Origin of the sequence: Mixta intestinalis (assembly GCF_009914055.1) — a bacterium.
Classification (GTDB): domain Bacteria; phylum Pseudomonadota; class Gammaproteobacteria; order Enterobacterales; family Enterobacteriaceae; genus Mixta; species Mixta intestinalis.
Genome location: NZ_CP028271.1, coordinates 459,212 through 571,912, shown reverse-complemented (window position 1 = coordinate 571,912; position 112,701 = coordinate 459,212). Strand labels below are relative to the sequence as shown.

Annotated in this window: 118 protein-coding genes, 1 tRNA gene, 1 other RNA gene, 1 pseudogene and 1 other annotated feature (1 of these 122 running past the window's edge); of the genes and pseudogenes, 77 read left to right on the top strand and 44 right to left on the bottom strand. The window is 52.7% G+C overall.

What is annotated here, in order from left to right; genetic code table 11:
* From ybeY to lnt, 3 genes are all read left to right on the top strand, one after another.
* Positions 1-37, top strand: partial view of an rRNA maturation RNase YbeY gene (gene ybeY, locus C7M51_RS02640; RefSeq protein ID WP_160620266.1) — the 3' end only. 437 nt of this gene lie to the left of the window's left edge; only the last 37 of its 474 coding nucleotides appear in the window; the start codon falls outside the window, past its left edge; the stop codon is at positions 35-37.
* Between the two features lie 78 nt (positions 38-115).
* Entirely contained in the window at positions 116-994 is an 879-nt protein-coding gene (gene corC / locus C7M51_RS02635) for a CNNM family magnesium/cobalt transport protein CorC (RefSeq protein WP_160620264.1), read from the top strand.
* A gap of 44 nt (positions 995-1,038) precedes the next feature.
* Entirely contained in the window at positions 1,039-2,691 is a 1,653-nt protein-coding gene (lnt, locus tag C7M51_RS02630) for an apolipoprotein N-acyltransferase (protein ID WP_160620262.1), read from the top strand.
* A gap of 133 nt (positions 2,692-2,824) precedes the next feature.
* Here lnt and C7M51_RS22575 read toward each other — a convergent pair whose 3' ends face one another.
* Positions 2,825-2,950 carry a hypothetical protein gene (locus tag C7M51_RS22575; protein ID WP_280116107.1) on the bottom strand — a complete coding sequence of 42 codons (126 nt, stop codon included), beginning with the start codon at positions 2,948-2,950 and terminating at the stop codon, positions 2,825-2,827.
* Between the two features lie 126 nt (positions 2,951-3,076).
* Between C7M51_RS22575 and C7M51_RS02625 the strand changes: the two genes are divergently transcribed.
* The 4 genes from C7M51_RS02625 to C7M51_RS02610 all read left to right on the top strand — a co-directional run bounded on the left by C7M51_RS02625 (position 3,077) and on the right by C7M51_RS02610 (position 6,272).
* Positions 3,077-3,973, top strand: a complete 897-nt coding sequence (locus C7M51_RS02625; RefSeq protein WP_160620260.1) for an amino acid ABC transporter substrate-binding protein — start codon at positions 3,077-3,079, stop codon at positions 3,971-3,973.
* Positions 3,974-4,128: 155 nt separating this feature from the next.
* Positions 4,129-4,869, top strand: a complete 741-nt coding sequence (locus tag C7M51_RS02620; RefSeq protein WP_160620258.1) for an amino acid ABC transporter permease — start codon at positions 4,129-4,131, stop codon at positions 4,867-4,869.
* Entirely contained in the window at positions 4,869-5,546 is a 678-nt protein-coding gene (gene gltK / locus C7M51_RS02615) for a glutamate/aspartate ABC transporter permease GltK (protein WP_160620256.1), read from the top strand. The genes C7M51_RS02620 and gltK overlap by 1 nt, the downstream gene beginning before the upstream one ends.
* Positions 5,547-6,272 (top strand): amino acid ABC transporter ATP-binding protein, encoded by a 726-nt coding sequence (locus C7M51_RS02610; protein WP_160620255.1) that lies wholly within the window; start codon positions 5,547-5,549, stop codon positions 6,270-6,272.
* An 82-nt stretch (positions 6,273-6,354) separates the two neighbouring features.
* Here C7M51_RS02610 and C7M51_RS02605 read toward each other — a convergent pair whose 3' ends face one another.
* A complete protein-coding gene (locus C7M51_RS02605; protein WP_160620252.1) occupies positions 6,355-6,837 on the bottom strand; it encodes a zinc ribbon-containing protein in 483 nt (160 codons plus the stop codon).
* 233 nt (positions 6,838-7,070) lie between these two features.
* Here C7M51_RS02605 and leuS point away from each other — a divergent pair, with 233 nt between their 5' ends.
* The 13 genes from leuS to lipA all read left to right on the top strand — a co-directional run bounded on the left by leuS (position 7,071) and on the right by lipA (position 20,557).
* Entirely contained in the window at positions 7,071-9,653 is a 2,583-nt protein-coding gene (gene leuS, locus C7M51_RS02600; RefSeq protein WP_160620250.1) for a leucine--tRNA ligase, read from the top strand.
* A gap of 14 nt (positions 9,654-9,667) precedes the next feature.
* Positions 9,668-10,270: an LPS assembly lipoprotein LptE gene (gene lptE, locus C7M51_RS02595; RefSeq protein WP_160620248.1), complete on the top strand. Its 603-nt coding sequence runs from the start codon at positions 9,668-9,670 to the stop codon at positions 10,268-10,270.
* On the top strand, positions 10,267-11,298 hold the full coding sequence (gene holA / locus C7M51_RS02590; RefSeq protein ID WP_160620246.1) for a DNA polymerase III subunit delta: 1,032 nt from the start codon (positions 10,267-10,269) through the stop codon (positions 11,296-11,298). Before lptE ends, holA begins: the two co-directional genes overlap by 4 nt.
* Positions 11,298-11,942 (top strand): nicotinate-nucleotide adenylyltransferase, encoded by a 645-nt coding sequence (gene nadD, locus C7M51_RS02585; protein WP_160620244.1) that lies wholly within the window; start codon positions 11,298-11,300, stop codon positions 11,940-11,942. The genes holA and nadD overlap by 1 nt, the downstream gene beginning before the upstream one ends.
* 90 nt (positions 11,943-12,032) lie before the next feature.
* Positions 12,033-12,350, top strand: coding sequence for a ribosome silencing factor (gene rsfS, locus C7M51_RS02580; RefSeq protein ID WP_141176999.1), 318 nt, complete (start codon positions 12,033-12,035; stop codon positions 12,348-12,350).
* Positions 12,351-12,353: 3 nt separating this feature from the next.
* Positions 12,354-12,824, top strand: a complete 471-nt coding sequence (rlmH, locus tag C7M51_RS02575) for a 23S rRNA (pseudouridine(1915)-N(3))-methyltransferase RlmH (protein WP_160620242.1) — start codon at positions 12,354-12,356, stop codon at positions 12,822-12,824.
* Positions 12,825-12,857: 33 nt separating this feature from the next.
* A complete protein-coding gene (gene mrdA / locus C7M51_RS02570; protein WP_160620240.1) occupies positions 12,858-14,762 on the top strand; it encodes a peptidoglycan DD-transpeptidase MrdA in 1,905 nt (634 codons plus the stop codon).
* Between the two features lie 8 nt (positions 14,763-14,770).
* Positions 14,771-15,883 (top strand): peptidoglycan glycosyltransferase MrdB, encoded by a 1,113-nt coding sequence (gene mrdB, locus C7M51_RS02565; RefSeq protein ID WP_160623543.1) that lies wholly within the window; start codon positions 14,771-14,773, stop codon positions 15,881-15,883.
* A gap of 10 nt (positions 15,884-15,893) precedes the next feature.
* Entirely contained in the window at positions 15,894-16,952 is a 1,059-nt protein-coding gene (rlpA, locus tag C7M51_RS02560) for an endolytic peptidoglycan transglycosylase RlpA (RefSeq protein WP_160620238.1), read from the top strand.
* A gap of 148 nt (positions 16,953-17,100) precedes the next feature.
* Complete coding sequence (gene dacA, locus C7M51_RS02555; RefSeq protein WP_160620236.1) at positions 17,101-18,312, top strand: D-alanyl-D-alanine carboxypeptidase DacA; 1,212 nt, start codon at positions 17,101-17,103, stop codon at positions 18,310-18,312.
* 101 nt (positions 18,313-18,413) lie between these two features.
* Positions 18,414-18,677, top strand: coding sequence for a DUF493 family protein YbeD (gene ybeD, locus C7M51_RS02550; protein ID WP_160620234.1), 264 nt, complete (start codon positions 18,414-18,416; stop codon positions 18,675-18,677).
* A gap of 82 nt (positions 18,678-18,759) precedes the next feature.
* On the top strand, positions 18,760-19,419 hold the full coding sequence (lipB, locus tag C7M51_RS02545; RefSeq protein ID WP_160620231.1) for a lipoyl(octanoyl) transferase LipB: 660 nt from the start codon (positions 18,760-18,762) through the stop codon (positions 19,417-19,419).
* Positions 19,420-19,591: 172 nt separating this feature from the next.
* Positions 19,592-20,557, top strand: a complete 966-nt coding sequence (gene lipA / locus C7M51_RS02540) for a lipoyl synthase (RefSeq protein ID WP_160620229.1) — start codon at positions 19,592-19,594, stop codon at positions 20,555-20,557.
* A gap of 130 nt (positions 20,558-20,687) precedes the next feature.
* On the opposite strand, the gene tatE is transcribed toward lipA, so the two are convergent.
* The 5 genes from tatE to C7M51_RS22860 all read right to left on the bottom strand — a co-directional run bounded on the left by tatE (position 20,688) and on the right by C7M51_RS22860 (position 23,904).
* Positions 20,688-20,888: a twin-arginine translocase subunit TatE gene (tatE, locus tag C7M51_RS02535; protein WP_160620227.1), complete on the bottom strand. Its 201-nt coding sequence runs from the start codon at positions 20,886-20,888 to the stop codon at positions 20,688-20,690.
* Positions 20,889-21,010: 122 nt separating this feature from the next.
* Positions 21,011-21,823, bottom strand: coding sequence for a deaminated glutathione amidase (locus C7M51_RS02530; RefSeq protein ID WP_160620225.1), 813 nt, complete (start codon positions 21,821-21,823; stop codon positions 21,011-21,013).
* A 50-nt stretch (positions 21,824-21,873) separates the two neighbouring features.
* Entirely contained in the window at positions 21,874-22,302 is a 429-nt protein-coding gene (locus tag C7M51_RS02525; protein ID WP_160620223.1) for a GNAT family N-acetyltransferase, read from the bottom strand.
* Between the two features lie 341 nt (positions 22,303-22,643).
* Positions 22,644-22,853 (bottom strand): transcription antiterminator/RNA stability regulator CspE, encoded by a 210-nt coding sequence (cspE, locus tag C7M51_RS02520; protein ID WP_038627478.1) that lies wholly within the window; start codon positions 22,851-22,853, stop codon positions 22,644-22,646.
* A 967-nt stretch (positions 22,854-23,820) separates the two neighbouring features.
* The gene (locus C7M51_RS22860) at positions 23,821-23,904 is read right to left on the bottom strand and encodes a small membrane protein YohP (protein WP_442897173.1); all 84 of its coding nucleotides are present in this window, start codon (positions 23,902-23,904) and stop codon (positions 23,821-23,823) included.
* Positions 23,905-24,189: 285 nt separating this feature from the next.
* Between C7M51_RS22860 and C7M51_RS02515 the strand changes: the two genes are divergently transcribed.
* Positions 24,190-24,435, top strand: a complete 246-nt coding sequence (locus C7M51_RS02515) for a hypothetical protein (RefSeq protein ID WP_160620221.1) — start codon at positions 24,190-24,192, stop codon at positions 24,433-24,435.
* A 52-nt stretch (positions 24,436-24,487) separates the two neighbouring features.
* Here the strand turns inward: C7M51_RS02515 and gntT are convergent, their stop codons facing one another.
* On the bottom strand, positions 24,488-25,804 hold the full coding sequence (gene gntT, locus C7M51_RS02510; RefSeq protein ID WP_160620219.1) for a gluconate transporter: 1,317 nt from the start codon (positions 25,802-25,804) through the stop codon (positions 24,488-24,490).
* A gap of 288 nt (positions 25,805-26,092) precedes the next feature.
* Here gntT and C7M51_RS02505 point away from each other — a divergent pair, with 288 nt between their 5' ends.
* On the top strand, positions 26,093-27,235 hold the full coding sequence (locus C7M51_RS02505; protein WP_160620216.1) for an iron-containing alcohol dehydrogenase: 1,143 nt from the start codon (positions 26,093-26,095) through the stop codon (positions 27,233-27,235).
* Here C7M51_RS02505 and C7M51_RS02500 read toward each other — a convergent pair.
* The gene (locus tag C7M51_RS02500) at positions 27,232-28,053 is read right to left on the bottom strand and encodes a Cof-type HAD-IIB family hydrolase (protein ID WP_160620214.1); all 822 of its coding nucleotides are present in this window, start codon (positions 28,051-28,053) and stop codon (positions 27,232-27,234) included. The two genes, C7M51_RS02505 and C7M51_RS02500, sit on opposite strands and share 4 nt — an antisense overlap.
* 636 nt (positions 28,054-28,689) lie before the next feature.
* Between C7M51_RS02500 and C7M51_RS02495 the strand changes: the two genes are divergently transcribed.
* From C7M51_RS02495 to C7M51_RS02470, 6 genes are all read left to right on the top strand, one after another.
* Positions 28,690-29,289, top strand: coding sequence for a LuxR C-terminal-related transcriptional regulator (locus tag C7M51_RS02495; RefSeq protein ID WP_160620212.1), 600 nt, complete (start codon positions 28,690-28,692; stop codon positions 29,287-29,289).
* Between the two features lie 40 nt (positions 29,290-29,329).
* Entirely contained in the window at positions 29,330-29,872 is a 543-nt protein-coding gene (locus tag C7M51_RS02490; RefSeq protein WP_160620210.1) for a fimbrial protein, read from the top strand.
* 56 nt (positions 29,873-29,928) lie between these two features.
* Positions 29,929-30,612 (top strand): fimbrial biogenesis chaperone, encoded by a 684-nt coding sequence (locus tag C7M51_RS02485; RefSeq protein WP_160620209.1) that lies wholly within the window; start codon positions 29,929-29,931, stop codon positions 30,610-30,612.
* Between the two features lie 46 nt (positions 30,613-30,658).
* The gene (locus C7M51_RS02480; RefSeq protein ID WP_160620207.1) at positions 30,659-33,193 is read left to right on the top strand and encodes a fimbria/pilus outer membrane usher protein; all 2,535 of its coding nucleotides are present in this window, start codon (positions 30,659-30,661) and stop codon (positions 33,191-33,193) included.
* Entirely contained in the window at positions 33,184-33,705 is a 522-nt protein-coding gene (locus C7M51_RS02475) for a fimbrial protein (RefSeq protein ID WP_160620205.1), read from the top strand. Before C7M51_RS02480 ends, C7M51_RS02475 begins: the two co-directional genes overlap by 10 nt.
* 179 nt (positions 33,706-33,884) lie before the next feature.
* A complete protein-coding gene (locus tag C7M51_RS02470) occupies positions 33,885-34,742 on the top strand; it encodes a fimbrial protein (protein WP_341874754.1) in 858 nt (285 codons plus the stop codon).
* Between the two features lie 91 nt (positions 34,743-34,833).
* On the opposite strand, the gene C7M51_RS02465 is transcribed toward C7M51_RS02470, so the two are convergent.
* The 3 genes from C7M51_RS02465 to C7M51_RS02455 form a co-directional block, all read right to left on the bottom strand.
* On the bottom strand, positions 34,834-35,337 hold the full coding sequence (locus C7M51_RS02465; protein ID WP_160620203.1) for a DUF4234 domain-containing protein: 504 nt from the start codon (positions 35,335-35,337) through the stop codon (positions 34,834-34,836).
* 397 nt (positions 35,338-35,734) lie between these two features.
* Positions 35,735-36,067, bottom strand: coding sequence for a DUF6694 family lipoprotein (locus tag C7M51_RS02460; RefSeq protein WP_160620201.1), 333 nt, complete (start codon positions 36,065-36,067; stop codon positions 35,735-35,737).
* 208 nt (positions 36,068-36,275) lie between these two features.
* A complete protein-coding gene (locus tag C7M51_RS02455) occupies positions 36,276-38,183 on the bottom strand; it encodes a glycoside hydrolase family 3 protein (RefSeq protein WP_244323790.1) in 1,908 nt (635 codons plus the stop codon).
* Between the two features lie 562 nt (positions 38,184-38,745).
* Here C7M51_RS02455 and gspC point away from each other — a divergent pair.
* From gspC to C7M51_RS02385, 14 genes are all read left to right on the top strand, one after another.
* Positions 38,746-39,495 (top strand): type II secretion system protein GspC, encoded by a 750-nt coding sequence (gene gspC, locus C7M51_RS02450; RefSeq protein WP_160620197.1) that lies wholly within the window; start codon positions 38,746-38,748, stop codon positions 39,493-39,495.
* Positions 39,471-41,399 (top strand): type II secretion system secretin GspD, encoded by a 1,929-nt coding sequence (gene gspD, locus C7M51_RS02445; protein ID WP_160620195.1) that lies wholly within the window; start codon positions 39,471-39,473, stop codon positions 41,397-41,399. Before gspC ends, gspD begins: the two co-directional genes overlap by 25 nt.
* 10 nt (positions 41,400-41,409) lie before the next feature.
* Positions 41,410-42,855: a type II secretion system ATPase GspE gene (gene gspE, locus C7M51_RS02440; protein ID WP_160620193.1), complete on the top strand. Its 1,446-nt coding sequence runs from the start codon at positions 41,410-41,412 to the stop codon at positions 42,853-42,855.
* Position 42,856: 1 nt separating this feature from the next.
* Complete coding sequence (gene gspF / locus C7M51_RS02435) at positions 42,857-44,059, top strand: type II secretion system inner membrane protein GspF (protein ID WP_160620191.1); 1,203 nt, start codon at positions 42,857-42,859, stop codon at positions 44,057-44,059.
* A gap of 19 nt (positions 44,060-44,078) precedes the next feature.
* Positions 44,079-44,519 carry a type II secretion system major pseudopilin GspG gene (gene gspG / locus C7M51_RS02430; protein WP_160620188.1) on the top strand — a complete coding sequence of 147 codons (441 nt, stop codon included), beginning with the start codon at positions 44,079-44,081 and terminating at the stop codon, positions 44,517-44,519.
* A gap of 28 nt (positions 44,520-44,547) precedes the next feature.
* Entirely contained in the window at positions 44,548-44,994 is a 447-nt protein-coding gene (locus C7M51_RS02425) for a GspH/FimT family pseudopilin (protein WP_160620186.1), read from the top strand.
* The gene (gene gspI / locus C7M51_RS02420; protein WP_160620184.1) at positions 44,981-45,352 is read left to right on the top strand and encodes a type II secretion system minor pseudopilin GspI; all 372 of its coding nucleotides are present in this window, start codon (positions 44,981-44,983) and stop codon (positions 45,350-45,352) included. Before C7M51_RS02425 ends, gspI begins: the two co-directional genes overlap by 14 nt.
* Complete coding sequence (gene gspJ / locus C7M51_RS02415; protein WP_160620182.1) at positions 45,349-45,939, top strand: type II secretion system minor pseudopilin GspJ; 591 nt, start codon at positions 45,349-45,351, stop codon at positions 45,937-45,939. Before gspI ends, gspJ begins: the two co-directional genes overlap by 4 nt.
* Positions 45,940-45,941: 2 nt before the next feature.
* On the top strand, positions 45,942-46,865 hold the full coding sequence (gene gspK / locus C7M51_RS02410; protein WP_160620180.1) for a type II secretion system minor pseudopilin GspK: 924 nt from the start codon (positions 45,942-45,944) through the stop codon (positions 46,863-46,865).
* A complete protein-coding gene (gspL, locus tag C7M51_RS02405; RefSeq protein ID WP_160620178.1) occupies positions 46,865-47,998 on the top strand; it encodes a type II secretion system protein GspL in 1,134 nt (377 codons plus the stop codon). Before gspK ends, gspL begins: the two co-directional genes overlap by 1 nt.
* Positions 47,995-48,438, top strand: a complete 444-nt coding sequence (gene gspM, locus C7M51_RS02400) for a type II secretion system protein GspM (RefSeq protein WP_160620176.1) — start codon at positions 47,995-47,997, stop codon at positions 48,436-48,438. The genes gspL and gspM overlap by 4 nt, the downstream gene beginning before the upstream one ends.
* A gap of 2 nt (positions 48,439-48,440) precedes the next feature.
* Positions 48,441-49,091, top strand: coding sequence for a type II secretion system protein N (locus tag C7M51_RS02395; protein WP_160620174.1), 651 nt, complete (start codon positions 48,441-48,443; stop codon positions 49,089-49,091).
* Positions 49,092-49,159: 68 nt separating this feature from the next.
* Positions 49,160-49,609: a general secretion pathway protein GspB gene (locus tag C7M51_RS02390; RefSeq protein ID WP_160620172.1), complete on the top strand. Its 450-nt coding sequence runs from the start codon at positions 49,160-49,162 to the stop codon at positions 49,607-49,609.
* Entirely contained in the window at positions 49,609-50,406 is a 798-nt protein-coding gene (locus C7M51_RS02385) for a prepilin peptidase (RefSeq protein ID WP_160620170.1), read from the top strand. The genes C7M51_RS02390 and C7M51_RS02385 overlap by 1 nt, the downstream gene beginning before the upstream one ends.
* Here the strand turns inward: C7M51_RS02385 and gspS are convergent.
* Positions 50,384-50,746 carry a type II secretion system pilot lipoprotein GspS gene (gene gspS / locus C7M51_RS02380; RefSeq protein ID WP_160620168.1) on the bottom strand — a complete coding sequence of 121 codons (363 nt, stop codon included), beginning with the start codon at positions 50,744-50,746 and terminating at the stop codon, positions 50,384-50,386. The genes C7M51_RS02385 and gspS overlap by 23 nt on opposite strands.
* A gap of 167 nt (positions 50,747-50,913) precedes the next feature.
* The gene (locus C7M51_RS02375) at positions 50,914-52,233 is read right to left on the bottom strand and encodes an aminotransferase class I/II-fold pyridoxal phosphate-dependent enzyme (RefSeq protein WP_160620166.1); all 1,320 of its coding nucleotides are present in this window, start codon (positions 52,231-52,233) and stop codon (positions 50,914-50,916) included.
* Positions 52,234-52,479: 246 nt separating this feature from the next.
* Between C7M51_RS02375 and C7M51_RS02370 the strand changes: the two genes are divergently transcribed.
* The 5 genes from C7M51_RS02370 (at position 52,480) to C7M51_RS02350 (ending at position 55,305) form a co-directional block, all read left to right on the top strand.
* Complete coding sequence (locus C7M51_RS02370) at positions 52,480-53,373, top strand: dihydrodipicolinate synthase family protein (protein ID WP_160620164.1); 894 nt, start codon at positions 52,480-52,482, stop codon at positions 53,371-53,373.
* Positions 53,374-53,416: 43 nt separating this feature from the next.
* Positions 53,417-53,776: an antibiotic biosynthesis monooxygenase family protein gene (locus C7M51_RS02365; RefSeq protein ID WP_160620162.1), complete on the top strand. Its 360-nt coding sequence runs from the start codon at positions 53,417-53,419 to the stop codon at positions 53,774-53,776.
* 474 nt (positions 53,777-54,250) lie between these two features.
* Positions 54,251-54,583, top strand: coding sequence for a TehB family protein (locus tag C7M51_RS02360; RefSeq protein ID WP_160620160.1), 333 nt, complete (start codon positions 54,251-54,253; stop codon positions 54,581-54,583).
* Between the two features lie 10 nt (positions 54,584-54,593).
* On the top strand, positions 54,594-54,932 hold the full coding sequence (locus C7M51_RS02355; protein ID WP_160620158.1) for a DUF1869 domain-containing protein: 339 nt from the start codon (positions 54,594-54,596) through the stop codon (positions 54,930-54,932).
* Between the two features lie 25 nt (positions 54,933-54,957).
* On the top strand, positions 54,958-55,305 hold the full coding sequence (locus C7M51_RS02350; protein ID WP_160620156.1) for a TehB family protein: 348 nt from the start codon (positions 54,958-54,960) through the stop codon (positions 55,303-55,305).
* Positions 55,306-55,475: 170 nt separating this feature from the next.
* Here the strand turns inward: C7M51_RS02350 and C7M51_RS02345 are convergent, their stop codons facing one another.
* Positions 55,476-56,267, bottom strand: coding sequence for a DUF2829 domain-containing protein (locus tag C7M51_RS02345; protein ID WP_160620154.1), 792 nt, complete (start codon positions 56,265-56,267; stop codon positions 55,476-55,478).
* A gap of 391 nt (positions 56,268-56,658) precedes the next feature.
* On the opposite strand from C7M51_RS02345, the pseudogene C7M51_RS22400 reads away from it, so the two are divergent.
* Positions 56,659-56,823, top strand: a pseudogene (locus C7M51_RS22400) (integrase); the annotation flags it as partial.
* A 17-nt stretch (positions 56,824-56,840) separates the two neighbouring features.
* Here C7M51_RS22400 and C7M51_RS02340 read toward each other — a convergent pair.
* A tRNA-Arg gene (locus tag C7M51_RS02340) sits at positions 56,841-56,917 on the bottom strand.
* 180 nt (positions 56,918-57,097) lie between these two features.
* Between C7M51_RS02340 and folD the strand changes: the two genes are divergently transcribed.
* Both folD and ybcJ read left to right on the top strand, forming a co-directional pair.
* Positions 57,098-57,964, top strand: coding sequence for a bifunctional methylenetetrahydrofolate dehydrogenase/methenyltetrahydrofolate cyclohydrolase FolD (folD, locus tag C7M51_RS02335; RefSeq protein ID WP_160620152.1), 867 nt, complete (start codon positions 57,098-57,100; stop codon positions 57,962-57,964).
* Entirely contained in the window at positions 57,964-58,176 is a 213-nt protein-coding gene (ybcJ, locus tag C7M51_RS02330) for a ribosome-associated protein YbcJ (RefSeq protein WP_160620150.1), read from the top strand. Before folD ends, ybcJ begins: the two co-directional genes overlap by 1 nt.
* A 46-nt stretch (positions 58,177-58,222) precedes the next feature.
* On the opposite strand, the gene C7M51_RS02325 is transcribed toward ybcJ, so the two are convergent.
* The 3 genes from C7M51_RS02325 to cysS all read right to left on the bottom strand — a co-directional run bounded on the left by C7M51_RS02325 (position 58,223) and on the right by cysS (position 61,658).
* The gene (locus C7M51_RS02325; RefSeq protein WP_244323789.1) at positions 58,223-59,317 is read right to left on the bottom strand and encodes an oxidoreductase; all 1,095 of its coding nucleotides are present in this window, start codon (positions 59,315-59,317) and stop codon (positions 58,223-58,225) included.
* Positions 59,310-60,068: a DeoR/GlpR family DNA-binding transcription regulator gene (locus C7M51_RS02320; RefSeq protein ID WP_160620146.1), complete on the bottom strand. Its 759-nt coding sequence runs from the start codon at positions 60,066-60,068 to the stop codon at positions 59,310-59,312. Before C7M51_RS02320 ends, C7M51_RS02325 begins: the two co-directional genes overlap by 8 nt.
* Positions 60,069-60,275: 207 nt before the next feature.
* Positions 60,276-61,658 (bottom strand): cysteine--tRNA ligase, encoded by a 1,383-nt coding sequence (cysS, locus tag C7M51_RS02315; RefSeq protein WP_160620144.1) that lies wholly within the window; start codon positions 61,656-61,658, stop codon positions 60,276-60,278.
* 266 nt (positions 61,659-61,924) lie between these two features.
* Here cysS and ppiB point away from each other — a divergent pair, with 266 nt between their 5' ends.
* The 4 genes from ppiB (at position 61,925) to purK (ending at position 64,855) form a co-directional block, all read left to right on the top strand.
* Positions 61,925-62,419, top strand: coding sequence for a peptidylprolyl isomerase B (gene ppiB, locus C7M51_RS02310; RefSeq protein ID WP_160620143.1), 495 nt, complete (start codon positions 61,925-61,927; stop codon positions 62,417-62,419).
* On the top strand, positions 62,419-63,135 hold the full coding sequence (gene lpxH, locus C7M51_RS02305) for a UDP-2,3-diacylglucosamine diphosphatase (RefSeq protein ID WP_160620141.1): 717 nt from the start codon (positions 62,419-62,421) through the stop codon (positions 63,133-63,135). Before ppiB ends, lpxH begins: the two co-directional genes overlap by 1 nt.
* 146 nt (positions 63,136-63,281) lie before the next feature.
* Positions 63,282-63,791, top strand: coding sequence for a 5-(carboxyamino)imidazole ribonucleotide mutase (gene purE, locus C7M51_RS02300; protein ID WP_160620139.1), 510 nt, complete (start codon positions 63,282-63,284; stop codon positions 63,789-63,791).
* Positions 63,788-64,855, top strand: coding sequence for a 5-(carboxyamino)imidazole ribonucleotide synthase (purK, locus tag C7M51_RS02295; protein WP_160620137.1), 1,068 nt, complete (start codon positions 63,788-63,790; stop codon positions 64,853-64,855). Before purE ends, purK begins: the two co-directional genes overlap by 4 nt.
* 37 nt (positions 64,856-64,892) lie before the next feature.
* Here the strand turns inward: purK and ybbP are convergent, their stop codons facing one another.
* Together ybbP and ybbA are read right to left on the bottom strand one after the other, a co-directional pair.
* Positions 64,893-67,301, bottom strand: a complete 2,409-nt coding sequence (ybbP, locus tag C7M51_RS02290) for a putative ABC transporter permease subunit YbbP (RefSeq protein WP_160620135.1) — start codon at positions 67,299-67,301, stop codon at positions 64,893-64,895.
* Positions 67,298-67,984 (bottom strand): putative ABC transporter ATP-binding protein YbbA, encoded by a 687-nt coding sequence (gene ybbA / locus C7M51_RS02285; RefSeq protein WP_160620133.1) that lies wholly within the window; start codon positions 67,982-67,984, stop codon positions 67,298-67,300. Before ybbA ends, ybbP begins: the two co-directional genes overlap by 4 nt.
* Between ybbA and tesA the strand changes: the two genes are divergently transcribed.
* The 5 genes from tesA (at position 67,952) to C7M51_RS02260 (ending at position 71,762) form a co-directional block, all read left to right on the top strand.
* The gene (gene tesA / locus C7M51_RS02280; protein ID WP_160620132.1) at positions 67,952-68,578 is read left to right on the top strand and encodes a multifunctional acyl-CoA thioesterase I/protease I/lysophospholipase L1; all 627 of its coding nucleotides are present in this window, start codon (positions 67,952-67,954) and stop codon (positions 68,576-68,578) included. The genes ybbA and tesA overlap by 33 nt on opposite strands.
* A gap of 36 nt (positions 68,579-68,614) precedes the next feature.
* Complete coding sequence (locus tag C7M51_RS02275; protein ID WP_160620130.1) at positions 68,615-69,388, top strand: SDR family oxidoreductase; 774 nt, start codon at positions 68,615-68,617, stop codon at positions 69,386-69,388.
* A gap of 80 nt (positions 69,389-69,468) precedes the next feature.
* Entirely contained in the window at positions 69,469-70,326 is an 858-nt protein-coding gene (locus C7M51_RS02270) for a thioredoxin family protein (protein ID WP_160620128.1), read from the top strand.
* A gap of 54 nt (positions 70,327-70,380) precedes the next feature.
* Positions 70,381-71,298, top strand: a complete 918-nt coding sequence (locus C7M51_RS02265; protein ID WP_160620126.1) for an SPFH domain-containing protein — start codon at positions 70,381-70,383, stop codon at positions 71,296-71,298.
* Positions 71,298-71,762 carry an NfeD family protein gene (locus tag C7M51_RS02260; RefSeq protein WP_160620124.1) on the top strand — a complete coding sequence of 155 codons (465 nt, stop codon included), beginning with the start codon at positions 71,298-71,300 and terminating at the stop codon, positions 71,760-71,762. Before C7M51_RS02265 ends, C7M51_RS02260 begins: the two co-directional genes overlap by 1 nt.
* Positions 71,763-71,792: 30 nt before the next feature.
* Here C7M51_RS02260 and cueR read toward each other — a convergent pair whose 3' ends face one another.
* The gene (gene cueR, locus C7M51_RS02255) at positions 71,793-72,200 is read right to left on the bottom strand and encodes a Cu(I)-responsive transcriptional regulator (RefSeq protein ID WP_160620122.1); all 408 of its coding nucleotides are present in this window, start codon (positions 72,198-72,200) and stop codon (positions 71,793-71,795) included.
* Between the two features lie 299 nt (positions 72,201-72,499).
* Here cueR and copA point away from each other — a divergent pair, with 299 nt between their 5' ends.
* From copA to ybaK, 3 genes are all read left to right on the top strand, one after another.
* On the top strand, positions 72,500-75,019 hold the full coding sequence (gene copA / locus C7M51_RS02250) for a copper-exporting P-type ATPase CopA (protein ID WP_160620120.1): 2,520 nt from the start codon (positions 72,500-72,502) through the stop codon (positions 75,017-75,019).
* 77 nt (positions 75,020-75,096) lie between these two features.
* Complete coding sequence (locus C7M51_RS02245; RefSeq protein WP_160620118.1) at positions 75,097-75,900, top strand: TraB/GumN family protein; 804 nt, start codon at positions 75,097-75,099, stop codon at positions 75,898-75,900.
* Between the two features lie 169 nt (positions 75,901-76,069).
* Complete coding sequence (ybaK, locus tag C7M51_RS02240) at positions 76,070-76,549, top strand: Cys-tRNA(Pro)/Cys-tRNA(Cys) deacylase YbaK (protein WP_160620116.1); 480 nt, start codon at positions 76,070-76,072, stop codon at positions 76,547-76,549.
* Here ybaK and C7M51_RS02235 read toward each other — a convergent pair.
* Entirely contained in the window at positions 76,546-77,409 is an 864-nt protein-coding gene (locus C7M51_RS02235) for a LysR family transcriptional regulator (protein WP_160620114.1), read from the bottom strand. The two genes, ybaK and C7M51_RS02235, sit on opposite strands and share 4 nt — an antisense overlap.
* Positions 77,410-77,496: 87 nt before the next feature.
* Here C7M51_RS02235 and C7M51_RS02230 point away from each other — a divergent pair, with 87 nt between their 5' ends.
* Positions 77,497-77,931 carry a multidrug/biocide efflux PACE transporter gene (locus C7M51_RS02230; RefSeq protein ID WP_160620112.1) on the top strand — a complete coding sequence of 145 codons (435 nt, stop codon included), beginning with the start codon at positions 77,497-77,499 and terminating at the stop codon, positions 77,929-77,931.
* A 50-nt stretch (positions 77,932-77,981) separates the two neighbouring features.
* Here C7M51_RS02230 and ushA read toward each other — a convergent pair whose 3' ends face one another.
* A complete protein-coding gene (gene ushA, locus C7M51_RS02225; protein ID WP_160623541.1) occupies positions 77,982-79,700 on the bottom strand; it encodes a bifunctional UDP-sugar hydrolase/5'-nucleotidase UshA in 1,719 nt (572 codons plus the stop codon).
* Between the two features lie 500 nt (positions 79,701-80,200).
* Between ushA and ybaL the strand changes: the two genes are divergently transcribed.
* On the top strand, positions 80,201-81,898 hold the full coding sequence (gene ybaL / locus C7M51_RS02220; protein WP_160620110.1) for a YbaL family putative K(+) efflux transporter: 1,698 nt from the start codon (positions 80,201-80,203) through the stop codon (positions 81,896-81,898).
* A gap of 26 nt (positions 81,899-81,924) precedes the next feature.
* Here ybaL and C7M51_RS02215 read toward each other — a convergent pair whose 3' ends face one another.
* From C7M51_RS02215 to C7M51_RS02175, 9 genes are all read right to left on the bottom strand, one after another.
* Positions 81,925-83,229 carry an inosine/guanosine kinase gene (locus tag C7M51_RS02215; RefSeq protein ID WP_160620108.1) on the bottom strand — a complete coding sequence of 435 codons (1,305 nt, stop codon included), beginning with the start codon at positions 83,227-83,229 and terminating at the stop codon, positions 81,925-81,927.
* Positions 83,230-83,286: 57 nt separating this feature from the next.
* Entirely contained in the window at positions 83,287-84,246 is a 960-nt protein-coding gene (gene hemH, locus C7M51_RS02210; RefSeq protein WP_160620106.1) for a ferrochelatase, read from the bottom strand.
* A 224-nt stretch (positions 84,247-84,470) separates the two neighbouring features.
* Positions 84,471-85,115, bottom strand: coding sequence for an adenylate kinase (gene adk, locus C7M51_RS02205; RefSeq protein WP_160620104.1), 645 nt, complete (start codon positions 85,113-85,115; stop codon positions 84,471-84,473).
* A gap of 242 nt (positions 85,116-85,357) precedes the next feature.
* Entirely contained in the window at positions 85,358-87,226 is a 1,869-nt protein-coding gene (htpG, locus tag C7M51_RS02200) for a molecular chaperone HtpG (RefSeq protein WP_160620102.1), read from the bottom strand.
* A 103-nt stretch (positions 87,227-87,329) separates the two neighbouring features.
* Positions 87,330-87,935, bottom strand: a complete 606-nt coding sequence (gene recR, locus C7M51_RS02195) for a recombination mediator RecR (protein ID WP_038627541.1) — start codon at positions 87,933-87,935, stop codon at positions 87,330-87,332.
* Complete coding sequence (locus tag C7M51_RS02190; RefSeq protein ID WP_141177069.1) at positions 87,935-88,264, bottom strand: YbaB/EbfC family nucleoid-associated protein; 330 nt, start codon at positions 88,262-88,264, stop codon at positions 87,935-87,937. The genes recR and C7M51_RS02190 overlap by 1 nt, the downstream gene beginning before the upstream one ends.
* A 53-nt stretch (positions 88,265-88,317) precedes the next feature.
* Positions 88,318-90,282: a DNA polymerase III subunit gamma/tau gene (gene dnaX / locus C7M51_RS02185; protein WP_160620100.1), complete on the bottom strand. Its 1,965-nt coding sequence runs from the start codon at positions 90,280-90,282 to the stop codon at positions 88,318-88,320.
* Positions 88,915-88,976, bottom strand: a sequence feature (DnaX frameshifting element). It overlaps the preceding gene by 62 nt.
* A 79-nt stretch (positions 90,283-90,361) precedes the next feature.
* The gene (gene apt, locus C7M51_RS02180; RefSeq protein ID WP_160620098.1) at positions 90,362-90,913 is read right to left on the bottom strand and encodes an adenine phosphoribosyltransferase; all 552 of its coding nucleotides are present in this window, start codon (positions 90,911-90,913) and stop codon (positions 90,362-90,364) included.
* A 203-nt stretch (positions 90,914-91,116) separates the two neighbouring features.
* A complete protein-coding gene (locus C7M51_RS02175; protein WP_160620096.1) occupies positions 91,117-91,509 on the bottom strand; it encodes a DUF454 family protein in 393 nt (130 codons plus the stop codon).
* Between the two features lie 125 nt (positions 91,510-91,634).
* Between C7M51_RS02175 and C7M51_RS02170 the strand changes: the two genes are divergently transcribed.
* Together C7M51_RS02170 and rsmS are read left to right on the top strand one after the other, a co-directional pair.
* The gene (locus C7M51_RS02170; protein ID WP_160620094.1) at positions 91,635-91,877 is read left to right on the top strand and encodes a GlsB/YeaQ/YmgE family stress response membrane protein; all 243 of its coding nucleotides are present in this window, start codon (positions 91,635-91,637) and stop codon (positions 91,875-91,877) included.
* Between the two features lie 11 nt (positions 91,878-91,888).
* Complete coding sequence (gene rsmS, locus C7M51_RS02165; RefSeq protein WP_160620092.1) at positions 91,889-92,047, top strand: pleiotropic regulatory protein RsmS; 159 nt, start codon at positions 91,889-91,891, stop codon at positions 92,045-92,047.
* Here rsmS and acrR read toward each other — a convergent pair.
* Positions 92,037-92,681 carry a multidrug efflux transporter transcriptional repressor AcrR gene (gene acrR, locus C7M51_RS02160; protein WP_160620090.1) on the bottom strand — a complete coding sequence of 215 codons (645 nt, stop codon included), beginning with the start codon at positions 92,679-92,681 and terminating at the stop codon, positions 92,037-92,039. The two genes, rsmS and acrR, sit on opposite strands and share 11 nt — an antisense overlap.
* A 139-nt stretch (positions 92,682-92,820) precedes the next feature.
* Here acrR and C7M51_RS02155 point away from each other — a divergent pair, with 139 nt between their 5' ends.
* The 6 genes from C7M51_RS02155 (at position 92,821) to C7M51_RS02130 (ending at position 99,296) form a co-directional block, all read left to right on the top strand.
* Positions 92,821-94,017 (top strand): efflux RND transporter periplasmic adaptor subunit, encoded by a 1,197-nt coding sequence (locus tag C7M51_RS02155; RefSeq protein ID WP_160620088.1) that lies wholly within the window; start codon positions 92,821-92,823, stop codon positions 94,015-94,017.
* Positions 94,018-94,034: 17 nt separating this feature from the next.
* Positions 94,035-97,184: an efflux RND transporter permease subunit gene (locus C7M51_RS02150; RefSeq protein ID WP_160620086.1), complete on the top strand. Its 3,150-nt coding sequence runs from the start codon at positions 94,035-94,037 to the stop codon at positions 97,182-97,184.
* A gap of 503 nt (positions 97,185-97,687) precedes the next feature.
* Positions 97,688-97,828 (top strand): type B 50S ribosomal protein L36, encoded by a 141-nt coding sequence (gene ykgO / locus C7M51_RS02145; RefSeq protein ID WP_160620084.1) that lies wholly within the window; start codon positions 97,688-97,690, stop codon positions 97,826-97,828.
* 259 nt (positions 97,829-98,087) lie between these two features.
* On the top strand, positions 98,088-98,522 hold the full coding sequence (locus C7M51_RS02140; protein WP_341874753.1) for a hypothetical protein: 435 nt from the start codon (positions 98,088-98,090) through the stop codon (positions 98,520-98,522).
* A gap of 147 nt (positions 98,523-98,669) precedes the next feature.
* Positions 98,670-99,053, top strand: a complete 384-nt coding sequence (gene tomB, locus C7M51_RS02135) for an Hha toxicity modulator TomB (RefSeq protein ID WP_160620082.1) — start codon at positions 98,670-98,672, stop codon at positions 99,051-99,053.
* Between the two features lie 24 nt (positions 99,054-99,077).
* Complete coding sequence (locus C7M51_RS02130) at positions 99,078-99,296, top strand: HHA domain-containing protein (RefSeq protein WP_141177081.1); 219 nt, start codon at positions 99,078-99,080, stop codon at positions 99,294-99,296.
* A 32-nt stretch (positions 99,297-99,328) separates the two neighbouring features.
* Here the strand turns inward: C7M51_RS02130 and ffs are convergent.
* An RNA gene (ffs, locus tag C7M51_RS02125) (signal recognition particle sRNA small type) lies at positions 99,329-99,425 on the bottom strand.
* Between the two features lie 44 nt (positions 99,426-99,469).
* Between ffs and C7M51_RS02120 the strand changes: the two genes are divergently transcribed.
* Positions 99,470-99,649, top strand: coding sequence for a hypothetical protein (locus tag C7M51_RS02120; protein ID WP_160620080.1), 180 nt, complete (start codon positions 99,470-99,472; stop codon positions 99,647-99,649).
* Positions 99,636-99,947: an MGMT family protein gene (locus C7M51_RS02115; protein ID WP_160620078.1), complete on the top strand. Its 312-nt coding sequence runs from the start codon at positions 99,636-99,638 to the stop codon at positions 99,945-99,947. The genes C7M51_RS02120 and C7M51_RS02115 overlap by 14 nt, the downstream gene beginning before the upstream one ends.
* Positions 99,948-99,976: 29 nt before the next feature.
* On the opposite strand, the gene C7M51_RS02110 is transcribed toward C7M51_RS02115, so the two are convergent.
* Positions 99,977-100,525, bottom strand: a complete 549-nt coding sequence (locus C7M51_RS02110) for a YbaY family lipoprotein (protein WP_160620076.1) — start codon at positions 100,523-100,525, stop codon at positions 99,977-99,979.
* Between the two features lie 214 nt (positions 100,526-100,739).
* Here C7M51_RS02110 and tesB point away from each other — a divergent pair, with 214 nt between their 5' ends.
* Positions 100,740-101,600 (top strand): acyl-CoA thioesterase II, encoded by an 861-nt coding sequence (gene tesB / locus C7M51_RS02105; RefSeq protein WP_160620074.1) that lies wholly within the window; start codon positions 100,740-100,742, stop codon positions 101,598-101,600.
* A 57-nt stretch (positions 101,601-101,657) separates the two neighbouring features.
* Here tesB and amtB read toward each other — a convergent pair whose 3' ends face one another.
* The 5 genes from amtB to C7M51_RS02080 form a co-directional block, all read right to left on the bottom strand.
* Entirely contained in the window at positions 101,658-102,941 is a 1,284-nt protein-coding gene (gene amtB / locus C7M51_RS02100; protein WP_160620072.1) for an ammonium transporter AmtB, read from the bottom strand.
* 34 nt (positions 102,942-102,975) lie between these two features.
* Complete coding sequence (glnK, locus tag C7M51_RS02095) at positions 102,976-103,314, bottom strand: P-II family nitrogen regulator (RefSeq protein WP_160620071.1); 339 nt, start codon at positions 103,312-103,314, stop codon at positions 102,976-102,978.
* Positions 103,315-103,572: 258 nt separating this feature from the next.
* On the bottom strand, positions 103,573-105,363 hold the full coding sequence (locus C7M51_RS02090; protein ID WP_208852136.1) for a SmdB family multidrug efflux ABC transporter permease/ATP-binding protein: 1,791 nt from the start codon (positions 105,361-105,363) through the stop codon (positions 103,573-103,575).
* A complete protein-coding gene (locus C7M51_RS02085) occupies positions 105,335-107,110 on the bottom strand; it encodes a SmdA family multidrug ABC transporter permease/ATP-binding protein (RefSeq protein ID WP_160620067.1) in 1,776 nt (591 codons plus the stop codon). Before C7M51_RS02085 ends, C7M51_RS02090 begins: the two co-directional genes overlap by 29 nt.
* A gap of 51 nt (positions 107,111-107,161) precedes the next feature.
* On the bottom strand, positions 107,162-107,623 hold the full coding sequence (locus C7M51_RS02080) for an Lrp/AsnC family transcriptional regulator (RefSeq protein ID WP_160620065.1): 462 nt from the start codon (positions 107,621-107,623) through the stop codon (positions 107,162-107,164).
* A 115-nt stretch (positions 107,624-107,738) separates the two neighbouring features.
* Here C7M51_RS02080 and C7M51_RS02075 point away from each other — a divergent pair, with 115 nt between their 5' ends.
* Both C7M51_RS02075 and queC read left to right on the top strand, forming a co-directional pair.
* Complete coding sequence (locus C7M51_RS02075) at positions 107,739-108,779, top strand: PLP-dependent cysteine synthase family protein (protein WP_160620063.1); 1,041 nt, start codon at positions 107,739-107,741, stop codon at positions 108,777-108,779.
* Between the two features lie 137 nt (positions 108,780-108,916).
* On the top strand, positions 108,917-109,612 hold the full coding sequence (gene queC / locus C7M51_RS02070; protein ID WP_160620061.1) for a 7-cyano-7-deazaguanine synthase QueC: 696 nt from the start codon (positions 108,917-108,919) through the stop codon (positions 109,610-109,612).
* A 73-nt stretch (positions 109,613-109,685) separates the two neighbouring features.
* On the opposite strand, the gene C7M51_RS02065 is transcribed toward queC, so the two are convergent.
* The 3 genes from C7M51_RS02065 to ppiD form a co-directional block, all read right to left on the bottom strand.
* Positions 109,686-110,087, bottom strand: a complete 402-nt coding sequence (locus C7M51_RS02065) for a YbgC/FadM family acyl-CoA thioesterase (RefSeq protein WP_160620059.1) — start codon at positions 110,085-110,087, stop codon at positions 109,686-109,688.
* Positions 110,088-110,196: 109 nt separating this feature from the next.
* Positions 110,197-110,538 (bottom strand): helix-hairpin-helix domain-containing protein, encoded by a 342-nt coding sequence (locus C7M51_RS02060; protein WP_160620057.1) that lies wholly within the window; start codon positions 110,536-110,538, stop codon positions 110,197-110,199.
* 139 nt (positions 110,539-110,677) lie between these two features.
* Positions 110,678-112,549, bottom strand: coding sequence for a peptidylprolyl isomerase (ppiD, locus tag C7M51_RS02055; protein WP_160620053.1), 1,872 nt, complete (start codon positions 112,547-112,549; stop codon positions 110,678-110,680).
* Positions 112,550-112,701 lie beyond the last annotated feature (152 nt).

The following is a 112,701-nucleotide window of genomic DNA, read 5'->3' as shown; positions in this document are numbered from 1 at the left end:
TCCCGATCCGTACATTTCGGAGAAAGAGGTGCCTTAAACGGCTGCCTGTTATTAACTCCTGCCGACCCATGTCGGCAGGCCGATACTTATAAAGAGAGACCCATACCAGAACGCCATGAGCGACGACCATTCACAAAACAGCGACAGTCCCAGTAGTAAAAAGGGATTTTTCTCCCTCATTCTCAACCAGCTTTTTCATGGTGAGCCGAAGAACCGTGAAGAGCTGCTGGAACTCATTCGTGATTCCGAACAGAACGAGCTGATTGACCAGGATACCCGCGACATGCTGGAAGGCGTCATGGATATCGCCGAACAGCGCGTACGCGATATTATGATTCCCCGCTCGCAGATGATTACGCTGAAACGCAATCAGAGCCTTGAAGAGTGCCTGCAGGTGATTATTGAATCTGCCCACTCTCGCTTCCCGGTGATCAGCGAAGACAAAGATCACGTGGAAGGCATTCTGATGGCGAAGGACCTGCTGCCGTTTATGAGCAGCGAATCTGAACCTTTCAGTATGGAAAAAGTGCTGCGTCCGGCGGTGGTGGTACCTGAAAGCAAGCGCGTGGATCGCATGCTGAAAGAGTTCCGTTCACAGCGCTATCACATGGCGATTGTGATCGATGAATTCGGCGGCGTATCCGGCCTGGTCACCATTGAAGATATTCTTGAGCTGATTGTGGGCGAAATCGAAGATGAATATGACGATGAAGAAGATCGCGATATTCGTCAGCTCAGCCGCCATACCTATACCATTCGTGCGCTGACGCCGATTGAAGATTTCAATGAGGTCTTTGAGACGCATTTCAGCGATGAAGAGGTGGATACCATCGGCGGACTGGTCATGCAGGGTTTTGGGCATCTGCCTGCACGCGGTGAAAGCATCGAAATCGAAGGCTATCAGTTTAGAGTCGCTATGGCTGACAGCCGCCGCATCATTCAGGTTCATGTCAAAATACCAGAAGACGCGCCGTTGCCGACGCTGGAAGAATAACGCATTTATGGCTGTTGCCTCCATTCTGGATAGATAACACGACTATGGCTATCGCCTCTTTTTATGCCCGTCAGCAGGTTCGCCTGCTGCTGGCTCTGTTAACCGGTGCTGTCGGCACGCTGGCGTTTTCTCCTTATGATTTCTGGCCCGCCGCGTTGATATCGCTGATTGGGCTACAGGCGTTAACGCTGCACCGCACCACGTCGCAGGCGGCAGCTATCGGCTTTGCCTGGGGATTTGGGCTGTTTGGCAGCGGTGTTAACTGGGTTTACGTCAGTATCGCCACCTTTGGTGGTATGCCCGGCCCGGTTAACGTGCTGTTGGTGATATTGCTGGCGGCTTATCTGGCGCTTTATCCGCTCCTGTTTGCCGCGGTTCTTAATCGTCTTCGCCCACAGGCCACGCCGCTGCGGTTCCTTCTGTTGGCCCCGGTAATCTGGCAGCTCAGCGAGTTTTTACGTGGCTGGATCCTTACCGGTTTTCCCTGGCTACAGTTTGGCTACAGCCAGATCGATGGCCCGCTGAAAGGGCTGGCACCACTGGCGGGCGTTGAGACCATTACGTTCGTGCTGATGATCGTTGCGGGCCTGGTTGTCTATGCCTTCTCCCAGCTTTTTCTTTATATCCGCCTACAGCGCCTTATTCATTTTCTGCCGCGTAAGCGGATAGCCAGTTTCAGGCAGGTTAACTATCTGGGGCGCTTAAAAGTGCGTCAGCGTAAGCGCTTACCGCGTCTGGCACTCTCTCTGGTCGCCGCGCTGGCATTGCTGCTGCTGCCCTGGCCGCTGCGTTATATCAGCTGGTTCCAGCCACAGCCTTCACGAGCCGTTAATGTTGCGCTGGTGCAGGGCAATATTCCACAGATGCTGAAATGGGATCCGGAACAGCTACGCAATACGTTGCGCATCTACGGAGAAAACAGCCGTCCATTCGTTGGCAACGCGCCACTGATTATCTGGCCTGAATCAGCGATATCCGATCTCGAAGTTAATCAGCAGCCGTACCTGCATGCTATGGACGAGGCGCTGCGCGCCGGTCATTCCACATTGATAACCGGTATTGTTGATTCGCGCCTGGAGAGCAACCGCTACCACGATTACAACTCGGTCATTGTGCTGGGTGCCGATCGCCCCTATGACTACAACGGTGGCAATCGCTATCAGAAAAACCATCTGGTGCCGTTTGGTGAATTCGTGCCGCTGGAAACGCTGCTGCGCCCGCTGGCACCGTTCTTCGATCTGCCGATGTCCTCCTTTAGCCGTGGCGACTATATTCAGCCGCAGCTGAAAGCGGCGGGCTATCATCTGACTACCGCAATTTGCTACGAAATCGTGCTGGGACAGCAGGTAAGGGATAATCTTCGTCCCGATACCGATTTCCTGTTAACCGTCTCTAATGACGCCTGGTTTGGTCACTCCATCGGCCCGTGGCAACATTTTCAGATGGCGCGAATGCGCGCGCTGGAACTGGGTCGACCGCTGTTACGCAGCACCAATAATGGAGTGACAGCGGTGGTTGGCGCCGATGGCGTGGTACAAAGCATTATTCCACAGTTTACGCGTCAGACGCTGGAGGCCCGCGTTACGCCAACTACCGGCCTGACGCCCTATGCCCGTACCGGTAATCTGACGGTATGGCTGATTACCTTGCTGTTTACGCTGGTTGCCTTAGTGACAGTTTTCCGCAAACGCCGCTAACAACGACAGGCGAAGCGATCTGCTTCGCCTGTTTTCTCTCTCTTCCCCTTTCATAAGACCGACACACTCCTGACATAAGGTTAATGGCATAGCCCTTGCATTAGTTTATTAGCGAAGCCGTAATGCTGCTCTGTTAGCGATAAAGATCCGGTTCCATGCCCTCTTTTTGCGCACCCGATGCCCTGATATGGGGCATCACTGCCAGAATGCGTAAATTTGGTGCGGCGGACTTCGCAAAAAAGAAACTTTTTTGTTTCATTGCGTTAACATTCCGCTATGTTAAAGGCTGTTCAGACCCGTTCTGGAAGCGCAGGAAAGGCGGCTGGCCATAAATATTATTCACCCGATCGCAGATTGGGTGTCCAAAAGATGAAGGAGTTGGAACATGCAGATGCGTAAAGCGGCGCTGTCTCTTCTGTTGCTGGGTGCAGTAACAGGCGCAGCCCAGGCAGAAGAACTCACCGGCACGCTGAAAAAAATCAATGATAATGGCGTTATTGTTGTCGGCCACCGTGAATCTTCCGTTCCCTTTTCTTACTACGATAACCAGCAGAAAGTGGTGGGCTATTCACAGGCCTATTCAAACGCCATCGTTGATGCCATTAAGGCAAAGCTGAATAAGCCGAATTTACAGGTAAAAATGTTGCCCGTTTCCTCGCAGAACCGTATCCCGCTACTGCAGAACGGCACCTATGATTTTGAGTGTGGCTCAACCACCAATAACCTTGAGCGCCAGAAACAGGCCGCCTTTTCCAACACGGTATTTGTAATCGGCACGCGTTTGTTGGTGAAAAAAGGCAGCCCGATTAAAGATTTCTCCGATCTGAAAGGCAAAACCGTAGTGGTTACTTCCGGTACCACCTCGGAGGTGCTGCTGCATAAACTCAACGATGAGCAGAAGCTGGAAATGCGCATCATCAGCGCGAAAGATCATGGCGATTCCTTCCGCACGCTGGAAACCGGGCGTGCCGTCGCCTTTATGATGGATGATGCTCTGCTGGCCGGTGAACGCGCCAAGGCAAAGAAACCGGATAACTGGGAAATTGTTGGTACGCCGCAGTCGAAAGAAGCGTATGGCTGCATGCTGCGTAAAGACGATCCGGCCTTTAAATCGCTGGTGGATGAAACTATTGCCAAAGTGCAAACCTCAGGCCAGGCGGAAAAATGGTTCGATACCTGGTTTAAACAGCCAATTCCGCCAAAAAACCTCAACATGAACTTTGCGCTTTCTGACGACATGAAAGCCTTGTTCAAGACCCCGAATGATAAAGCGTTAAATTAACGATAACGAAAACAGGGGCGGCCTGCCGCCCACTCGATTGTTGAAAACAGGCTCGGACAGACAAGCGCCGCCGGTCGTTCCCCGGCAGGCGTTACATTAGAGCCTCTCATCAATCTTCAGGGTAGCTTAGCTACCCTTTTTTACCGGAGTTTGTTATGGGTATTAACTGGAACTGGGGCATTTTTTTCGAACAGGCACCGTTTGGAAACACCACCTATCTCGGCTGGCTATTGTCCGGCTTGCAAACCACCCTTGTCGTTTCACTCAGCGCCTGGATCATCGCTTTTTTCGTCGGCTCATTCTTTGGCATTCTGCGCACGACGCCCAGCCGCCTGCTTTCGGCAATTGGCACCTGCTACGTGGAACTGTTTCGTAATATTCCGCTGATCGTTCAGTTCTTCTTTTGGTATCTGGTAGCACCAGAGCTGGTAGGCGAAGATCTGGGGATGTGGTTTAAATCTGAACTGAATCCCAATCTACAGTTCTTCCTTTCGTCCACTATCTGTCTCGGCCTGTTTACCGCCGCGCGCGTTTGCGAGCAGGTGCGTGCGGCGATTCAGTCTCTGCCGCGTGGTCAGCGCAATGCGGGGCTGGCGCTGGGCCTGACGCTGCCGCAGACCTATCGTTATGTGCTGCTGCCCAATGCTTATCGGGTGATCGTACCGCCGATGACCTCGGAAATGCTCAATCTGGTAAAGAACTCCGCTATCGCTTCCACTATCGGCCTGGTGGATATGGCGGCACAGGCGGGCAAGCTGCTCGATTACTCCGCTCACGCCTATGAATCCTTTACTGCCATTACGCTCGCCTATATCGCCATCAATCTGGTGATTATGCTGGTAATGAGCATTGTAGAGCGTCGGGTACGCCTGCCGGGCAATATGGGGAGCAAATAATGTACGAATTTGACTGGAGTTCTGTTGTTCCCAGCCTGCCCTATCTCCTCAGCGGGCTGGTGATTACGCTCAAAATTACCGTCACGGCGGTAGTGTTTGGCATTCTCTGGGGCACGCTGCTGGCAATGATGCGCCTTTCAACCTTTGCGCCCATTAGCTGGTTTGCCAGGCTGTACGTCAACCTGTTTCGCTCCGTCCCGCTGGTTATGGTGCTACTCTGGTTCTACCTGGTAGTGCCCAGTTTCTTACAGCAGGTGCTGGGGCTGTCGCCTAAAACGGATATCCGCCTGATTTCCGCCATGGTGGCCTTTTCACTGTTCGAAGCGGCTTACTATGCGGAAATTATTCGCGCCGGTATTCAGAGCATATCGCGCGGGCAGTCCAGTGCGGGTCTGGCGCTCGGCATGACGCCTTTCCAGACCATGCGGTTGATTATTCTGCCGCAGGCCTTTCGCGCCATGGTGCCGCTGCTGCTCACCCAGGGCATCGTGCTGTTTCAGGATACCTCTCTGGTTTACGTGCTCAGCCTCGCCGATTTTTTCCGTACCGCCTCCACTATCGGCGAACGTGACGGCACCCAGGTTGAGATGATTCTGTTCGCCGGTCTGGTCTATTTCGTTATCAGTATTAGCGCCTCTACGCTGGTCAGCTATCTAAAAAGAAAAAGGACGGTATAAATGATTACCCTGAAAAATGTTTCGAAGTGGTATGGTCACTTTCAGGTGCTGACCGAATGCTCAACTCAGGTGCAAAAAGGCGAAGTCGTGGTGGTTTGCGGTCCTTCCGGTTCCGGCAAATCAACGCTGATAAAAACGGTTAACGGTCTGGAGCCGATCCAGCAGGGCAGTATCGAAGTCAACGGCATCCAGCTCAACGATAAAAAAACCAACCTGGCACAGCTGCGCGCTAAAGTCGGTATGGTTTTCCAGCATTTTGAACTGTTTCCTCATCTGAGTATTGTAGAGAACCTGACGCTGGCACAGATTAAAGTGTTAAAACGCAACAAGGACGCCGCGCGTGAAAAAGGGCTGAAGCTGCTGACGCGTGTTGGCCTCGCGGCCCATGCCAATAAATTTCCCGGCCAGCTTTCCGGCGGGCAGCAGCAGCGCGTGGCGATAGCCCGTGCGCTCTGCATGGATCCGGTAGCGATGCTGTTTGATGAGCCGACATCCGCCCTTGATCCGGAAATGATAAATGAAGTGCTGGATGTAATGGTCGAGCTGGCGCACGAAGGTATGACGATGATGGTCGTCACCCATGAGATGGGTTTCGCACGCAAGGTAGCAAACCGGGTAATCTTTATGGATGAGGGCAGAATCGTTGAGGATACGCGAAAAGAAGACTTTTTTGCCGATCCCCGCTCGGAGCGCGCCAAAGATTTTCTGGCAAAAATCCTGCATTAGTATTAAAGGCGGCCTGCTGGCCGCCTCCAACCACGTCCGACAACAGATGAAATAGCCCGCTATCTTCCAGCCGCACCCTGTCTTAAGGGGTAAATGGCTGGCGTTGAAAATGATCGTGCCCGCACTCCGGGCAGAGCGACAGCGTTTCCGGCGTATAAATCGCTCGGGTAAAGTGACACTTCTCGCAGACAAGGTTACCCAAGCCTACCACTTCGCCGCTCTGGTAGACGCCATGATGGTTAAGGTCCTGAAATACTTCACGCCATTCCAGCTGGCTTTTATCGGTAATATCCGCCAGCTCTTTCCACAGGCTTTCACGCACCACGCGCATAAACACGCTATCGGTCAAATCCTCTTCGTTTTCATGATAGCTGCGGGCAAATTCCTCTAAATCACGCCGCACCGCGCGCGTGACATCATTAATTTCGCTGCGGGACAATTCTCCCTGCATGATTAGCTGCTGACGAGCCTGATCGACCATACCGTCGATATCCCGCTCTCCCTGCGTCAAGCGCTCGCTCAGGGCAGAGAGCAGCTGACGATAATGCTGTGCCACCTTATTCATATTTTCTCCTGTAATCAGCGGTAAGCCTGTTGCTAATTCTAGCGCCTGTCGCAAATTTCCTCCGTCTGCATGCTGATTTGAGGGAAATTTTGCAGTAAGGCTTCCAGCTTAAAGAGAAATGGCACACCAGCGTCCGTCAGGTGTTGTTGCAGCAAAGCCTTATCGGCTATGCTATGCGGATCATATCGACATAGTTCAGGCTTCGCGCTATTCATAAAGGACCACAGGCTGCCATGCAAGAGCAATACCGCCCGGAAGAGATAGAATCCCGTGTTCAGCAACACTGGGATAACCAACAGACGTTCAAAGTGACCGAAGAAGAAGGCAAAGAGAAATATTACTGCCTCTCTATGCTGCCCTATCCTTCTGGCCGCCTACATATGGGTCATGTGCGCAACTACACCATCGGTGATGTGATTGCCCGCTACCAGCGTATGCTGGGAAAAAACGTGCTCCAGCCCATCGGCTGGGATGCCTTCGGCCTGCCTGCGGAAGGCGCAGCGGTAAAAAACAACACCGCGCCCGCTCCCTGGACCTACGCTAATATCGACTACATGAAAAACCAGCTGAAACTGCTGGGATTCGGTTACGACTGGAGCCGCGAGCTGGCGACCTGCCAGCCAGAATATTACCGTTGGGAACAGTGGTTCTTTACCAAACTGTATGAAAAAGGCCTGGTTTACAAAAAGACCTCTGCGGTCAACTGGTGCCCTAACGATCAGACCGTGCTGGCTAACGAGCAGGTTATCGACGGCTGCTGCTGGCGTTGTGATTCTAAAGTCGAGCGTAAAGAGATCCCGCAGTGGTTTATCAAAATCACTGACTACGCTGACGAGCTGCTGAACGATCTGGATAAGCTGGAAGACTGGCCGGAACAGGTCAAAACCATGCAGCGCAACTGGATTGGCCGTTCTGAAGGGGTGGAAATTACTTTTGACGTAGCCGACAGCGAAGAAAAAGTGACCGTCTACACCACCCGCCCCGATACTTTTATGGGTGCAACCTACGTCGCGGTTGCCGCAGGCCATCCGCTGGCTGCTCAGGCTGCGGTGAACAACCCGGCACTGGCTGATTTTATCGCCGAATGCCGTAACACCAAGGTTGCCGAAGCTGAAATGGCAACCATGGAGAAAAAAGGCATGGCGACCGGTCTGTTCGCCATTCACCCACTGAGCGGCGATAAATTGCCAGTCTGGGTCGCTAACTTTGTCCTGATGGAATATGGCACCGGCGCGGTAATGGCCGTTCCGGCGCACGACCAGCGCGACTGGGAATTCGCCACAAAATACGATTTGCCGATCAAACCCGTAGTTCTGACGCTGGACGGCAATCAGCCGGACATCAGTGCCGCCGCCATGACTGAAAAAGGCGCATTGTTCAACTCCGGTGAGTTCGATGGCCTCGATCATGAAGCGGGCTTTAACGCGATTGCTAACAGGCTGGCGGAAAAAGGCGTGGGCGTGCGCAAAGTGAACTACCGCCTGCGCGACTGGGGCGTTTCTCGTCAGCGTTACTGGGGCGCACCAATTCCGATGGTTACGCTGGAAGATGGTACCGTGATGCCAACGCCGGAAGATCAGCTGCCGGTTATTTTGCCGGAAGATGTCACGATGGACGGCATAACCAGCCCGATTAAGGCCGATCCGGAGTGGGCGAAAACCACCGTTAACGGTCAGCCTGCGCTGCGTGAAACCGATACCTTCGATACCTTTATGGAATCCTCCTGGTATTATGCACGCTACACCTGCCCTGACTTCGATAAAGGCATGCTCGATCCAGCCGCAGCTAACTACTGGCTGCCGGTCGATCAATACGTTGGTGGTATCGAACACGCGATTATGCACCTGATGTATTTCCGTTTCTTCCACAAGCTGCTGCGTGACGCTGGCCTGGTAGATTCGGATGAACCGGCGAAGCGTCTGCTGTGTCAGGGAATGGTGCTGGCTGATGCCTTCTACTATCTGGGCGAAAACGGCGAGCGTAACTGGGTTTCTCCGGTTGACGTCAACGTTGAGCGCGATGAAAAAGGACGTATCGTTAAGGCTGTCGATAACTCAGGCCGCGAAGTGATTTACGCTGGCATGAGCAAAATGTCGAAGTCCAAAAACAACGGTATCGATCCGCAGCTGATGGTTGAACGCTACGGCGCAGATACCGTTCGTCTGTTTATGATGTTCGCGTCACCGGCGGAAATGACGCTGGAGTGGCAGGAGTCTGGCGTGGAAGGGGCTAACCGCTTCCTGAAACGCGTCTGGAAGCTGGTTTACGACCACAGCCAGAAAGGTGCTACCGTTGCGCTGGATATTGCCAGCCTGAATGACGATCAGAAGGCGCTGCGTCGCGATCTGCACAAAACTATCGCCAAAGTTTCCGATGACGTTGGCCGCCGCCAGACCTTTAATACGGCAATTGCCGCTATTATGGAACTGATGAATAAGCTGGCACGCGCACCGCAGGAGAGCGAGCAGGATCGCGCACTGCTGCAGGAAGCTCTGCTGGCTGTAGTACGGATGCTTTATCCGTTCACCCCGCACGCCAGCTTTACGCTGTGGCAGGCGCTGGGCGGTGAAGGCGATGTGGACAACGCTGCCTGGCCGGTGGCTGATGAATCCGCTATGGTGGAAGATTCAGTGCTGGTTGTGGTGCAGGTTAACGGCAAAGTGCGCGGTAAAATCACCGTTGCGGCTGAGGCAACTCAGGAGCAGGTGCAGGCACGCGCCGCGCAAGAGCACCTGGTGGCAAAATACCTGGAGGGCGTAACTATCCGTAAGGTCATTTACGTTCCAGGCAAACTGCTTAACCTGGTAGTAGGTTAAGTTCAGGAGGAACTGTGCGACATCCGATTTTTACCTTGTTACTCGGCCTGGCGGTGTTGATCACCGCCGGTTGTGGCTTCCACCTGCGCAGCACCACTCAGGTGCCGCAGGAGTTGCGCACGCTGGTATTGCAGAGCAGCGATCCTTACGGTCCTTTGGCTCGTACGGTGCGTCAGCAGCTGCGCCTGAATAATATCACCATTGTCGAAGCAGCCGACGCGGGCACCCGCACCGATCTGCCGACGCTGCGCCTCTCCGGCGAACGCCAGAGCCGCGATACCGCCTCCGTTTTCCAGAACGGCGTTACGGCGGAATACTCTATGGTGATGTCGGTCAGCGCACAGGTGGTGATTCCGGCTAAAGGCATCTATCCGGTTAACGCTACCGTTTATCGTTCGTTCTTCGATAACCCGCTGGCAGCGCTGGCAAAAGACTCTGAACAGAACATCATTCGTGATGAGATGCGTCAGCGTCTGGCGGAACAGCTGGTACGTAAGCTGCTGACGGTGCATGTAGCTCAGCTGAACGATAAAGAGATCCTGCCCGCGCCTGCCGTTTTAGCGCCGGGTGAAGATTCGCCGGAAGTTCCCTCTTCTTCCGCTACCAGTCTGCAATGATCAGGATTTACCCTGAGCAACTGCACGCGCAGCTCCATGAGGGGCTGCGCGCCTGCTACCTGCTTATCGGCAATGAACCGTTGCTGTTGCAGGAAAGTCATGATGCGATAAAAGCCTGCGCACAACAGCAGGGTTTCACCGAACATTTCAACGTTGTGCTGGATAACAGTACCGACTGGGACACCGTGTTTAGTCACTGCCAGTCAATGAGTCTGTTCGCCAGCCGTCAGACATTAACCTTAACGCTGCCGGAAAATGGCCCTAATGCCGCTATCGCTACCCAGCTGGAGAAGCTGAGCACGCTGCTGCACAGCGATGTATTACCCATTTTAACCGGGGCGAAATTAACCAAAGCGCAGGAGAATAGCGCCTGGTTCAAAGCTTTTAGCGCGCAGGCAGTGTTGGTGCCCTGCGCTACGCCGGAACATGCCCAGCTGCCGCGCTGGGTTGCCGCCCGTGCCAAAGCAATGCAGCTCGATCTGGACGATGCCGCCTGCCAGCTACTCTGCTACTGCTATGAAGGCAACCTGCTGGCGCTATCCCAGGCGCTGGAGCGCCTCTCTCTGCTCTGGCCGGACGGCAAGCTGACGCTGCCGCGGGTAGAACAGGCGGTCAGCGATGCCGCCCACTTTACGCCGTTTCACTGGGTCGATGCGCTGCTGGCGGGCAAAAGTAAACGTGCCCTGCATATTTTGCGTCAGCTGGCTGCCGAAGAGAGCGAACCGGTGATCCTGATTCGCACACTACAGCGTGAACTGCTGCTGTTGCTGACGCTGCAACGCCAGCAGGGTAACACGCCTTTACGCGCGCTTTTCGATCAGCATCGCGTCTGGCAAAATCGTCGCGCCCTGTTCAGCGAAGCGCTGCAACGGCTCTCTTTATTACAGATTCGTCAGGCCATTCAACTGCTGACCCGGCTGGAAATTACACTAAAACAGGATTACGGGCAGCGCCTCTGGCCAGAACTGGAGACCCTGTCACTGCTGCTCTGCAATAAAGCACTCCCGGCAGAATTAGGTGAATTTTAATGGCAGCGCTTCAGGCCCTGTTTGGCGGCACTTTCGATCCCATTCACTACGGTCATCTCAATACGGTGGAGGCGCTGGCGCGCCAGGTTGGCTTACATCAGGTAACGCTGCTGCCAAATAACGTTCCACCGCATCGCCCGCAGCCGGAAGCCAGCGCCGCGCAGCGCGTCGCCATGGTAGAACTGGCAATCGCCAATCGTCCACTGTTTAACCTTGATACGCGTGAGTTGATGCGCCAGACGCCCTCCTGGACGGTGGAAACCCTGGAGCAGCTGCGTCTGGAGCGCGGCGAGACACAGCCGCTGGCCTTTATCATTGGTCAGGACTCACTGCTCAGCCTGCATAAATGGCACCGCTGGCAGGAATTACTGGATCTCTGCCATCTGCTGGTCTGCCAGCGTCCAGGCTATGAGCGCACAATGCCGACACCGGAACTGCAAAACTGGCTAACGCAACACCATACCCAGCAAGCCAGCGCGCTGCATCAGCAGCCGTGCGGTTTAATCTGGCTGGCGGATACGCCGCTGCTGCCTGTCTCCGCGACCGATATTCGTCAGCGTTACCGCCACAACCTCTCGTGCGACGATTTGCTACCCGCGCCGGTTATCGACTATATCAATCATCAGGGCTTATATCGCCCTTGATAAGCGCATGGTATACTGCGCCGCTAAATTTTTCAGGCGTCGTCCGACGCCGCTTCAGACAACAGAAACCGTTACCCAAGGGGGAACCTTTTGCAAGGTAAAGCACTCCAAGACTTCGTTATTGATAAGATTGATGATCTGAAAGGTCAGGATATCGTTTCTCTCGACGTGCAGGGTAAATCCAGCATCACCGATTGCATGATTATCTGTACCGGTACTTCTTCACGTCACGTGATGTCGATTGCCGATCACGTGATGGAAGAATCACGCGCTGCCGGCCTGATGCCGCTGGGTATGGAAGGCAAAAATGCCGCGGACTGGATAGTGGTCGATCTCGGTGAAGTTATCGTTCACGTCATGCAGGAAGAGAGTCGTCACCTGTATGAACTGGAAAAGCTCTGGAGCTAAGCCGTGAAGTTGCAGCTTGTTGCCGTAGGCACCAAAATGCCGGACTGGGTTCAAACCGGCTTTATGGAATACCTGCGTCGCTTTCCGAAGGATATGCCGCTGGAGTTGACCGAAGTTACCGCCGGGAAGCGCGGTAAAAATGCGGATATCAAACGTATCCTCGACAAAGAGGGGGAAGCGATGCTGGCCGCCGTTGGTAAGGGCAACCGCATTGTCACGCTGGATATTCCCGGACAGCCCTGGGAAACGCCACAGCTTGCCCAGCAGCTTGAACGTTGGAAGCAGGATGGTCGTGATGTCAGCCTGCTGATCGGCGGCCCGGAAGGGCTGTCGCCAGCCTGCAAAGCAGCAGCAGAGCAGAGTTGGTCACTTTCGGCGCTAACGCTACCTCATCCGCTGGTACGCGTTTTGGTCGCAGAAAGCCTGTATCGTGCATGGAGCATTACTGCGAATCATCCTTATCACCGTGAATAATTTGATAAGGCAAACCGGACAACCAAACAGCGGATGAAATCTCAACGCAACTCTTTTCGTGACTATACTGCCGAGCAGACACTTTTCGTACGGCGAGCCTTGCTCGCTTTCGTCGGTATTCTTCTGCTTTCCGGCGTGCTGGTCGTCAATCTGTATCACCTGCAGATCTTACGTTTCGATGATTACAGCACCCGTTCCAACCAGAACCGCATCAAGCTGGTTCCCGTTGCGCCAAGCCGCGGCATTATTTATGACCGCAACGGCATCGCGCTGGCGCTGAACCGCACGATTTATCAGGCGGAGCTGGTACCGGAGAAGGTTGATAACCTTAAACAGACGCTACAGGATCTACGTCCTATTCTCGATCTCACCGACGATGATATCGAAAACTTTGAAAAAGAGCGTAAGCGCTCGCGTCGTTTTACCTCTATTGCGCTGAAAACGGCGCTGAACGATGTGCAGGTGGCGCGCTTCGCCGTAAACCAGTATCGCTTTCCCGGCGTTGAGGTGAAAGGCTATCAGCGTCGCTACTATCCTTACGGTCAAACGCTGACGCACATCGTGGGCTACGTGTCAAAAATTAACGATCGTGACGTCGCCCGCCTCGATAAAGAAGGCAAATGGCCTAACTACGCTGCTACCCACGATATCGGCAAGCTGGGCATCGAAAACTATTATGAAGATGTGCTGCATGGTAAAACCGGTTATGAAGAGGTAGAGGTCAATAACCGTGGGCGCGTCATCCGTCAACTGCATGAACAGTCGCCACAGGCTGGACGCGATATCTGGCTGTCAGTCGATCTGAAGCTACAGCAATATATCGAAACCCTGCTGACCGGCAGCCGTGCCGCCGTAGTGGTCAGCGATCCGCGCACCGGCGAAATTCTGGCGATGGTTTCCACGCCGAGCTACGATCCCAACCTGTTCGTGGACGGTATTTCCAGCAAGGATTACAAAGCGCTGTTACAGGATGAAAACCGCCCGCTCTATAACCGCGCCATTCAGGCCGCCTACCCGCCCGCCTCGACGGTGAAACCTTATGTTGCCGTCTCAGCGCTAAGTGCAGGCGTTATCACCCGTAACACCAGCCTGTTCGATCCCGGCTGGTGGCAGCTTCCCGGCTCTGAAAAACGCTATCGCGACTGGAAAAAATGGGGACATGGCCGCCTGAACGTGACCAAATCGCTGGAGGAATCCGCCGATACTTTCTTCTATCAGGTTGCCTACGACATGGGCATCGATCGCCTGTCAGAATGGATGAGTAAGTTTGGCTATGGCCAGCGCACCGGTATCGATCTGCCCCAGGAAAACCCCGGCAATATGCCGACGCGCGAATGGAAGATGAAGCGTTTTAAAAAGCCGTGGTACCAGGGCGATACCATTCCGGTTGGCATCGGTCAGGGTTACTGGACGGCAACTCCGCTGCAAATGAATAAGGCGCTGATGATCCTGATTAACGACGGCATTATCCGCACGCCGCACCTGCTGCGCGCCATACGCGAAAATAATAAGCTGGTGCCTTATCGTCAGCCGCCTGCCGTGCCGATTGGCGATATTCACTCCGGTTACTGGGAGATCGCTAAAGATGGCATGTATGGCGTAGCGAACCGGCCTAACGGTACGGCACATAAAAGCTTCGATAATGCGCCCTATAAGATTGCGGCAAAATCGGGTACCGCACAGGTCTTTGGTCTGAAAGAGAACGAAACCTATAACGCGCATAAAATTGCTGAGCATCTGCGCGATCACAAGCTGATGACCGCTTTCGCCCCTTATGATAAGCCGCGCGTGGCCGTCACCATGATTCTGGAAAATGGCGGCGCAGGCCCGGCGGTAGGTACCGTGATGCGTCAGATTCTCGATCACATTATGTTAGGCGATAACAATACGGTGCTGCCGGATGCCGCGCCGACTCCGCCCGGTTATGAAGGTGAATAACGATGTCCATGAACGATAGCCCGCAAAAAAAGTCGATCTGGACCAAAATTCATATCGATCCGCTGTTCCTGATTATCATCGCCTGCCTGCTGTGTTACAGCGCCTTCGTTATGTGGAGCGCCAGCGGTCAGGACCCAGGTATGATGGAGCGAAAAATCGGTCAGATCTTTATGGGGCTGGCGGTGATGGTAGCGATGGCGCAGGTACCGCCGCGCGTTTATGAAGGTTGGGCGCCCTATTTGTATCTGGTATGCGTGGTACTGCTGGTGGCGGTGGATGCATTCGGTCAGATCAGTAAAGGGGCACAGCGCTGGCTCGATCTCGGCGTGGTACGCTTTCAGCCTTCGGAAATTGCAAAAATCGCCGTGCCGCTGATGGTGGCGCGCTTTATTAACCGCGATATTTGCCCACCAACGCTGAAAAATACCGGTATTGCGCTGGTGCTGATTTTTGTGCCGACGCTGCTGGTCGCCGCGCAGCCCGATCTCGGCACCTCCATTCTGGTTGCCGCCTCCGGCCTGTTCGTGCTGTTTTTATCCGGCATGAGCTGGAGACTGATCGGCATCGCCGTTCTGCTGGTGGCTGCTTTTATACCGGTGCTGTGGTTCTTCCTGATGCACGATTATCAGCGCGCGCGCGTCATGATGCTGCTCGATCCGGAGAGCGATCCGCTGGGTGCCGGTTATCATATTATTCAGTCTAAAATCGCTATCGGTTCCGGCGGTCTGCGCGGTAAAGGCTGGCTGCACGGCACCCAGTCACAGCTGGAGTTTTTGCCTGAACGCCACACCGACTTTATTTTCGCTGTGCTGGCGGAAGAGTTGGGATTGGTTGGCGTTCTGATTTTGCTGGCGCTCTATCTGTTGCTGATTATGCGCGGCTTGATTATCGCCGCCCGGGCGCAAACCACCTTTGGGCGCGTGATGGCGGGCGGCCTGATGTTAATTCTGTTTGTTTACGTTTTCGTTAATATCGGCATGGTAAGTGGTATCTTACCGGTTGTGGGCGTACCGCTGCCGCTGGTGAGTTATGGTGGTTCAGCGTTGATTGTCCTGATGGCGGGATTTGGCATTGTCATGTCTATCCACACACACCGAAAATTGTTGTCTAAAAGCGTTTAAGAGGCTCTCGATGCGTAAGGATTGGCTTTGGGTGGGGGCAGCCTCGTTGCTGTTAGCCGCCTGTACTGTGACAGAACAGCAGACTCCGGCACCACAGCAGCCGGCTTATAACGGTCCGGTAGTGGAAATTGGCGGCGTCGAGCCGCGCTATGAGCCGATAAATCCTGCCACCAGCCAGGACTACAGCGTTAACGGCAAGCGCTACAAGATTATTAAAGATCCCACTAACTATAGCGAAATCGGCCTCGCTGCCTGGTATGGCGAAGAGGCCAACGGCACCCGTACCGCCATCGGTGAAAGCTTCGATCCTGAAGCATTAACCGCCGCGCATCCTACCCTGCCCCTGCCCAGCTACGTGCGCATCACCAACCTTGCCAATGGCAGACAGCTGGTGGTGCGCGTTAACGATCGTGGCCCCTATACGCCGGGACGCATTATCGATCTTTCCCGGGCCGCAGGCGATCGGCTGAACATATCGAACAATACCCGCGTGCGCGTGGACTACATCAAAGTCGCGCCGGACGGCTCGCTTTCGGGTCCCGGCACTATCGGCACCGTGGTGGCGAAACAGAGCTATGCGCTGCCCGCCCGTCCCGATCTCAACGGCGGGATGACCATTATGGGTGGCGCAGCCGCTCCTGCTTCCACGCCATCGCAGAGCGTGCGTCCGGTCGATAACAGTACACTTAGCAGCGAAGATCAAATGGGCGCACCGGTACACAGTAGCGGCTTCCTCGGTGCGCCGGGTCCGTTGCCAACCGGCGTGCTGGAAGGTAGCGAGCCGCCGCAGCCGGTCGCCGCGCCAGCAAATGAAAGCGCCGCCGCGCCGGTCACCGGTAATTATGTGATGCAGGTTGGCGCATTAAGCGATGCCGAACGTGCGCGTCAGTGGGCCGATAAGCTGAAAGCGCAATTTGGCGTGCCGGGTAATGTAGTTAACAACGGTACGCTTTACCGCGTGCAGCTGGGGCCGTTCTCGTCACGTCAACAGGCGGCAGCGATGCAGCAGCGGTTGCAGAGCGAAGCAAATCAGCAATCCTTTATCACCGCAACCAGTAGCGGCATATAAAGCGTAAAAGCAGCAGCGTTGTGCCAGCCGGTCAGAAAGCAAAGGTTCTGACCGATTTGTTGGCGCAAAGTTGGATGCCTGTAAAAACGCCTTTTGTTATAGTAAGGCACTTTTCTCACTAACCTCCACGGATGTTGTTGTCCCTAACATGAATACGCTGAAACCCTGTCACTATTTTAAGCGCCTGGCGGCGGGCACCGTGATTGCCCTGAGCCTGAGCCAGGCCGCTTTAGCTGAAGATATTAATCTTAAAACCATGATCCCTGGCGTACCGGATATCGATGCGGAAGCGTATATCCTTATCGACTACAACTCGGGGAAAGTACTGGCGGAAAAAAATGCCGACGCACGCCGCGATCCGGCCAGCCTGACCAAAATGATGACCAGCTACGTTATTGGTCAGGCGGTGAAGGCGGGCAAAATCCGTCAGGATGATATCGTTACCGTTGGTCAGGATGCCTGGGCTACCGGCAATCCGGTATTCCGTGGTTCCTCGCTGATGTTCCTGAAACCTGGCGATCGCGTGCCGGTTTCACAGCTCACGCGCGGTATCGTCCTGCAGTCCGGCAATGACGCCTGTGTGGCAATGGCGGACTATGTGGCGGGCAGTCAGGATGCGTTTGTTGGCCTGATGAACAACTACGTTAAGGCGCTGGGCCTGCAAAACACCCACTTCCAGACGGTACATGGCCTGGATGCAGAGGGGCAGTACAGCTCCGCCCGCGATATGGCGCTGATTGGTCAGGCGCTGATCCGCGACGTACCGGACGAATATGCGGTATACAAAGAGAAAGAGTTTACCTTTAACAATATTCGCCAGATGAACCGCAACGGCCTGCTGTGGGATACCAGCCTGAACGTTGACGGCATCAAAACCGGTCACACCTCTTCTGCTGGCTACAACCTGGTGGCCTCCGCAACGGAAGGCGAGATGCGCCTGATTTCGGCGGTACTTGGTGGACATACTTATAAAGGTCGTGAAATTGAAAGTAAAAAGCTGCTTACCTGGGGCTTCCGCTTTTTTGAAACCGTCGCACCGCTGAAGGCAGGTAAAGAGTTCGCCTCTGAGCCGGTGTGGTTCGGTAACAGCGATCGCGTTCAGCTGGGCGTTAATAAAGATATGTATCTGACCATCCCACGCGGTCGGATGAAAGATCTGAAAGCCAGCTACGTGCTGACAAATACCGAGCTGCACGCACCGCTGCAAAAAAACCAGGCGGTTGGCACCATTAATTTCCAGCTGGATGGCAAGACCATTGAACAGCGTCCGCTGGTAGTGCTGAATGAAGTGCCGGAAGGCGGCTTCTTTAGCCGGATCGTGGATTACATCAAGCTGATGTTCCACCACTGGTTTGGCTAAGTTACGCCAGTTTTAGTTGATATTGGCCGCTTTCGCCCATATAAATGCTGTATAAGTCCACTCCCGCTACGGCGGGAGTCTTTTTTAGCACCGGAGTCCATATGAAAACCAAACTGAATGAACTGCTCGAATTTCCCTGTTCCTTTACCTACAAAGTAATGGGACTGGCGCAACCTGAGCTGGTCGATCACGTGGTGGAAGTGGTGCAGCGCCATGCGCCCGGCGACTATACGCCGGAGGTCAAACCCAGCAGCAAAGGCAACTATCACTCCGTATCCATCACCATCACCGCAACGCATATTGAGCAGGTTGAAACGCTCTATGAAGAACTGGGCAATATTGAAATTGTGCGTATGGTGTTATAACGCGTTTGCGCGGTCAGGGCGGGTAGTTCTCGCCCACGGCCAGCGTTATACTGAGTTCTTTCTCTGAAGCGGAAAGTACGTTTTGCAACAGCCTTCTCTTATTGTGCGCCAGCTGGGCCTGCGCCCCTGGGAACCCGTCTCGCTTGCTATGCATCAGTTCACCGATCGGCGCGGTGTCGATACGCCAGATGAGCTCTGGCTGGTGGAGCATCCTCCCGTTTTTACTCAGGGTCAGGCCGGAAAAGCTGAGCATCTGCTGATGCCGGGCGATATTCCGGTCGTACAGAGCGATCGTGGCGGTCAGGTTACCTATCACGGGCCAGGTCAGCAGGTAATGTATGTGCTTATCGATTTGAAGCGCCGCAAGCTGGGCGTTCGCCAGCTGGTTACGGCGATGGAGCAGACTGTCGTGGATACGCTGGCGCATTACGATGTAGAAGCCAGCGCCCGCCCGGATGCGCCTGGCGTCTACGTAGCCGGAAAAAAGATCTGCTCGCTTGGCTTACGTATCCGTCAGGGCTGTTCGTTTCACGGCCTGGCGCTAAATGTCGCCATGGATCTGTCGCCTTTTCTGCGCATTAATCCCTGCGGCTACGCCGGGCTGGAGATGACCCAGCTGAGCGCTTTTCGTGCGAGCGTGACACCAGATGAGGTGCAGCCGCTGCTGGTGGAGAAATTTTTACAGCAGCTGCAAATTGAAACGGCAAGCTGGCAACCAGCGGACGAACTTGATCTTTTGTAACCATGCGTGCCATTTTACAATTCCGCAACGCATTCCGCACCTGGCAAGCTGTTTGTCAGGCAGCAAAATGATATAATTTTTGCGATTTTTACAAATAAAGTTGAAAAAGCAACTGACTCAATGAGTTACGGCCTCTTTTCAAACTGCAATCCAACCTGGAAGCTGCAAGATTATGAGTAAACCGATTCAGATGGAACGCGGCGTTAAGTATCGCGACGCAGATAAAATGGCGTTAATCCCGGTGAAAACCGTCGTCACCGAGCGTCAGGAGTTATTACGCAAGCCGGAGTGGATGAAAATCAAACTGCCCGCTGATTCGAGCCGTATCCAGGGCATCAAGGCGGCGATGCGTAAAAACGGTCTGCACTCTGTCTGTGAAGAGGCCTCCTGCCCTAACCTTGCGGAATGTTTTAACCACGGCACTGCGACCTTTATGATCCTCGGCGCTATCTGTACCCGCCGCTGCCCTTTCTGCGACGTGGCACACGGTCGCCCACTAATGCCGGACAGCAACGAGCCGGGCAAGCTGGCCCAGACGATTGCCGACATGGGTCTGCGCTACGTCGTGGTTACCTCCGTTGACCGTGACGATCTGCGTGACGGCGGCGCACAGCACTTTGCCGACTGTATCAGCGCCATTCGCGAAAAAAGCCCAACGATTAAAATCGAAACGCTGGTACCTGACTTCCGCGGTCGTATGGATCGCGCGCTTGAAATTCTTACCGCCACGCCGCCGGACGTGTTTAACCACAATCTGGAAAACGTGCCACGCCTCTATCGTCAGGTACGCCCTGGTGCCAACTATGAGTGGTCGTTACAGCTGCTGGAGCGCTTTAAGGCAGCGCATCCGTCGATTCCGACTAAATCAGGCCTGATGGTAGGTCTGGGGGAAACCAACGAGGAGATTGTGGAAGTTATGCGCGATCTGCGTCGTCACGGCGTAACCATGCTGACCCTGGGCCAGTACTTACAGCCAAGCCGCCACCATTTGCCGGTACAGCGTTACGTTAGCCCGGCTGAGTTTGATGAAATGAAAGCGGAAGCACTGGCGATGGGCTTTACCCACGCAGCCTGCGGGCCTTTTGTTCGCTCGTCTTACCATGCGGATCTACAGGCAAAAGGGATGGAAGTGAAGTAATTCACGCCGTTTGCCAGAAAAACGCAGCTACCCGGCTGCGTTTTTTTTCGCTCAGATATAATGAAAGCCAGCGGGCGCTGGCTTTCAATCGCTACAGGGTTACATTTTGTAACCTAATATGCCCCAGAGCTTACTCTTTGTGCGTAACGCGCTCGGTCGGCAGCTCTTCTGCTTTCGCAGGGGCCGCACCATCTTCATCCTTCATCGCTTTTTTAAAGCCTTTAATGGCAGCGCCTAAATCGCCGCCCAGCGAACGAAGCTTATTTGTGCCGAACAGCAGTACGATCAGCGCACCGATAACCAGTAATTTGGTAATACTGATACCTTCCATAACACCTTCTTACATTAACCAGGGAAGACAACTGCCGCTATTAACGCGCAGAACGTTGATTAATACAACAGCGACATGTAACAGAGTGCTAATTTTACCGCCATTACAGCATTAATCTGCGTTTATTGACCAGTTGTTCCATCGACAGCGTTTAGCTCAGGACGTGCGAAGCGACGGTTTATCAATACCGGGAGCCGTTGGCGCACGCTGGCAACACGATGCGCATCCAGCTCGGCGAAGATCAGGGCCGGTTCCTCCGCCGCGCGGGCAATAACAACGCCAAGCGGATCGATAATCATACTGTTACCGATATTACGCGGTCCACACTCCCCTACAGCAATAAGATAGCAGGTGTTCTCCAGCGCCCGCGCCGTAGTCAACACCTCCCAGTGATGTTCTTTTAGCGGCCCTCGTACCCAGGCTGAAGGTAATACCAGAACCTCAGCCCCATCCACTACCAGACGACGCGCCAGCTCCGGGAAGCGAATATCGTAACAGGTCATCATGCCGACCTTCATACCGCCAACGTCCACCAGCGGCGGCAGCGTATTACCTGCGTTTACCCGCTTTGACTCCTGCATGGCAAAGGCATCATACAGATGCAGCTTATCGTAGCGGGCAATAATCTCCCCATCGCGCAGAGCAATTTGCGCATTAACGACCCGCTGTGGTCCGTCAGGAATATGCATACTAAAGATCGTCGTTACTGCACTGTCCCGACTTGCCAGCCTCAGCTGCGTTAAAAACGGCCCATCAAGCGGCTGTGCCTCTCTTACTGCCAGCCCCGGATCGTTCATATCCGCCGCCAGTATCGCTTCCGGCAACACCAGCAGCGTAGCACCCGCCTCATATGACTGGCGCATCAGCCGACGACAGGTCGCCACGTTCTGTTCCCATTCTGGTGCTACGGCAAACTGCCCCATCGCAACTTTCATAACGTTATGTTCCTCTTATCCGGTCGGGCAAGGCACCATCAGCGGCCCTGTCAGGCGAGCAGCGACTTGATACGGTAACGTGGCGATTCCAGGTAATTCTCGCGCGCGTAAAACTGATTCGCTTTGATGCGTTTTTCATTGCAATGCACTTCCATACGATCGCAGCCCCGCTTGCGCGCCTGCTGTTCAGCATACTGCAATAACTGTTGCCCCAGCCCTTTACTTCTCGCGCCTTCCGCCACGCAAAAATAGCTGATACGGGCAAAATCTCCCGCTAACGCCAGCTGTGGGATAAAGTGCAGCGATAAGAAACCCAGTACAGACTGCTGGTCTTCCGCTACAATCAGCAGCTCATCAGGATCGGCCACCAGCTGTTGCAATCGTCGCGCCATAAAACTCTCGGTGTCACCATAGCCTAATTCGTTTAACAAGGCGGTAAGAGAAAAGCTGTCTTCAGCTCGGGCGGGGCGAATATTCATAGGAACTCCGGGAAGTGGGCGGAATGTATAAGATTCATCAGAGTTATAGACGGAGCTGATGCAGAAAGGCAAGAAAATCGAGTCAGCTAAAAGTAAGAAAATTCTTTTATATGCAGCAAAGCAACAATTAATGTTTTCTTAATCTTGCGTTGACAAAATGAGCAGCAGATCAGAAGGAGAAAAACAATGAAAGATTTGCTGCCGCTGTGCTTTTCAGAACTGTTTGCCGTTGTACTGAGCGGCTTCTCGTTAATTTTTTTCGTCGCACTCTACGTATACCGCTGACGACAGGCGAAAAAAAACCCGCCTGAAAGCGGGTTTTTAAAATTCTGACTGTTAACTTACAGAGCGATAACGTTAGCAGCAGATGGGCCTTTTGCGCCGTCGGTGATTTCAAACTCTACACGCTGACCTTCAGCCAGGGTTTTGAAACCGTTGCTCTGGATAGCAGAGAAGTGTACGAATACGTCTTTGCTGCCATCTTCCGGAGTAATGAAGCCGAATCCTTTGGACTCATTAAACCACTTAACGTTACCTTTGATCTTGGACATCTATATTACCTTTACATGAAAAATGGACACTAAACTGTGTCGGGGTTAAGTACAGCAATTGCTGCGCCTTTTGTCCAGTGCGCCGTGAAGAAAAAGTGATAAATATCGCTATTTTTTCACGGCGGACGCTTTTATCGTCGTTAAAAACCACCAGATCCTATCGGCATTCCAGAATCAGCAAAGCACTTTTTATCGATAACCCACTAAAAAATAAAGATTTTAACAGGATTGACACCGTATTAAGCCTTTACCAGACCGAAATGCAAAATAAATCCTTTATCCCGGCGAAAATTTAACGCTACGCCAGTTTTTTGGGCAGATGAAGCCAGGCTTTTTTCTCCATACTCCCTGTTTCATCCGGTATGGTAGTCTCCACCCTCTTATATCTTCTCAACTTGCCATCACGACTTTCTTATTCATTCCGCCTCATCAATAAGACGATTTAGCATAACGCTTTCTTATTAAGAATACTTGACCATAAAAAATAAAAAAACAGCAATAACCGATCTATATCTCACAAAATCTTGATAAATATCATTGAATCACACTATTTATTAGCTAAAAAGCGCCAGGAAACAAAACAAAATGGTTAAATTCTTTTAATTTTCATTGTGTTAATAGTAACCATAAACCCAGCGAACACATAAAGTAAATTTATAGATCTTTATTGAGTTTTTGCTAAGATATTCCCGCCGCGAAATCAGTATCAGCAGTAAGGAAGATAAGGATGGTCATGAAAGTCAGATGTACCGCCTGTGGTAGTAAACGGTTTCGCTATACCACCGGAGATCAGAAAGGGAGATTTCATCATGGTGCGGTATGTGCTTATTGTTTTAAACCTTTCACTTCTCAGGATTTACTACCAAATACAGAAATTGATTTGATTAATCGCTCTACTCTTGATCAACGCAGCAGATGTTAACTCACACTACCGGCGGCACCTCAATGACGGTGCCGCCAGAACGCACTAAAACAGAATCTTAAATACGCCTGTCAACGTCAGCAGACCAACAATAAAAATGATGGCGATAATCCACAGTATAATTTTCATTCCGTTCTCTCCCCTGCCTGGCCATCACCGTATCGGTCTGACCCTTAAATAAATATCACTGCGGCCTTCGTTTTGCACAGCATACTGTACTGAAAGTGACCGCAGCGGCTCCCGTCAGCTAAGTATAGTTAAGGCTGTAAATTCTGCATTTTTGCGAGTCAGATCGTGCAGAGATGTTCGCTTTGTGCTGCAACCCACCCTGTTCAAAAAAAGAACACTAAACTTATAACGCAGCCCGGATGGAGCATCACTGCTCCACTTCTTAACCTGTCAAAAGGAGGCGTTATGAGTACGCTTAATACCTGTATGGGGCGATATTGCCTCAAGGCAAAAAATGCCGGTGACCATATCAAAGGCTCTATCTCAATTAACGATGAGGGCGGCGGTCAGCTCTCTTTGCAGGAGTTTGAAGAGCACTACCTGGATGATGTCGTTAACAATGTGATTTATCCGATAACCGGCGGCAATCGCGATATCACCTACGCGCTACGCGAGCAGCTCATCAAGGCTGGTTTCCGTCAGCCACACTAAGCCGATGGGGTCACCGTTGCGTGACCCTTACGTTTTTATCGGTATGCGTTATTCAGAGCAGCGTGGAAAGCAGCAGACAGCCAATCAGACCACACAGCGAAATAATGGTTTCCAGCGCTGACCATGAGCGCATCGTTTCACCAATCGTCAGGTTAAAATACTCCTTAAACAGCCAGAAGCCCGGATCGTTAACGTGCGAGAAGATAACGCTGCCCGCGCCGACAGCGATAACCATCAGTTCAGGGCTGGCCCCGGTGGTAGCGATTAAGGGAGCGACAATACCGCCTGCCGTAATGGCCGCGACGGTAGCTGAACCCAGCGCAATACGCAGCACGGCGGCAATAGACCAGGCCATAAAGATCGGGGAAACGTTGGTTTCCTGCATCAGGCCAGCAATATATTTATCTACGCCGCTGTCGACCAGCACTTGCTTAAACGCCCCACCGCCACCAATTATCAACAGCATCATGGCGATGATTTTAATCGAGTCCGTTAGCGTCCCCATGACATCGTCCATGCTGCGCCCCCGGTTCAGACCGAAGGTAAAAATACCAATCAGCACGGCAATTAAGGTCGCCATCACCGGATCGCCGAAAAACTCTGCCCAGGGAAGTAAAGCGTGCCCTTTTGACAGCACCATCTCCGCAACAGCACGCAGCGCCATCAGTATCACCGGCACCAGTGCAGTCCAGACGCTTACGCCAAAGCTGGGCATTTCCGCTTCACTAAAGGTTTTTGGGTTATATAGCCCCTGCGGAATCGGCTTATCGATATTTTTCAGGAAGTGGGCATAAACCGGCCCGGCCAGGATCACCGTCGGTATCGCCAGCAGCGTGCCAAACAGCAGCGTTTTCCCCATATCGGCATTGAACAACGTGGCGATAGCGGTCGGCCCCGGATGCGGCGGAAGGAAACCGTGAGTAACAGAGAGCGCCGTAGCCATTGGCACGCCGATATAGAGTAGCGGTACGCGCGCAGAGGCGGCAATACTGAACACCAGCGGCAGCAGCAGGACAAAGCCCACCTCATAAAAAAGTGCGAAACCAACGGTAAAACCTGTCAGTACCACCGCCCATTGAATATAGCGCTGCCCAAATTTCGCAATCAGCGTGGTGGCAATCCGCTGTGCCCCACCGCAATCGGCCAACAGTTTTCCCAGCATGGCTCCAAAACCCATGATCAGCGCCAGGCTACCCAACGTACTGCCCATGCCCGTTTTAATCGAGGCGATGACTTTGTTAACCGGCATGCCCTGCATCATTCCCACTGCCAGCGCGACCAGAATCAACGCAATAAACCCATTAAGTCTGAAGCGAATCATTAGCAGCAGCAGAATAGCAACTCCTACCGCAACGATAACTAATGGCATACTATTTCTCCGGTGAATAACCGCTGAAGGTACGGCTTCTGCTTTTATGCTACGTTGCGCATTAGCCATCGGCATAAACAGAACAGGCGGCCTGAAAACCGAATCCTGCTGTTACCGATAACATGTTAACGGTAACATTTTGTCGCGGGAATGCAGGCGGCAGGCAGAATTAACGATCTGCGAAGACGATCAACTTTTTATCGTATCGTTAACATCTGTCGACGTTATCTCGCTACAGGCTGATCGTTAAACTGTCACTCTTTCAATCATAGTGCTGCGGAGATAAACGTGTTAATCAGCCAGACCATCGCCAATCGGCAAACTTTTTTCGGACGCGGCAGCCTCAAAACGTTGCTCCCGCTGTTGCAACAGCCCACTCTGCCTACGCTACTGTTTTGTAGCGCCTCCTTTCTTAAAGGGCCTCACTACGCAGCGATACGTGCGCAGCTGGATCCGCTGCTGGCTGGTTGTGAAATTGTGGCTCATGAGGCTTCGCCTGATGATATCGACCGATGGGTTACGCGCTGGCGTGGGCGCGTTGAACGTGTCGTGGCTATCGGTGGCGGCAGCGTAATGGATGCGGCAAAAGCCTTTGCGGCCATCAGTCAGCATCCGCTAAACACGCTACGTTACCTGGAGAAAGTTGGTGATACGCCCGTTAGCGGTGCAACCTTACCGCTTATCGCTATTCCTACCACCGCCGGAACAGGCAGCGAAGTAACGCAAAACGCTGTTATCACCGATAAGACTGAAATAAACGTTAAGGCTTCTCTGCGCCACGCCAATTTTGTTCCGCAGGTTGCTATTCTTGATGCCAGTCTGCTGGACGGCACGCCAGATAAGGTTCTCGCCTGCTGCGCTATTGATGCGTTTACCCATCTGTTTGAAGCCTGGCTGTCAGCAAAAGGGAATTTTTTTACGCGCCAGACGGCGCTTAACGGCATGCGACATTTTATCACCGCATGGCCAGCGCTTAACCGACAGGATCGGCAGGGTGAAGACGCACGTGAGGCGATGCTGTTAGCCTCCTGGCTGGGTGGACTGAGCCTGAGTATGGCGGGTCTGGGCGTTATTCACGGTATCGCCGGTGAGCTGGGCGCAATTAAAGAGGAACATCACGGTGAGGTTTGCGGGCGATTGCTGTTTCCCTTCCTGACGTTACTGGCTAAAAGCACGCATCCGGAACAGCAGGCACTCATGACCGAACTTCAGCTGGCGCTGTTTGGCACGCCCCATCCCTCTCCTGCTGACTATTTAAGTCAGTGGCTAAAACAGCAGGCTATTTTGCCGTTCTGGCAGCAGAAGCCTGCACTGAACGCCGCAGAAATTGAGTGGATCGTCGCGCGTGCCAACAGTAAAAATGCCCTGGTCAGCTACAGTGAAGCCCAGCTGCGCTGGATGCTGGAACAGGCCTGGGACTGCACGGCTTAATCAAACGGATAACGCCCCTCCAGCAACTGCTGAATCACCTCCAGCACGCCTTCATCATTATTTGAAGGCGCCTGATAGCGCGCCGCACCTTTAACCCGTTCCGGCGCGTTAGCCATAGCAAAGCCAAAACCGGCCTGCTTCAGCATTTCCAGATCGTTGCCACCATCACCGAATGCCACAACCTGTCGATCGTCAATTCCCCAGCGCTGCTGTAAAAGCCGCAGCCCGTGAGCCTTATGCAGACCGGGAATGATCAGATCGACCGAACCGTGACCGCTGGTGACGGCAGTCGCTACGCCAGCGTGATAGCGTTCAATATCGGCCATTAGCGTTGGAACATATTCATCAGAAAGATTAAGGGCGAATTTGAACAAACGATCGTCGATCTCTTCCAGTCGCGCTACCGGCTGAAGCCGATGGCAATAGCGGCGCATCTTTTCCACATAGGCCGCTGGCACATCAGAAAAATACCATGCGCTTTGATAACCGCAGAGTATATAGTTCAAATCGGGATAATCGCCGCGCACCAGCGTATCAATGACTTTTGGTATATCCTGGCGCGCGAACTCACCGACAAAAAGGTCCTCTCCCGCCTCTACAATATAGGCACCATTTTCCGCCACAAAAGCGATTTCATCTGCGATATCCGGGAAAAAAGAACGGAGTTGATAATACTGGTTGCCGCTGGCAACAACAAAACGAATGCCACGCGCTTTAAGCTGCGCATACTGTTGCCGGAAGCGTTCACGGTTGTAATTTTTGTCGTCATCGAGAAAAGTACCGTCCATATCGACAGCAACGAGCCTGATATCTGCCATAGTGTCTCCCTTTTGCCTGATGTTCTTACCTTAGCTTAGCGATTTTCTACAGGCTATTCGCCTGTTAACAGAAAAACTGTGCGCAATAATATCTGTCGGGCAACCGATGAATACGGCACAGCCCCTCCCCTCCTCTGTCGCCAGCAGGCGCTTAATCAACCTAATCGAACAACAAATTATCCAGAAAATCACAACCGCCGGGATGACGCCACTTGCTCCAGACTGGCAGCAGATAAACCGCCTGTCTGTTTATTATTCAGCAAAACCATCGTCTCCTGACATAAGAAAGCTTAACGATTAAAACAAGAGTCACTTTCAGTTAAATATTTATTTCCATTTACTCATTGTAGATAAATCCTAATGAAAATAATGAGTTCCATGGGGGAATTAGGAATTTTCCGCTAAAAGTCTTATGACTATCTCAGTGAATAATCATTAGAAAAAGAAAAAATCGCTCACCAATGGCAGTTAAAAAAACTAAAAATTAATGATTTTCAGCAGCATTTATTGTAAAAAACTTAAATTACCGATCAGTTTGAAATTATATGCTGTTTAATTGTTAGCAATGACGTTTTATTGATTGGGAAAAGAGAAAAACATTACATTAAACACAGGTCGTGAAGGAGTAATATAAAAATGATACTTACCCTGAAAGAACGTAAAGATATTGCGATTCTGGACCCTAATAATTTTACCCGTCAGGGTATTGCTGCACTTTTACTGGAATTAGATGAACATATTACTATCAAGGCCTCGGTCCGTAGCTATGATGTGTTATATATGGTTCTGGATAAATGGCATATCAATATGCTTTTTATTTCAGAAAACATAGCAGGGCAATCTGGTTACAGTTGTTTAGCCTGCTTAAAACAAATAAAAAAAGATTACCCGGACCTGACGATATGTCTGTATTCAGAAGAATATATTCCGTCACACTGGCTAAGAAACAATATAGATGCATTTTTTTCGCTAAAAGATGCAATGCCGGTCTGGCAGGCAAAAGCGTCAAGCATCTTAAAAAATTTTCGCCGGCCTGCTAAATATGTTGCTTCTCGCCTGCATCTTACGCAGGCGGAGTGGCAAATTTTGAACGCGCTTAAAAGCGGCCATTCATTAACGGCGATCGCACAAAAAGAGAAGCTCTCTTATCATCGCGTGAGCGCCTTAAAAGTCTCAGCAACAAGGAAGCTGGGGTTGAAAAACAAGGCGGATTTACTGGTTTTTTTAAGCCATTAACTCTCCGCCTGTCAGAAACATGATCGTTAAAGGGAAAGAAATGAAAAAAAAATTAAAAAAATATCTACCGTCAAAAACGCTATTATCTGCCAGCCTGACCGCAATGTCTTTCATCACCGGTACAGCCTGGGCTAATACAGGAACGGTAGAATTCAGCGGCAGCATTGTGAATTCAGCCTGTGTTATTGCAGGCGATAACGTCACCTTAAATGTGGATATGGGATCGGTAGGTAGTAAAACCTTAGCGGGGGCCAACAGCGAATCACCGATAAAGAAAAGCTTCACCATCAATTTGAACGGCTGTGACAACTCAGTGCTAAAAGGCGTGGTGGTTACTTTCAACGGTACACCAGATACAACGGACACCACCGCGCTGGCCACCAGCGGCGATGCCCAAAAGGTAGCCATCCGCTTCTACGATACTGATGGGTCCAGGCTCAACTTAGGCGCAGCATCAAAATCCGTTACTTTAAACGCTGCCACTACGCCACTGACCTTTAAGGCCACGCTCATTTCACCGGCAGGGAGCGCGACGCCAGGTAGTATCACCGCGACGGCAACCTATACCCTGACCTATGCCTGATTGATAAGTCCGATCGCAAGATCGGACTTCACTTTCTTATTTCAACGGAATGAACTATGCGGTTATTACCCATCATGTTTTTACTGGCCGCTTTTTCCTCTTACTCAGAAGCGAAAGCTGGCGGAGTGGGATTAAGTGTTACCAGAATGGTCTATTTAAGTTCGGTGAATCAAGCTTCATTAAGCCTTCGAAATACCAATAAATCGGATCCGTTTCTTATTCAGTCATGGATAGAAAATGAACAGGGAGAACGCAGTAATGATTTTGTGATAACGCCACCGCTATTTGTATTAAAACCATCATCTGAGAATGCGCTAAAGGTTATTTTCAGCGGCAAGCCTAAATATAAAGACAGGGAAACGCTCTATTGGCTAACGGCGAAAGCCATCCCGCAAACGACAGAAGATACGCATAAAAGCGTACTGCATTTTGCTTCAGCAAGTCGAATTAAATTAATTTATCGCCCGGCTGAATTATCCGCCCAGGCAGATAAGGCCTGGAAACTTATTACGGGAGAGCTTCACTACAATCGCCTTATTTTAAAAAACCCTACTCCCTATTACATTACGCTTATTGAGCTAAACGTAGATGGTAAAACGGTGAAGCCACGTATGCTTGCACCTAAAAGTGAGACTGAACTGGAAGGGGAATTTCCGCTGGCCAAACAGTTCTCCTATCGCACGATCAATGATTACGGCGCATGGACAGCCGAGGTTACACAGCAATTAAAATCATACTGACGCTTTCATTAATTTAAAACAGCCCTGACAAGGAAACAGAACCATCGTGAAGCCCGGAGTCCTGTTTGTTCTGATTAATTTGACATTATTCGGAACCAGCGCCTGCGCGCAGAGCGGCTTGCGCTTTAATCCCGCCTTTTTAAATGGGGAACACGAAAATAACGCCGATTTAAGCTGGTTATTGGCAGGATTAGATTTTCCTCCCGGCGACTATGATGTGACGGTATTTATTAACGAAAATTACGCCTTCACCGGCAAGGTCTTATTTAAAATGAACGAACAGCAGGGCGAAAAACAGCTCACGCCCTGTATTACGCCGGAACAGTTAGCCGCAACAGGGATAGACGTCAACCAGGCACCGGAAGCCGCCAGTAGTGGTCCTCAACGCTGTTATGTTCTTTCCCGGTTTTTTCCCGGCATAACTTTCAACTTTGATCAAAACAACCTTACCCTCAGATTTACGGTACCACAGCGCTATATAAAAAAGCTGCCGCGCGGCTATACCAGCCCGGAACTTTGGGAAGATGGGATTACTGCCGCCTGGCTTAATTATGTTGCTAACGGCTCGCATAATGTCTCTCGCGGAACAAGGCGCACGCGGCAAAATCGAATTTTTACCAGTCTGAACAGCGGTATTAATTTCGGCCCGTGGCGTTTTCGCGACTATTCTACCTGGACCAGCAGCAACGGGAAATCTCAGTTAACGCACATCCGCTCCTGGTTACAACGTGACGTACCAGCTATACAGTCACAAATTTGGCTTGGCGAAACTTATACTTCCTCACAAATTTTTGATGCCGCAGGGCTACGCGGACTTGCGCTCAGCTCCGATGATAATATGTTACCAGCCAGCCTGCGCGGTTACGCGCCGGAAGTACGCGGTATCGCCAACAGCAACGCCATCGTAACGGTACATCAGAACGGCAATATTGTTTATCAAATCTCGGTGCCGCCTGGCGAATTTATTTTACGCGATCTTTACCCGGCATCTTCCGGCGAAGATTTGCTCGTTACCATAAAAGAAGAGGACGGCAGCGAAAAGCGTTACAGCATTCCTTTTTCCAGCAACCCTAACCTGGTTCGGGCCGGGCAGCTTAAATATTCCCTCGCTCTTGGTCGTTATCGCCCAACAACCAATCAAAGCGATCCGCTTTTTTTCCACGGCGAAGCTTTTTACGGCTGGCGTTACGGGTTAACCTTTTTCGGCGGGACGCAAATTTCCCCGCAATATACTGGTCTGGCGTTGGGCGTAGGACAAAATATGGGGCGGTTGGGTGCGTTCTCGCTGGATGCCACCCACAGCATCAGCCAGTTGCCAAATGATAATACTTACAACGGTAATGCTATTCGTCTGCGTTACAATAAACTGATTTATCAGGCGGGAACCCGAATAAATTTTTACTCGTGGCGCTTTTCTACCAAAGGGTTCTACACCCTGAACGATACCACTTATAAAAAAATGGCGGGCAGCGGAAATACGCTCACCGATAATAATAACAATGAGTCGATCTATTATCAGAATAACGTCAATCTGAGCCTGACACGCAAGGCGAAAAATCAGGTTCTTCTTTCCCATCCGTTACAACGTTTTGGCACGCTATCACTTTCATGGGAAAAACAAACCTACTGGCACACCGATAAATCGACAGAAGGTATCCAGTTTGCCTGGCACAATACGCTGCAAAATATCACCTGGGGCATTAACTATCAGCAAAGCACCATGCTCTTTGACAGCAAAAAGGATAACATTATCGCCCTTTCCCTTTCCGTCGCGTTAGGGAAACCAACCAATCTAACGCGCCTGCGTTACTCCCATACGCATTCAACCAGCAGCGGCAATACTCACAGCGCTGGCCTGAGCGGTCATTTACCGGAACAAAATAATCTTACCTATAACCTTAACCAACGCTATAACGCACGCCGGGAATATGGTGGTGATATTGCCATGCAGTATCGGGGAACAACCGGCGACTATTATCTCAGCTATGGTTATTCCCCCCATTCCCGGCAGTATAATTACGGCGTTAGCGGCGGAGCGGTTCTGCATGCCGACGGCGTTACGCTAAGTCAGCCGCTGGGTAATACCAATATATTAATCAAGGCGCCAGGTGCCGCCCATGTCAGTATCAGAAACTATCGCGGCATTAAAACGGACGGGCGCGGTTATGCGGTTATCCCTTACGCCACGCCATACCAGCTTAACCGGGTTGAAATGGATATCACCACCGCAGGCCATGAAGTAGAAATAAATAATGCCATCGTTAATAAAGCCCCTACGGAAGGCGCGCTGGTCAGAGCGACGATACCGGTACGTGTAGGGATGAAAGCCATGTTTATCCTGCGTCACCAGAATGGCGTTCTGCCTTTTGGCTCAATCGTTACGTTACAGAATGAAAAGCCTAACTCAGGTATCGTCGGTGACGGCGGCAGTCTCTATTTATCCGGTTTGCCGTTACAGGGGAAATTACTTGCCGTATGGGGCCAGGATACCGATAAATTCTGTACGGCTGAGTATCAGCTCAGCAAGTCTTATTACCGCACCGTAACCGGCCTTTATTCCCAGGAACTGATATGTCGCTAAGCCGCCAGATAATATTTTCAGGCCTGCTGTTTTGTGCCCTTCCTTATCGCGTACAGGCTTACGATACGATGATTTCCGCCAGCGGAAATATTGTTGGTAACGGCTGCACAATAGCAACAGACAGTAAAAACCTTAATGTGCCTTTAGGTGAAATCGGCATGCGTAATTTTACTATTTCCGGTAATCGAATCAGCCCGGCCAAATCATTTTTTATTAACCTGGAAGACTGCTCCTCTACTTTTCGTGGCGTCAGAGTGCTGTTTATCGCTACGCCGGATCCTCACAACCCTCAGTATATTAAAGTGGATGAAGGCGGCGCCAGCGGAGTAGCGATACAGCTGCTGGATAAAAATGAAGACCCCGTCGCGCTAAATACGCACACGCCGACTTATGGATTGACCGGGGAGGATACCGTACAGATTAAATTTTACGCCCGCCTGATTGCCACAGAGGCACAGGTGAATGCAGGAGCCGTTTCTGCCGTCGCAACCTGGATGCTGGAGTATCAATGAACACTTTCTCTTTTCGCTTAATTTTGCGCCTCGCTGCATTATGGTTCAGTCTGATTAGCCATGTTTCCGCAATGGAGAAATTTACTGACATCATTCTGTCGCCTCTGCCGTTGCACTATTCTGCCGCAGCAGAGGCTATCCTTCCCGGCAATATAATGGGCGTAACCTGGACCGAAAAAATGGAAATTGATGAAGTTATCTGGTGTGACTTCATTATTATTTGCGCAAGGGGAACGGTTGAGCCATCAGGCACGATTAAATCTGCCGGTTTTTCGGTTATGCTAGATGGTGCCCGGTATAATGTTTTCGAAACCAGCATACCTGGGATAGGTTATATAGTAGCGGTAAAAGATTATCACGCGTCTAACTATATTCCTTTACAGATGTCAACGTCACAGACTTATCCAGTCGGAGATGCCGGGAGTATTTATGCCCCTTCACTGGGCTGGACGGTCAAAGTGACTTTTGTTAAAACAGGTGAGAAACTGCAGTCGGGATCGCATCGATCGCCGCTGATCCACGTTGCGGTATTAACCGCCTATGACAGCACTAACACCAGCATAACGGCTAATGTTTATATCAATCCAACCAGCTTTATCGTGAAAGCCGCTGGCTGTACCATTAATACCGACAGTATTGACCTTGATCTTGGTGATATCAATGTGCGTGAACTACCTGCTATTGGCAGTACCTCGCCTGCCGCCAGTTTCACTATTGATGTTGACTGCGATGAAAATATTGCTTTAAACGCAGTCGTAACGGATCAAAGTAATCCGGAAAACCGATCTTCCGTGGTTTCACTTACCGGTACGTCTACTGCGGCTGGTGTGGGAGTAGAATTTTTTTATGATGGTACAGGGCCGCTCAAACTGGGCCCGGACAGCGCCTCACGCGGTACGGCTAATCAATTTTTTATTCAGCATATTGGTCAGGCCCAGCGGCTCTCTTTGCCGTTTCAGGCGCGCTATATCCGTACTGGTGAACTGACGCCGGGTTCAGCCAATGCGTTAGCCAGCGTGACATTTTCCTATCAGTAAAAGCATGATGCCAGCGAAAGCCCCTGTTATCAGGGGTGCCCGCTGGTCATCATTTATTCGTAATGCCGCAGCTAACCTCAACTGGAAAATGTTAAATTTTTTGTTTCCCGGTAAGAATTAAATGCTTTTGATAGTTTTTTTCCATTCGATTAATACAATAGAGAATATAGTAACCACCAAATATAAAAGTATAAAAACGATTCATTTTTAAATCAAACCGAAACTCTTTTAATGCATATAATTGCATAGCATCTCTTACTTTAAACGCCCAAACTACTTGCATAGTAAGTTTAAGAAGGAAAAATAGTATCTCCAGCCGTTCTGCCCATAATACTATAGTACTATCGGTGTAACCCGGCACAGGGTAGCTAAATTTAAATAAAGTGCAATACATACCTATACCTGCGACTATAGCCAACCATACCGGGAAGTCTTTATGAATAAATGACGCACCCATAACCCTGGCCATTTTTGCCTGGTATAAATACATCCACATCATCTCATAGAAACCGCAGGTTAACACAGAGAGTGTAATAAAGGGGATAATCCTGGTGTTAATCTCATTTTTTAGCGCATTTATATTATTATCTTCCATAATCATATCCTTGATATATTATTATCCTGCTTACATTAGCCGTCTGAAATACAACCTCAAAAAACACACAAACCCTGACTAAAAAAATCAATGTGTAATAATTAACAGCAGACGATAATCTCGTCTTGTTTTATGCTGCTATTACTAATGAAGATGTCATTTTATTGAGGAGTAGTAGGCTGTTTTATTACCAAATTGTTTTATACACGGATTCGATTTTTTTGTCGCAACCTTAACCCGGCATAATAACTCGCTCAATAATAAAACCATTGGCCTTCAGGTACAATGGGGAAATAGCTATAAAAAACCCGCCTTTCAGCGGGTCTGAACAATTTTTTATTGGCTCCGTTCCGGCGCTTAGCGGTTACGCCAGAGGTTGAGTCAGCAGGACCTGTTGTTATTGCTGTAACTCTTTTTCAGCCATAATTTTTTTCGCTTCCGCAATAACCTCCTCGCCCGTTTTACCGGCAAATGCTTCACGCATTTTTTCAGCCAGCGAGTCATCGTTGGCACCTTCCATACCTTTGCGTAGCAATTCACCCAGATTAATGCTACTCAAAGCTACTACTTTCAGCGCGTTGTCAAATTCATCTCTTTTATTCTCAGGAAGCGCCTCTCTGACTTTCACAATAGACGTTTTCATCGTCTCATCAGTAGTCGCATCAATCGTGGGCTTATCACATCCGGTCAGCAATAGCGCCAGCAAACTTACTGCCAAAAATTTTTTCACGTGGTTCTCCTCAGAGGTAAATTTAGGAGTAATCCTAACATCGGAGGCGTGATTCATAAAAGCATAGCGATACTATTGCCGGTTAATGAGTTTTTTAAAGTGCGTGAGTAAAACGATACGTGCGGTGATACCGACAGATCGGAGAAGCTTTTCTTAATCTGCACGATAAAATGAAAAACGGGCCTGTTCCCAGGCCCGTATGGAAACGTTATAAAATCCCTGCTCCGATGGGAAATAAGGGATCGTCGCTGTCATGAGCGACATCTTCTTTCTGATCCAGCACCGCCTGCCAGCTGGAAGGCAGCTCGAACGGCATTTTGCCCTCGGCTTTGCTCTTACCGGTAATCACATCCAGCACCGCCTCATCAGAAGCGCCGAAGTTCGCCAGCAATACATCGGTTTTATCAACAATATTGGTGAGAATGACCGGGCGATCGATATATACCGAAATGACGGTAGGAATATTGAGCGCTTCTATCTGCTTAATCAGCTGATAATCTTCACTGCCGCTGTAAACATCAGATAACTCATCCAGCACGACGCTGTCATCATCTTCAAACCCAAGCTGTCCAAAATTAACTGAGCCAAAGGGATAGTGCGGTTCATTCTGATGTGGCGTATCAACACGCAGGATAGCGATCTCTGCCTGCTCAGGGCTTTCCACAGCCTGCAAGCCATAGCGGGCAGCAACGGTGGCGTTAACATTGTGTAAAAAGACTTTTTTACCGCTCAGCGCCAGCGGCAACAAACCATTATTATTTTGCAGCAGCACCTGCGAACGGCGCTGGGCCACATCAGCTTTTTGCTGGAATAGCGTGTTACCTACGATTTCAAGGGCTTTATCTTCATTAACGAAGGGTTTTTCAAACAGTCCCAGATCAAATTTCTGCTTCATGATGCGGACAACCGACTCGTCAATACGCGTCACAGGGATCTGTTGTTGATTAATGGCCGCAATCAGATCGCTGGAATTAGTTGTGCCACCGAACTGATCCATACCCGCTTCGATCGACTTCACCACACGCTCCTGGCGTGTCAGGTTTTCCACGCCCCACGACATGCCAATTCCGGCTTTCCACGGTGAAACTCCAGCGGCCACTTCTTCATCACTGATACCCGTTGCGCACTGCCCAATACAGTCCTCCAGGATCCCCCAGTCGCTGAGAATAACGCCCTTAAAGGCGAAACGTCCGCGCAGCATATCGGTTAATACCTGCTTGCTGTAACCAAAACCGACTTCCTCAATCTGCTGCCCCTGATACCACAGGCCGATCGGCTGTCCGTAGTAAGGCATAACCGACGCCACGTTAGCGGCAAACGCGCCTTCAAACGGCACCAGGTGGTATTCCAGGTTATCGCCCGGATAGACCTGCTCTTTACCATAGATATTATGGGGATCCAGTCCCCGGAGCTGCGGGCCACCGCCAGCAAAGTGCTTGACCACGGTAGCTACGCTGTCCGGCTTCAGACCTTCAGCACCTTGCTGAAAACCTTCAACGTAGGCCTGTACCATTCTTTTGGCAATCTGATTATCCTCGCCAAAGGTTCCGTTAATACGTCCCCAGCGCGGCTCGGTGGCAAGATCGGCCTGCGGCGACAGCGCCATATGGATGCCGACAGCGCGATATTCCTGACGGGCGATATCGCCGAAGGTTTTCACCAGTTCAGCATCATTAATCGCCGCCAGCCCCAGGGTTTCCGGCCACTGGGAGAAGCTGCCTGCCGCCACGCTGGTTGCATTAGGATCGTTAACAAAATGATGGCGCGGATCGGTACTGATAGTAATCGGTATCCCCAGCCGGGTTTCTTCCGCCAGTTCCTGTAACTTATTATTGTCCGCTGAGATATAGCGAGGATTCCCGGCCATACGGGTAATGAAGGTATTTACAAATCCTTGTTTAATCTCTTCCTGAGTGGTGTCGAAATCGACACGTCCTTCATCATTGAGCGTAATGGTGCCATGCATCATCGCTCCTGCTTTTTCCTCGACGCTCATTAATGAGGTAAGCGCCTTTGCCCTGGTTTCACTGTCAAGGCGCCAGTCTTCATAGCTATCAAGCTTGCCGTTCTTATTTAAGTCTTTGAATTTAAGTCCGTCTACCGTAAGCAAGTTCACATTGCGTGCTTCAAGTTCGGCCTGTTTTGTTGTTTGTTCCGGGGGATGTTCAGTGCTGTTGTCACACCCGGTCAGGGCGGAGATGAATATCCCACTAAATATAAGAGCTGATTTCCTTTTTAAAATCATATGACAACTCCATTTTGCAAAAGTAATGAGGTAACGATGCGATGAAAAAAGAATTAGCAAGAAAGCGAAACGACCGTAACGCGATCTGTTTTTTGTTTTTTTGACTATGTCATTTTATTTCAAGGCTTGAAATTAAGAGTTTTCCAATGCGTGATCATGACCACACATTTATTAATTTCCATTATGTTTAAAGGCTAATAATGAGTTAAAAACATTCCCGGGGAAAGAAGTGAGATGAATAATTAAACTTTATATATATCAAAAATGCAGCTATTGAATATTATTCACATATAAATGAATTGCAGATTAAATAAAATCAGGACCAAAAATAATACTGACATAATAGATGAAAAACAAAAAGTTACCTCATATGGATATTTTATTACTATCCAAATTATTAACTATCACAGCAATAATTATCGCTGGCTGGCTTATGGCGAAAATTAGCTGGCAGTTAGCCTTTCCTTTAAATCACATTTCCACAAAAGAAATTAATCAATCCCCTGTCTCATCCCGGCCATTACCGGTTATTTCTCCGGGATTATTCGGCGCAGAAAATATAGCGGCGAATAACGCAATAACAACGTCGGTATCTTTAGCTACTACCTCTTTACCTTTGACGCTAACCGGCCTGATCGCCAGCAATGATTCACAATTAGCGTTGGCGGTGATTCTTTATCAGGGACGTCAGGCGAGCTATGCCGTCGGCGATAACTTACCGCTTGCAAACGTCTCTGTCCGTCAGATTACGGCTGATGGCGTGCTGTTAGCAGAACCGGGAGGCAACACCTGGTTACGCTATCCCCACCAGCCTCCGCTGCCGCAAACGGTGACAGCCAAACCGCTATCCTCCAGCCTGACGCGCCAGTTAAAACAGCGTCCGGCGGATATTGCCGACTATCTGAGCGTCACACCGGTACGTGAAGGTGACAGGCTGCTCGGCTACAGAATCAATCCGGGGCGTAAATCTGCACTTTTTGCCAGTCTGGGATTTAAGCCGGGAGATCTGGCAGTAGCCATTAACGGAGCCGATCTGCGTGATAAGCAACAGGCCCAACATATTTTATTGCAGCTGCCTCAGCTACGTACGGTCACCGTATCCGTAGAGCGCGACGGCCAGCGTTATGACATTTCGGTTTCACTGGATGAGGAAACATCATGGGACGATGTAGCCGCTGGCTGACAGTTTTTGGGCTTTGCCTGGCGCTGCCCCTACAGGCCGCAGAATTTTCAGCAAGCTTTAAGGGCGTCGAGGTTCATGAATTTATTAACACCGTCAGCAAAAATCTTAATAAAACGGTGATTATCGATCCTGGCGTTCGCGGCACTATCACCGTACGCAGCTACGACATGCTTAATGAAGAGCAATACTACCAGTTCTTTCTTAGTGTGCTTGATGTATACGGCTTCGCCGTGGTGCCGATGGATAACGGCGTGCTGAAGGTGGTAAAAGCGAAAGACGCCAAAAACGCCTCGATACCGGTAGTGGATAACAGCAGCACCGCGCGCGGCGACGAAGTGGTAACCCGCGTCGCGCCGCTACATAACGTGACCGCACGTGATTTAGCGCCGCTGCTGCGTCAGCTTAACGATAATGCCGGTGTTGGAAACGTCGTGCATTACGATCCTTCCAACGTCCTGCTGCTTACCGGACGCGCCGCAGTGATTAACCGTCTGATGCAGATTATCGAGCGGGTCGACAATGCAGGCGGACAGAAGGTGCAAACCCTGCCCCTTCAGCATGCTTCAGCTGCTGAGGTTGCTCGTCTGGTCACGCAGATGGCCCAGGATAACAATAAAAACGCCGCGCCACCGGGACGGATCGTGGCCGATGAGCGAACCAACGCGGTGCTGATCAGCGGTGACGATCGGGCGCGCGGCCGCCTGGCGGCGATGGTTCGCCAGCTGGATAAACCTCAGGTCAGCCGTGGCAACACCCGCGTGGTTTATTTGAAATATGCCAGCGCGGAAAAGCTGGTTGAGGTGCTGACCGGCGTCGGCGGCAACCAGGAGAATGCTGGCACGAGCGGCATCCTCAGCAAAGATATGGTGATAAAAGCTGACCCGCAGACCAACTCGCTGATTATTAACGCTACGCCAGACGTAATGAATGAGCTGGAACAGGTGATCGCCCGTCTCGATATTCGTCGCCCGCAGGTGCTGGTGGAGGCGATTATCGCTGAGGTGCAGAATGCCGACGGGCTTAATCTTGGCGTTCAGTGGAGCCATACCCATGCCGGAATGACGCAGTTTCCCAATAGCGGGCTGCCGGTCAGTAGCGTGGTTGCCGCCGCCGACCGGTATCGCCAGGATGGAAAAATTTCAGACAGCATGAGCGATGCGCTGGGTGCCTTCAACGGGATTGCCGCCGGTTTCTATTCCGGCAACTGGGCCATGCTGCTGACCGCCCTGTCCAGCGACAGCAAAAACAATATTCTGGCGACGCCCAGCATCGTCACTATCGATAACAAAGAGGCCATTTTCAACGTTGGTCAGGAAGTGCCGGTGCTGTCAGGCTCGCAAACTACCTCCGGCGATAACATCTTTAATACCGTCGAACGTAAAACCGTCGGCGTCAAACTTAAGGTCAATCCGCAAATAAACGAAGGCGATTCGGTTCTGCTGGAGATAGAGCAGGAAGTATCGAGCGTGGCGGAAAATGCCCACACCAACGAGCTGGGCGCGGTTTTCAACACGCGCACCGTCAGCAATGCGGTGTTGGTTTCCAGCGGTGCCACCGTGGTGGTTGGCGGCTTACTTAACACCACCAGCCGGGAAAGCGTCAGCAAAGTGCCGCTGCTGGGCGATATCCCGCTGCTCGGTAACCTGTTCAGCTACAAAAGTAAAAGCCGTGAAAAACGCAATCTGATGCTGTTTATCCGCCCGACAATCATCCGCGATCAGCAGCATTACGACAGCACCTCGACAGGGAAATATCGGCAGTTTCAGCGTCATGACGTTAACACCCCGGAAGCTGAGCTGTGGCGAGATCAGCCAGCTCAGCGGCTGAACCTGCCGGAGCTGGCCGCCGATAAGGGGTTTAATGAGGTTCGCAGCGCTATCGCCCTGTTTTACAGCAAGTTGTGAGGAGCAAACCATGACTGCCCCTTTACTTAACGCTGCTTTTTCTCGCCGCCACGGTGTGCTGCTGTGCGAGCAGGCGGAAGGAATGCTGCTGCTATGCCGTGCAGACGTTACGGTAACGGCACTGAGCGAAGCGCGCAGAGCGGCAGGCGTACCGTTACAGGTTCAGCTATTAGAAGATGAGGCGTTTGAACAGCGATTAATGGATAGCTGGCAAGGGGGAGACGATCGGGTACAGCGCGTAATGGCCGAACTGGGTAACGAGATGGATTTTTATACCCTTGCGGAGGAGCTCCCTGAACAGGACGATCTGCTGGAAAGCGACGATGGCGCGCCCATCATTCGCCTGATTAACGCCATGCTGGGCGAGGCGATTAAAGAGGGCGCGTCCGATATCCATATCGAAACCTTTGAGCGCTATCTCAGCATACGTTTTCGCATTGATGGCGTACTGCGCGAAATCCTGCAACCGCAGCGGCGGCTCGCCGCCCTGCTGGTGTCACGTATTAAAGTCATGGCGAAACTCGATATTGCCGAGAAGCGTATTCCGCAGGATGGTCGTATTGCTTTGCGCATCGGTGGACGCGCCATCGACGTGCGTGTTTCCACCCTGCCCGCCAACCACGGAGAACGCGTGGTGCTGCGCCTGTTGGACAAAAACTCCATCCAGCTGAATCTGCAAGCGTTGGGCATGTCGCCAGCGCTGTATCAGCAAACCACTTCGCTGCTGGCGCAGCCGCACGGCATCATTCTGGTTACCGGGCCAACCGGCTCAGGCAAAAGCACCACGCTCTATGCTGCGCTGAGTCAGTTAAACAGCAAAGAGCGCAATATTCTGACGGTGGAAGATCCGGTTGAATACGATCTGCCGGGCATCGGACAAACTCAGGTCAACAGTAAGGTTGATATGACCTTTGCACGCGGGCTGCGCGCCATTCTGCGACAGGACCCGGATGTGGTTATGGTAGGCGAAATTCGCGACAGCGAAACTGCCGCCATCGCCGTCCAGGCTTCGCTTACCGGTCATCTGGTGTTATCCACTCTGCATACCAACAGCGCCGCCGGAGCCATTACCCGCTTGCGGGATATGGGCGTCGAACCGTTTTTACTGGCGACATCGTTGCTGGGCGTCATGGCACAACGCCTGGTGCGGATACTCTGTCCGGCATGTCGTTATCCAACAACAACCGACGAAGGTGGGCTTTTACCCGCCGGTCATCAGATTTTTCGTCCCCGGGGCTGCCCGGCATGCAACTTTACCGGCTACCGCGGGCGAACGGCGATTCATGAACTGCTGCTGGTGGACGATGCACTGCGTAGCGCCATCTTACATGGCGAAGATGAGGTGAGTCTGGCGCAACACCTCAACGGCGCGACGCTCTGTCAGAACGGGCTGGAGCGCGTTTTAGCGGGCGTAACCTCGCTGGAAGAAGTTACACGCGTCACACGGAGAAGTTGAAATGACGGAATTTCGCTATCGGGCCCGGGACATTGCCGGTAAAACCCATCGCGGGCGGGTCAGCGCAGGCAGCGAACGGCTGGCCGGGCAAAGGCTGCGCGAACGAGGATTACTGCCGCTGGATCTGCATGAAATCAGGCCACGCGGCAAACTCTTTCCAGCCGCATCGATTTCAGGCAACTCGTTGGCCCTGCTGATGCGCCAGCTGGCAACGCTGACCGGCGCAGGGTTGCCGCTGGATGAATCACTCTACGCGGTGGCACAACAGAGCGAAGAAAAGCGGGTAAAAAACATACTGCAAGGGGTACGAGCGCGGGTGGTGGAAGGCTTTCCGCTGGCGGACGCGCTACGGGCCCATCCTACCGTGTTCGGCTCGCTCTACTGCGCGCTGGTAGAGGCTGGCGAGCTGTCCGGTCAGCTCGATGGCGTCCTGCTGCGGCTGGCAGACTACGCCGAACAGCGTCAGCAGATGAAACATAAGCTGATTCAGGCGCTGGTCTATCCGCTGTTGCTAACGCTGGTCGCCATCGGCGTGATCGTAACCCTGCTCAGTGTCGTAGTGCCGCGCGTGACAGAGCAGTTTATCTATATGAAACAGGCGCTGCCCTGGACTACCCGGCTGCTGATAGCGTTAAGCGACGGCATTCGTGATGTTGGTCCCTGGCTGGTGCTAACGGCGCTGGGCCTGATGCTGATAGCACTGCGCCTGGTGCGCAAACCTGACGGGCGGCTTGCCTGGCACCGTCTGTTGCTGCGGCTGCCGCTGTGCGGGCGTGTGATCCGCGAACTGAACGGTGCCCGCTACGCCCGTGCGCTCAGCATTCTTTACAACAGCGGCGTACCGCTGCTACAGGCCATGCACATCAGCGCTCAGGTGCTGAACAACCTGCATATCACCAGTCTGCTGCGTGAGGCGTGCGAGCGCGTTCGTGAAGGCGTCAGCCTGCAACAGGCGCTGGAACAGACCGCGCTGTTTCCGCCAATGATGCGTCACATGATTGCATCCGGCGAACGCAGCGGCGAACTGGGCGATATGCTGCTGCGGGCGGCGGATAATCAGGAGAGCGTTTTCGGCGCACGCGTCACGCTGTTCTTCAGCCTGTTTGAACCGCTGCTGGTAGTTTCAATGGCGGCCATCGTGCTGTTTATCGTGCTGGCCATTCTGCAACCGATTCTGCAACTCAACAATATGATGACGCTGTAAATACAAGGAGGTACATCTCATGCGACCAGGCACGGCTAAAGCATCGACTCAGGCTGGTTTTACGCTGTTGGAAATTATGGTGGTAATTGTCATTCTCGGCATCCTGGCCAGTCTGGTCGTACCGAACCTGATGGGCAATAAAGATAAGGCCGATCGACAAAAAGCCATCAGCGATATTATCGCGCTGGAGAGCGCGCTGGATATGTACCGGCTGGATAACCACCGCTATCCCACCAACGAACAGGGACTGGAGGCGCTGGTGGTTAAACCCACCGTCGATCCCATTCCTCCCAGCTATCCGGAAGGGGGTTATATCCGCCGTTTACCGAAAGATCCGTGGGGGAACGCCTATCGGCTGCGTCAGCCGGGCGAGTTTGGCGTGGTAGATATCCTTTCGGCTGGCGCAGACGGTGAGTATGGAACGGATGACGACATCAACAATATGGACCAAAACCGCTAATCAATGCGGCTTCACACTGCTGGAACTCATGCTGGTTTTGTTGTTACTCAGTCTGGGAACGACGCTGGTAGTGGCAAACAACCTCAGCGGACGCTACCAGGCCGCCCAGGAAGGCGCGCGGCTGGTTGAAATACTGAACGCGCTGGCAAATAAAGCGGCTCTCGACGGGCGCGCCTATGGCCTGTGGGTAAGTAATCATCGCTGGCAGCTGATGGAGTGGCGCGCACGCGACTGGCATGATTTTTCTTTACCGGGCCGGGGCGGTACACAGACTCTGCCAGCCGAATGGCGACTGCTGTTAAGCACCCCCGACGCACAGGCCAACGGTAATGCGCCACAGGTACTGCTGTTGCCGGGCGGGGAAATTACGCCCTTTCGTCTGCGCTACCTCTATCGGGAAAGTTTACAGGCGGAGATCGCGGTTAACGAAGAAGGCCGCGTTGCCCTTAGCGAGGCGTCCAATGACGCGCTGTAACGGTATGACACTGCTGGAAGTTCTGGTGGCGCTGACCATCTTTTCTCTCGCCTCGCTCTCGCTGCTACAAAGCCTGGGGCAGCTGGCAACGGGAACGGCCCGTCTGGAGGAGAAAACCTGGGCTGACTGGGTGGCGGAAAATCAGCTGGTTGAGCTGCGGTTACAAAAAGTCTGGCCGCCGCTGCGCTGGACGATGGGAGAAAGTGAACAGGCAGGTCGGCGCTGGTACTGGCGCTGGCGCGGCGTGGAGACGCACAGTGCGGAGATGCGGGACCTGGAAATTGAGGTCTCGCCAACGCCCTGGCGCGAAAACAGCGCCCCCGCTACGGTGCTGCGCACCTATGTGGTACGCCGATGAGCCAGCGCGCTGCCGGGTTTACCCTGCTGGAAATGGTATTAGCGCTGGCGGTTTTTGCCGTGCTGGGGCTGATGGGCAACCGCCTGCTACAGCAAGGCATTGCGCTGGAACGCTTTTCTGCCCGCCACGCGCAGCGGCTGGCGCAGATTCAGCATGCATTTGCGCTTATGGAACGCGACTTTTCCGCCATGATCCCGCGTCCGGTACGCACCCCAGGCGTGATGGCTGGCTCTTCGCCGCGAACCAGCGAAGGGCGCCACGGCGATGATGCCATCGTCTTTACCCACGGCGGCTGGCTCAATCCCGGCGATCGACTGGCCCGCTCATCATTGCAGCGCGTTGCTTACCGCCTCGCAGAAGGTGCACTGGTGCGTGAGTATCTCACTTACCCGGATATGCCGACGGATAACCGTCTGCATCGCCAGCGCCTGCTCAGCGGGGTTAAGGCGTTACAGCTGCGTTACTGGCATCAGGGCCGCTGGCAACGCCAGTGGCAGGAAATCGAAGGCTTACCTCAGGCGGTTGAGATCAGGCTGGAGCTAACGGAAGACAAAACGCTGATCCGGCGCTTTCTGTTAAGGGAGTAAAGATGAAACAACGGGGCATGGCGCTGCTAACGGTATTGTTACTACTGGCGATTGTTGTGACGCTGGTTACGGTGGTAACCGAGCGCTGGTTCTTCAGTTTTCACTATAGCCTGCATCTGCATCAGCGCTTACAGGGCAAATGGTATGTGACGGCGGCAGAAAATATAGCCGCGATGGTGCTACAGCGAGATGCTTTTGATGATGCCCGGCACACCCATCTTGCACAACAGTGGGCTACCGAGGGGCCGCATTTTTCTTTACCGAACGCGGAACTGGATGTACGGCTAACAGATGCGCGAACCTGCTTCAATATCAATGCGCTACCTCACGACGAGGAGATACAGCGAATTTTTATCCGCCTGCTACAGCTGCTACAGATCGAATCGTCACAGGCAGAAAGGTTAAACGCGGCGATAGCTGACTGGATTGACGGCGGTGTAAAAATTCGTGCCGGTGGGGCAAAGGACGACGTCTACCAGGCCAGCGATCCGCCTTATCTCACCGCCAGTCAACCGTTATGGCATCCCAGTGAATTACGCCCGGTACGCGGCATTACCCCTGAGATATTGCAACAGCTTCGCCCACTGATATGCGTGTTACCGGAAAAAAATTTCATCCTTAACCTGAATACGTTACAGACGGCGCAGTGGCCATTGCTGGCGGCGCTGCTGCCCGACAGCAGCCAGAACGAGATTTTACGCTGGCTCAAGCAACGTCCGGCCGCGGGCTGGGAAACGCTGGAAGAAACCTTTACTGGCCTGGAAGCGCTGGCTGGACAGCGACACTATCTGACGCTTAACAGCGACTACTTTGCTTTGCACGTTATCGCACAGATGGCGGATACGGATTACCGACAATACAGCCTGTTACAGCGTAAAAACGGTAAGGTCACCGTCCTGTGGCGCTACCCGGAAATGGAGGAATAATGAAAAACGGCAGCACAGAGCGCCATCGCCTGATTATTTCTGTCGCTACAGACCCCACAGACCCGGTTTTATGGATGCGGATCGACGCGCACGGTGAAACTGACAGGCAGCGGGGCGAACTGCCGATAACAGAACTGGCTACGCTGGCGGCCCGTTTTCCCGGCGATCTCTGTCATTTGCTGGTGCCAATGGCTGATGTCGTGATTCACTGCGTAACGCTGCCGGGCAAACATGATGCCGCAGGCATGCGAGCCCTGCCCTGGCTGCTGGAGGAAAAGCTGGCCCTGCCACCAGACGATGTTACCTTTATTCCACTGGCGTCAGAAGGGCAAAACCTCTGGGTAGCAACCGTAGCAAATGCGCGAATGGCGCAGTGGACAGAGCCGTTTCGCGTGGCGGGCATCCGTTTATCATACATAACGCCGGATGCGCTGCTGCTTCCGCTCAATACAGAAGGAGCCAGCGCGCTCTACTGGCAGCATCGCTGGCTACTGCGTACCGGACGCTGGCAGGGAGCGCAGGTGGATGCCGCCTGGCTGGCGCTGTGGCATACGGCCTGGCAGCGCGAGCAGACGGCGTTGGGGTATGTCGATTGTTACAGCCCTTTGCCGGAAAACGTAACGCAATGGCGTGCGCGCCCGATGCAGGATGCATTAACCCTGCTGGCCAGCAATATTAACCCGCAAACTCCTTCCCTGTTGCCAGCACCTTCCGCATTACGCGCCGTGCCGTGGCGCAGGCCGCTAATTGCTGCCTGTGCAGCGCTCTGCCTGCTGTTTGTTCAGCAAGGGCTGCTATGGTGGCAAACGGCACAACAGGCCGACGTGCTGGAACAACAGCTTCAGCTACGCTTCCCGGGAAAGAGCATGGCTGAGCGCCAGACGGCAATGCGCGTTGCCACCCGACAGGATAAACATCCAACCCTGACGTCACTGCTGGCAAAGCTTCCCACCCTGCCGGAAGGCGTCACTATTGAACGCCTGCACTATCTCAACACCACATCAAGCCTGCGGCTTACGCTACGCGGGCAGCCGGAGAAAATCAGCGAGGCTCATCAAAGCCTGACACGCAACTTCAGGCTGCAAACGGAAAATGATCAACTCATTCTGACGCTACGGAAGCATCAACCATGAACCGTCTCCAGGCCCGGTGGCAACAACAAACTCAGCGTGAGCGCTTACTGTTAATCGCTCTGGCGCTGGTGTTACTTATCACTTTTCTGTGGCAAGGCGTATGGCGCTCTCTGGAGGAATCCATCACCCGTGAACAACAGCGTCAGCGGCAGCTTACGCAGCAGCTTCGCTATCTCCCTGCTCTCGCGTTAGATGAACAGGATCTTCCGCTTATACTGCGACAAAGCGCCAGCGCCAATGCGATTTCTCTCACGGAGATACAGGAGCAGGCCGGAAAGATAACTCTGCGGTTCACACCTGTGCATGGAGACTCGCTGTTGAAATGGATAGCGGAACTTGAAACGAGACATACGCTTCGGGTAACCGAAATCAGACTCCATGCCGTTACCCCGGCAAACGGACAGGTTAACGTCGATGCCCTGCAACTGGAGAGGCGCTAAGTATGAACATCTGGCGTCATGCGCTGTTTTTTCTGCTGGTGTACTTCATCGCGCTGGTGATTACCGCTCCCGCAGCGTTGCTGGTTCGGGCGTTGCCAGCACAGATTCAGGCTGAGGATGCAGAAGGCTCCTTCTGGGCCGGTAGCCTGCAACGGCTGCGCTGGCAGCATCTGGATCTGCACAGGGTGACATGGCGCTGGCAGTGGGGTTATGGACTGCCGACGATCCGGCTAACCGCACAGGGAAACGTTGGGCAAGGTGCGGTAACGCTGGGCTGGAATGGCGGCTGGCAGCTTTCCAACGGACGCTGGCAGGCATCCGCACAAAAAGCACTCACGCTCATCGATATGCCATTGCCGTTTCATGGTGAAGGCGAGCTAAGGCTAACGCTGGATCGGCTGCGTTTCGATAGTGCTGGCTGTCAGCAGTTGAAAGCAGCGCTCGCCTGGCGCGAGGCGGCACTGGTGATGAATGCACAACGTGCCGTCGCTGGCGAACCAAAGCTGACTTTCAGCTGCCAGCCACAGCGACTGATTTTTGCATTACAGGAACCGCACCGGCTGCACGCGAGTGGTCAGGGCAGCGTTGATCGCGCCGGAAATTATCGTTTTAGCGGACGGCTGCGCGCACCAGCAGATTTACCGGCGCAGTGACAACAGCTTATCGAATTCACCACTCAGGCGGGTGATAATGGACTGCGGCTCACGGAGGTATCAGGCAGATGGACGCTTCTTCAGCATTAAGCGGTTATCGCATTCCTGGCTGGCTACTGATCGTTTATGCCGCCCTGTTCACGCTGTTGGGCTGGTCCGTTTCCGGGATCTGGGCCGCATATCGTTATCCGCCTTCACCCTCACCCACCGCTTTAGCGAAGCCTTCCACTATAGTGCCTTCACGCATTCTTACCGCAGATGCGGTAAAACTGCCCTCCTGTCTGGTTGGCGAACTAACGCCTTTACGCTATGACGCGCATGTTTACGCCGATGACCCGCATCACCGCAGCGTTATGTTCAGCGGTCAGCAATACCGGGAAGGCGATCGGTTGCCCTGCGGTGAAATAGTGGCACAGATCCAGCCGTCGCTTGTTATTCTGGAGAGCGGCGATCGGGTGGTGATCCTGGATGCGCTTGAGGATTGGGACGGCAGTGTCCTGGATAAGGAGGATCGTTAATGATCGAAATTGAATGGCTGGCGTTTATGTTATTAGCGGGCTTACTGGCTGGCAGCGTACTTAACTGTGTTATCTGGCGCCTTCCTGTCATGATGAGGCGTACCAGCAGCGATACCCAGGATGACGGTTTTCCTGAACGCTTTAACCTGTTCCTGCCCCGCTCATGCTGTCCTCACTGCCTGCAAACCATTCCCTTTTACCACAATATCCCGCTGCTAAGCTGGCTGCTGCTGCGCGGACGCTGCCATCATTGTCATGTTTCGATTAGCCTGCGTTATCCTCTTATTGAACTGCTTACCGCGCTTTGTACCGGCTGGATCGCCTGGTGCTGGCCGCCGGGATGGTATGCGCTTTGTCTCGCATCAGGTAGCTGGTTGCTGATCGCGCTTTTCGCTATCGATCTGGAAAAGATGCTGTTGCCCGATATGCTCACGCTGCCGTTGCTCTGGCTGGGGCTGTTGGCAAATCTGCACGGCGCAATTACACCATTACCCGATGCCGTAATCGGTGCCGTCACGGGCTATCTGTTTCTCTGGATTTTCTACTGGGGATTCCTGCTAATCACCGGAAAAGAAGGCCTCGGCTACGGGGACTTTAAGCTGCTCGCCGCGCTGGGTGCCTGGTGCGGCTGGCAGCGGCTACCTATCCTGTTAATAACGGCCTCGCTGGCGGGAATCGGCCTGTTCATGCTGTTACGCCTGACGGGAAAAATTAGAGAGGACGGCGCTTTTCCCTTCGGCCCGTGCCTTGCTATCGCGGGCTGGTGGCAGATGGTTATGCCTTTGGTAATGTGGTAATAAACGGCTGTAGCAGCTGCCGAAACTCCTGACACTGGATCGCCTGAGGCGTCGCGTCATGCAGCAACTGCTGATAAAGCTGTTCGCTCCGCTCGGCAACGCCAGACGTTAACTGCCAGCCTCGCCGATCGGCTGCTTTGTAGGCGGCCAGTTCGATCTGACCATCAGCGGGTAAGCCTGGATAGGCACACTGGTTTTTCAGATAACGGGTACCGGCAATCAGTGACGCAATTTGGTGGGCTTGCGACGCCTGCGTTAACGGCGTAACGGGTGTGGTTGCTTGCTGGCAGCCAACAAGCATCAGTGGCACAACAGCAGTCAATAGCATCAATCCACGCATATTCTCTCTCCTTGAGTAAACCGAGCATCGCCCGGTTTCTGTTAACTTTCCCTGTTACAACAATACGTTAATATAACTTTTTATCAGCTCCGGTGATACCCGCCGCTTCCGGCCTTTTTACCGGAGCCAGAGCCAGCCTTCTTATCCTGCTCTGTTCACTGATAGCGTCACTCTTCCTTCACCGCATTGCCAGTTTCCAGCAGCGCTTCAGCCAGGTCCCGGGCCAGCGCCTTCAGCTGTCTGTCACTCTGCGAGGCGGGCGTCAGACGAATAGCATAGCGCTCCTTATTGAGATAGAAGCTGCTGCCAGAGCGGATAAGCCAGCCTTTATCCTCCATTAACCGGACAACCTCTGCGGGAGGTTTTTCCAGACAGAGCCAGACATTCAACCCATCGTAAGGCCGGGTTATGACTATTCCCTGTTCCCGCAGCGCGGTCAACAACGCTTCTCTTCGGCTTTGATATAGCCCCGCCGCCTTTTTGATTTTTTTTCTTACCACTGCCGAAGCCAGCGCTTTTTCAACAATATCCTGCAAAATATGGCTGACCCAGTTTGTACCGGATGCCAGGCGTAAACCCAGGCGGCGGGCGGTTTCGGGATTGCTGGCAACCAGCGCCATTCTCAGATCCGGCCCTAAAAATTTTGAAACCGAGCGAATAATCGCCCAGTGATGCGTGCAGGCAGGAATAATATTGTGATAGTTCTCCATCGACAATAAAGAGAAATGGTCGTCAACGATCACCATGACGTGTGGGAAATTTTCCAGTATGGCTTTTATTTCTTCCGCTCTTTGCGGGCTGAGGCTGCATCCCGTTGGGTTATGCGCACGCGGCGTCACCAGCACCACCTGTGCGCCGCTTTTTAATGCGCCAAGTAACGCTTCGGGAAGTAAACCATTGCGATCCACCTCTACGCCCAGCGGCACATATCCCAGGCTGCGTATCGTATTAATGCTGCTCAAAAAACAGGGTTCCTCAACGGCTATTTTTTCACCCGCCGCCAGGAAACCGGTAATCAGACGCTCAATGGCGTCTATTGCACCATACGTGAGGTTAAGCCCAAACTCACCGGGAACATCACGACTGAACCACTGCATCCCCTGCTTTGCCAGAGCGGGATTCATCACCGGCTCACCGTAGGTACGCGGTACTGGCGTAACCGCCTTGATCAACGACGTTATATCAGGCAGAAATGAAAGCTCAGGGTTGCCTCCTGACACATCTTTCAGGGTGGTTAACGACGATGTTCCTTCCTGTTCCGGGAGATCGCCCGGGCCTTTCACTATGGTTCCGTATCGTCCATTAGTAACGGCGATACCCGCAGCAACCAGTTTTTTATAGGCAGATGCCACCGTATTTCGGTTCACATCAAGCTGTACAGCAAGCTCCCGCACGGGAGGCAACGTCTCTCCCGCTTTAAGTTCTCCGGTACGAACTTTTATTCTGATGGATTCGAAAATTTCACTGGCAGTGGTTGTCGCTGACATAGAGGCTCTGTTGAGAGTGACAAAACGAAATTCCGTTAAAAATTGTGCTTTTTTGATTATCTCACAAAACCACGGCAGACGAATAATTTCAATTAAGTGATTGTTTAATATATAAAAATGGTGTTAATTATTATCAATTAATCTTATTAACTCTCTTTAATCACAGTTATTGTCATATGACAATAAAGGTTTTCCTTGTTACTATCGCTGCGCACTGTTACCTGTGACCACAAGAAGGAGCGACCGATGTTTAAGGGTCTGAGCGCGTTTCCTCTTACTCCCATCACCTCTGCGGGAATTGACCGGCAGGGGTTCATTAAAATTCTTGAGCGCCTTACCGCTGCTGAAGTCGATTCCGTTGGTATTCTGGGCTCAACCGGAAGCTATGCTTACCTGACAAGAGAGCAAAGAAAACACGTTGCCGCTGTGGCAAAACAGCATACCGGCGATATTCCGATGATGATTTGCGTGGGAGCGATCAGTACTGAGCAGGTTTTATACCTGGCTGAAGATGCTCAACAGCTTGGTGCCAGCGCGCTGCTGCTACCGCCGCTCTCCTATCAACGACTCAATGACGATGAGGTTTTTTGTCTGTTTGAAACTGTCACCCAACGCGCCTCTGTTCCCGTCTGCGTTTACGACAATCCCGGCACAACACACTTTATGTTTTCCGACGAGCTTCACGGCCATATTGCCGCCCTGCGTGGCGTGAAATCGATAAAAATCCCCGGCGTTCCGTCCCAGCCGGAAGCAGCATTAGCGCGCGTCAGAAATCTGCGAGGAAAAATACCGCATGATGTCACGATTGGTATCAGCGGCGACGATTCTGCGGCGACAGGGCTAAATGCAGGCTGTGAGGTTTGGTACTCGGTGTGTGGAGGGCTTTTTCCTGAAGTAGCCAAAGAGATTACGCAGGCTGCCGCAGCTAAAGATTCGCAGAAGGTTATGGAATGCTCTGCCCGCCTGGAGCCGTTATGGGCGCTTTTTCGTAAGCATGGCGGCAGTATTCGGGTCATCGCCGCCGCAGCCGGAATAATTGGGCTGACCAACACAGATTGCCTGCCGCGTCCGCTTCTTCCTCTGTCAGCCGATAATATTGCAGAGATTGCTGGTGTGCTTAAGCAGCTGGCGCTGAATTAATTATATTTTGAACCAGCTTGAAATTGAAAAAAGGTAATTAACCATGTTTATGTCAAGCTTTATTTTTGAAAAGAATGAATATGATGATGAATTCTATGCGCTGGATAAAAAAATAGAGGACTATGCGACTTCACTACCCGGATTTATCGGCATGGAAAGCTACCATGATGTTGCTGGCGGGCGCTATATCAATAACTATTATTGGGAAACCCGTGAAGCAATGGAAAATTTGATAACCAACCTCGATCATAAAAAAGCGAAAGAAAGCAAAAAGCCCTGGATTGCCGGTTATCAAACGGTGATAGCCGAAATCATTGGTGCCCACAATAAAAACCTGGTTCATCCGCTTTCACCTTATCATATTGCTTATGAGATAAAATCAAAAAACGATATTGAGCATTAATTTTTTTTGAACAAATTTAATCTTATCTGAGATTTTTATTTAGCGATTTTAACGTTTAAATCGGGCATCCTGAATTAAGTCCGGGGTGCTTTTATTTTTTATAGCAATCATTGCGCTATAATCATTAACCTAATCATCTCTGCAACGGTTAATATCAAAATATCCCGATTTCTCATGAAATATTTTACTATCACCCAAAACAGGAAAGTTGTCTGAAAAACAGATGAAGAAAAAACCACCGATAAGTTAAAAAATATGACCGAAAGCGCTATAAACCGCTTTCTTCGATAAAATCTTTCTCCGCTTTCCTTCTTTACTGCTACATTTTTAATAATACTTTCTGAGTATCAGCATACCCAAAAAATTACCCACTAAAAGAGTGGTTTATCAATATCAAAACAGGTATATGATATGCGACATATGCTTTTAACCTTTCCGCCAAGCGGGATTTGTTGATAACAATAAGGATAAAACATGCAACGTATTGTAATACCAGCAAATTATATCCACACTCGCTCTACGCCATTCTGGACTAAGGAAACGGCTCCGGCCTCTATCTGGAAGCGCCATCTTGATGCCGGAACCCGCCAGGGTGTTTATCCACGTTTAAGCGTTCTGCAAGGCACTATTTGCTACTATAGTTACGCTGACGAAACCAGTCCAGACGCCATAGAAAAGTTAGTTATCAACGCCGGTGAATTTGCCGTATTTCCACCAGAAACATGGCACAACATTGAAGCATTATCCGACGATACGATATTCAGCGTTGATTTTTACGTTGATCCGAAAATATTAATTGAAGGTTGAGGTATTCATCATGACTCCTGAAAATAAAGGTTATTCTCTATCGGTCTCTAACCGCAACAGTAATGAAACCGCCAGCAAGGTATACCTGAAACCGATGTCGCTCTATATTCCTGAGATTGCAACACAGGCGGTAGCAGAATTGATTAGCGGGCTTTCAACAGAAGGTGATGATTCAGGGAAATTTATCCTGACGGTCACTAATAATAATAATGGTGTCTCCGTAGATAAAGATTTCTCCAGCCTTGATGAGTTAAAAGATCCGCCGATCGCCGCCGATTCGGTTAAAGAACTGATCAATATCGTGCGCGGTTATGAATCTGATGAAGAAACCAACGTGTGCGGCTGGTAAAAATCGACTGTCGGAGGGACTTATCATGATATTATCCATTCCCGTTCATTTTCGTCATACGCGCTCAACGCCATTCTGGACCAGAGAAACGGTGCCACAGGCCTTACTGACACATCACAACACTAAACAGGGTGTTTATGGACGGCTGTCGGTCATGCAGGGGGCGGTAAAATATTTCGGTTTTGCCAGTGAGCATGATACTACGCCGGAAATGGAAGTGGTGATTGAAGCCGGGCATTTTGGCATCAGTCCACCGCAATACTGGCATCGCATCGAGCTACTGACGGAAGATACTTATTTTAATCTCGATTTTTTTGCCGATCCGAATGAAATTTTAGAAGGCAAAGGGATCGGTCAGGTAGTTAGCTCGTAGCCTGGTTGAGAGTAGTACATTTTCTGGTTATTTATCCTCACAGTAAGATACTGGCAGGTAAAAACCTGCCACTGAACACAGTTAATTTCGTTCTTTCTCTGACAACGTTGTGCAACTATTAATATAAATCCTATAAAAACCGCCCGAAGGCGGTTTAAATTTCGATAATATTAAATATCATACCAGTCTATACAATATCTTTTTAATACGTCTTTTTCCTGCATTTTTTCTTTTAGTCTCGTATTGAGAACAGAAAAGTTATAATCAAAATCTATTATACAATAGCTCTCGATAACGTTCACAGATGATGGCTTCCCTAAATAAATCTTTTCATCATCCACTGTTACTTTCAGCCCTTTATCAACTAACATGTCCTTTGTTTGCGACCAGTATTTTTCAGAGATAGAAAGACTTAATTTTATATCGCCACGTCGAACATTATATAATGTTGCCTCGTGATAATAAAAACCTATCACTGGAGTGCGAGTTGCCAAATTAATATTATCTTCAATAACTTCAACCTCACCACAATAAAGATTATCTCCACTATTTACATTTTTGTAGTGAAAGCACCAAATTTCCTCATCAAGTTCTTTGTTAAGATATTTATAACCGTTTTTAATATCCAAAATAAGCATATGTTCTGATGGTTCTGACGCTTCCTCGCTTAAAATCCAGTCTGTTGCCTCCAGATCCACTTGTCCCGGTAGCCAGGGTACAAAATTACCATCAGTAGTGCATATTTCTATACAAGGTAAATAGTCAAATGATTTACCAATAGCTATGCCGGAATTAGCAAGATAATCATTTTTTGTGACCACCTGATTTTTCTTACCTGGATTACGAACAATGTACATATTTTTATCTTTCCATAATGTTCGTAAAGCACGTTTTCCCGCTTTAACTTGCAGCATCGCCCATTCAAACGAACCCGTTACAGCTGTTAAATCAGTATCAGACATGGTGTGTGTATCCTGTATAAATAAAAAAATAAAAAGGTCTATCGCGAACCTTTATGTTCCGGCCCGCACTGCTTTAATAATATTTTTATTATGCTGTAACCAGTTCGGGGCGTTTACTCATCGCAGGATAAACAAAACCCGTCGAATAAACGGTCCTGAAGCGCAACATTAAATCAGTCTGTGAACACAAATCCTTTTGACTTGCCGCGACATCTTGAGTGATTTATAACGCCACAGGCTTAATCCCCCACTTCGTGAGAGGAAATTTCCTGCTGTAAAATGCGGGTTCTGATAATTTGCCTGAAGGATGGTGTAGGTAAATAAGTAAGATTTTCAGTTTCACAGTAGTGCGTCACCAGGGATACTGGCTTGTTTGAGCGGTGCCGATTGTCTGTTGCAGGAAACAGGTGGTTGGGAAAGCATCGAGATGGTGCAGCGTTATGCACATCTGCCACCTAACCATTTAACGGAGCATAGGAGGCAAATTGACGCGATTTTTAGAAGTCGTGCCCCAAACCTGTCCCACGTTGAAAATTTGAAAATTGGAGGTGAGTGATAACTTCTGAAAACTAATGGCACGCCCTACAGGATTCGAACCTGTGACCTACGGCTTAGAAGGCCGGTGCTCTATCCAGCTGAGCTAAGGGCGCTTTGGTGAGTTGCGTCGAATTATACGGCGCAGAGAGAGTGAGTCAACGTTTTTACCGCTATGCCCTCTTCTTCGGTGAAGATGTAACCAGCCAGCGTGATTCAGACTGACAGCAGGACGCGCTTCTGCCAAAATACGCGCTATTCCCCCGATTGACTCATAGTGATGGATTCTTTTCCTGATGGCAGCAAAAATTATTGATGGTAAAACGATTGCGCAGCAGGTGCGCCTTGAGGTTGTTGAAAAAGTAAAACAGCGGCTGGCAGAGGGCAAACGCGCACCGGGTCTGGCAGTAGTGCTGGTAGGTGAAGATCCCGCATCGCAGATTTATGTCGGCAGCAAACGCCGCGCTTGCGAAGAGGTCGGTTTTGTCTCGCGCTCTTACGATCTGTCAGCCACTACCAGTGAAAGCGAGCTGTTAGCGCTGATCGACACGCTGAATAACGACAGCGACATTGACGGTATTCTGGTTCAGCTACCGCTACCGGCGGGTATCGATAACGTTAAAGTGCTGGAGCGTATCGCCCCGGATAAAGATGTCGATGGTTTTCATCCTTATAACGTTGGGCGTCTCTGCCAGCGCGCACCGCTGCTGCGTCCCTGCACACCACGCGGCATCATTACGTTGTTGGAACGTTATCAGATCGATACCTATGGTTTAAATGCGGTAGTCGTCGGCGCTTCCAATATCGTGGGACGTCCGATGAGCCTGGAACTGCTGCTGGCAGGCTGTACCACTACCGTAACGCATCGATTTACCAAAGATCTGCGTCATCATATTGAACATGCCGATCTGCTGGTAGTGGCGGTAGGTAAACCCGGTTTTATACCCGGAGACTGGATCAAGCCCGGCGCAATTGTTATCGATGTCGGCATTAACCGCCTCGACAATGGTAAAGTGGTAGGTGATGTCGAGTTTGACGTTGCTGCCGGGCGTGCAGCCTGGATTACCCCGGTTCCGGGCGGCGTAGGGCCGATGACGGTTGCCACGCTCATTCAGAATACGCTGCAGGCGTGTGAAGAGTATCATGATAAAGGAGCTGCCTGATGGCTACATTTTCCCTGGGTAAACATGCGCACGTCGATCTTTGCGATCTGCTGAAACTTGAAGGCTGGGTAGAGAGCGGTGCGGTAGCAAAGAACCTGATCGCTGATGGCCTAGTTACCGTGGATGGTCAGACAGAGACGCGCAAGCGCTGCAAGATTGTTGCCGGACAAACGGTAGAATTTGACGGGCAGCGCGTCACGATCGTTGCCTGATGGAAACAGCCGGTTGATCCGGCTGTTTTTTTACCTGTGTAAAAGCTTACTGGATTTGTGGGAAGCGCAGCGCAGCTTTTTCTTCAGCGCTCAGCTCAGGCCGCTGTGCCTGGCCGCTTGCAGAAGCCTTAACCGCCGCCTCCAGCACCGCCATTACCGCCAGCGCCTGTAAAGGCGGCACCGGATTCTGCTGCTGCCCGTTTAGCGCTCTGGCGATCTGCCGGTAATATTGCCCTTGATCGCCCGCTGGCGTCGGCAACTGACGTGGCGCTTCTTCGCCGCTATAGAGCGTCATCGCATCTTCATCGACTCCCCAGCCTTCGCTGCCGGGCATAACGCCAGCCAGCAACTGACTCTCCTGTTGGTCAATACGCGCTTTAATCAGACTGCCTTTACTGCCGTGCACGCTAAAGCGCGATACGCCGCCTGCCGCCAGCATACTGCAATGCAGGATCGCCCGATGCGCGGGATAGTTCAGTACCACATGCGCCCAGTCATTCACCTCCGCCTTTTCACGCAGCGTAGCAATATTGCCCTGCACGCTCTCCGGCAGCCCAAACAGCTGTAACGCCTGATCGATCAGGTGCGGCCCTAAATCAAACCACAGGCCGCTGCCCGGCACGTTCTGTTCGCGCCAGCGCACCCGCACCTGTGGACGAAAACGATCGATATGCGATTCAAACTGCGCCACTTTCCCCACCGCGCCCTGCTCTATCGCCTGACGCACGCCCAGATAATCGCTGTCCCAACGGCGGTTGTGAAACACCGACAGCAGCAGGCCTTTCTCCTGCGCCAGCGCAATCAGCTCACGCGCCTCCTGCATATCCAGGGTAAAAGGCTTATCCACCACAACATGCTTGCCCGCCTCCAGTGCCTGACGAGCAAGCGGCGCATGAGTAGTATTGGGCGAGGCAATAACGATCAGATCGATCTCAGGATGTGCGATCGCCTGTTGCGGTTCGGCAAAGACTTGCATCTGCGGAAAATCAGCATGGACTTTAGCCGCATCGCTGGAGACGATAGCGTACAGATTTATTTCCGGCACTGCGGAAAGCAGCGGCGCATGAAAAGTCTTCCCGGCAAAACCGTAGCCAATCAGCGCTACATTGATCGTTTTACCTGACGTTGCGATGTCACTCATGATGTTCTCCTTCAGGGATAACAGAAACGTCGGTGGCAGGCATGGCTGGCAGCGCATCCCACGGACGATCGATAAACAGGCGTTGCATTGCCGCCAAATCCGCAACCTGGTGCGGCTGACAGCAGTCTAATTTCAGGTGATCGACCACCAGCCAGCATTGCGCACTGAGGGCCAGCATGGCGCGTTTGATTTCCGCATCGGCTTCCTGGCTGGCGCTGATGCCCAGTTCAGCATGCACCGCACAGGCACCCAGCACGGCAATATCGGCGCGATAACGTTGCAGCATTGCCAGCGTGGCCGCACCGGCAAACAGGCGCTGTGTTTTGTCCCACTGACCACCCAGTAAAATCAGTTCAATATTTGGACGCTGGCTTAACACTGTGGCGATATCCAGCGAAGCGGTAATCACCCGTGCAGGTACGGTCAGCGCTTCAGCCACCGCCAGCAGCGTGCTGCCCGCATCCAGCATCAGCGTAGCACCCGGCGGGATTTGTGCCGCCACGGCGCGCCCCAGCCGCTGTTTCGTCGCATTCAACAATGTGCTGCGGGCTGCACGTGACATTACCGGCACATCCAGCGCTATCGCCCCGCCGTGATTTTTTTGCGCCAGTCCCTGCTGCTGTAGATCGTTAAGATCGCGGCGCACGGTATCTACCGATACCCGTAACGCCTGGGAAAGCTGCGCCACGCTTGACTGCCCCTGTTCACTCAGCAGCGCCAGCAACGCTTGTTGACGAGCGGCTTTATGCATAATCGATCCTCCTGAAAAGCAATATACGGCAAAATACCGCAAAAAACAGCAAAAGAGGATCGCCAGCAAAAGAAAAATCATCGCTGACAGGAAGAAACGCAGTGGGATACAACCGAAGGTGGGAGAAGCAGATTTTAAAACGATGTGATAAAGAACAGAAAACACTATCGGATAAGAAAAAGGCCGGAAAAACCGGCCTTAAAAAACTTACTTACGGCGCCAGGTGGTGCCCTGCGGCCCATCTTCCAGTACGATACCTAACGCGTTTAGCTTATCGCGTGCGATATCAGCCTGCGCCCAGTCTTTCGCCTGACGTGCATCGTTACGCATTTTAATCAGCGCTTCAATTTCCGCCACTTCGTCATTGTCCTGCGCGCCGCCTTGCAGGAACAGTTCCGGGTCCTGTTCCAGCAGGCCAAGCACGCCCGCCAGCTCGCGCAGGCGTGCCGCCATGCCATCCGCCGCACCTTTATCTTCTGCTTTCAGGCGGTTGACCTCACGCGCCAGATCGAACAACACGGAGTAGGCTTCCGGCGTATTGAAATCATCATCCATCGCTTCGCGGAAGCGGGTAACAAAATCTTCGCCGCCAGCCGGTTGCACGCTGGCATCGGTATGACGCAGCGCGGTATAGAGCCGCTCCAGCGCCGCCCGCGCCTGCTTCAGATTCTCTTCGCCATAGTTAAGCTGGCTGCGGTAGTGACCGGACATCAGGAAGTAACGCACCGTTTCCGCGTCAAAATGCTGCAACACATCGCGGATGGTGAAGAAGTTGCCGAGAGATTTGGACATTTTCTCGCGATCCACCATCACCATACCGGAGTGCATCCAGTAATTGACGTAAGGGCCATCATGAGCGCAGGTAGATTGTGCAATTTCATTTTCGTGATGCGGGAACATCAGATCGGAACCGCCGCCGTGAATATCAAAATGTTCTCCCAGCTGTTTGCAGTTCATGGCGGAACATTCAATATGCCAGCCGGGACGCCCCGCGCCCCACGGCGACGGCCAGCTTGGCTCATCGGCCTTCGACATTTTCCACAATACGAAGTCCATCGGGTTACGTTTCACGTCAGCGACTTCGACGCGCGCGCCCGCCTGTAGCTGTTCCAGATCCTGACGGGAAAGGCAACCATATTCCGGATCGCTGTCCACGGCGAACATCACATCACCGTTGCTCGCCACATAGGCGTGCCCACGTTCGATCAGCTGTTGTACCAGCTCGATGATTTCGCTGATATGGCGCGTGGCGCGTGGCTCCAGATCGGGCGGCAGAATATTCAGCGCCGCAAAATCAGCATGCATCTCGGCTATCATGCGGTTAGTCAGATCTTCTACCGTCTCACGGTTTTCATTGGCGCGTTTGATGATTTTATCGTCGATATCGGTGATATTGCGCACATACTTCAGCTGATAGCCACAGTAGCGCAGATAACGCGCCACGATATCGAAGGCGACAAAAGTACGTCCATGGCCGATATGGCTCAGGTCATAAACGGTAATGCCGCACACGTACATGCCCACTTCGCCGGCATGGATCGGTTTAAATTCCTCTTTTTGACGCGTCAGGGTATTAAAAATTTTAAGCATTGAACTTTCCGTATAAGCGTGTGCGGATAAACGAAACTGGTTTCAGAACGAGGGGTCTATTTTTCACTTAAGCGCTGCGCAATGCAAGAAAGGACACAGCGCACTGGCGTTCAACGGCGTGAAAGCGCACAGGAATAACCATAAAGCCCTGCTGACGCCAGAGCGGAAATTATGTTATAAGAAGCCTCTGTTAAAACTGCCCTGGCGCAACAAATGCGCGTACAGGCGCAGCATCTTGAGAACTCCAACCGTTACAGGACGAGATTATGGTTACTTTCCAGACCAATCATGGCGATATCGTGATCAAAACATTTGATGACAAAGCGCCTGAAACCGTGCAGAACTTCCTGAACTATTGCCGTGAAGGTTTTTATGACAACACCATTTTTCATCGGGTGATTAACGGCTTTATGATTCAGGGCGGCGGTTTTGAGCCAGGCATGAAACAGAAAGCGACCAAAGCGGAAATCCGCAACGAGGCCAACAACGGCCTGAAAAACACCCGCGGCACGCTGGCGATGGCCCGTACTTCGGCTCCGCACTCTGCTACCGCGCAGTTCTTTATCAACGTGGCGGATAACGATTTTCTGAACTTCCGCGACGAAAGCCTACAGGGTTGGGGCTACTGCGTATTTGCCGAAGTGGTAGAAGGCATGGACGTAGTTGATAAGATCAAAGCGGTTTCTACTGGCCGCAGCGGTATGCATCAGGACGTACCGAAAGAAGATGTTGTGATCCAGAAAGTGACCGTTAGCGAGTAATGTCTCGCACGCTGTTTATCGCAGATCTGCATCTGTGTCAGGAAGAACCGGCAATTACTGCCGGTTTTCTGCATTTTTTACAGCGCGAAGCACATACTGCTGACGCGCTCTATATTCTGGGCGATCTGTTTGAAGCCTGGATTGGCGATGACGATCCCAATCCGCTACATCAGCAAATTGCCACGGCGCTACGCGCCCTGCCGCTGCCGGTCTACTTTATCCATGGCAACCGTGACTTTCTGCTGGGTCAGCGCTACGCCCACGCCTGCGGTATGACGCTGCTGCCGGAAGAGCAGGTGGTACAGCTCTATGGCAGATCGGTTCTGATTATGCATGGCGATACGCTCTGTATCGATGACGAAGGCTACCAGCGCTTTCGTCGCAAGGTGCATCAACGCTGGCTGCAAAAGCTGTTTCTGGCGCTGCCGCTACGTTTACGTCAGCGTATTGCCGCGCGTATGCGCGACGGCAGCAAAGATGCCAACCAGCATAAATCCGCCGCCATTATGGATGTTAATGCACAGGCGGTAAGCGCCGTGATGCAGCGCCATCAGGTGCAGTGGCTAATTCATGGACATACGCATCGCCCCGCTACGCATCCGCTAACGGTCAACGGCCAACCCGCAGAACGGCTGGTACTGGGTGCCTGGCACAGCGCAGGCTCGATGATCGAAGTGACGCCAGAGGCGTTAACCCTGATCCATTTCCCGTTCTGAAGCGGCGTTAAACTGCCGCTTTCTTGCGGCTGTTTCCCTGACGCAACCGTTTTCCTCGCGATTCAGACATGCTATTCTCTGTGCCCTTCCCAACCGCGTGGCAGCCACGCCGGTGACCTTTGCACAATCACAGGAGTCAGATCCGCATGTCTCTTAACGCCGCCCCGATCCGCATCGCCATCGTCATGGGTTCGAAAAGTGACTGGGCCACTATGCAGTTCGCTGCGGAAATCCTTACCGCGTTATCCGTTCCCTTTCATGTTGAAATCGTTTCTGCGCACCGCACGCCGGATAAACTGTTCAGCTTTGCCGAAAGCGCGGCAGAGAACGGTTTTCAGGTAATTATCGCCGGTGCTGGCGGCGCGGCGCATCTGCCGGGCATGCTGGCGGCAAAAACACTGGTGCCAGTGTTAGGTGTACCGGTACAAAGCGCGGCGCTGAGCGGCGTCGATAGCCTTTATTCTATTGTGCAGATGCCACGCGGCATTCCGGTAGGGACGCTGGCGATTGGTAAAGCGGGCGCGGCCAACGCCGCTCTGCTGGCGGCGCAGATTCTGGCTATTCATGATGCGGAGCTGGCGGCGCGCCTTACTGCCTGGCGCCAGGCGCAGACGGATGAAGTTTTAAATAATCCAGATCCGCGGGAGGAAGCATGAAGCCGGTATGCGTATTAGGAAACGGGCAGCTGGGGCGGATGCTGCGTCAGGCGGGTGAGCCGCTGGGTATCGCGGTTTATCCGGTTGGGCTTGATGCAGAACCCGAGGCGCTGCCGATTCAGCAAAGCGTAATCACCGCCGAAATCGAACGTTGGCCGGAAACGGCGCTGACCCGCGAACTGGCGCGTCATACCGCGTTTGTTAATCGGGACATTTTTCCGCTACTTGCCGATCGTCTGACACAAAAACAGCTGCTCGATCGGCTGGATCTGGCGACTGCGCCCTGGCAGCTGCTCGCTTCTGCTGACGAGTGGCCGCAGGTTTTTACCCGACTGGGCGAGCTGGCAATCGTTAAGCGCCGTACCGGTGGCTATGATGGTCGCGGTCAGTGGCGTCTGCGCGCGACGGAAACCGCCACGCTACCGGCGGAGTGTTATGGCGAATGTATTGTTGAGCAAGGCATTAAATTTTCTGGCGAAGTTTCGCTGGTTGGCGCTCGTGGACATGACGGCAGCACGGTATTTTATCCGCTAACGCACAATCTGCATCAGGAAGGAATTTTACGCACCAGCGTTGCGTTGCCGCAGCCGAATTACGCCCTACAGCAGCAGGCGGAGCAGATGCTCAGCGCCATTATGCACGAGCTAAACTATGTCGGCGTAATGGCGATGGAGTGCTTTATCGTACCGGAAGGCCTGCTGATTAATGAACTGGCACCACGGGTGCATAACAGCGGACACTGGACGCAAAACGGTGCGTCCATCAGCCAGTTTGAACTACACCTGCGTGCCATTCTCAATCTGCCATTACCGGTGCCGGTAGTAAATGCCCCTTCAGTGATGGTTAACCTGATCGGCACAGAGATGAATACAGAGTGGCTTAGCGAACCGCTGGTCCATCTGCACTGGTATGAAAAAGAGGTACGTCCTGGACGTAAAGTCGGTCATCTCAACCTGAGCGATACGGATAAGGCACGTCTTAATACGGCGCTGGCAGCGTTAGTGCCCATGCTGCCGCCGGAATATGCCAGCGGCATCGCCTGGGCGCAGAATACGCTGCGCTAACAAAGTCTGTCTGTCCGCACCCGGCGGACAGACATTTTCAAAAATGACGAAATAACGCCCTGCCGTGCAACAGCCGGATACCGAGCCAGCCGCCACATAGCGAGAGCAGCAATGCCCCGCTCAGCGGCAATGCCAGCCATAGCCGGTAATCGGGTTGCCAGGGGAAATCGAACACTTTACGCTGCAATCCCCACAACGCCGCTTCTGCTCCCAGCGCCGCCGCCGTTCCTGCCACAATCCCTAATAAAGCAAATTCACACCACAGGGTGGTACGCAGCAGCTTTTTACCTGCCCCCAGCGTCCGGTAGACGATCAGCTCCTGGCGGCGCTGACGCATGCCAACCTGAATCTGAGCCAGCAGCAGCAATAAACCGCAAACGGTGACCAGAACCACCATGACCTCCAGCGCCTGGCTGACCTGAGCCAGTATCTGACCAATTTGGCTTAGCATCGCACCGATATCGAGCAGGCTGAGCGTAGGAAACGCCCGGTTGAGCCGTGCCAGCACGTCGTTATGCCCATCAAACCGGAAACTGGTTAGCCAGGTTTGTGGTTGTTCATCCAGCGCTCCCGGCGGAAAAATAAAGAAGAAGTTAGGCCGTAAGCTCTCCCAGTCTACTTTGCGCAAGCTACTGATTTTGGCGCTGAACTGCTGCGTATCGCCGGTAAAGGTCAGCGTATCACCTAACTTCACGCCCAGCCGCCCTGCCAGCTCAACTTCCATAGAGACTTCGCCCATCTGTGGCGGCCAGCTTCCTTTAACTAACGGGTTATGTTCAGGGCGCTGCGCCAGCGAGGTTAAATTCAGCTCGCGGTTAAGCGCATTATCCATACGCGGATCGACCGCCTGGTGATTGATCTCCGTCAGGCGCACGCGGGCAACAGGGTAAAAGGTGCCGGGCGATATCTGATGCTGTTGCAGAAAACGTTCTACCTCCGGCACCTGCTCGCGGCTGATATTCAGTAAAAAGTAGTTAGGGCTATCGGCAGGTAATTGCTGTTGCCAGCGATCCAGCAGATCGCCGCGCAGTACCAGCAGCAAAGCCAGCAGCATAAAAGAGAGCGAGAAGGCGGCCAGCTGGCTCAACGTTGTCCAGGGCTGGCGCAGCAGGCGATTTACCGCCAGCCGCAGCGCCAGACCGCGTGGCCTGAAGCGCCCCAGCAGCTGTAACGCTCCCCAGCCTAACGCAGCCAGCAGCAGCGCCAGCAGTACAATACCGCCCAGTAATGCCCAGAGCAGCTTGCTGTTACCCACCAGCAATAACAGTAACGCCACCACCACCAGCGCCATCACCGGCAGATAGTAACGCAGCGGCCAGACCGGCGCGACAGCATCCTGACGCAGCACCCGCAGCGGCTGTGTTGCCAACAACAGACGATAAGGACGCAATCCTACCAGCAGCGAAATGATAAACAGTGCGCCCAGTGCCCACAGCCAAGGCCAGATCCCAGCGTCAGGCAGATCGCCCGGCAGGAGCGGACGCAACATCTTCAGCAGCAGCGCTTCGAAACCCGCCCCCAGCGCACTGCCAGCCAGCGCTGCCAGCAGCAGCACCGCCAGCCACTGCCCGATAATCAGCTTACGTAGCGCACTGCCGCTGGCTCCTAGCGTTTTCAGTACCGCCACCAGATCGTACCGGCTACGGCAGTAATGGTTCATTGCTACCGCTACCGCCGCTATTGCCAGCAGCAGCGTTAACAGCGCCGACAACAATAAAAACTGCTGCGCACGTTGCATCGTACGTGATGGCGCATCCTCCGAGTTTTCCACGCTGAGCCAGCGCTGATCGGTTTTCAGTCGGGGCGTAATCCAGGCGTCATAGTGCCCCAACGCTTCCGCGTCACCGGCAAATTTATAAAACCAGGTCGTTCGGCTGCCTGGCTGGACTGCGCCAGTTTTACTGATATCCGCCAGGTTCATTAACAACCGGGGCGCGGTCTGAAATGGATTAAACCCGGCATCCGGTTCCTGTAGAATCGTACCGGCAATACGCAGCGTAGCGTCACCCACCTCCAGTTCATCACCAGGCTTCACGCCGAGCAGCGCCATCAACCGCGGTGCCAGCAGTACGCTACCGGGAGCGGGTTTGAGATCCGGCGGATCGCTGCGCAGCGCGCCAAACATCGGCCACGCATTGTCCACCGCCTTAATCGACGCCAGCTGCGGTGTATCGCCAGCAAAAGTCATCGTCATAAAGCTAAGCTGAGCGGAAGTTTTTAGCCCAAGCCGCTGCGCCTCATCCAGCCATGCCTGAGGCACGGGATAAGTGCTACGCAGAGTGCGATCGCCCGCCATAAATTCACGGCTCTGCTGCGCCAGGCCCTTCTCCATTCGATCGCCAAGCGTGCCTAATGCCAGCACGCAGGCGACGGAGAGCGTTAGCGCCAGCCAGACGATCAGCAGCGAGGGCGATCGCCACTCGCGCCAGAACCAGCGCCAGATCATGCTTCCTCCCACAGCTTGCCGTCGCGCACGCGCAGACGGCGATCGCAGCGCGCCGCCAGTTGTGCATCATGGGTAACCAGAATCAGGGTGGTCGCGCTGTCGCGATTCATTGAAAACAGCAGATCGGCAATGCGATCGCCGGTTTGACGATCGAGATTACCAGTCGGCTCATCGGCAAACAGCACATCGGGACGTCCGTTAAAGGCGCGCGCCAGTGCCACCCGTTGCTGTTCACCGCCGGAAAGCTGGCTCGGCAAATGATGCAGACGTTTCCCCAGCCCAAGCTCTGTCAGTAAAGCCAGCGCCTGTTCGCGGCTCTGCTTTTCTGCTTCACCACGTAGCAGGGCCGGTAGCTGTACGTTTTCCAGTGCGTTCAGGGTAGGCACCAGCATAAATGACTGGAAAACGAAGCCGACATGGCGAGCGCGCAGTGCGGCGCGCTGCTCCTCGTTCATCTGCGTTAACGGCTGCCCGCAGAGCCACACTTCACCGCTGCTGCCGTCATCCAGCCCGGCCAGAATCCCCAGCAGCGTTGATTTACCGGAACCGGACTCGCCAATCAGGGCGATACTCTGCCCCGGTTTGACAACCAGCTCAACTCCGGTAAGGATGAACAACTGATGCTCTCCTTCACCGACGGATTTAGTAAGATGATGAACTTCAACAATGTTTTCCGCTGGCATTATCCCTTCCTGTTGTTATTGCTGCTGCTGACGCGCGTGGCCTCGGCAGATACCTTGCTGGTGCTGGGCGACAGTTTGAGCGCGGGCTATCGAATGTCTGCCGATGCGGCCTGGCCTGCGCTGCTGGATAAAAAATGGCAGCAACAGCCGCAGGTAGTAAACGGCAGCATCAGCGGTGACACCTCGGCTCAGGGACTGGCACGCCTGCCCGCGTTGCTGCAACAGCATAAGCCGCGCTGGGTGCTTATCGAGCTGGGTGGCAATGATGGGCTGCGCGGCTTCCCGCCGCAAAATATTGAACAGGATTTGCGCAAAATCATCACTACGGTGCAGGCCGCTAACGCCGAGCCGCTGCTGATGCAGATTCGCCTGCCCGCCAATTATGGCCGCCGCTATACCGAATCGTTCAGCGCTATCTATCCCAAACTGGCTCAGCAGTATGCTATTCCGCTGGTGCCTTTCTTTATGGAGCAGGTTTACTTAAAACCCCAATGGATGCAGCAGGACGGCATTCATCCTGCGCCCGACGCGCAGGGCTTTATTACCGAGCTGATGGATCAGGCGCTGTCGCCTGTCGTTAAGCACGGCTCATAGAATCATAAACGGCAAAGAAGCCAGAGACGTAAAGTTATGCAAAAAAACGTGTTAATTACCGGTTGCTCCAGCGGCATTGGGCTGATCGCCGCACAGGATCTGTTGATGCGCGGCTATCGCGTACTGGCCGCCTGTCGTAAAGCAGCAGACGTAGAACGTATGAATTCGCTGGGCTTTTGCGGCATTCAGCTCGATTTAGACGATGAAGAGAGCGTAATACAGGCAGCGCAGCAGGTAATTTCACTAACCGGGAACCGCCTTTATGGGCTATTTAACAATGCTGGCTATGGCCTTTATGGTCCGCTAACCACCATTTCACGCCAGCAGCTGGAGCAACAGTTCGCCAGCAACCTGTTCGGCACCCACCAGCTAACGATGCTGTTGCTGCCTGCGCTACGCGCCAGCGGCGAAGCGAGGATTATCAACACCAGTTCGGTGATGGGGCTGATTGCCACACCCGGGCGCGGTGCCTATGCCGCCAGCAAATATGCGCTGGAAGCCTGGAGCGATACTTTACGTATGGAGCTGCACGGCAGCGGCGTTAAGGTCAGCCTGATCGAGCCGGGCCCTATACATACTCACTTCACCGCTAACGTAAATCAAACGCAGCGCGATAAGCCAGTGAAAAACCCAGGCATCGCGGCGCGTTTTACTCTGCCACCGGAAGCGATTTTGCCTAAGCTACGCCACGCGCTGGAAAGCCGTCATCCACGACTGCGTTATCCTGTGACGCTGGTCGCGCACGTTATGAGTTGGCTGCGCCGCTTGCTGCCCGGCTGGATGCTGGATCGCATTTTACGCGGTAACTAGCGCAGCAAGGCAAATTTAGCTTGAAGCAGAGTACAACGCCCCAATATCGTAACAACGTCATCAGACAAAGAGACCCAGACATGTCACTACACGCTTCGATTATTGATATTAACGAATCCAACCTGCAGCAGGCGCTGGAACAATCCATGACGGTGCCGGTGCTGTTTTATTTCTGGTCCGATCGTAGCCAGCACTGCCAGCAACTGACACCGGTTCTGGAACGACTGGCACAGGAATACGCAGGACAATTTGTACTGGCGAAGCTCGATTGTGATAATGAGCCAATGGTGGCTTCACAGTTTGGCCTGCGCGCTATCCCTACCGTTTATCTTTTCCAGAACGGTCAACCGGTAGATGGTTTCCAGGGGCCGCAGCCGGAAGAGGCCATCCGCGCGCTGCTGCAAAAAGTGCTGCCGCGTGAAGAAGAACTGAAAGCGCAGCAGGCGCTGGAACTGATGCAGCAGGGCAAACACCTGGAAGCGCTGCCGCTGTTGAAAGAGGCCTGGCAGCTCAGCAACCAGTCGAGCGAAATAGGTTTTCTGCTGGCTGAAGCGTTAATTAATCTTAATCGCAGCGACGAAGCAGAAACGGTATTAAAAGCCGTGCCGTTACAGGACCAGGATACGCGTTATCAGGGCCTGATGGCGCAGATCGATCTGTTGAAACAGGCAGCAGATACGCCAGAGATTCAGCAATTGCAGCAGCAGCTGGAAAGCGATCCGGGGAATGCCGAACTGGCCAGCAAACTGGCTTTACAGCTACATCAGGTCGGGCGTAACGAAGAGGCGCTGGAGCTGCTTTATACGCATCTGAAAACGGATTTAAATGCAGCAGATGGTCAGGCGCGTAAAATGCTGCAGGAAATTCTGGCGGCGCTGGGTACCGGCGACGCATTAGCGGCCAAATACCGCCGCCTGTTATACTCCCTGCTCTACTAATCAGCAGCAGAACGGGCTCGGGAAGGGCCCGTTTTAAAACAGTCTGGAGGTTATATGTTCGCCGTTGTTCCCGTGCTTATTGTTGTCGCGTTAATTATTGTCTGGTCAGGGGTAAAAATTGTACCACAGGGCTATCAGTGGACCGTTGAACGTTTTGGACGCTATACCAAAACGCTACAGCCCGGCCTTAATCTTGTTGTTCCCTTCATGGATCGTGTCGGTCGAAAAATTAATATGATGGAGCAGGTACTGGACGTACCTTCACAGGAAGTTATTTCGAAAGATAACGCTAATGTCACTATCGATGCCGTCTGCTTTATTCAGGTTATCGATCCGGCGCGTGCCGCCTATGAAGTCAGTAATTTAGAGCTGGCAATTATTAATCTGACGATGACCAACATTCGTACCGTACTTGGTTCTATGGAACTGGACGAGATGTTGTCACAGCGCGACAGCATTAATACCCGTCTGCTGCATATCGTTGATGAAGCGACCAATCCCTGGGGTGTAAAGGTAACGCGTATTGAAATTCGCGATGTGCGCCCGCCGCAGGAGCTAATCGCGGCCATGAACGCACAGATGAAAGCGGAACGTACCAAGCGTGCCGATATTCTGGCGGCGGAAGGTATCCGTCAGGCGGCCATTTTACGTGCCGAAGGCGAAAAACAGTCTGAAATATTAAAAGCAGAGGGCGATCGTCAGGCGGCCTTCCTGCAGGCTGAAGCTCGCGAGCGCGAAGCGGAAGCGGAAGCACGCGCTACTCAAATGGTTTCAGAAGCCATTTCAGTAGGTAACGTTCAGGCGATAAACTACTTTGTCGCGCAGAAATATACGGATGCTCTGCAGGCGATCGGGGCCGCTAATAACAGTAAAGTTGTACTGATGCCGCTGGATGCCACCAGTATTATGGGTTCTGTCGCCGGTATCAGCGAGCTACTGAACGAAAGTAAGACAACGCGGGGCGACAGATAATGCTGGACGCTTTCGTAAGCCACCCACACTGGTTCTGGCTGACGTTAGGCGGTCTGCTGTTAATTGCTGAGATGCTGGGCACTAACGGCTATTTACTGTGGAGCGGCATCGCCGCGCTTAGCGTTGGTCTTGCGTGCTGGGCGTTTCCGTTCTCATGGGAGATGCAGGGGGTGCTCTTCGCTCTGCTAACCCTGATTGCCGTTTTCCTCTGGTATCGCTGGCTGACAAAACGTCAGCGATGCCCGGATGCCTTACTGAATCAGCGCGCGTTACAGATGGTCGGTATGACGTTGACGCTAACAGAGAACCTGAGCAACGGGCTGGGACACGTTCGTATTGGTGATGGCAGCTGGCGCGTGCAGGCGCAGCAAGATCTGCCTGCCGGAACGCGAGTAGTGGTAGTGAGTCTCGAAGGTGTGACCCTGCGTATCGCACCGCAAATTCCTGAACACACCGAACGCTAATCGCTTTTTGATAAAGCCTGCCGCTGGTTGCTAACGCTTTTCGCTGTGGCAGCAACCGGCCAGGTTATTAATAATCGGGCAATCTGCACTGTCATCGCCAGGACAGCTTTCCGCCAGCGCCAGCAGCCGTTCACGCATCAGGTTCAGCTCATAAATATGTGCTTCAATTTCTTTTACTTTTCGTAAGGTTCGGGCTTTAACATCGGCGCTGTGACGCGCGGGATTGTTAAACAGCAGCACCAGTTCCCGGCACTCATCCAGATTGAAACCAACCTGACGAGCCTGACGCAGCAACGTTAACTCTTCAAGGTGACGGGCCGTGTAGCTGCGATAGCCGTTTTCACTGCGTAGCGGTGGTGTAACTAACCCCTTCTCTTCATAAAAACGGATTGCCTTGCTGGTCAGACCGGTTTTTTTTGCCACATCGCTAATGTTCATGATATCCCCCTTCGGTTGATTATGGACAGCCTGACGTTACAGGTTCGACAGAGCAAACTGCCGAGGCCCAGTTATAACGTGATTTATAAATACCCGAAACAGTTAACTTTTGAATTTCAGTTGCGTCAGGCAAACGCGATCTGCACCACATTATTAATTCTGTGTACCTTATTAATAAGGTTTAATTCTGCCTCCATTTTAAAAACCGTGCACGAAAACTTGACCTTCCCCTTGAGGGAAGGTTTAACCTTAGATTTCATCAAAACGGTATTCTGCCCCGTGCAGAAAGGAGAGAGTTTATGTCACAAACCATCAACCTGGCGCTGGACGGCCTGTCCTGTGGTCACTGTGTTAAACGCGTTAAAGAAGCGCTGGAGCAACGTGCAGACGTTCAGCAGGCCGAAGTGACGCTAAACGCGGCCCAGGTAACGGGTGATGCCAGCGCGGAAGAACTGATTGCCACCGTTGAGCAGGCGGGTTATTCAGCCAGCCGCCAGGAAGGCTCACGCCCAAAGCCTGAACCGCTGACAGAATCAGAGACAACGCCGGAAGCGCTGACAGCGGATCATTCACAGCTTCCGGCACAGGCTGATGCCGCAGCGGAAAACTATCAACTGCTGATCGACGGCATGAGCTGCGCCAGCTGCGTAAGTCGGGTTGAAAAGGCGTTGGCGCAGGTTGAAGGCGTGCAACAGGCACGCGTCAATCTCGCTGAGCGTAGCGCACTGGTTATTGGTTCGCCACAGCCGGAGGCGTTAGTCGCAGCCGTAGTTAATGCGGGCTACGGCGCGGAAGTCATTGGCGACGAAAACGAGCGGCGCGAAAAACAACAGCTTAGCGCCCAGCAGGCGATGCGCCGCTTTAGCTGGCAATCTGCCCTGGCGCTGGCGCTGGGCGTACCGTTAATGATTTACGGTCTGTTCGGCGATAATATGATGCTGACCGCCAGCAACCGCAGCGGCTGGCTGGCCGTAGGTATACTGACGCTGCTGGTGATGATCGTTGCTGGCGGGCATTTTTACCGCAGCGCATGGCGCAGCCTGCGCAACGGCTCCGCCACGATGGATACCCTGGTGGCGTTGGGCACGCTGGCGGCCTGGCTCTACTCTATCAGCGTGAATCTGTGGCCAGATTTCTTCCCGACGGCGGCACGCCATCTCTATTATGAAGCCAGCGCCATGATAATTGGCCTGATCAATTTGGGTCATGCGCTGGAACAACGCGCTCGCCAGCGCTCTTCGCGCGCGCTGGAACGCTTACTGGATCTTACGCCAGCTAGCGCGCGTATAGTTACTGAACAGGGCGAACGTTCCGTACCGCTCAGTGAGGTTCAGCTGGGCATGACGTTACGGCTGGTAGCAGGCGATCGCGTCCCGGTTGATGGCACCATCAGCGAGGGTGAAGCCTGGATCGATGAATCGATGCTGACCGGCGAGCCCGTCCCACAAAACCGATCGCAGGGTGAGACAATCCATGCCGGTACGCTGGTGCAGGATGGCAGTATCCTGTTTCAGGCCAGCGCCATCGGTAAAAACACCACGCTGTCGCGTATTATTCAACTGGTGCGTCAGGCGCAAAGCAGCAAGCCCGCCATCGGACAGTTAGCCGACCGTATTTCCAGCGTTTTTGTTCCTGCCGTTGTGCTGATCGCCCTGTTCAGCGCCGCTGTCTGGTATTTCTTCGGTCCGCAGCCTTCGCTGGTTTATATGCTGGTGATTGCCACTACGGTACTGATTATCGCCTGCCCCTGTGCGCTTGGCCTGGCCACGCCGATGTCAATCATTGCGGGAGTAGGACGGGCGGCAGAGTTTGGCGTGCTGGTACGCGATGCGGATGCCTTACAGCGCGCCAGCGAGCTGGATACGCTGGTATTTGATAAAACCGGCACCCTGACTAAAGGCGCACCACAGGTGACGCAGATCGTTGCCTTTAATGATTTTAGTGAAACGCAGGTGCTTCGCTGGGCAGCGGCGCTGGAGCAGGGTTCGAATCATCCGCTGGCAAAAGCCATTCGCGATCGCGCCGGAGAGACCGCAGTATTGCCAGTAAGCGTACAGTTACGCACCCTGCGTGGTCTGGGGCTGAGCGCAATGCTGGAAGGCAAATCGATGCTGTTAGGCAACGCCGCGCTGCTGGCTCAACAGCAAATTGAGGCGGACCAGGCAACCGCACTTGCCAACGAGCAGGCGGCTCTGGGGGCCACGCCGGTTTTTCTTGCGGTTGATGGCAAACTGGCGGGACTGCTGACCATTCGCGATCCGTTACGTGAAGAGAGCGTCGGGGCGTTACAGCGTTTGCACGGGCTGGGCTACCGGCTGATCATGTTGACCGGCGATAACGAAATTACCGCAAAGGCGATTGCACGGGAAGCCGGGCTGGATCAGGTTATCGCCGGCGTACTGCCGGATGGTAAGGCGCAGGCAATCGTGCAACTGCAACAGGCAGGGCATAAAGTAGCGATGATTGGCGACGGCATTAACGATGCGCCTGCGCTGGCTCAGGCTGACGTCGGTATCGCCATGGGCGGCGGTAGCGATGTGGCAATTGAAACCGCCGCGATTACTTTGATGCGCCATGATTTGCACAGCGTCGTCGATGCGTTAGCCATCGCTAAGGCAACGCTGCGTAATATGAAACAGAATCTGCTCGGTGCATTTGTTTATAACTCGTTAGGTATTCCCATCGCTGCGGGTGTGCTGTGGCCACTGACGGGAACGCTGCTCAGCCCGGTGATTGCCGGGGCGGCGATGGCGCTTTCTTCAATAACCGTTGTCAGCAATGCCAATCGCCTGCTGCGCTATCAGCCGCCAAAAGCATAACGTCCTGCGCTTTCACCTGTTCATCCGTAAATGAAACCGCTAGCATGAGATGTTTACGGGCGGAAACGGATAGAAGAATGGAGAACTGGCTGTATAACCTGAAGGCGCTGTTCCACAGGCTGCTGCCAACGCACTACCGCTGGCCTGCTTCCGATATCTGGCTACCGGGACAGCGCCAGCTGCACCTGGTGGGAAGCATTCATATGGGAACGCGAAATATGATGCCGTTACCGCCCGCGCTGCTGCAAAAGCTGGAAACGGCTGATGCCCTGATCGTTGAGGCAGATATTACCGGCAGCGCTTCTCCATTTAACTACAGCGAACCTCAGCCACCGCTGTCGGAAAGGCTGGATGCGGATACGCTGCAACGCCTGCGTCACCTGTGCGACGAGTTTCAGCTCTCTCTCGCCCAGCTCGATCCGCTACCCGCATGGCAAATAGCCCTGATGCTACAGGCACAGCAGGCGCAAAGGCTGGGTTTACGTCCCGATTACGGCATTGACTATCAGCTTTTGCAGGCCGCTCACAGCCAAGGCCGCCGCGTTATTGAGCTTGAAGGTGCGGGAGAACAGCTCGACCTGTTGAAAATGCTGCCGGAAAATGGCGGCTCGCTGCTGGCCGATACGCTGGAACACTGGCATACCAATGCCCGCCTGTTGCAGACTATGATCAGCTGGTGGCTGGAAAAGCCGCCGCAGCAGAATCGACCGGCGCTGCCAACTACCTTCTGTTCAGAACTGAATGATGTGCTAATGAATCAGCGTAACCAGCGCTGGGATACACAGCTACGCGCTCTGCCGCCGGGGCGTTACGTCGTGGCGGTCGGCGCGCTGCATCTGTATGGCGAGAATAATTTACCCGCGCTGCTGAGACGTAAATAAAAAAAAAGGCCAATATTGCTATCGGCCCGTCAAAGAGGAATTTATTTATGATTTTGGTTATTCATCAGCAGATGAACTGCCAATGCAAAAGCGATTTTCTCTCAAAGTCTGGCATTTCACCAGCGCTATTTTTCACCAATTTGTAAGCTTACATGGTCAGGAACATACAATGACACCCGCAATAAAACTGCTGGAAAAAAACAAAATTCCTTTTACTCTCCATCCTTACGAACATGACAGTCATGAGACAAACTTCGGTGACGAAGTGGTACGCAAGCTTAATCTGGATCCACAGCAGGTATATAAAACTTTGCTGGTGGCGCTGAACGGCGACGATAAACATCTTGCCGTCGCGGTAACGCCGGTAGCCAGCCAGCTGGATTTGAAAAAAGTGGCTAAAGCGCTGGGCGTAAAAAAAGTCGAAATGGCCGATCCGCAGCTGGCACAGCGCGTAACCGGCTATCTGGTTGGCGGCATCAGCCCGCTGGGACAGAAAAAACGCCTGCCAACGGTGATTGATCACCAGGCATCCACTTTCCCAACCATCTTTATCTCCGGCGGCAAGCGCGGTCTGGATATTGAACTGGCTGCCAGCGATCTGGCCACGTTGCTCAACGCCAGCCTGGTCGATATCGCCCGCCGTGATTAGGCGCGCTGGGCGCATAATCGGTCAATCATCCAGCGCCCTGCCGGCCCCGGCGGGGTGCGCGTTGACCATACCACCTCTAGCGCGATGCTTTGCGGCCATCCCGCTACCGGCAATGTCACCAGCACGCCATGTCCAAACTGCTTTACCAACCAGCGTGGCAGAATCGACCAGCCAAATTCCAGTTCCGCCATCTCCAGCAGCAGTAAATAAGAGGGCGCGGTCCAGACCGGCCCACGTGACATATTTTCTCTGCCAACCCAGGTATTGAGCTTTAGCTGGCGCACCTGCTCCAGTTCCACCTGGCTAACCGTCATCTGATGAGCCAGCGGGTGATTGCGATGAATAAAAATCTCCATCTGCGCCTGCATCTGTAACCGCGAGGCGGAGATCGTCGCGGGAAGCTGCTTTTGCGCACGAATAACACCGAGATGGCTGCGCCCGCTTTTCAGCAGTTCGATCACATCCTCATCTTCGGCAAGCATGCATTCCAGTTCAATATGCGGATAACGCACCTCGAACTCTTTCAGCAGCTGTTCATGATGATCGGCCTGCCAGAAATCGGAAACTGCCATGCTAAGACGTGGCTCAACGTCTCCCGAAAGCCTTACCGCCAGTTCATCCAGGCGCTGGCTGGCAGCGAGAATATCTTCAACCCGGCGCAGCGCCCGTATACCCGCCTCGGTTAATACCGGCTCGCGCCCTTCACGATGAAAAAGTTGAAAACCGAGATCGGTTTCCAGATTAGCAATCGCCGCGCTAACGGTAGACTGACTTTTCCCCAGCGCCCGTGCGGCGGCGGAAAAAGAGCCGCTTTCTACCGTTTGAACAAAAGCCTGCAATGATTCCGGTGAATAACGCATCTTTCTATCGCTTTTATCGATGGGTGTTAATTTCAGTTTACCTGAAGAAACAAAGAAAATACGCCTTCTGTTAAATAAGGAGGGGTTATGCGTACCCGTTCGCTTAAAGAGCGTTTGCTGCATGCCGTTGGTTTTGAAACCGTGGCTATTTTAACGGCGTCGCCGGTAGCGGCGTTAATAATGAATAAGCCGCTGTTTCAAATGGGCGCCGTGGCATTAATGCTTTCGACGCTCGCGATGGTGTGGAATATCATTTACAACGCCTTGTTCGATCGCTTTTTTCCACCACAAAAACCGCGTGCTCTGCTGGTACGCCTGGTTCATGCGCTTTGCTTTGAGGGGGGATTTATCACCATCGGTCTGCCGCTTGCCGCTTATATGTTAAATATCGGCCTGTTACAGGCGTTTATGCTGGAAATAGGCTTTTTCATCTTCTTTTTGCCCTACACCATGATTTATAACTGGCTGTGGGACAGGCTAAGAGAGAAATGGTTTTCCCGACGTACCTGTATGCAGGAATAGCGCGATCGTGACCCTCGCCGCTTAACCGGCGAGGGTGCTGTTTAACAATTTTATTCTTCGCCGGTTAGCCAGGCCAGAATCATCTGCGGATAGCTGCGGCGTCGTTTTTCCTGCTGTTGTTGGCGCTCCTGCTTTTGTGCCGCGCTGAGATAAACGATCTCCCCGCGTGGCATATAATCCGCTGCCTTCAACGGTGAATGCTGCTCAATATATTGCTTCAGCACTTCCGCATCGACAAAACCGGTGTTGACAAAGCTCGGCAGCTTGTCGATTGCCGGATAACCATCTCCGCCGCTGGCGTTAAAGCTTAATGTTGCCATACGATAAACTTTATCCGCCTGAAGCGGTTCGCCATTGATTTTTATATCGCTGACGCCTTCGCCGTCGGCTACCAGGCTGACGTTAGCAAACTGCGCGTAGGCACCGGAATCAACCTGCTTGTTCGCGACAACTGCCAGATATTTTTCTACCTCGCTGCCCTTCATCTCGACCTGGCATAACGTGTTGCCGAACGGCTGTACCTTCAGCACATCTTTATAGCTAATCGGTCCGGCGGCGATGGAGTCGCGCACGCCGCCGCCGCTCATCACGGCAAAGTCAGACTTTGTACGTTCAATCTGCGCCATCAGCATTAGCCGAGCCAGGTTAGTCTGGACAAAACGCACCTTGTTGCGATCGCCTTCCAGTCGTTCATCAACGCTGCCTACCTGCACGCCCAGCTGCGCCTCCCCTTTTTTCTGGAAAGGCATCAGCAGCTTCAGCATGGCGCTGTTAGGGGCGATTTCAGGCTGGTAATTAATCCATTCATCTTTACCTTCGCTGTTTTTTACTTTGTGCTTCAGGTTAACCGGTATCAGCTGATAATTTTCCAGCGTCAGCACGCCGTCCCTGAAAGTAAAATCAGCCCGCCCAACGTATTTGCCCCATTCATGCGCCTGCACGATCCAAGTTCCATTTTGGCGATCGGGCCTGCAGGGCGATCCCGGCACATAATCGACCTGCTTCTGATTATCTTCAGCCATACACACCGGATCCTGTGAATGACCACCAACAATCAGATCGAGATAGCCTGCCGGTAATGCACGCGCCATTTCCACGTCGCCCGGTGCATTGGAGCCGTGGTTGCCGTTGTCATAATGGCCCATATGAGTAGCGGCAATAATCACGTCCGGCTTTTCCGTCGCACGCAGCGCTTCTACCACGCTTTTCGCTTCGCTGGTGGGCGAACGAAATTCAATATCGGTCAGGTATTCTGGATTGCCGATTTTCGCCGTGTCGTCGGTGGTCAGGCCGATAACCGCAATCTTCAGTCCCATACGATTAAACAGGGCATAAGGCTGAAAAAGACGCTCTCCACTACTTTTTTGGTAGATATTGGCTGAAAGTAACGGAAATTTGGCCCATTTTTGCTGCTGACGCAGCACAGAAAGTGGATTATCAAACTCATGGTTACCGATCGCCATCGCATCGTAGCCTACCAGGTTCATCCCACGAAAATCGGGTTCCGCATCCTGTAAGTCCGATTCGGGTACTCCGGTATTAATATCGCCACCGGAAAGGATCAATACCGCGCCACCATGCGCCTGCACATCGTAGCGAATCGTGTCTACCAGCGTTTTTTGCGCCGCAAGACCATACTCACCCTGTTCATTCTGCCAGAAGCGCCCGTGATGATCGTTAGTATGCAAAACGGTAAATTTGTAGACGCGCCCTTTTTCCCAGGCCAGCGCCTGCGCAGAACACAAGCTTAGGGAAAGGATCCCGCCCATAATTAAGGTATTGATAAAGCGCAACGTTGTTCTCCTTGTCGACTCGCTTTTGGTCGCGCCACGCCGTCGTAACGGAAAAGCTGCGCCCTGCTGATAAAATTCTCGTAACCACATAAAAAACGGTCCTGTTAACGCTAGTTATGCCTTAAGCAGGGCGCTGCCGCAATCTTCTGCTCGACAACAGCACAAAATTTTTTCGCTATGGCCAGGATAGCTGCAAAACAACCAGCATTTTGCGCTTTCATCGGCGTTGAGCCCCTTTTAATAACCTTAGCGGCGTAAGCTGTCATTTTTATCACCCGCTTTTTGCAAAAAGAGGAATTCTTCCTACAGGAACTATCAAGGATACGGCGTCATAAGTAAAAAAAATGACTGTCAGATTAATTTTTTTAGATTTACCGCACTTTTTTCAACTTTTGTCCCTTTATAGTCACGCAGACCGCCCTGTTTTGCTTTACACTGGTTACAACCGGACACAGTTGCACACAGAAGGAGACAGCATGCACCACACTACCCCGCTGATTACCACCATTGTCGGAGGCCTTGTCCTCGCCTTCCTCCTGGGAATGCTCGCCAATCGCCTGCGAATTTCTCCGCTGGTGGGCTATTTACTGGCGGGCGTGCTGGCGGGTCCTTTTACTCCCGGTTTCGTTGCCGATACCAAACTGGCACCAGAGCTGGCGGAGTTAGGTGTGATTTTGCTGATGTTTGGTGTCGGTCTGCATTTCTCTCTGAAAGATTTAATGGCGGTAAAAGCTATCGCTATCCCTGGCGCCGTTGCACAAATTACCGTAGCAACGCTGCTGGGAATGGGGCTGAGTCTGGCGCTGGGATGGAGCTGGATGAGCGGCCTGGTGTTCGGCCTTTGTCTCTCCACCGCCAGTACCGTGGTGCTACTGCGCGCGCTGGAAGAACGGCAGCTGATTGATACCCAGCGGGGCCAAATCGCTATCGGCTGGTTAATTGTTGAAGATCTGGTGATGGTGTTGACGCTGGTGCTGCTGCCCGCTATTGCCGGTATGCTGGAAAAAGGCAATGCCAGCCTGACGCTGCTGGCGTGGGATCTGCTGCTTACCATCGGTAAGGTTGCCGCCTTTATGGTGCTGATGATGGTGGTGGGCCGCCGCGTGGTGCCGTGGATTCTGGCGCGCAGTGCCGCAACCGGCTCGCGTGAACTCTTTACGCTGTCAGTACTGGCGCTGGCGCTCGGCATTGCCTTCGGTGCCGTTGAGTTCTTCGATGTCTCCTTTGCCCTGGGTGCATTCTTCGCCGGTATGGTGCTGAACGAATCGGAACTGAGCCATCGCGCCGCCCATGATACCCTGCCGCTGCGCGATGCGTTTGCCGTGCTGTTTTTTGTGTCGGTCGGGATGCTGTTCGATCCGATGATTATGGTGCAGCAGCCGCTGGCGGTGCTGGGTGTACTGACGATTATCGTACTGGGTAAATCGCTGGCAGCATGGCTGCTGGTGTCCCTGCTTGGCCATTCGCGCCGTACCGCGCTGACTATCTCCGTTAGCCTGGCGCAAATCGGTGAGTTCGCCTTTATTCTTGCCGGTCTTGGCATCGCGCTTAACCTGCTCAGTGACGAAGGGCGTAACCTGGTGCTGGCAGGGGCTATCCTGTCAATTATGCTCAATCCGATCCTGTTTACCCTGCTGGAGCGCTATCTGGAGAAGAACGAAAACTTCGAAGAACAGAGTCTGGAAGAGGCAACGGAAGAAGAGAAGCAGATTCCAGTCAATATCTGCAATCATGCGGTGATCGTTGGTTACGGACGCGTAGGCAGCCTGGTCAGCAAGCTACTGATGGAAGCGGAAGTGCCGATTGTGGTGGTGGAAAATGCACGTAATCGCGTTGAGGCGTTACGTGAGCAGGGTATCCATGCGGTGTTGGGTAATGCGGCACGGGTGGAAACCATGGAGCTGGCGCGTCTGGACTGTGCCCGCTGGCTGCTGATGAGCATTCCTAACGGCTACGAGGCCGGTGAAATCATCGCGGCAGCACGTGAGAAACATGCTCATCTGGAAATCATCGCCCGCGCCCACTATGACGATGAGGTGCACTATATCCTTGAGCGCGGTGCCGATAACGTAATTATGGGCGAACGTGAAATTGCCAATAGTATGCTGGCAACGCTGAAAGCGGGGCTGGAGGTGCAGCCTGCCATTCAGCGTCCTGAACATCAGCATGGATAACGGCGCGGCCTCTGCCGCGCTGACGTTTAACGTTCCCAGTAGGCTTCTTCGAGGCTGTCTTCCCGTTCCGGCAGGCCGCGCGTCAGGCGCGGCGAATGCTGATTCAGTACCTGATAGCTAACGCGGTTCGCATATTTACATACCTGCGCCAGCGAAGAGTAAGTCAGATAGCTACGCTGATGTTTGCTGGAGTTGGGTACGTTATTACGATGATAGCTGTTAGCGGTAATATCGTGCAGCAGCGCCGCCAGCGCCCCATCTCCTGCTCCGTTAGTATTCATGATTTTTTCCGGCCCGCCCATATAAGGGGCGATATGTGAATAGATGCGGCGCGGCTGCTGGCAATCCTGATGGCGCATGGCGCGGCTGAACTCATACTGATTAAATTCAGGAATCGCACCGGGCAGCAGCGGATGGTTAGTTTGGCGTTTCGCGCTCTCCTCGGTGTAACCTGCCATATAAAGCCCGTTAGGACCGGCAGTACAGAGCACCAGATCGACCCACTCCAGGGCGCAATCCGCCGCCTGTAGCGGATCGGCATGGCCGGTCAGCTCCAGCCCTTCTTCTTCGTTCATCGCCAGGATGGAAACATGCTCCTGTAGGAATTCGCGCCAGAACTGCGGATTTTCCGCAATCACATGCTTAGTGCCCAACGTCAGCACTACCGGTACGTTGTACTGCTTCGCCCAGGCCACCGCCTGCATGGTCGCTTCCGGCATTGGTTCGCCGGGCTTGCAGCGTACCAGGTAGGAGGTCAGTACCAGCGCTGAAGCGCCAGCGATCACCTCTTCCGGGATACTTTCAGGACGCAGCTGGTTCATCATGCCAGGGCTGATAGCAAAGGTGCGCTCGCCGTTATCGCCAATCAGCGTAAAGCAGCGGCCAATAGCACCATCAACTCCCTGCAAATAGTTCAGATCGGTACGGCTGGAGGTATTACAGAGATAACGATAGGCATAGCCACCAATCTGCACGTTATTACACATCACGCCGAGCAGTACGGATCGATCATCCGCCAGCACCGAATAGTTGTGCATAGTATTGCCGATGGTGCCGCCAGCAAACTGATGGGTAATCAGATTTTCACGCATCAGCTCCGCATAAAGCGCATCCGCGACGTCATCTTCAATCACCAACGAATGACCAACGCTGAGCCCGTAGCGCGCCACAAAAGCGTTATCGACCCGGGCCTCAATATCGACCAGCGTTTGATCGATACCCACCACCCAACTGGTGCCGGTTTCACTTTCGGGCTGGACGGGTTGCAGGAGTGGATCGCGCGCGCTGACGGGAAAATAGTGTTTGGATTTGCGTTGGCCGGGAAATTTCATGATTGTTGGCTTCAGAATGAAACAGGCGGAGAATGATAGCACACTCCCCGCCGTTACTCAGCGGTGAGCGTTCACCAGCGCCAGCATCATGGCGATATGTTCGGCATCGTCGTTCAACGCCGGGATATACTCAAATTTTTCACCGCCCGCATGCAGGAAGAACTCCCGGTTCTGCTCGCTAATTTCCTCCAGCGTCTCCAGACAGTCGGCGGAGAAACCAGGGCTCATAATTTGAATATGGCGCACGCCTTTCGCGGGCAAACCGCGCATCGTTTCATCGGTATAAGGCGTTAGCCAGGGCTCACGACCAAAACGCGACTGGAAGGTCATCATCACTTCATTTTCGCTCAGGCCAAGCGCCCGCGTCAGCGCATCGGTGGTATCGCGGCAGCGCTGCGGGTAATCGTCGCCTTCATTAGCAAAGCGCTGCGGAATGCCGTGGAAGGACATCACCAGCAGATCCGGTTTGCCATGCTGCGCAAACGACCGCTCCACCGAAGCTTTTAGTGCGGCGATATAGCCCGGATGTTCGGCATAGTCGCGGATAAAATGCACATCGGGCATAGAGCGATAACCGGCAAATACCGCGCTTAGCCCATCCCAGACCGCCGCAACGGTAGAACAGGAGAACTGCGGATAGAGCGGTAACACGATCAATCGGGTCACACCCTGCGCCATCAGGCTATCCACCGCGCTTTTCAGGCTGGGCGTACCGTAGCTCATACCCAGTTCCACCGGGATATCAAGCTGCGCGGCCAATGCGTCACGCTGACGTTTGCTGTAAACCAGCAGCGGCGATCCTCCCTCCATCCAGACGGAGGCGTAAAGTTTTGCCACGCGCGGTGAGCGAATCGGCAGAATAATGCCGTTGAGGATCGGCCACCACAGCCAGCGCGGCGTATCGACAACGCGCCTGTCACTGAGAAACTGTTTCAGGTAGCGTTTTACCGCAGGCGCGGTTGGCGCATCTGGCGTTCCCAGATTCACCAGCAGGACGCCGGGTTTATCTTGCCTCATCGTATATCCCTGTTTTCTGAATGGATTAACTCGTTTTTCACCGCTATTTTATCCTGGCTGATGCGGATAAGCTCGCCGGTAAAACCTCTCTCAATAAGAGAGAAAAGCGCTCAGCGGCAAAGTATAGAGGAAAGCAAAGCAGGAGGAATAATGAGACAGACGGAAGAAATAAGAAAGCCAGGAATATCGGCACGATACGCCTGGCCTGGTGCTGCGGGCAGAGATTAGCCGAGGATGTTTGCCAGCTCAGCGCTGACTTCGGTCACTTTACGCGTACCATCAATTTTGTGGTACTGGGTGTTACCCGCCTGCGCTTCCTGCTGATAGTAGGCTACCAGCGGCTCGGTCATTTCATGATACTCTACCAGGCGCTTACGCACGGTTTCTTCCTGATCGTCCTTACGCGTAGTCAGCTCTTCGCCGGTCACGTCATCTTTACCTTCCACCTGCGGCGGATTGAATTTAACGTGATAAACGCGGCCAGACGGCGCATGAACGCGGCGGCCTACGATACGCTCAACGATCAGTTCATCAGGCACGTCGAACTCCAGCACGCAGTCAATTTTGATACCGGCTTCTTTCATCGCATCCGCCTGTGGGATGGTGCGCGGAAAGCCATCGAGCAGGAAACCGTTACGGCAGTCATCCTGCGCAATACGCTCTTTTACCAGCGCGATAACCAGTTCATCGGTCACCAGTTTGCCTTCGTCCATAATGGCTTTCGCCTGCTTGCCCAGTTCCGTGCCAGCTTTTACTGCCGCACGTAACATATCGCCCGTGGAGATTTGCGGAATCCCGTATTTCTCCATAATGAACTGAGCCTGAGTGCCCTTACCTGCGCCCGGAGCGCCGAGCAGAATAATACGCATTGCGTAAATCCCCTTGAGAATTGCTTTGATCTAACAGAGAAGGTCAAGAACATACCACTAAGGTCCCGCCACCACAAGAAAACGGGCCCGGAAGCAGTTCTGACGTACAAAAAGTTACCGACGGTTATCATCAACCGCTTTATCAATAAACACCAGTGGGACGTGAGCAGGCACCACGTTTTTCAGACAATCTGTAAATGCAAAAAGCCGGCACAATGGCCGGCCTGGATATTGCGTTTACGTCACGCCAGCAACAGCTGATTCATACGGCGGATAAACTGGTTCGGATCTTCCAGCGTCCCACGCTCAGCGAACAGCGCCTGATCGAGCAGCAGTTCCACCCATTCGGCGAAGCGCGCTTCATCTTCGGTATCGGCGGTGCGTTTCACCAGCGGATGATCCGGGTTCAGCTCAAAGATATATTTTACGTCCGGCACATCCTGACCGGCCGCCGCGAACAGCTTAGCCATCTGCGTGCTGATTTCATTGGCGTCAGTGGTAACAATCGCTGGCGTATCGGTGAGACGATGCGTCAGACGCACCTCTTTCACCCGCTCGCCCAGCAGTGTTTTCACGCGCTCAACAAACGGCTCCAGCGCTTTTTCAGCCTCTTTCTGCGCCTCGTTCTCTTCATCCGCCAGCTTATCCAGCGTTTCATCCGCTTTGCTGACCGACTGGAAGGTTTTTCCATCGAACTCGGTGAGATAGCTCATCATCCACTCATCGATACGATCGGAGAGCAGTAGCACTTCAATGCCTTTCTTACGGAACAGCTCCAGGTGCGGGCTGCTTTTCGCTGCCGCGTAGCTGTCGGCGGTGATGTAGTAAATTTTTTCCTGGCCTTCCACCATACGGCTGACGTAGTCTTCCAGCGAAACGGTCTGTGCCGAACCTTCGCTGCTGGTAGAAGCAAAGCGCAGCAGTTTAGCAATCGCCTGCTGATTGGCGTGATCTTCTGCCGGACCTTCTTTCAGCACCAGCCCGAATTCGCGCCAGAACTGCTGATATTTTTCCGCGTCATCTTTCGCCAGTTTATCCAGCATTTGCAGGACGCGTTTAGTCAGCGCGCTGCGCAGGTTCTGGGTAATGCGGTTGTCCTGCAAGATTTCACGCGAAACGTTCAGCGGCAGATCGTTGGAGTCAATCAGGCCGCGTACGAAGCGCAGATAGTTCGGCATAAACTGTTCAGCATCGTCCATAATAAAGACGCGCTGCACATACAGTTTCAGACCGTGCTTGTGATCGCGGTTCCACATATCCCAGGGCGCACGGGCCGGGATATAGAGCAGACTGGTGTACTCCTGCTTACCTTCAACGCGGTTATGGCTCCAGCTCAGCGGATCGCTGAAATCATGGGCGATATGTTTGTAAAACTCCTTGTACTCTTCGTCGCTGACTTCTGATTTGTTGCGAGTCCAGAGCGCCTGCGCCTTGTTAATTTTTTCCCAGCTGGTGGTATCACTCTCTTCATCTTTGCTTTCGATCTCTACCGGCAGCGCGATGTGATCGGAATATTTGCTGATGATGTTGCGCACGCGCCAGCTGTCGAGGAATTCATCTTCGCCTTCGCGCAGATGCAGGGTAATTTCAGTACCGCGATCCGCTTTGGTCAGATCGTCAATGGTGTATTCACCTTCGCCAGCGGATTCCCAGAATACGCCCTCTTCCGGTGCCGCACCGGCGGCACGGGTGCGCACGGTGACTTTATCAGCAACGATAAATGCGGAGTAAAAACCAACGCCGAACTGACCAATCAGCTGGCTGTCTTTCGCCTGATCGGAACCCAAAGATTCAAGAAAGGCTTTGGTGCCTGATTTCGCAATGGTGCCGAGGTTTTCAATCACCTCATCGCGACGCATACCGATACCGTTATCGCTCAGCGTCAGCGTGCGGTTTTCCTTATCGACAGAAACCCTGACGCGCAGTTCGCCGTCACCTTCATACAGATCTGGCGTTGAAAGCGCACGGAAACGCAGCTTATCCGCTGCATCGGAGGCGTTGGAAATCAGCTCACGCAGGAAGATCTCTTTATTCGAATAGAGGGAATGGATCATCAGGTGCAGAAGTTGTTTTACCTCTGACTGAAAACCACGCGTCTCTTGTCCTTTCATGGTTTGGCTACCTCAACTGAAACAGGTTTATCGAACGTTGAGGAAGAAGTGGGGATGGGAAAACGTTTTTCAAGCTGGCACAAGCGAATGTGCCAGCAAGTGGTCAATATTTGATCTTGTGTCGTCCGGCCAACGAGTGTGACAGCGTGGTACCGTCCACCATTTCCAGCTCGCCGCCAACCGGCACGCCGTGTGCGATACGGCTGGCCTCAACGCCATACTGCGCGCACAGCCCGGCGATATAGTTGGCGGTAGCTTCACCTTCCACCGTGGGGTTGGTGGCGAGGATCAATTCCTGGATGGTTTCCTTCTCCAGCCGCTGTTCAAGGCGATCCAGCCCGATATCCTGCGGGCCAATGCCGTCCAGCGGGGAAAGATGCCCCATCAGCACAAAATAGCGCCCGGCGAACTGCCCGGTTTGCTCAATGGCGTGGATATCTGCCGGACTTTCCACCACGCAAATTTGCCCGTTCTGCTGACGACGCGGGTTCGCGCAGATGGTGCAGATCTCCTGCTCGGTAAAAGTACGGCAGTCGGCACAGTGACCAATTTCCGACATGGCGCGCGTTAGCGCCTGAGCCAGGCGCATGCCTCCGCTGCGATCGCGCTGCAATAGCTGAAACGCCATGCGCTGCGCCGATTTCGGGCCAACGCCCGGCAGGCAGCGCAGCGCTTCCATTAACGACTCCAGCAAAGGACTGGTTTGCATCAGAACGGCATCTTAAAGCCCGGCGGCAGCTGCATACCGGCGGAAACGGAAGCCATTTTCTCCTGCTGTGCTTCGGCAATACGGCGCGCCGCATCGTTAAACGCCGCTGCAACCAGATCTTCCAGCATCTCTTTGTCATCTTCCAGCAGGCTTGGGTCTACTTCCACGCGACGGCAGTTGTGCGCACCGTTGATAGTGACTTTTACCAGGCCCGCGCCAGATTCGCCGGTCACTTCCATTTCAGCGATCTCTTGCTGTACCTGCTGCATTTTGTCCTGCATCTGCTGGGCCTGTTTCATCAGGTTACCCAAACCGCCTTTACCAAACATATGTTTCTCTCTATTGCTCGGGCCGCGTAAGCGTTTAACCGTTATGCGGCGATTCAAACGGGGCGGATACTTTCCTCATCCAGATCGGCATCAAAAAAGCGACACAGAGTCTGAATATGGCTATCCGCAATGATGGACTGACGCGCCTGCGCCAGCTTTTCTTCATAAATCTTCTGACGCCATTCCAGCGGCGTCAACACCGCAGGATTATCATCTTCAATGATAGTCAGTTCAACCGGCTTACCGCCTGCCTCGCTTAATGCAGCGGTTAACACCTGCTGCGCCGAGGCGGAGTTAAGGTGACGCTGGCTGCTGCGCAGATGTAACGTGACGCCTTGTGGCGTCTGCTCTTTCCAGGCGTTAAGCGCCAGCTGCTGCACCAGTTTCGGCAGCGTCAGGGTAGCGATCTCCGCAGCCCAGGCATCGCGTTGCAGCGACTCTTCAGCCAGCCGCGCCGCCAGTTCCGGCGTCTTCTCATGCTCCAGCGCTGAACGCAGGGCCTTTGGTGTCGCGACCGGCTGTACCTCGCTTTCCACCACCTTATTCTGCGCTTTCCAGCGATAGGCCTCTTTTTTTGACGGCGTGGCTTTTTCCGCCGCCGGTTTTTTACTGGCGCGCTCGGTAACCTGAGCGAGCCGTTCCAGCGCCGAGCCAGCCGGCCGCGCGCTTAGCGCTGCCGGCTCACTCTTTTTTGTTCTGTTCGCTCCCTGCTGGCGCAACAGCTGCGTACGCGCCTGCAAAAGCTGACTGGTTGCGTCAGGCAATGCCACCTCAGGCGTAGCGGCCGCCGGAGGCGTCGTTGAGGCGGCGGCAACCGGCGCAGGCCGTGGCGCTTCCACCTGTGAAAATGCTGAGGCAGCGGCGGAAGGCGGCGCCTGCACGTTCGGCTGCGGCGCCATCACCGGACGGGTAACCGGCTCGGCGATCTCTACCTGCGGATGAAAGGCCAGCGCGCGCAGTAATGTCATTTCCACGCCCATACGACGATCCGGCGCCAGCGGCAACTCTTTGCGCCCCATCAGAATGGTTTGATAATAGAGCTGCACATCCGCTGGCGGAACAAGGCGCGCCAGTTCGCGCAGCCGCTGCTCAACGCCCGCATACTCATCGCTAAGCGCGGAAGGCAGCAGCTGGATCATCGCGATCCGATGCAGCAAACGCAGCATTTCTACCAGCAGCGCCTCCCATTCAACGCCGCGACTCGCCGCCTGCTGCAACAGCGTCATAGTTTGTTGCCCATCGGCGGCAGCCAGCGCCTCGATTAACGCCAGCGGCTGATCGTCATCCAGCGTACCCAGCATGGCCGCAACGCTTGCGGTCGTCACCTGTCCGTCACCGGTGGCAATAGCCTGATCGGTCAGACTCAGCGCATCACGCATACTGCCGTCTGCCGCGCGCGCCAGCAGCTGCAGCGCCCGCTGTTCAGCGGTGATATTTTCCTGTTGCAGCACATATTCCAGCTGTTGACGAATCTGATCGACATCCAGCGCTTTGAGGTGGAATTGCAGACAGCGGGAAAGGATAGTCACCGGCAGTTTTTGCGGATCGGTGGTTGCCAGCAAGAATTTGACATGCGCTGGTGGCTCTTCCAGCGTTTTCAGCAAGGCGTTAAAGCTATGGCGCGACAGCATGTGCACTTCATCGATCAGGTAGACTTTGAAACGTCCGCGCGCGGGCGCGTACTGCACATTGTCTAACAGATCGCGCGTATCTTCGACTTTGGTACGCGAGGCGGCATCGATCTCGATCAGATCGACAAAGCGGCCCTGTTCGATTTCACGGCAGTTATCGCAAACGCCGCACGGCGTAGCGGTAATGCCGGTTTCGCAATTGAGCCCTTTGGCCAACAGGCGCGCAATCGTGGTCTTTCCGACACCGCGGGTGCCAGAAAAAAGATAAGCGTGGTGGATTCGTCCCAGCGACAGGCCGTTAGCCAGCGCAGTCAGTACATGCTCCTGACCAACGACATCGGAAAACGCTTGTGGACGCCACTTGCGGGCAAGGACCTGATAACTCATTCGTTCACGAGATGTGTTGTAAACCAGTGGAACATGCTAACACAGCCCCGCCGCTACGGCGAGGCTGAAGGCGGGAAACTCAGTGGCCGGGGAAAGAGACCAGGCTGTAGCATTCGATACCCAGCGCATTAAGACGGGCTTCACCGTTTAAATCGAACAGATTAATGACGAATGCCGCGTCTTTGACTTCACCACCAGCACGGCGGATCAGTTTTACCGTCGCTTCGATAGTGCCGCCGGTCGCCAGCAGATCGTCAACCACCAGCACGACATCGCCCGGCTTAATCGCATCACGGTGTAGCTCCAGCTGGTCGCTGCCATACTCTAAATCGTAGCTTTCGCTCCAGGTAGCACGCGGCAGTTTGCCCGGTTTGCGTACCGGTACAAAGCCAACGCCCAGCCCCAGCGCGACCGGCGCGCCGAATAAAAAGCCACGCGCCTCGGTGCCAACGACTTTAGTAATGCCCCGATCGCGGAAACGTGCAATGAACAGATCGATAGTCGTAGCGAAAGCGCGCGGATCTTCCAGCAGGCTGGTGACATCACGAAACAGGATACCCGGCTTCGGATAGTCCGGAACGCTTTTAATACTGTCTTTAAGGAATTCAAGCTGCTGTGCAGTCGCGGTCATAATATTATGCCTGGTAAATACTGAACTGACTCGCGCAGCTTCGCCTTACGCTGAACGGCAGCGCCGCAGACGAAAAAGGATGATATCGGGGAAACCGCGCACGAAAACGAACAAATCTAAGCAAACCGCAGGATAAATGCAACACCGTTTGCCACTCTGCCGTTTAATCGGATGAAAATCGTTAAGTTCAACGCAAGAAAGTATTAATCACCGCTCGCACTTTCTTTTGGGTTCTGTTCGGTAACAACCGGCATACGCCACATCATTATTAACAGCGCGCCTAACATAACAAGCAGCATAATGCGCAGCCAGAACACCTCTACCATCCAGACAGAAAACGTGAATGTGCAGACTATCAGTAGTATAGCACGCCCTTTTACCCCCGGCGGCAGCGCGCGGTGCTGTTGCCAGTGACGAATATAGCTGCCAAACCAGGAACGCCAGAGTAGCCAGTGATGAAAACGCGGCGACGAGCGGGCAAAACACCAGGCGGCTAATAAAATAAAAGGTGTGGTAGGCAGCAGCGGTAATACTACGCCCAGCGATCCTAATAAAATAGCCAACCAACCGATAGTTAATAATATAATGCGCCGCATGGAATATCCTGCAAAGAACCGACCGGATCACTTTATCACAGCACATAAGCTGTACTGCAGTGGGTAACAGGCTATTTTATCAATAGAACCTTCACCATACAGAAACCATATTTAAGGACCGGCAGATGGGGTTGTTATCCTGGCTACTCATTGGCATAGCGGTAGGCCTGGCGGCAAGTAAAGGGTTTGCCGGGCGCGGCAGCTGGTTGCCGATGCTGATTCTGGCTATTATCGGCGCGCTGGTAGGCGGCTATATTAGCGTCTACTTTAACTGGGGTACGCTGGCCAGCCTACACGTACGTGCATTGCTGCTGGCGTTGGCGGGCGCGCTGCTGTTGGTAGCGATAGCGCGCATTATACGACGTTAAGGAGCATACCTATGTCGCTGGAAAGCGCACCTGATGAAATAAAACTGGCCGTTGATTTAATTATGCTGCTGGAACAGAGCGATATCGCGCCGGAAACCGTACTGGCGGCGCTGGAAATCGTGCGGCACGATTACGAAAATAAACAGCGGTTGCGTGCCGCTAACCTGTAGCGTCCGTCAGCAGGCAGGGACTGTTTTTCAACATATCAATTAACGCATCAACCAGTACCGGCGCATCCTGCTCAATGTCGAAGCTTTCTGGCATAAACAGCCAGTTCTCCATAATGCCGGTAATGTAGCCACGCATAATGACCGCTGCACGCCGCATGTTTAACCTGGCGGGTAATTGACCCGCCTCAATACAATCAGCCAACGCTTCTTCTATTTTTTCATAACACTCAAGATACAGATTCTGCTGCACAATTTGTAATGGCAGCATTTCGCCAACAAACTCACACTTATGAAAAATGATTTCCAGTAGGGAGCGACGCCGTTGATCGCGCGCGGTGGCAGCAAAAATGTAGCAGATTACGGCGCGCATAACGGAAAGTGGATCGTCAGGGTATTTTGACTGATACTCTTGCTCAATGTCCTCCAGTCCAGACTCAGACTGCGCCCAAATTTCATTGAGCAAATCAGTCTTGTTTTTAAAGTGCCAGTAGATAGCGCCACGCGTTACGCCAGCCTCTTTAGCGATATCAGCCAGGGACGTTGCCGAGACGCCAAATTCAGAGAAACGTGCAATGGCGGCATCAAGAATTTGATTCCGTGTTTCAAGGGCTTGCTGTTTGGTTTTTCGTGCCATAGTAACGCTTTTACCAAGCGGCGGATTTACATACATTTGCGAATGTATGTACCATAGCATGACCACAATATAAACGCAGCAATGGCTCAACGGTTTGTGATCCATTGACCAATCGATATCGAACAATCGAGGTTGATTTATGAAAAATAACAGAGGGTTAACGCCTCTGGCGGCCGTACTGATGCTTTCAGGCAGCTTTGTGCTAACAGGATGTGATGATAAGTCCCAACAGGGTGGTCAACAGCAACAGGCGCCTGAAGTCGGCGTCGTCACGCTAAAAAGCGAACCGTTGAAAATTACCACCGAGCTGCCGGGGCGAACTTCAGCTTATCGCGTGGCGGAAGTACGTCCACAGGTTTCAGGCATCATTCTGAAACGTAACTTCGTTGAAGGTAGCGATATTAAAGCGGGTGAATCGCTCTATCAGATCGATCCGGCGCCCTATCAGGCTACCTATAACAGCGCCAAAGGCGATTTAGCACAGGCGCAGGCGAACGCGCGCATTGCCGCCCTGACGGTCAAACGCTATCAGCCGCTGCTGGGCACGAAATATATCAGCCAGCAGGATTACGATCAGGCGGTGGCAACACAAAGCCAGACGGCAGCTGCGGTAGAAGTCGCAAAAGCTAACGTTGAAACCGCACGCATTAATCTCGCCTACACCAAAGTCACTTCGCCTATCAGCGGGCGTATCGGTAAATCTGCAGTAACCGAAGGCGCGTTGGTACAAACCGGTCAAACCACGGCGATGGCTACCGTACAGCAGCTCGACCCAATGTACGTAGACGTCACGCAATCCAGCGATGAGTATCTGCGCTTACGGCAAGAGATGGAATCAGGTCAGATCAAACAAAACGATGGCAAAGCCAACGTAACGCTGTTGATGCCTGACGGTAGTGAATACCAACAACCGGGTACGCTGGAGTTTTCCGACGTTACCGTGGATGAAACAACGGGTTCTATTACCCTGAGAGCCGTGTTCCCGAACCCGGACCATCGCCTGCTGCCAGGCATGTTCGTTCGTGCGCGTCTGGAAGAAGGTATCAACCCGAATGCGATTCTGGTACCGCAGCAGGCTGTAACCCGTACGCCTACCGGTCAGGCCACGGTAATGGTGGTCGGTCAGGATAATAAAGTTGCCGTTCGCAATGTGACTGCAAAACAGGCGATTGGCGATAAATGGCTGATTACGCAGGGCGTTCAGGCTGGCGATCGCGTGATCTCTGTCGGTATCCAGCGGGCAAAACCTGGCGCTCAGGTTAAGCCACAGGAAGTGACAGAGAATGCGAAAGATCAACAGCAGTCGCAGCCGCACTCTGAACAATCTCAGTCTTAAACAGGAGCCACTGATACATGGCTAAGTTCTTTATCGATCGCCCCATCTTTGCCTGGGTTATCGCCATCATTATTATGCTGGCAGGTGCGCTATCGATCCTTAAACTGCCGATTGAGCAATATCCTAATGTTGCTCCTGTAGCGGTACAGATTAATGCGAACTACCCTGGCGCAGATGCGAAAACGCTGCAGGATTCAGTAACGCAGGTTATCGAACAGAATATGAACGGTATTGACGGACTGATGTATATGTCCTCAAGCAGTGATTCATCCGGTTCGTTGCAGCTGACGCTCTCTTTCCAGTCTGGTACCGATGCGGATATCGCCCAGGTGCAGGTGCAGAACAAACTGCAACTGGCGATGCCGTTGCTGCCGCAAGAAGTACAGCAGCAGGGTATTCAGGTACAAAAATCTTCCAGCAGCTTCCTGATGGTAGCAGGCTTCGTGAGTGAAGATGGCAGCATGACGCAAAACGATATTTCCGACTTTGTGTCTTCTACCATTAAAGATCCCATCAGCCGTACCCCTGGCGTTGGTGATACTCAGCTGTTCGGTGCACAGTATGCGATGCGTATCTGGATGGACCCGCACAAGCTGAATAACTATCAGCTGACCCCGGTCGATGTGGTTAGTGCTATCTCCACGCAGAACGCCCAGGTTGCGGCAGGTCAGCTGGGCGGTACGCCTCCGGTGAAAGGCCAACAGCTTAACGCCTCAATCATTGCGCAAACGCGTCTGACCTCGACGGAAGAATTCGGCAAGATTTTGCTGAAGGTTAATCCGGACGGCTCACAGGTGCGCCTGCGTGACGTTGCCACCATCGAACTGGGTGGTGAAAACTATGAAATCATTGCCCGTTTTAACGGACAACCTTCTTCCGGTTTGGGGATTAAACTGGCTACCGGGGCTAACGCGCTTGATACCGCCAACGCGGTAAAAGCAGCGCTGGATAGGCTTTCGCCTACTTTCCCGGCTGGCCTGAAAGTCGTTTACCCTTACGACACCACGCCGTTTGTAAAAATCTCCATCTTTGAGGTGGTGAAAACGCTGTTCGAAGCGATCGTGCTGGTATTCCTGGTAATGTACCTGTTCCTGCAAAACTTCCGCGCCACGCTGATCCCAACGATCGCGGTGCCGGTAGTGCTGTTAGGTACTTTCGCTATTATCAGCGTATTCGGTTACTCAATAAATACCCTGACGATGTTCGGGATGGTGTTGGCTATCGGCCTGCTGGTGGATGACGCCATCGTGGTTGTAGAGAACGTCGAGCGCGTTATGGCGGAAGAAGGTTTGCCGCCGAAAGAGGCGACGCGCAAATCAATGGATCAGATTCAGGGTGCGCTGGTTGGTATTGCCCTGGTCCTTTCCGCAGTATTTATCCCGATGGCGTTTTTTGGCGGTTCAACTGGCGTTATTTATCGTCAGTTCTCCATCACTATTGTTTCGGCAATGGTGCTGTCGGTAATTGTCGCACTGGTGCTGACCCCGGCACTTTGCGCCACGATGCTGAAACCGGTTAAACCGGGCGAGCATGGCAAAACCACCGGCTTCTTCGGCTGGTTTAACCGTCTGTTCGATAAAAGTACCGATCACTACGTTGATAGCGTGGGGCATATTGTTCGTAGCACCGGGCGCTATCTCTTAATTTACCTGCTGATTGTTATCGGTATGGCGGTACTCTTTATGCGCCTCCCTACCTCCTTCCTGCCGGAAGAGGATCAGGGCCTGCTGCTGACGCAGGCAGTGCTGCCAGCTGGCGCTACGCAGGAACGTACACAGAAAGTGCTCGATCAGGTTAGTGATTACTATCTAACTCACGAAAAAGCCAACGTTAAGTCAGTATTTACGGTTAACGGCTTCGGCTTTGCCGGGCGCGGTCAGAATACCGGTATTGCCTTCGTCAGTCTGAAACCGTGGGAAGAGCGTAGCGGTGCAGAAAACAAGGTTCCGGCGATTGCGGGCCGTGCGATGGGTGCGCTGAGTGCGATTAAAGACGCCATGGTTATCCCATTCAACCTGCCAGCAATTATCGAACTGGGTAACGCTACCGGCTTCGACTTTGAACTGATCGATCAGGCCAACCTGGGTCACGAGAAGCTAACGCAGGCGCGTAACCAGCTGCTGGGTATGTTAGCGCAGCGTCCGGATACCGTAGTAGGCGTTCGTCCTAACGGCCTGGAAGATACACCGCAGTATAAGCTGACCGTCGATCAGGAAAAAGCGCGAGCGCTGGGCGTATCTATTTCAGATATTAATACCACGCTGGGAGCTGCCTGGGGCGGATCGTACGTGAACGACTTTATCGATCGCGGCCGTGTGAAAAAAGTCTATGTGATGGGTAAAGCCGATTCTCGTATGCTGCCGGACGATATCAATAAATGGTATGTTCGCGCCTCTAACGGCGATATGGTGCCCTTCTCTGCGTTCTCAACGGCACACTGGCAGTATGGTTCGCCGCGTCTGGAACGCTACAACGGCCTGCCTTCAATGGAAATTCTCGGACAGGCGGCACCGGGCCGTAGTTCGGGTGACGCCATGGCGTTGATGGAAGAGCTGGCAGCTAAATTACCGCAGGGTATTGGCTATGACTGGACCGGCATGTCCTATCAGGAGCGCCTCTCCGGTAACCAGGCTCCGGCACTCTATGCCATCTCGCTGATTGTGGTGTTCCTGTGTCTGGCGGCGCTCTATGAGAGCTGGTCGATTCCGTTTGCAGTTATGCTGGTTGTACCGCTGGGCGTTATCGGTGCACTGATCTTTACCACCCTGCGCGGACTAAGTAATGACGTCTACTTCGTGGTAGGTCTGTTGACAACCATTGGCCTGTCGGCGAAGAACGCCATTCTGATCGTTGAGTTCGCTAAAGATCTGATGGAGAAAGAAGGTAAAGGCCTGGTTGAGGCAACGCTGGAAGCAACGCGTATGCGTCTGCGTCCAATTCTGATGACCTCGCTGGCATTTATCCTCGGCGTACTGCCGCTGGCTATCAGTACTGGTGCTGGTTCCGGTGCTCAGAACGCCGTAGGTACAGGCGTAATGGGCGGTATGGTTACCGCTACCGTGCTGGCTATCTTCTTCGTACCGGTGTTCTTTGTGGTGGTACGCCGCCGCTTTAGCAAGCATAAGGAAGAGCTTGAACAGGGCCATCCTGTTGAGCACCAGCATTAATTAGCATTGTTTTTATCGGAGGCCACATTATGTGGCCTCTTTTTTATCTGACGATAACCCGACAATTCAGGCCCTTTTTAACTATCGGCTTCTTATTCTGATCTGCCTGACTCCCCTCTTTGTGCCGCCTTTATTGTTGCTAACTGCCCGCCTTGTTCCCCTGCCCTCTCTTTTCCTCATGTTGCTGCGTTTTCACCAGAGCGCCCCTTGCGTGACAGAAATGAGAGATGCATAATCATTACGTTATAACATAACAATTACTGGCGAAAGGTGTTTGTCCTTCTCATGATTGTGCCGTCTTTTTTCGATAACCGTACCAATCCGGGCCTGACCAGCCGTAAAAACGGATGTGGATAGTGACATCTTTCTTAGGGTCGTGCCCGGTTTTTTTAACGTTGCCTTGCAGGGATTATGGATAGACAGAGTCCGATTTCAGAAAGATAAGGCGGCCCATTTTTACCGTGGTATAGCCATTTTTTAAAGCAGATAATTAAGGATACTTTATGCAGGTTTTAAGCTCATTACGTTCTGCCAAAACACGGCATAAAGATTGCCGAATAGTACGCAGGCATGGCCGTATTTATGTTATTTGTAAAAGCAATCCGCGCTTTAAAGCCGTTCAGGGCGGCAAAAAGAAGCGTTAGCCACTTCTGCCGGGCCTTCTGATGAAGGCCCTTTTTACGCTACCCTGCATTGCTGAAACGGCCTGATGGGCTTTATCTTGTGTCTGTGCGCTGAAAAATGACGCTGGCAGGATGAAAAATTGTATCCTTTTATGACAATTACATAGCAATTTTGCTGTTGCCTACACGCGAGGAATACAAGAAAATTCAATTATCTAATCAGAGAGTACCAGGAAAGAAAGTCAGCATGACGCCCGTTTTCCAATCACACGAATAGGGAATGACCTACTTATTTTTATCCACCTTCTGTCATACTGGCTCCATCTCTGGCGCAGGCCTGCCAGGACGTTGCGGAGGGCAAATGCGCAAAATTATACCCTGCGGTATTTTGCAACCTGAAGAAAATACGCTAAAATTAAAAAGTATAATTATCCAGAATATTCCCAAAATAGAAAAATGGCTCATTGGGGATTTAGAGTGGTACTCGCAGAACGCACTTTTAGTTCCCGGATCGATAAAAGTTATTTCTGTTGAGGCGCTGGGCCAGCAACAATATAAAATGGCTTACCGGTTTGACTGGAATGTATTCAATGCTTGTCTTGACATTAACCAGACAGAAAGCTGTCAGGAAACGATTACATTCGAAGTAATTCCCGGTGCTTTAGCCTTTAATGTTATTGATAATACGCGTCCTTCCACTGCCGACGAGCTATAATTGAGTAATACCTAATCTGAAAATCACAAACGTACATCATATTTAACTTGTTTGATAATCCAACGGCTTTTAATATTAAATGTAAGTCAGATTGCTTTTTTCGCTGTTTCGCATGCAGACAATGGTCGATGTATGGAGGGAAAAAAGATGGACGAATATTCACCGAAACGGCATGATATTGCCCAATTGAATTTCTTGTGTGAAAATCTGTACGACGAAAGTTTGGCAACGCTGGGCGACAGTCATCACGGCTGGGTTAACGATCCCACTTCCGCGACCAACTTACAGCTAAATGAACTTATTGAACATATTGCTTCTTTCACCATGAATTACAAAATAAAACATGCTGAAGACGAGGACCTCATCGTTCAGATTGATGATTACCTTGATGATACTTTTATGTTATTTAGTAATTACGGCATTAATGTTCAGGATTTGCAGCGCTGGCAGCGTTCTGCCAGGCGCTTGTTTAACCTTTTTGCAGAAGAGTGTGCTCAGCTTCCTTTACAGCCAAGCCATTCATTTTCATAACCGATCTTTTATTACGGTTTAACCATGACAGAAAAACTTATGACTAAGACTGACTATCTGATGCGTTTAAGACGTTGCCGATCAATTGATACGCTTGAACGAGTGATTGAAAAAAATAAGTATGAATTACCTGACGATGAGCTGGCCGTGTTTTATTCAGCTGCCGATCACCGCCTGGCTGAATTAACGATGAATAAGCTGTACGATAAAGTCCCGGTGTCTGTGTGGAAATTTGTACGCTAAGGAAAAGCAGGATGGAGCAAAAATGGTGGGGGCCCTGCCAGCTACATCCCGGCACACGCGTCACCTGCTGCGGCTGCTTCCTTCCGGACCTGACCGAGTTCACAAGTTAGCGTTGCGGGAGAACCAACAGGGCCCCCATTGACGCGCTCTGTTACAGAGCGCAGGCATTATCAATGATGCATGGGGTAAATGCAAGCTGCAGGCTGGCAACCGATGTTTTATTAAACAACCTGCTGTTTTTTCCAGCCCCTTCCTCTTTATTGCAGCGGCTACTTCTTTTTCTGTTTATTCCTTATGCCATTTTTGTCAGGATGCAAATATGTGATAAGGCAGGAGAAGATGGTGGAAAATGATTCCTTTACCCAACGTGTACTACAGGTAATTGCGGCTATTCCTGCTGGCAGCGTCACAACCTACGGTGAGGTGGCGCGACTGGCAGGATCGCCTCGTGCTGCACGTCAGGTCGGTGGGGTATTAAAACGACTGCCCGCTGACAGCCGCCTGCCATGGCATCGTATTATTAACCGCTACGGGCAAATTTCATTGCAGGGCGACGATCTGCTGCGTCAGCGTGATGCGCTGGAAGCGGAAGGGATTGAAATTAGTGATGATGGCAAGGTGGATCTGGCGCGCTATCGCTGGCAATGGTAACGGGGCCAGCAAAGCTGGCCCACAACTACTTAATATTTTACAGGTGCCGGAGCTGATGAATAAGGCGTAACCTGTGTCGGTGAAGTGGAAGGAATGGTAGCGCCAGCATTACTGGTATTCATTACCGGTACCGCCACTGAAGGCACGGGAACCAACGTTAAATCGATCTGGGTTCCGCCACCGTTAATTGCCGGTTTCACTGAATCCGTCACGAGAACAACTTTATTATCAATGGTAACCGCTGCGCTAAGGAGAATACGTGCATCCGGTTGAATATCTGCCGGATTGAACGGCAGTACGAAGCGATACGGTCCCGGCTTACCTTCAGTACGTACCACACGCTGCGACAGCACTTTCGCCGGAGCGTCGGACAGGGAAGCATCCGACAGGGTCACCGTTAGTGCTGCATCCGCAGGTAAGGTAAAGTTGCCACGGATATAAACTGAACCGCTGACGTTCGGCTGGGTGATGGTTGACTCGGTGCCCGGCGTCGGTACGGGAATATTCGCGCTTTTATCTGCACAACCTGCGAGAGCAACGGCCAGCGCCACTCCACTCATAACATGCCAGAATTTCATTGATATCCTCTCCTTTTAATCAATGTGGTATCGGCGAAAAGTTGGCCGAAACAGCTTAAAAACGCTGTATGTGCTTAATTCTGGCACAGGTTGCGTCTTTTTGCCTGGCTCAACAATTTCATTTCCTACGTTGTTTCCTTTAACAAATCACAGCGGTTGCAGGAGCTGGTCCGATCTCGCAAACTAAGCCGGTAACGTTATTGAGGAATACCCCATGAGTCAGGCATTAGAAAGTTTGCTTAACCTGCTACAACTGGAAAAACTTGAGGAAGGCCTGTTTCGCGGCCAGAGTGAGGACCTGGGCCTGCGTCAGGTCTTCGGCGGCCAGGTAGTTGGCCAGGCGCTATACGCAGCCAAACAAACCGTACAGGCCGATCGCAATATCCACTCTTTCCACAGCTACTTCCTTCGCCCCGGTGACAGCCAGAAAGCCATTATCTACGACGTCGAAACGCTGCGTGACGGTTACAGTTTCAGCGCGCGCCGCGTTTCAGCTATCCAGAACGGCCAGCCTATTTTTTACATGACCGCATCTTTCCAGGCTCCTGAGCCTGGTTTTGAACATCAGAAAACAATGCCTGAAGTGAAAGGCCCGGACGGGTTGCCCAGTGAAACTGAGATTGCTCAGCAGCTGGCAGGGATGCTTCCGGAAAAAATCCGCGCTAAGTTTCTTGCCGAAAGACCGCTGGAAGTACGTCCTGTTACCTTCCACAATCCGCTAAAAGGTCATACGGATGAGCCAACGCGTCAGGTCTGGATCAGGGCTAATGGCCCGATGCCAGATGATGCCCGCCTTCATCAATATCTGCTGGGTTACGCTTCCGATCTTAACTTTCTACCGGTTGCGCTTCAGCCGCACGGTAAGGGGTTCCTTGAACCCGGTATGCAGGTAGCGACCATTGACCACTCAATGTGGTTTCACCGCAAGATTGATCTGAACCAGTGGCTGCTGTACAGCGTGGAAAGCACCTCAGCCTCCAGCGCCCGCGGCTTCGTTCGCGGCGAATTTTATACCCAGGATGGCGTGCTGGTCGCCTCAACAGTACAGGAAGGCGTCATACGCCAGCGCAGTTGATAGTATAAAAAAGGACGATGCCTGGCATCGTCCTTTTTGTTTAATACTTCTTTAGCATTATTGGTTATAGGCGTTTTCGCCGTGGCTGTTAACGTCCAGCCCTTCGCGTTCGTGTTCTTCCGGTACGCGCAGCCCAACCAGCATATCCGCTATCTTAAAACCGATAACGGCTACCACACCGGTCCAGATCATCGTCAGCACCACGCTAACAAGCTGTACCCATACCTGATGCCCCATTGTTACGCCTTCCGCATAACCAACACCGCCCAGCGAAGATGATGCAAAAATACCGGTCAGGATACAGCCAATAATCCCGCATACGCCATGTACGCCAAATACATCGCAGGGATCGTCAACGCGCAGCCATTTTTTCAGCGAGCTGACCCCCCACAGGCCAGCCACTCCGCCAATCAAACCAATAATCAACGCGCCGCCAACGCCAACGTAGCCACAGGCTGGCGTAATCGCAACCAGACCAGCGATAAATCCTGAACTGGCGCCCAGCAGAGAAGGTTTTCCGCGCAGTGCCCACTCGCCAAAAGTCCACGACAATACTGCGCCTGCGGTTGCCACTACGGTGTTAAGAAATGCCAGTGCGGCGATCTCGTTAGCTGCTGCGGCTGAACCTGCGTTAAAGCCAAACCAGCCAACATAAAGAATTGCCGTACCGGTAAACACCATCGGCAGGTTATGCGGCTTGAACGCCTCCTTACCATAGCCGGCACGCTTACCTACCAGCCATGCGCCAATCAGCCCGGCAACCGCCGCATTAATATGCACTACGGTACCTCCGGCAAAGTCCAGTGCGCCATCCTGCGCCAGGAAGCCGCCCGCCCAGACCATATGCGCGATCGGCAGATAGGCGAGCGTGAGCCAAATCAGTACAAAAATCAGCACGGCGGAAAAACGAATACGTTCTGCAATAGAGCCGACAATCAACCCAACGGTAATACAGGCAAACGAAGCCTGGAAAACTACATGAATATATTGATAAAAAGTGCCGCTTAACGCAGTCAGGCTGATGTTTTTCAGCATGACCCAATTGAACCCACCAAAAAACGCATTGCCTTCGCTAAAGGCAAGTGAATAGCCATATACAACCCAAAGTACGCATACCATAGCGAACGTCACCGCCACCTGCGTCAGCAGCGACAGCACGTTTTTTCCGCGAATCAGTCCACCATAGAACAGCGCAATGCCTGGTATCGTCATAAACAGCACCAGCGCGGTGCAGATCATCATAAAAGCGTTATCCGCTTTGTCCGCAACGGGCACAGCCGCCGTCGCTAATGAAGGTGAGAGCACCAGCCCCGCAACTATTTTGCTGATTAATTTATTCATTGTTAGTTATCCCATCATAAAAGAGAAACGGGGCTTACAGCGCAGCTTCATCGTTTTCGCCTGTGCGAATACGAATCACGCGCTGCAGTTCAGCAACAAAAATTTTGCCGTCGCCGATTTTGCCAGTCCAGGCAGACTTGCTGATAACATCAACCACTTCATCCAGCTGATCGTCAGCAATAGCAATATCGATTTTGACTTTAGGTAGAAAATTCACGCTGTATTCGGCCCCGCGATAAAGCTCCGCGTGGCCTTTCTGTCGGCCAAAGCCTTTCACTTCGGTGACAGTCAGCCCCTGAATACCAATAGAAGAGAGCGCTTCACGCACGTCTTCCAGCTTGAATGGTTTGATAACGACGGTAACCAGCTTCATACGCTCCCCTCACCGAATAAGATTGGTTTCTCACTTCACGCGCAGTGAATAAAGCAAAGCTTGTGCCAGATATGAGAAAGAAAGATTTACAGCAGGAAGCGTTCACAGCTTGATTAAATGAAAGAAAAAATAAACATGAAGAATATGAAACAATTCAATAGTAAAAAAAACGCACCTCGAAGGTGCGTCACGTTCATTAAGCGTGCAGCGATGGGTTCCGTTTTCGCTATCGCTGCCTGAAAGAGGTGCAATATAGCGTCAGGCGTTTTCCACCGCACCAGCCGCAAGCTCGCTGCCTACCTGTTGCAGCTGGTACATTTGCCAGTAACGGCCTTGCAGCGCCAGTAGCTGATGGTGCGTCCCCTGCTCTACCGCCTGGCCGCGATGCAGCACTAAAATGGTATCGGCCTCGGTAATGGTAGAGAGACGATGCGCAATTACTACCAGCGTAGTCTTCTTTCTGACTTCGCGTAGCGCTCGCTGGATCGCCTGCTCGGTGCCTGAATCAATATTTGCTGTCGCTTCGTCAAGAATCAGGATTTGCGGCTCTGCTACCAGTACGCGCGCCAGCGCCAGCAGTTGTTTTTGCCCTACGGACAGATTGTTGCCCTGCTCGCCAAGACGCGTATGGATGCCTTCAGAAAGACCACGAGCCAGCGGTGCCAGCTGTACGGTTTCCAGCGCCTGCCATACGGCCTGCTCGCTGATATCGCGCCCCAGCGCCACATTAGCGAAAAAGGTATCTGCCAGCACAACCGGATCCTGCTGTACCATCGCCACACCCTGACGCAATACCTGATGACTGAGCTGCGCCAGCGGACGATCGTCAAGATGGATAGATCCCTGAGTAACCGGATAGTAGCCCATCAGCAGGCTGGCCAGCGTGCTCTTACCGCTGCCGGTATGCCCAACCAACGCTACAAAGCTGCGTGAAGGTACCTGAAGGGAGATATTTTCCAGCACGTTACGCCCTTCGCGATAGGCAAAACTGAGCCGATCGATAGTGATGCTGCCGCTTCGCAGCGGCTGTATATCGCTGCCGTAATGCTGGCGAGGCGCATCCATTAATTCAAAAACGCGCTCGCCAGCCACTACTGCCTGCTGCAACATCGATTGTTGAGTGGTCAATTCGATTAACGGTTCATTGAGCCGTCCAAGATAGCTGATAAACGCATACAGGACGCCCACTTCAAACACGCCGGTGGAAGAGAAGCTGAACAGCATTAGCAGACCGCACAGAATCGCGGCGGAAAACAGGCTCAGCAGCGGACGTAATAAAAAACCGTCCAGTTTTAACGTTTCCATACGCGCCAGATAGTGCGAACGGCTGGCTTCTCCCATACGCTCGCCAAAACGTGCCTGCTGGCGAAACTGCTGGATAACGCTCATGCCGTTGATGACTTCATTAAAGCCGTTATTAATATCAGCCAGATAGCTACGCACACGACGCACGATCGGCGTGCTGTAACGCTGATAAATAAACATTACGGTAAGCACCAGCGGGAAAATAACCACTGCCACCAGCGCCATACGCCAGTCGAGACTGAACATTGCAATCAACATAGCGCCGATTAAAGCCGCGCTACGCAGTACCGTCGCAACTACCGTTACCCAAAGATCTTTTATGACTTCAGTATCATTAGTGACGCGCGAAATGATTTGCCCCACCGGCTGGGTATCAAAGGCGCTAAGCGGCTGGCGCAGTGCCGCATCCATAACATCAGAACGCAGACGTTGTACCACACCCACCGCCGCCTGATTAAACAGCAGCGCCTGCCAGTAATGCAGCAGTGCCGCCAGCCCCTGCAGGAAAATAAACGCGCAGGCCAGTCCGACCGCCTTTCCCAGCGGCATACTGTGCTGCGCCACCAGACGATCGATAAAGTAGCCAACCAGCACCGGCCCCAATACTTCAGCTGCCGCGGCAATCCACAGCATCAATACCGCCAGCGACAGCGCCTTACGCCAGGGTTTCCCATAGGAAAGCAGCCGCTTCAGCGTAGGCCAAAGTTTCCTGGTATCAGCCACGGCTCTCCTCCTTCGCTGCATTTTCTTCATCGTCATCCAATGCTGCTTCCAGCTGCTGATAACGATACATTTCGCTGTACCAGCCCCGCTGCTGCACCAGCGTGCTGTGTTCGCCGCGCTGTGCCACAACGCCCTGCTGCAATACCAGGATTTCGCTGGCTTCGGTCAACGCCGACAGGCGGTGTGCGCTGATAATCACGGTACGTCCCTGCCCCCAGTGACGCAGATTGTGCAAAATCTGATGCTCAGTCCGCCCATCGACGGCGGAAAGCGCATCGTCCAGAATTAAAATTTCAGCGCTCAGTAACAGCGCACGCGCGATAGAGATACGCTGCTTTTGCCCGCCGGAGAGCATCACGCCACGCTCGCCCACCTCAGTATCATAACCCTGCGGCAAACGCAGAATATCCTCATGCACGCTTGCCAGCTTCGCCGCCCGCTCAATCTCTTCGCGGCTGGCGTTAGGCCGTCCCAGAGCGATATTGTTGGCAACGGTATCGGAGAACAGGAACGGCGTCTGATTCACGACCGCCAACCGCCCGCGCCAGCTATCGAGCCGGAGCTGGGTAAGCGGAATATTGTGGTAGCGAATATCTCCCTGAGAGATATCGAAATGGCGCTGAATTAAACTTAACAGCGTACTTTTACCGGAACCGGTTGGGCCGCAAAGCCCCAGCATCTGTCCTGGTTTAAGCTGAAAGTTGAGATTACGCAGCGTCGGCTGTTGGCTGCCGGGGTAATTAAATTCACGGATCGCCACCTGTAGTACGCCCCGTCCTTCCGGCAATACTTTTGCGCCATCCTCTACCGCTGGCGCTTCAGAAAGCAGTGCGCGAATCCGGCTCCAGGCGGCACTGCCGCGCTCGACAATATTAAACATCCACGCCAGCGCCAGCATTGGCCAAATCATCAGACCCAGATACATAACGAAGCTGGTTAACTGCCCCAGCGTCATTTGCTGATGCCAGACCAGCCAGCTGCCGCCGCCAATAGCCAGCAGGTTCGACAGACCAATAGCGATGTAAATCGTCGGATCGAAGCGCGCATCAACCCGCGCCACGCGCAGGTTTTTTTCACCCGCGTCGGCGGCAATATCAGAAAACTGCTGTGACTGGTGCGTTTCCAGCCCAAACGCTTTTACCATGCGAATGCTGGAAAGACTTTCCTGTGCCTGGTCGTTAAGGGAGGAGAAAGCCGCCTGCGCCAGCTTAAAACGCTGATGCAGCTGTTCACCGTAGCGCTTGATCACCAATGCCATAATCGGCATCGGTATCAGCGCCAACAGCGTAAGCTGCCAGCTAATCTGCGTACTCATGACGATTAATACCGCGCAGCCCATGACCAGTGAATCCACCAGCGTCAGCACGCCCTCACCGGCAGCAAAAACCACCCGGTCGACATCATTCGTGGCACGCGCAATCAAATCGCCGGTTCGGTGACGCAGATAGAATTCAGGATGCTGTCGGCTAAGCTGGCGATAAAAATCTTCGCGCAGTTCTACCGCCAGCTGATAAGAGGCACCAAACAGCAATACGCGCCAGACGTAGCGCAGCAGATAGACCACAATGGCGGTTGTCAGCATGATCCCAATCCACATCAACACTCCGCCGCTGCTCAGACGGTGTTGCGTAACGCCATCAATGATGACGCCAACGATTTTCGGCGGCAACAGCTGTAGCACCGCAATGATGATCAATAGCGTTACCGCGCCGAGATAGCGTCGCCACTCGCGGAGAAAATACCAACTTAACTGGCTAAACAATCGCACAAAGTATCGTCCTGCATGGTTAATTGATGAGTCAGAAAAGGCTACGGAAGATCAAGGTTCGACGGGCAACGCCGTAGTGTATTTTATCTCTTCCATCGCGAAACTTGAGGTGACATCGATCAGGCCGCTGACGCCGTTCACCAGGCGCTTATAAAGCGCATCGTATTGTTTCATATCGGCAACCTGAATACGCAGCAGGTAATCGTATTCACCCGCCATACGATAAAAAGCCATCACCTCCGGCAGGCCCTGCACGACGCTGACAAACTCCTGGTACCATTGTCGGCTATGCTGCTGCGTTTTAATCAGCATAAATGCGGTAAGCGCCAGCCCCAGCTTTTCGCCATCCAGCAACGCTACGCGTCCACGAATGATACCGTCATCTTCCAGCTTTTTTAACCGTTTCCAGCAGGGGGTGGTGGTCAGATTAACGGCTTCCGCCAGCGACTGTAGGGATAAGGTGCAATCCTTTTGTAATAACGCCAGCAGTTTACGATCGGTTTTATCCAGCATTCTTTCTCCAGAGAAAAATTTGCTAAGAAAAGCGCATTGTACAGGAAATAAAGCAAACTTTTTTTCTTCCTTATGCCTTACTCTTGTCGCGCCTGGGATAAAGAGGAAAATGAAAATGAGTAGCCAGTGGGTTAAGTATGCTATTAATGAAATCAACGCTGATTTTCAGCGCTCCGCCGAGACGCATCTGATCCGCTTCTCTTTACCCGCCTTCCCCGGCATCTGGTTCTATCTTAAAGATGAAAGTACGCATCCAACCGGCAGCCTGAAACATCGTCTGGCTCGCTCGCTGTTTCTTTACGGCTTGAGCAACGGCTGGATTAAACAGGGCATGCCGATAATTGAAGCATCGTCCGGCAGCACGGCCGTATCCGAAGCCTATTTTGCCCGACTGCTTGGGCTACCTTTTATCGCCGTGATGCCTGCCAGCACCGCACGGCGTAAATCAGAACAGATTAACTTTTACGGCGGAGAGTGCCACTTCGTGCAGGATCCTTGCGCCATCTATGAAGAATCCGAGCGGCTGGCACGCGATCTTAACGGTCATTTTATGGATCAGTTTACCTACGCCGAACGGGCTACCGACTGGCGGGGCAATAATAATATCGCCGACAGTATCTTCCGGCAGATGGCCAGCGAGCCTTTCCCTGTTCCGAATACTATCGTAATGGGCGCCGGAACCGGTGGCACCTCCGCCACTATCGGACGCTATCTACGTTATCAGGGGCACGATACGCGTTTACTGGTAGTCGATCCGGATAACTCAGTATTCCATGAATACTGGCATACCCGTAACGCCGACCTGCGTAGCAACCGCGGCAGCGGTATCGAAGGGATCGGGCGTCCACGCGTTGAGCCTTCGTTTATTCCTGACGTTATTGATGAAATCATGCGCGTGCCCGATGCCGCTTCCGCGGCGGCGATGCAGTTTCTGGCGCAGCTGCTCGGCAGAAAGGTTGGCGCTTCCACCGGCACCAATTTTTGGGGAGCGTTACAGGTTGCGCAGCGGATGCGTCAGCAGAAGCAACAGGGGGCGATTGTTACGCTGCTGTGCGACAGCGGCGAGCGCTATCTCGATACCTGGTATGACCCACAGTGGGTAGCTCAGCGGGTAGGCGATATCACTCCCTGGCTGAATCAGCTACAGGCAGAATAAATCTTGCGCTGACAACAGCTCGCGGCACTCGTGGCAATAAGCGGTGCCGCAACCTTATCCATCAAATTAAAAACAGGCTATGTTTCTTATCCGCCGGACAGTACCATAAACGTGAGTACATTAATCAGGGCGAATAAATGAAACGAGCAGTAGTAGTTTTCAGCGGCGGACAGGACTCCACAACCTGTTTGATTCAGGCACTGGCGCAGTATGACGAAGTGCACTGTGTCACTTTTGACTATGGGCAACGCCATCGCCAGGAGATCGATGTGGCTCGTAAGCTGGCCGTTCAGCTTGGCGCTCGCGCCCACAAGGTGCTCGACGTAACCCTGCTTAACGAACTGGCAATCAGTAGCCTGACACGCGACAATATTCCTGTCCCCTCATTCGATCCGGAAGCCAGCGGCCTGCCCAGTACGTTCGTGCCGGGGCGCAATATCCTTTTTCTGACGCTGGCGGCTGTATACGCCTATCAGGTTGAAGCCGAGGCGGTGATTACCGGCGTCTGCGAAACCGATTTTTCGGGCTATCCCGACTGCCGTGATGAGTTCGTAAAAGCGCTGAACCATGCCGTGGAGCTGGGTATGGATCGCCCGGTACGTTTTGAAACGCCGCTAATGTGGCTCAATAAAGCAGAAACCTGGGCACTGGCCGATTACTGGCAGCAGCTACCGCTGATACGTCAGCAAACGCTGACCTGTTATAACGGCATTCAGGGTGACGGCTGCGGCGAATGTGCCGCCTGCCACTTACGCGCTAACGGCCTGAAAAATTATCAGGACGATGCTGCCGCAGTAATGCAAAGCATGAAGCAAAAAACCGGCCTGCGCTAAGGTATTAATCAGCCGGGCCATCTTCGTTCCCGGCTGCTCGCTTCTTTACTACGCAAATTTATTTTCTGGACTTTTAGCCTGACAGCGTTTCCAGACGTGCTCGCAGATCGCCTTCTAACGGCAACGCTTTTTGCGTCTCCAGATCGATACAGACAAAGGTCAGTGTCGCATCGACCACAAGGGTCTCAGGTTGGCTTGCCAGCGTAATTTCCTGAGCTATCACGCCGCTTTTACTATTCAGCTGTAGCAAACGACTGGTAATAACGAGCTCGTCACCTAACCGTGCCGGACGGCGGTAATTAATATTGATATTAACCACAACGAAGGCCAGCTGGTTTTCCATCAGCCAGTGAAAGGCTTCTCGTTTTTCCAGCCACGCCCAGCGCGCTTCTTCCAAAAACTCCAGATAGCGCGCATTGTTCACATGTTGATAAACATCCAAATGATAACCACGAACTTTAATCAGGGTCTGCATAGCTCTGAACCTTATAGTAGGAAGAGATCACACCATCTGGTATGACCTCTCAGAGATTAGCAGCCGAACGATGCGCTCGAAGCGGCGGTCACTGGCGTTGGGAACAGGATCACAATTTAAGCCGGGCCAGATTGCGCTCCACCAGCGCACTGCCGATACCGGGCACCTCTTTTAACTGTTCCAACTCGGTAAACGGGCCAAACTGCTCACGGTAGCTGACAATAGCTTCCGCTTTCTTAATGCCTACGCCGTTCATTACGGCAGCCAGTTCCTGTGCCGAAGCGTTATTGATACTAACCATCGCGTCCGTGGCTGCTTGTCTGGTGCTATCATCAAGTGCAGCGCTGCTGATAGCCGCTTCCGTCGTTGGGGTTGCCAGAACCGGCAATGACCAGCAGCCTGAGCCCAGGGAAAGGGATAAACAGAGTGCAGCCAGATAAGGTTTTTTCATGCTGATTTCTCCTTGTATGTAACAGCAGGAGAAACAGTAATGGCTGATTTTTTTTAATACAAAAGGCTGTGTGCAAATGTGGAAAAGGCCGCGAAAGCGGCCTTCAGTTTTGCAGCGTGTTGCATTTTTCTTGCGGGACTTATCGGGACTGCTGTACCGCAGCGCCGTACTTAATTTTCGCTTCTTTGCGTAAATTATTCAGCAGCGCATCAAACGCAATCTGCGCATTATTTTGTGCGATGCCCTGCGCCATCGCCTGTTTCTGCGCTTCCGGCAGGCTTCCCGCTTTAACTTCATCCAGCGCCAGCAGCACTATATTTCCCTGCATATCTTCGCTGGTGCCGTATACCGGTTTACCCGCCTGCGGCTGAGGCAGTTCGAATACCGCCTGCACAATGGCATCACGATCGCCGCGCGTCAGCGTTTTTGCTTCGCCAAACGCCAGGCCAGCGGCCTTCAGCGCATCCTGTTTGCCCGCTTTCAGGTCAGCCAGGATTTTTTCCGCCTGCGCTTTAGCCTGCTGCTCCGCTTTATTGCGTTTCAGCGTATCGGCAATCTGCGTTTTTACTTCATCCAGCGCTTTGACCGCTTCCGGCTTATGCTCACTGATACGCAGAATAAAAGCACGATCGCCATCAACGGTAATGATATTGGAGTTGCTGCCCGGCGTGCCGTTTTCTCCCAGCAGGCTACCGTTAAAGATCGCCTCTTCAACCGGTTTGAAGTTCAGCACTTCAGGGATATTATCACGGCTGAACCATGCGGTTTCTACCGCCTTCACACCGGCTGCCTGCTCGGCACTGGCCAGAGATTCGTTATCGTTGCTGGCCGCATCGCTGACTTTTTGCTGCAGTTTGTAGTAAGCATCCAGCGCTTTTTCCTGCTTCACTTTATCAGCAATAGCCGCATGCACTTCAGACAGCGGTTTGACTTTCTCAGGCTGAATATCGTCAAGACGAATAACCAGAAAGCCCACAGAGGATTTAACCACGTCAGAAAGCTGACCTTTGCTGGTCAGGTTAGCGTCTTTTAGCTCATCTGGCGTAGTTGCCGGTTCCAGCCAGCCCATATCACCGCCCTTACGCGCAGAGATCGGATCGACTGATTTTTCTTTTGCCAGCGTCGCAAAATCCGCGCCCTGCTTCAGCTGTTCAATAATTGCTTTGGCATCTGCTTCACTTTTCACCTGAATGACGCTGTAGCGATTGCGCTGCGGCTGGACATACTCAGCCTGATGCTGCTCGTACCAGCTCTGAATATCCGCTTCGCTGGCTTCCTGTTGCAGACTGGCCGCGTCCAGCTTGATATAGCTTACGCGGAACTGCTCTGGTGCCAGGAAGCTGCTTTTACGCTGAGCATAATAGTTTTTAATTTCTTCATCACTGACCTGCTGTTTCGCCGCCAGGGCGTTCACATCCAGCGAGGCCTGACGCACCACACGCTCCTGGGAAACCAGTGCGGCCAGCGCATCCGTTTCGCCACTCAGGGTAAAGTCAGTGTTAGCGACAGCGGAAATCAGCTGCTGGGTTGTCAGCTGTTTGCGCAGCGCTTCCGCATAGCGGTCGGCGGAGAAACCCATGTTGTTAATAAGGGCGAGGTATTTGGCGTTATCAAATTTGCCATCGGTCTGGAAAGCAGGCTGGTTGAAGATTGCCTGCTTGATCTGATCGTCGCCGATTGCCAGTTTAAGTTTTTTTGCATACTGATCGAGCAACAGTTCATCAATCAGCTGTGCCAGCGCCTGCTGGCGCATCTGCTGCATATAGCCTTCATTGCCAGCCAGCTGAGAGAAGCGATCGCCCAGTAACTGCTGCTGACGATTGCGCTCGTTATTAAAGGCGTTATCCAGCTGAGCACGGCTAATTTCCTGACCGTTTACTTTTGCTGCGTAGTCACCGCCGCCGCCGGTCAGATAACCGCCAACACCGGTCAACACAAATGACAGGATAATTAATCCGAGAAGAATCTTGAGCACGACATGGTTCGACGCCGCGCGTAAATTGTCCATCATGGTATGACAACACTCCGCTGTAGTATGAATGTAAACCTCACGCTGGCACCCCATCCCTGCAGGCATGCGCGTTGCTGCGTTTCAGGCCGGCAGCTTCCCAGCCATGCTTTCTGACACCCGCCACCACTATTTGTCTCGCGGCAGGATAAAAA

What these genes read in the sequence shown, in the direction of transcription:
- C7M51_RS02260 (WP_160620124.1), top strand. Translation starts at nt 71,298, where the DNA reads ATGCTGGACGCTTTCGTAAGCCACCCACACTGGTTCTGGCTGACGTTA.
- C7M51_RS22575 (WP_280116107.1), bottom strand. Translation starts at nt 2,950, where the DNA reads ATGAAACAAAAAAGTTTCTTTTTTGCGAAGTCCGCCGCACCAAATTTA.
- nadD (WP_160620244.1), top strand. Translation starts at nt 11,298, where the DNA reads ATGGCAGCGCTTCAGGCCCTGTTTGGCGGCACTTTCGATCCCATTCAC.
- C7M51_RS02325 (WP_244323789.1), bottom strand. Translation starts at nt 59,317, where the DNA reads ATGAGTGACATCGCAACGTCAGGTAAAACGATCAATGTAGCGCTGATT.
- C7M51_RS02385 (WP_160620170.1), top strand. Translation starts at nt 49,609, where the DNA reads ATGATCGAAATTGAATGGCTGGCGTTTATGTTATTAGCGGGCTTACTG.
- hemH (WP_160620106.1), bottom strand. Translation starts at nt 84,246, where the DNA reads ATGAGGCAAGATAAACCCGGCGTCCTGCTGGTGAATCTGGGAACGCCA.
- amtB (WP_160620072.1), bottom strand. Translation starts at nt 102,941, where the DNA reads ATGAATAAATTAATCAGCAAAATAGTTGCGGGGCTGGTGCTCTCACCT.
- rsmS (WP_160620092.1), top strand. Translation starts at nt 91,889, where the DNA reads ATGTCGCTGGAAAGCGCACCTGATGAAATAAAACTGGCCGTTGATTTA.
- gspI (WP_160620184.1), top strand. Translation starts at nt 44,981, where the DNA reads ATGACGCGCTGTAACGGTATGACACTGCTGGAAGTTCTGGTGGCGCTG.
- purK (WP_160620137.1), top strand. Translation starts at nt 63,788, where the DNA reads ATGAAGCCGGTATGCGTATTAGGAAACGGGCAGCTGGGGCGGATGCTG.
- acrR (WP_160620090.1), bottom strand. Translation starts at nt 92,681, where the DNA reads ATGGCACGAAAAACCAAACAGCAAGCCCTTGAAACACGGAATCAAATT.
- C7M51_RS02170 (WP_160620094.1), top strand. Translation starts at nt 91,635, where the DNA reads ATGGGGTTGTTATCCTGGCTACTCATTGGCATAGCGGTAGGCCTGGCG.
- C7M51_RS02175 (WP_160620096.1), bottom strand. Translation starts at nt 91,509, where the DNA reads ATGCGGCGCATTATATTATTAACTATCGGTTGGTTGGCTATTTTATTA.
- C7M51_RS02515 (WP_160620221.1), top strand. Translation starts at nt 24,190, where the DNA reads ATGAGTACGCTTAATACCTGTATGGGGCGATATTGCCTCAAGGCAAAA.
- ykgO (WP_160620084.1), top strand. Translation starts at nt 97,688, where the DNA reads ATGCAGGTTTTAAGCTCATTACGTTCTGCCAAAACACGGCATAAAGAT.
- rlpA (WP_160620238.1), top strand. Translation starts at nt 15,894, where the DNA reads ATGCGTAAGGATTGGCTTTGGGTGGGGGCAGCCTCGTTGCTGTTAGCC.
- gspK (WP_160620180.1), top strand. Translation starts at nt 45,942, where the DNA reads ATGAAACAACGGGGCATGGCGCTGCTAACGGTATTGTTACTACTGGCG.
- gspD (WP_160620195.1), top strand. Translation starts at nt 39,471, where the DNA reads ATGGGACGATGTAGCCGCTGGCTGACAGTTTTTGGGCTTTGCCTGGCG.
- C7M51_RS02500 (WP_160620214.1), bottom strand. Translation starts at nt 28,053, where the DNA reads ATGGCAGATATCAGGCTCGTTGCTGTCGATATGGACGGTACTTTTCTC.
- C7M51_RS02090 (WP_208852136.1), bottom strand. Translation starts at nt 105,363, where the DNA reads ATGCAGCGAAGGAGGAGAGCCGTGGCTGATACCAGGAAACTTTGGCCT.
- corC (WP_160620264.1), top strand. Translation starts at nt 116, where the DNA reads ATGAGCGACGACCATTCACAAAACAGCGACAGTCCCAGTAGTAAAAAG.
- C7M51_RS02115 (WP_160620078.1), top strand. Translation starts at nt 99,636, where the DNA reads ATGGTGGAAAATGATTCCTTTACCCAACGTGTACTACAGGTAATTGCG.
- C7M51_RS02275 (WP_160620130.1), top strand. Translation starts at nt 68,615, where the DNA reads ATGCAAAAAAACGTGTTAATTACCGGTTGCTCCAGCGGCATTGGGCTG.
- leuS (WP_160620250.1), top strand. Translation starts at nt 7,071, where the DNA reads ATGCAAGAGCAATACCGCCCGGAAGAGATAGAATCCCGTGTTCAGCAA.
- gspL (WP_160620178.1), top strand. Translation starts at nt 46,865, where the DNA reads ATGAAAAACGGCAGCACAGAGCGCCATCGCCTGATTATTTCTGTCGCT.
- C7M51_RS02625 (WP_160620260.1), top strand. Translation starts at nt 3,077, where the DNA reads ATGCAGATGCGTAAAGCGGCGCTGTCTCTTCTGTTGCTGGGTGCAGTA.
- gspF (WP_160620191.1), top strand. Translation starts at nt 42,857, where the DNA reads ATGACGGAATTTCGCTATCGGGCCCGGGACATTGCCGGTAAAACCCAT.
- gspS (WP_160620168.1), bottom strand. Translation starts at nt 50,746, where the DNA reads ATGCGTGGATTGATGCTATTGACTGCTGTTGTGCCACTGATGCTTGTT.
- ushA (WP_160623541.1), bottom strand. Translation starts at nt 79,700, where the DNA reads ATGGGCGGGATCCTTTCCCTAAGCTTGTGTTCTGCGCAGGCGCTGGCC.
- C7M51_RS02235 (WP_160620114.1), bottom strand. Translation starts at nt 77,409, where the DNA reads ATGCGTTATTCACCGGAATCATTGCAGGCTTTTGTTCAAACGGTAGAA.
- recR (WP_038627541.1), bottom strand. Translation starts at nt 87,935, where the DNA reads ATGCAAACCAGTCCTTTGCTGGAGTCGTTAATGGAAGCGCTGCGCTGC.
- holA (WP_160620246.1), top strand. Translation starts at nt 10,267, where the DNA reads ATGATCAGGATTTACCCTGAGCAACTGCACGCGCAGCTCCATGAGGGG.
- C7M51_RS02610 (WP_160620255.1), top strand. Translation starts at nt 5,547, where the DNA reads ATGATTACCCTGAAAAATGTTTCGAAGTGGTATGGTCACTTTCAGGTG.
- C7M51_RS02390 (WP_160620172.1), top strand. Translation starts at nt 49,160, where the DNA reads ATGGACGCTTCTTCAGCATTAAGCGGTTATCGCATTCCTGGCTGGCTA.
- C7M51_RS02080 (WP_160620065.1), bottom strand. Translation starts at nt 107,623, where the DNA reads ATGCTGGATAAAACCGATCGTAAACTGCTGGCGTTATTACAAAAGGAT.
- C7M51_RS02365 (WP_160620162.1), top strand. Translation starts at nt 53,417, where the DNA reads ATGTTTATGTCAAGCTTTATTTTTGAAAAGAATGAATATGATGATGAA.
- C7M51_RS02320 (WP_160620146.1), bottom strand. Translation starts at nt 60,068, where the DNA reads ATGCATAAAGCCGCTCGTCAACAAGCGTTGCTGGCGCTGCTGAGTGAA.
- lipA (WP_160620229.1), top strand. Translation starts at nt 19,592, where the DNA reads ATGAGTAAACCGATTCAGATGGAACGCGGCGTTAAGTATCGCGACGCA.
- mrdB (WP_160623543.1), top strand. Translation starts at nt 14,771, where the DNA reads ATGAACGATAGCCCGCAAAAAAAGTCGATCTGGACCAAAATTCATATC.
- C7M51_RS02140 (WP_341874753.1), top strand. Translation starts at nt 98,088, where the DNA reads ATGACCTACTTATTTTTATCCACCTTCTGTCATACTGGCTCCATCTCT.
- apt (WP_160620098.1), bottom strand. Translation starts at nt 90,913, where the DNA reads ATGACCGCGACTGCACAGCAGCTTGAATTCCTTAAAGACAGTATTAAA.
- C7M51_RS02465 (WP_160620203.1), bottom strand. Translation starts at nt 35,337, where the DNA reads ATGGAAGATAATAATATAAATGCGCTAAAAAATGAGATTAACACCAGG.
- tatE (WP_160620227.1), bottom strand. Translation starts at nt 20,888, where the DNA reads ATGGAAGGTATCAGTATTACCAAATTACTGGTTATCGGTGCGCTGATC.
- C7M51_RS02130 (WP_141177081.1), top strand. Translation starts at nt 99,078, where the DNA reads ATGACAGAAAAACTTATGACTAAGACTGACTATCTGATGCGTTTAAGA.
- purE (WP_160620139.1), top strand. Translation starts at nt 63,282, where the DNA reads ATGTCTCTTAACGCCGCCCCGATCCGCATCGCCATCGTCATGGGTTCG.
- C7M51_RS02485 (WP_160620209.1), top strand. Translation starts at nt 29,929, where the DNA reads ATGCGGTTATTACCCATCATGTTTTTACTGGCCGCTTTTTCCTCTTAC.
- dnaX (WP_160620100.1), bottom strand. Translation starts at nt 90,282, where the DNA reads ATGAGTTATCAGGTCCTTGCCCGCAAGTGGCGTCCACAAGCGTTTTCC.
- tomB (WP_160620082.1), top strand. Translation starts at nt 98,670, where the DNA reads ATGGACGAATATTCACCGAAACGGCATGATATTGCCCAATTGAATTTC.
- C7M51_RS02620 (WP_160620258.1), top strand. Translation starts at nt 4,129, where the DNA reads ATGGGTATTAACTGGAACTGGGGCATTTTTTTCGAACAGGCACCGTTT.
- C7M51_RS02065 (WP_160620059.1), bottom strand. Translation starts at nt 110,087, where the DNA reads ATGCAGACCCTGATTAAAGTTCGTGGTTATCATTTGGATGTTTATCAA.
- C7M51_RS02470 (WP_341874754.1), top strand. Translation starts at nt 33,885, where the DNA reads ATGGAAATTGATGAAGTTATCTGGTGTGACTTCATTATTATTTGCGCA.
- dacA (WP_160620236.1), top strand. Translation starts at nt 17,101, where the DNA reads ATGAATACGCTGAAACCCTGTCACTATTTTAAGCGCCTGGCGGCGGGC.
- glnK (WP_160620071.1), bottom strand. Translation starts at nt 103,314, where the DNA reads ATGAAGCTGGTTACCGTCGTTATCAAACCATTCAAGCTGGAAGACGTG.
- gntT (WP_160620219.1), bottom strand. Translation starts at nt 25,804, where the DNA reads ATGCCATTAGTTATCGTTGCGGTAGGAGTTGCTATTCTGCTGCTGCTA.
- C7M51_RS02495 (WP_160620212.1), top strand. Translation starts at nt 28,690, where the DNA reads ATGATACTTACCCTGAAAGAACGTAAAGATATTGCGATTCTGGACCCT.
- adk (WP_160620104.1), bottom strand. Translation starts at nt 85,115, where the DNA reads ATGCGTATTATTCTGCTCGGCGCTCCGGGCGCAGGTAAGGGCACTCAG.
- ybbP (WP_160620135.1), bottom strand. Translation starts at nt 67,301, where the DNA reads ATGATCTGGCGCTGGTTCTGGCGCGAGTGGCGATCGCCCTCGCTGCTG.
- C7M51_RS02265 (WP_160620126.1), top strand. Translation starts at nt 70,381, where the DNA reads ATGTTCGCCGTTGTTCCCGTGCTTATTGTTGTCGCGTTAATTATTGTC.
- ybeD (WP_160620234.1), top strand. Translation starts at nt 18,414, where the DNA reads ATGAAAACCAAACTGAATGAACTGCTCGAATTTCCCTGTTCCTTTACC.
- ybaK (WP_160620116.1), top strand. Translation starts at nt 76,070, where the DNA reads ATGACACCCGCAATAAAACTGCTGGAAAAAAACAAAATTCCTTTTACT.
- ybaL (WP_160620110.1), top strand. Translation starts at nt 80,201, where the DNA reads ATGCACCACACTACCCCGCTGATTACCACCATTGTCGGAGGCCTTGTC.
- C7M51_RS02530 (WP_160620225.1), bottom strand. Translation starts at nt 21,823, where the DNA reads ATGAAAGTTGCGATGGGGCAGTTTGCCGTAGCACCAGAATGGGAACAG.
- copA (WP_160620120.1), top strand. Translation starts at nt 72,500, where the DNA reads ATGTCACAAACCATCAACCTGGCGCTGGACGGCCTGTCCTGTGGTCAC.
- C7M51_RS02075 (WP_160620063.1), top strand. Translation starts at nt 107,739, where the DNA reads ATGAGTAGCCAGTGGGTTAAGTATGCTATTAATGAAATCAACGCTGAT.
- tesB (WP_160620074.1), top strand. Translation starts at nt 100,740, where the DNA reads ATGAGTCAGGCATTAGAAAGTTTGCTTAACCTGCTACAACTGGAAAAA.
- C7M51_RS02490 (WP_160620210.1), top strand. Translation starts at nt 29,330, where the DNA reads ATGAAAAAAAAATTAAAAAAATATCTACCGTCAAAAACGCTATTATCT.
- C7M51_RS02060 (WP_160620057.1), bottom strand. Translation starts at nt 110,538, where the DNA reads ATGAAAAAACCTTATCTGGCTGCACTCTGTTTATCCCTTTCCCTGGGC.
- C7M51_RS02395 (WP_160620174.1), top strand. Translation starts at nt 48,441, where the DNA reads ATGAACATCTGGCGTCATGCGCTGTTTTTTCTGCTGGTGTACTTCATC.
- gspE (WP_160620193.1), top strand. Translation starts at nt 41,410, where the DNA reads ATGACTGCCCCTTTACTTAACGCTGCTTTTTCTCGCCGCCACGGTGTG.
- ppiB (WP_160620143.1), top strand. Translation starts at nt 61,925, where the DNA reads ATGGTTACTTTCCAGACCAATCATGGCGATATCGTGATCAAAACATTT.
- C7M51_RS02375 (WP_160620166.1), bottom strand. Translation starts at nt 52,233, where the DNA reads ATGTCAGCGACAACCACTGCCAGTGAAATTTTCGAATCCATCAGAATA.
- lnt (WP_160620262.1), top strand. Translation starts at nt 1,039, where the DNA reads ATGGCTATCGCCTCTTTTTATGCCCGTCAGCAGGTTCGCCTGCTGCTG.
- gspJ (WP_160620182.1), top strand. Translation starts at nt 45,349, where the DNA reads ATGAGCCAGCGCGCTGCCGGGTTTACCCTGCTGGAAATGGTATTAGCG.
- gspM (WP_160620176.1), top strand. Translation starts at nt 47,995, where the DNA reads ATGAACCGTCTCCAGGCCCGGTGGCAACAACAAACTCAGCGTGAGCGC.
- C7M51_RS02525 (WP_160620223.1), bottom strand. Translation starts at nt 22,302, where the DNA reads ATGAATATTCGCCCCGCCCGAGCTGAAGACAGCTTTTCTCTTACCGCC.
- C7M51_RS02155 (WP_160620088.1), top strand. Translation starts at nt 92,821, where the DNA reads ATGAAAAATAACAGAGGGTTAACGCCTCTGGCGGCCGTACTGATGCTT.
- C7M51_RS02360 (WP_160620160.1), top strand. Translation starts at nt 54,251, where the DNA reads ATGCAACGTATTGTAATACCAGCAAATTATATCCACACTCGCTCTACG.
- C7M51_RS02370 (WP_160620164.1), top strand. Translation starts at nt 52,480, where the DNA reads ATGTTTAAGGGTCTGAGCGCGTTTCCTCTTACTCCCATCACCTCTGCG.
- C7M51_RS02190 (WP_141177069.1), bottom strand. Translation starts at nt 88,264, where the DNA reads ATGTTTGGTAAAGGCGGTTTGGGTAACCTGATGAAACAGGCCCAGCAG.
- C7M51_RS02215 (WP_160620108.1), bottom strand. Translation starts at nt 83,229, where the DNA reads ATGAAATTTCCCGGCCAACGCAAATCCAAACACTATTTTCCCGTCAGC.
- C7M51_RS02110 (WP_160620076.1), bottom strand. Translation starts at nt 100,525, where the DNA reads ATGAAATTCTGGCATGTTATGAGTGGAGTGGCGCTGGCCGTTGCTCTC.
- gltK (WP_160620256.1), top strand. Translation starts at nt 4,869, where the DNA reads ATGTACGAATTTGACTGGAGTTCTGTTGTTCCCAGCCTGCCCTATCTC.
- lpxH (WP_160620141.1), top strand. Translation starts at nt 62,419, where the DNA reads ATGTCTCGCACGCTGTTTATCGCAGATCTGCATCTGTGTCAGGAAGAA.
- gspG (WP_160620188.1), top strand. Translation starts at nt 44,079, where the DNA reads ATGCGACCAGGCACGGCTAAAGCATCGACTCAGGCTGGTTTTACGCTG.
- cysS (WP_160620144.1), bottom strand. Translation starts at nt 61,658, where the DNA reads ATGCTTAAAATTTTTAATACCCTGACGCGTCAAAAAGAGGAATTTAAA.
- gspC (WP_160620197.1), top strand. Translation starts at nt 38,746, where the DNA reads ATGGCGAAAATTAGCTGGCAGTTAGCCTTTCCTTTAAATCACATTTCC.
- C7M51_RS02345 (WP_160620154.1), bottom strand. Translation starts at nt 56,267, where the DNA reads ATGTCTGATACTGATTTAACAGCTGTAACGGGTTCGTTTGAATGGGCG.
- ppiD (WP_160620053.1), bottom strand. Translation starts at nt 112,549, where the DNA reads ATGATGGACAATTTACGCGCGGCGTCGAACCATGTCGTGCTCAAGATT.
- C7M51_RS02425 (WP_160620186.1), top strand. Translation starts at nt 44,548, where the DNA reads ATGCTGGTTTTGTTGTTACTCAGTCTGGGAACGACGCTGGTAGTGGCA.
- ybcJ (WP_160620150.1), top strand. Translation starts at nt 57,964, where the DNA reads ATGGCTACATTTTCCCTGGGTAAACATGCGCACGTCGATCTTTGCGAT.
- C7M51_RS02355 (WP_160620158.1), top strand. Translation starts at nt 54,594, where the DNA reads ATGACTCCTGAAAATAAAGGTTATTCTCTATCGGTCTCTAACCGCAAC.
- mrdA (WP_160620240.1), top strand. Translation starts at nt 12,858, where the DNA reads ATGAAATCTCAACGCAACTCTTTTCGTGACTATACTGCCGAGCAGACA.
- C7M51_RS02120 (WP_160620080.1), top strand. Translation starts at nt 99,470, where the DNA reads ATGATGCATGGGGTAAATGCAAGCTGCAGGCTGGCAACCGATGTTTTA.
- C7M51_RS02605 (WP_160620252.1), bottom strand. Translation starts at nt 6,837, where the DNA reads ATGAATAAGGTGGCACAGCATTATCGTCAGCTGCTCTCTGCCCTGAGC.
- cueR (WP_160620122.1), bottom strand. Translation starts at nt 72,200, where the DNA reads ATGAACATTAGCGATGTGGCAAAAAAAACCGGTCTGACCAGCAAGGCA.
- folD (WP_160620152.1), top strand. Translation starts at nt 57,098, where the DNA reads ATGGCAGCAAAAATTATTGATGGTAAAACGATTGCGCAGCAGGTGCGC.
- C7M51_RS22860 (WP_442897173.1), bottom strand. Translation starts at nt 23,904, where the DNA reads ATGAAAATTATACTGTGGATTATCGCCATCATTTTTATTGTTGGTCTG.
- C7M51_RS02230 (WP_160620112.1), top strand. Translation starts at nt 77,497, where the DNA reads ATGCGTACCCGTTCGCTTAAAGAGCGTTTGCTGCATGCCGTTGGTTTT.
- ybbA (WP_160620133.1), bottom strand. Translation starts at nt 67,984, where the DNA reads ATGCCAGCGGAAAACATTGTTGAAGTTCATCATCTTACTAAATCCGTC.
- C7M51_RS02475 (WP_160620205.1), top strand. Translation starts at nt 33,184, where the DNA reads ATGTCGCTAAGCCGCCAGATAATATTTTCAGGCCTGCTGTTTTGTGCC.
- cspE (WP_038627478.1), bottom strand. Translation starts at nt 22,853, where the DNA reads ATGTCCAAGATCAAAGGTAACGTTAAGTGGTTTAATGAGTCCAAAGGA.
- queC (WP_160620061.1), top strand. Translation starts at nt 108,917, where the DNA reads ATGAAACGAGCAGTAGTAGTTTTCAGCGGCGGACAGGACTCCACAACC.
- C7M51_RS02350 (WP_160620156.1), top strand. Translation starts at nt 54,958, where the DNA reads ATGATATTATCCATTCCCGTTCATTTTCGTCATACGCGCTCAACGCCA.
- htpG (WP_160620102.1), bottom strand. Translation starts at nt 87,226, where the DNA reads ATGAAAGGACAAGAGACGCGTGGTTTTCAGTCAGAGGTAAAACAACTT.
- C7M51_RS02150 (WP_160620086.1), top strand. Translation starts at nt 94,035, where the DNA reads ATGGCTAAGTTCTTTATCGATCGCCCCATCTTTGCCTGGGTTATCGCC.
- C7M51_RS02245 (WP_160620118.1), top strand. Translation starts at nt 75,097, where the DNA reads ATGGAGAACTGGCTGTATAACCTGAAGGCGCTGTTCCACAGGCTGCTG.
- C7M51_RS02270 (WP_160620128.1), top strand. Translation starts at nt 69,469, where the DNA reads ATGTCACTACACGCTTCGATTATTGATATTAACGAATCCAACCTGCAG.
- tesA (WP_160620132.1), top strand. Translation starts at nt 67,952, where the DNA reads ATGATGAACTTCAACAATGTTTTCCGCTGGCATTATCCCTTCCTGTTG.